109 protein-coding genes and 6 pseudogenes (1 of these 115 only partly in view) are annotated in these 113,310 nt (G+C 59.5%); 46 read left to right on the top strand and 69 right to left on the bottom strand.

What is annotated here, in order from left to right; all coding sequences use genetic code 11:
- From NKJ81_RS19850 to NKJ81_RS19865, 4 genes are all read left to right on the top strand, one after another.
- Window positions 1-293, top strand: a 293-nt coding sequence (locus tag NKJ81_RS19850) for a TCP-1/cpn60 chaperonin family protein (protein WP_352541460.1), incomplete at its 5' end; no start/stop codon positions are given.
- A gap of 280 nt (window positions 294-573) precedes the next feature.
- The gene (locus NKJ81_RS19855) at window positions 574-759 is read left to right on the top strand and encodes a hypothetical protein (protein WP_352541461.1); all 186 of its coding nucleotides are present in this window, start codon (window positions 574-576) and stop codon (window positions 757-759) included.
- A 147-nt stretch (window positions 760-906) separates the two neighbouring features.
- Window positions 907-1,101, top strand: coding sequence for a hypothetical protein (locus tag NKJ81_RS19860; RefSeq protein WP_352541462.1), 195 nt, complete (start codon window positions 907-909; stop codon window positions 1,099-1,101).
- Window positions 1,102-1,178: 77 nt separating this feature from the next.
- On the top strand, window positions 1,179-1,361 hold the full coding sequence (locus NKJ81_RS19865; RefSeq protein WP_352541463.1) for a hypothetical protein: 183 nt from the start codon (window positions 1,179-1,181) through the stop codon (window positions 1,359-1,361).
- A gap of 386 nt (window positions 1,362-1,747) precedes the next feature.
- On the opposite strand, the pseudogene NKJ81_RS19870 reads toward NKJ81_RS19865, so the two are convergent.
- The 10 genes and pseudogenes from NKJ81_RS19870 to iolG all read right to left on the bottom strand — a co-directional run.
- A pseudogene (locus NKJ81_RS19870) lies at window positions 1,748-2,235 on the bottom strand (IS66 family transposase); the annotation flags it as partial.
- Between the two features lie 312 nt (window positions 2,236-2,547).
- The gene (locus NKJ81_RS19875) at window positions 2,548-3,597 is read right to left on the bottom strand and encodes a Gfo/Idh/MocA family protein (protein ID WP_352541464.1); all 1,050 of its coding nucleotides are present in this window, start codon (window positions 3,595-3,597) and stop codon (window positions 2,548-2,550) included.
- Window positions 3,598-3,807: 210 nt separating this feature from the next.
- On the bottom strand, window positions 3,808-4,812 hold the full coding sequence (locus tag NKJ81_RS19880) for a substrate-binding domain-containing protein (RefSeq protein ID WP_352541465.1): 1,005 nt from the start codon (window positions 4,810-4,812) through the stop codon (window positions 3,808-3,810).
- Between the two features lie 58 nt (window positions 4,813-4,870).
- Entirely contained in the window at window positions 4,871-5,971 is a 1,101-nt protein-coding gene (locus NKJ81_RS19885; protein ID WP_156937342.1) for an ABC transporter permease, read from the bottom strand.
- Entirely contained in the window at window positions 5,964-6,704 is a 741-nt protein-coding gene (locus NKJ81_RS19890; protein WP_352541466.1) for an ATP-binding cassette domain-containing protein, read from the bottom strand. Before NKJ81_RS19890 ends, NKJ81_RS19885 begins: the two co-directional genes overlap by 8 nt.
- Before the next feature lie 137 nt (window positions 6,705-6,841).
- Window positions 6,842-7,966 (bottom strand): Gfo/Idh/MocA family protein, encoded by a 1,125-nt coding sequence (locus tag NKJ81_RS19895; RefSeq protein ID WP_352541467.1) that lies wholly within the window; start codon window positions 7,964-7,966, stop codon window positions 6,842-6,844.
- Window positions 7,956-8,921 carry a hydroxyacid dehydrogenase gene (locus tag NKJ81_RS19900; RefSeq protein WP_352541468.1) on the bottom strand — a complete coding sequence of 322 codons (966 nt, stop codon included), beginning with the start codon at window positions 8,919-8,921 and terminating at the stop codon, window positions 7,956-7,958. Before NKJ81_RS19900 ends, NKJ81_RS19895 begins: the two co-directional genes overlap by 11 nt.
- Window positions 8,921-9,736, bottom strand: a complete 816-nt coding sequence (locus tag NKJ81_RS19905) for an HpcH/HpaI aldolase family protein (RefSeq protein WP_352541469.1) — start codon at window positions 9,734-9,736, stop codon at window positions 8,921-8,923. The genes NKJ81_RS19900 and NKJ81_RS19905 overlap by 1 nt, the downstream gene beginning before the upstream one ends.
- Window positions 9,737-9,746: 10 nt before the next feature.
- Window positions 9,747-11,183 carry an NAD-dependent succinate-semialdehyde dehydrogenase gene (locus NKJ81_RS19910; RefSeq protein ID WP_352541470.1) on the bottom strand — a complete coding sequence of 479 codons (1,437 nt, stop codon included), beginning with the start codon at window positions 11,181-11,183 and terminating at the stop codon, window positions 9,747-9,749.
- A 3-nt stretch (window positions 11,184-11,186) separates the two neighbouring features.
- Window positions 11,187-12,194 carry an inositol 2-dehydrogenase gene (iolG, locus tag NKJ81_RS19915; RefSeq protein ID WP_352541471.1) on the bottom strand — a complete coding sequence of 336 codons (1,008 nt, stop codon included), beginning with the start codon at window positions 12,192-12,194 and terminating at the stop codon, window positions 11,187-11,189.
- Window positions 12,195-12,301: 107 nt separating this feature from the next.
- Between iolG and iolD the strand changes: the two genes are divergently transcribed.
- The 3 genes from iolD (at window position 12,302) to NKJ81_RS19930 (ending at window position 15,993) form a co-directional block, all read left to right on the top strand.
- Window positions 12,302-14,149, top strand: coding sequence for a 3D-(3,5/4)-trihydroxycyclohexane-1,2-dione acylhydrolase (decyclizing) (gene iolD, locus NKJ81_RS19920; protein ID WP_352541472.1), 1,848 nt, complete (start codon window positions 12,302-12,304; stop codon window positions 14,147-14,149).
- A 125-nt stretch (window positions 14,150-14,274) separates the two neighbouring features.
- Window positions 14,275-15,174 carry a myo-inosose-2 dehydratase gene (iolE, locus tag NKJ81_RS19925; protein ID WP_023676597.1) on the top strand — a complete coding sequence of 300 codons (900 nt, stop codon included), beginning with the start codon at window positions 14,275-14,277 and terminating at the stop codon, window positions 15,172-15,174.
- Window positions 15,175-15,177: 3 nt separating this feature from the next.
- Entirely contained in the window at window positions 15,178-15,993 is an 816-nt protein-coding gene (locus NKJ81_RS19930; RefSeq protein ID WP_352541473.1) for an SDR family oxidoreductase, read from the top strand.
- Window positions 15,994-16,066: 73 nt separating this feature from the next.
- Here the strand turns inward: NKJ81_RS19930 and NKJ81_RS19935 are convergent, their stop codons facing one another.
- On the bottom strand, window positions 16,067-16,942 hold the full coding sequence (locus NKJ81_RS19935) for a MurR/RpiR family transcriptional regulator (RefSeq protein WP_352449995.1): 876 nt from the start codon (window positions 16,940-16,942) through the stop codon (window positions 16,067-16,069).
- Window positions 16,943-17,020: 78 nt separating this feature from the next.
- Here NKJ81_RS19935 and NKJ81_RS19940 point away from each other — a divergent pair, with 78 nt between their 5' ends.
- The 4 genes from NKJ81_RS19940 (at window position 17,021) to NKJ81_RS19955 (ending at window position 19,769) form a co-directional block, all read left to right on the top strand.
- Window positions 17,021-17,497, top strand: coding sequence for a DUF5996 family protein (locus NKJ81_RS19940; protein WP_352541547.1), 477 nt, complete (start codon window positions 17,021-17,023; stop codon window positions 17,495-17,497).
- A gap of 523 nt (window positions 17,498-18,020) precedes the next feature.
- Window positions 18,021-18,269, top strand: a complete 249-nt coding sequence (locus tag NKJ81_RS19945; protein ID WP_352541474.1) for a helix-turn-helix transcriptional regulator — start codon at window positions 18,021-18,023, stop codon at window positions 18,267-18,269.
- Window positions 18,270-18,333: 64 nt separating this feature from the next.
- Window positions 18,334-18,579: a helix-turn-helix domain-containing protein gene (locus tag NKJ81_RS19950; RefSeq protein WP_352541475.1), complete on the top strand. Its 246-nt coding sequence runs from the start codon at window positions 18,334-18,336 to the stop codon at window positions 18,577-18,579.
- Window positions 18,579-19,769, top strand: a complete 1,191-nt coding sequence (locus NKJ81_RS19955; RefSeq protein ID WP_352541476.1) for a tyrosine-type recombinase/integrase — start codon at window positions 18,579-18,581, stop codon at window positions 19,767-19,769. Before NKJ81_RS19950 ends, NKJ81_RS19955 begins: the two co-directional genes overlap by 1 nt.
- Window positions 19,770-20,480: 711 nt before the next feature.
- On the opposite strand, the gene NKJ81_RS19960 is transcribed toward NKJ81_RS19955, so the two are convergent.
- The 6 genes and pseudogenes from NKJ81_RS19960 to NKJ81_RS19985 all read right to left on the bottom strand — a co-directional run bounded on the left by NKJ81_RS19960 (window position 20,481) and on the right by NKJ81_RS19985 (window position 27,095).
- Entirely contained in the window at window positions 20,481-22,682 is a 2,202-nt protein-coding gene (locus tag NKJ81_RS19960; RefSeq protein WP_352541477.1) for a xanthine dehydrogenase family protein molybdopterin-binding subunit, read from the bottom strand.
- 3 nt (window positions 22,683-22,685) lie between these two features.
- On the bottom strand, window positions 22,686-23,144 hold the full coding sequence (locus NKJ81_RS19965; protein WP_352467057.1) for a (2Fe-2S)-binding protein: 459 nt from the start codon (window positions 23,142-23,144) through the stop codon (window positions 22,686-22,688).
- A gap of 237 nt (window positions 23,145-23,381) precedes the next feature.
- A pseudogene (locus tag NKJ81_RS19970) lies at window positions 23,382-23,708 on the bottom strand (DUF4917 family protein); the annotation flags it as partial.
- Window positions 23,709-24,320: 612 nt separating this feature from the next.
- Window positions 24,321-25,736, bottom strand: a complete 1,416-nt coding sequence (locus tag NKJ81_RS19975; protein ID WP_352541478.1) for a mannose-1-phosphate guanylyltransferase/mannose-6-phosphate isomerase — start codon at window positions 25,734-25,736, stop codon at window positions 24,321-24,323.
- A gap of 55 nt (window positions 25,737-25,791) precedes the next feature.
- Window positions 25,792-25,995 (bottom strand): hypothetical protein, encoded by a 204-nt coding sequence (locus tag NKJ81_RS19980; protein WP_352541479.1) that lies wholly within the window; start codon window positions 25,993-25,995, stop codon window positions 25,792-25,794.
- Window positions 25,996-26,105: 110 nt separating this feature from the next.
- Window positions 26,106-27,095, bottom strand: a complete 990-nt coding sequence (locus NKJ81_RS19985; protein ID WP_352530898.1) for a nodulation protein NodZ — start codon at window positions 27,093-27,095, stop codon at window positions 26,106-26,108.
- Between the two features lie 795 nt (window positions 27,096-27,890).
- On the opposite strand from NKJ81_RS19985, the gene NKJ81_RS19990 reads away from it, so the two are divergent.
- From NKJ81_RS19990 to gmd, 3 genes and pseudogenes are all read left to right on the top strand, one after another.
- Window positions 27,891-28,019, top strand: a complete 129-nt coding sequence (locus NKJ81_RS19990) for a hypothetical protein (protein WP_352541480.1) — start codon at window positions 27,891-27,893, stop codon at window positions 28,017-28,019.
- A 714-nt stretch (window positions 28,020-28,733) separates the two neighbouring features.
- A pseudogene (locus tag NKJ81_RS19995) lies at window positions 28,734-29,050 on the top strand (nodulation factor ABC transporter ATP-binding protein NodI); the annotation flags it as partial.
- Between the two features lie 131 nt (window positions 29,051-29,181).
- Entirely contained in the window at window positions 29,182-30,252 is a 1,071-nt protein-coding gene (gmd, locus tag NKJ81_RS20000; protein ID WP_352474458.1) for a GDP-mannose 4,6-dehydratase, read from the top strand.
- A 123-nt stretch (window positions 30,253-30,375) separates the two neighbouring features.
- Here gmd and NKJ81_RS20005 read toward each other — a convergent pair.
- Window positions 30,376-30,654 (bottom strand): annotated as a pseudogene (locus tag NKJ81_RS20005) (integrase core domain-containing protein); the annotation flags it as partial.
- A gap of 921 nt (window positions 30,655-31,575) precedes the next feature.
- Here NKJ81_RS20005 and NKJ81_RS20010 point away from each other — a divergent pair.
- From NKJ81_RS20010 to NKJ81_RS20030, 5 genes are all read left to right on the top strand, one after another.
- Window positions 31,576-31,848 carry a hypothetical protein gene (locus tag NKJ81_RS20010; RefSeq protein WP_023680062.1) on the top strand — a complete coding sequence of 91 codons (273 nt, stop codon included), beginning with the start codon at window positions 31,576-31,578 and terminating at the stop codon, window positions 31,846-31,848.
- 123 nt (window positions 31,849-31,971) lie between these two features.
- Window positions 31,972-32,670 (top strand): thermonuclease family protein, encoded by a 699-nt coding sequence (locus NKJ81_RS20015; RefSeq protein ID WP_352541481.1) that lies wholly within the window; start codon window positions 31,972-31,974, stop codon window positions 32,668-32,670.
- A gap of 846 nt (window positions 32,671-33,516) precedes the next feature.
- On the top strand, window positions 33,517-34,704 hold the full coding sequence (locus tag NKJ81_RS20020) for an ABC-three component system protein (RefSeq protein ID WP_352541482.1): 1,188 nt from the start codon (window positions 33,517-33,519) through the stop codon (window positions 34,702-34,704).
- Window position 34,705: 1 nt separating this feature from the next.
- The gene (locus NKJ81_RS20025; RefSeq protein WP_352449733.1) at window positions 34,706-35,191 is read left to right on the top strand and encodes a three component ABC system middle component; all 486 of its coding nucleotides are present in this window, start codon (window positions 34,706-34,708) and stop codon (window positions 35,189-35,191) included.
- Window positions 35,191-37,128: a DUF3732 domain-containing protein gene (locus NKJ81_RS20030; RefSeq protein ID WP_352541483.1), complete on the top strand. Its 1,938-nt coding sequence runs from the start codon at window positions 35,191-35,193 to the stop codon at window positions 37,126-37,128. The genes NKJ81_RS20025 and NKJ81_RS20030 overlap by 1 nt, the downstream gene beginning before the upstream one ends.
- A 425-nt stretch (window positions 37,129-37,553) precedes the next feature.
- Here NKJ81_RS20030 and NKJ81_RS20035 read toward each other — a convergent pair whose 3' ends face one another.
- The 17 genes from NKJ81_RS20035 to NKJ81_RS20115 all read right to left on the bottom strand — a co-directional run bounded on the left by NKJ81_RS20035 (window position 37,554) and on the right by NKJ81_RS20115 (window position 56,001).
- On the bottom strand, window positions 37,554-39,260 hold the full coding sequence (locus NKJ81_RS20035; RefSeq protein ID WP_352541484.1) for a patatin-like phospholipase domain-containing protein: 1,707 nt from the start codon (window positions 39,258-39,260) through the stop codon (window positions 37,554-37,556).
- Between the two features lie 12 nt (window positions 39,261-39,272).
- Window positions 39,273-40,244, bottom strand: a complete 972-nt coding sequence (locus tag NKJ81_RS20040) for an HNH endonuclease family protein (RefSeq protein WP_352449736.1) — start codon at window positions 40,242-40,244, stop codon at window positions 39,273-39,275.
- A complete protein-coding gene (locus tag NKJ81_RS20045) occupies window positions 40,244-42,274 on the bottom strand; it encodes an AAA family ATPase (RefSeq protein ID WP_352541485.1) in 2,031 nt (676 codons plus the stop codon). The genes NKJ81_RS20040 and NKJ81_RS20045 overlap by 1 nt, the downstream gene beginning before the upstream one ends.
- 627 nt (window positions 42,275-42,901) lie before the next feature.
- Window positions 42,902-43,174 carry a DUF2274 domain-containing protein gene (locus NKJ81_RS20050; RefSeq protein ID WP_352541486.1) on the bottom strand — a complete coding sequence of 91 codons (273 nt, stop codon included), beginning with the start codon at window positions 43,172-43,174 and terminating at the stop codon, window positions 42,902-42,904.
- 11 nt (window positions 43,175-43,185) lie between these two features.
- On the bottom strand, window positions 43,186-44,403 hold the full coding sequence (locus NKJ81_RS20055; RefSeq protein WP_352541487.1) for a TraB/TrbI/VirB10 family type IV secretion system protein: 1,218 nt from the start codon (window positions 44,401-44,403) through the stop codon (window positions 43,186-43,188).
- A gap of 11 nt (window positions 44,404-44,414) precedes the next feature.
- The gene (gene trbG, locus NKJ81_RS20060) at window positions 44,415-45,443 is read right to left on the bottom strand and encodes a P-type conjugative transfer protein TrbG (RefSeq protein ID WP_352541488.1); all 1,029 of its coding nucleotides are present in this window, start codon (window positions 45,441-45,443) and stop codon (window positions 44,415-44,417) included.
- Window positions 45,433-46,164, bottom strand: coding sequence for a conjugal transfer protein TrbF (trbF, locus tag NKJ81_RS20065; RefSeq protein WP_352541489.1), 732 nt, complete (start codon window positions 46,162-46,164; stop codon window positions 45,433-45,435). The genes trbG and trbF overlap by 11 nt, the downstream gene beginning before the upstream one ends.
- Window positions 46,165-47,487: a P-type conjugative transfer protein TrbL gene (trbL, locus tag NKJ81_RS20070; protein ID WP_352541490.1), complete on the bottom strand. Its 1,323-nt coding sequence runs from the start codon at window positions 47,485-47,487 to the stop codon at window positions 46,165-46,167.
- 36 nt (window positions 47,488-47,523) lie between these two features.
- The gene (gene trbJ, locus NKJ81_RS20075; RefSeq protein ID WP_352495888.1) at window positions 47,524-48,249 is read right to left on the bottom strand and encodes a P-type conjugative transfer protein TrbJ; all 726 of its coding nucleotides are present in this window, start codon (window positions 48,247-48,249) and stop codon (window positions 47,524-47,526) included.
- Complete coding sequence (trbE, locus tag NKJ81_RS20080) at window positions 48,246-50,696, bottom strand: conjugal transfer protein TrbE (protein ID WP_352541491.1); 2,451 nt, start codon at window positions 50,694-50,696, stop codon at window positions 48,246-48,248. Before trbE ends, trbJ begins: the two co-directional genes overlap by 4 nt.
- On the bottom strand, window positions 50,690-50,962 hold the full coding sequence (locus tag NKJ81_RS20085; protein WP_023680309.1) for a VirB3 family type IV secretion system protein: 273 nt from the start codon (window positions 50,960-50,962) through the stop codon (window positions 50,690-50,692). The genes trbE and NKJ81_RS20085 overlap by 7 nt, the downstream gene beginning before the upstream one ends.
- Window positions 50,962-51,270 (bottom strand): TrbC/VirB2 family type IV secretion system protein, encoded by a 309-nt coding sequence (locus NKJ81_RS20090; protein WP_023680310.1) that lies wholly within the window; start codon window positions 51,268-51,270, stop codon window positions 50,962-50,964. The genes NKJ81_RS20085 and NKJ81_RS20090 overlap by 1 nt, the downstream gene beginning before the upstream one ends.
- Window positions 51,271-51,281: 11 nt before the next feature.
- Window positions 51,282-52,250 carry a P-type conjugative transfer ATPase TrbB gene (gene trbB / locus NKJ81_RS20095; RefSeq protein ID WP_352495886.1) on the bottom strand — a complete coding sequence of 323 codons (969 nt, stop codon included), beginning with the start codon at window positions 52,248-52,250 and terminating at the stop codon, window positions 51,282-51,284.
- On the bottom strand, window positions 52,247-52,660 hold the full coding sequence (locus tag NKJ81_RS20100; RefSeq protein WP_352541492.1) for a CopG family transcriptional regulator: 414 nt from the start codon (window positions 52,658-52,660) through the stop codon (window positions 52,247-52,249). The genes trbB and NKJ81_RS20100 overlap by 4 nt, the downstream gene beginning before the upstream one ends.
- A gap of 120 nt (window positions 52,661-52,780) precedes the next feature.
- A complete protein-coding gene (locus tag NKJ81_RS20105) occupies window positions 52,781-54,808 on the bottom strand; it encodes a conjugal transfer protein TraG (RefSeq protein ID WP_352495884.1) in 2,028 nt (675 codons plus the stop codon).
- A 425-nt stretch (window positions 54,809-55,233) separates the two neighbouring features.
- Complete coding sequence (locus NKJ81_RS20110; RefSeq protein WP_352541493.1) at window positions 55,234-55,476, bottom strand: GcrA family cell cycle regulator; 243 nt, start codon at window positions 55,474-55,476, stop codon at window positions 55,234-55,236.
- Between the two features lie 291 nt (window positions 55,477-55,767).
- Window positions 55,768-56,001, bottom strand: a complete 234-nt coding sequence (locus NKJ81_RS20115) for a hypothetical protein (protein WP_352457940.1) — start codon at window positions 55,999-56,001, stop codon at window positions 55,768-55,770.
- A gap of 20 nt (window positions 56,002-56,021) precedes the next feature.
- Between NKJ81_RS20115 and NKJ81_RS20120 the strand changes: the two genes are divergently transcribed.
- On the top strand, window positions 56,022-56,492 hold the full coding sequence (locus NKJ81_RS20120; RefSeq protein ID WP_352457939.1) for a KTSC domain-containing protein: 471 nt from the start codon (window positions 56,022-56,024) through the stop codon (window positions 56,490-56,492).
- Window positions 56,493-56,807: 315 nt separating this feature from the next.
- Here the strand turns inward: NKJ81_RS20120 and NKJ81_RS20125 are convergent, their stop codons facing one another.
- Entirely contained in the window at window positions 56,808-57,284 is a 477-nt protein-coding gene (locus tag NKJ81_RS20125; RefSeq protein WP_352541494.1) for a hypothetical protein, read from the bottom strand.
- Between the two features lie 176 nt (window positions 57,285-57,460).
- Between NKJ81_RS20125 and NKJ81_RS20130 the strand changes: the two genes are divergently transcribed.
- The 3 genes from NKJ81_RS20130 to NKJ81_RS20140 all read left to right on the top strand — a co-directional run bounded on the left by NKJ81_RS20130 (window position 57,461) and on the right by NKJ81_RS20140 (window position 59,972).
- Window positions 57,461-57,799: a hypothetical protein gene (locus tag NKJ81_RS20130; protein WP_352457937.1), complete on the top strand. Its 339-nt coding sequence runs from the start codon at window positions 57,461-57,463 to the stop codon at window positions 57,797-57,799.
- 1,366 nt (window positions 57,800-59,165) lie between these two features.
- A complete protein-coding gene (locus NKJ81_RS32670) occupies window positions 59,166-59,378 on the top strand; it encodes a hypothetical protein (RefSeq protein ID WP_502895030.1) in 213 nt (70 codons plus the stop codon).
- A gap of 114 nt (window positions 59,379-59,492) precedes the next feature.
- Window positions 59,493-59,972, top strand: coding sequence for a DUF982 domain-containing protein (locus tag NKJ81_RS20140; protein WP_352457936.1), 480 nt, complete (start codon window positions 59,493-59,495; stop codon window positions 59,970-59,972).
- A gap of 848 nt (window positions 59,973-60,820) precedes the next feature.
- On the opposite strand, the gene NKJ81_RS20145 is transcribed toward NKJ81_RS20140, so the two are convergent.
- Entirely contained in the window at window positions 60,821-61,678 is an 858-nt protein-coding gene (locus NKJ81_RS20145; protein ID WP_352457935.1) for an alpha/beta fold hydrolase, read from the bottom strand.
- Between the two features lie 237 nt (window positions 61,679-61,915).
- Between NKJ81_RS20145 and NKJ81_RS20150 the strand changes: the two genes are divergently transcribed.
- The 6 genes and pseudogenes from NKJ81_RS20150 to NKJ81_RS20175 all read left to right on the top strand — a co-directional run bounded on the left by NKJ81_RS20150 (window position 61,916) and on the right by NKJ81_RS20175 (window position 66,186).
- On the top strand, window positions 61,916-62,965 hold the full coding sequence (locus NKJ81_RS20150; RefSeq protein ID WP_352541495.1) for a YihY/virulence factor BrkB family protein: 1,050 nt from the start codon (window positions 61,916-61,918) through the stop codon (window positions 62,963-62,965).
- Between the two features lie 48 nt (window positions 62,966-63,013).
- A pseudogene (locus NKJ81_RS32675) lies at window positions 63,014-63,559 on the top strand (transposase); the annotation flags it as partial.
- A 237-nt stretch (window positions 63,560-63,796) separates the two neighbouring features.
- Window positions 63,797-64,144, top strand: coding sequence for a hypothetical protein (locus tag NKJ81_RS20160; RefSeq protein WP_352457932.1), 348 nt, complete (start codon window positions 63,797-63,799; stop codon window positions 64,142-64,144).
- Window positions 64,145-64,148: 4 nt separating this feature from the next.
- Window positions 64,149-64,544, top strand: a complete 396-nt coding sequence (locus NKJ81_RS20165) for a phage holin family protein (protein WP_352457931.1) — start codon at window positions 64,149-64,151, stop codon at window positions 64,542-64,544.
- A complete protein-coding gene (locus NKJ81_RS20170) occupies window positions 64,541-65,425 on the top strand; it encodes a hypothetical protein (RefSeq protein WP_352541496.1) in 885 nt (294 codons plus the stop codon). Before NKJ81_RS20165 ends, NKJ81_RS20170 begins: the two co-directional genes overlap by 4 nt.
- A complete protein-coding gene (locus tag NKJ81_RS20175) occupies window positions 65,422-66,186 on the top strand; it encodes a hypothetical protein (RefSeq protein WP_352541497.1) in 765 nt (254 codons plus the stop codon). Before NKJ81_RS20170 ends, NKJ81_RS20175 begins: the two co-directional genes overlap by 4 nt.
- 706 nt (window positions 66,187-66,892) lie before the next feature.
- Here NKJ81_RS20175 and NKJ81_RS20180 read toward each other — a convergent pair.
- Complete coding sequence (locus NKJ81_RS20180) at window positions 66,893-67,402, bottom strand: ferritin-like domain-containing protein (protein WP_352457928.1); 510 nt, start codon at window positions 67,400-67,402, stop codon at window positions 66,893-66,895.
- A 143-nt stretch (window positions 67,403-67,545) separates the two neighbouring features.
- Here NKJ81_RS20180 and NKJ81_RS20185 point away from each other — a divergent pair, with 143 nt between their 5' ends.
- Together NKJ81_RS20185 and NKJ81_RS20190 are read left to right on the top strand one after the other, a co-directional pair.
- Window positions 67,546-67,737: a hypothetical protein gene (locus tag NKJ81_RS20185; protein ID WP_023680339.1), complete on the top strand. Its 192-nt coding sequence runs from the start codon at window positions 67,546-67,548 to the stop codon at window positions 67,735-67,737.
- A 320-nt stretch (window positions 67,738-68,057) separates the two neighbouring features.
- Window positions 68,058-68,411: a hypothetical protein gene (locus NKJ81_RS20190; protein ID WP_023680319.1), complete on the top strand. Its 354-nt coding sequence runs from the start codon at window positions 68,058-68,060 to the stop codon at window positions 68,409-68,411.
- 356 nt (window positions 68,412-68,767) lie between these two features.
- Here the strand turns inward: NKJ81_RS20190 and NKJ81_RS20195 are convergent, their stop codons facing one another.
- Window positions 68,768-68,929 carry a hypothetical protein gene (locus NKJ81_RS20195; protein ID WP_189556919.1) on the bottom strand — a complete coding sequence of 54 codons (162 nt, stop codon included), beginning with the start codon at window positions 68,927-68,929 and terminating at the stop codon, window positions 68,768-68,770.
- On the opposite strand from NKJ81_RS20195, the gene istA reads away from it, so the two are divergent.
- The 3 genes from istA to NKJ81_RS20210 all read left to right on the top strand — a co-directional run bounded on the left by istA (window position 68,928) and on the right by NKJ81_RS20210 (window position 72,426).
- On the top strand, window positions 68,928-70,439 hold the full coding sequence (gene istA, locus NKJ81_RS20200) for an IS21 family transposase (RefSeq protein WP_502901966.1): 1,512 nt from the start codon (window positions 68,928-68,930) through the stop codon (window positions 70,437-70,439). The genes NKJ81_RS20195 and istA overlap by 2 nt on opposite strands.
- A gap of 12 nt (window positions 70,440-70,451) precedes the next feature.
- Window positions 70,452-71,207, top strand: coding sequence for an IS21-like element helper ATPase IstB (gene istB, locus NKJ81_RS20205; protein WP_125007203.1), 756 nt, complete (start codon window positions 70,452-70,454; stop codon window positions 71,205-71,207).
- An 835-nt stretch (window positions 71,208-72,042) separates the two neighbouring features.
- Window positions 72,043-72,426: a hypothetical protein gene (locus NKJ81_RS20210; RefSeq protein ID WP_352473695.1), complete on the top strand. Its 384-nt coding sequence runs from the start codon at window positions 72,043-72,045 to the stop codon at window positions 72,424-72,426.
- A gap of 1,777 nt (window positions 72,427-74,203) precedes the next feature.
- Here NKJ81_RS20210 and NKJ81_RS20215 read toward each other — a convergent pair.
- From NKJ81_RS20215 to NKJ81_RS20225, 3 genes are all read right to left on the bottom strand, one after another.
- Entirely contained in the window at window positions 74,204-74,467 is a 264-nt protein-coding gene (locus NKJ81_RS20215; protein WP_352473697.1) for an SDR family NAD(P)-dependent oxidoreductase, read from the bottom strand.
- Window positions 74,468-74,475: 8 nt separating this feature from the next.
- The gene (locus tag NKJ81_RS20220) at window positions 74,476-74,874 is read right to left on the bottom strand and encodes a DUF2231 domain-containing protein (protein WP_352473698.1); all 399 of its coding nucleotides are present in this window, start codon (window positions 74,872-74,874) and stop codon (window positions 74,476-74,478) included.
- Window positions 74,875-75,172: 298 nt separating this feature from the next.
- Window positions 75,173-75,415 carry a hypothetical protein gene (locus tag NKJ81_RS20225; protein WP_352473700.1) on the bottom strand — a complete coding sequence of 81 codons (243 nt, stop codon included), beginning with the start codon at window positions 75,413-75,415 and terminating at the stop codon, window positions 75,173-75,175.
- 187 nt (window positions 75,416-75,602) lie between these two features.
- On the opposite strand from NKJ81_RS20225, the gene NKJ81_RS20230 reads away from it, so the two are divergent.
- Both NKJ81_RS20230 and NKJ81_RS20235 read left to right on the top strand, forming a co-directional pair.
- Window positions 75,603-76,127, top strand: coding sequence for a YciE/YciF ferroxidase family protein (locus tag NKJ81_RS20230; RefSeq protein WP_023677856.1), 525 nt, complete (start codon window positions 75,603-75,605; stop codon window positions 76,125-76,127).
- A gap of 206 nt (window positions 76,128-76,333) precedes the next feature.
- A complete protein-coding gene (locus NKJ81_RS20235; protein WP_352541498.1) occupies window positions 76,334-77,500 on the top strand; it encodes a glycoside hydrolase family 1 protein in 1,167 nt (388 codons plus the stop codon).
- Between the two features lie 133 nt (window positions 77,501-77,633).
- On the opposite strand, the gene glf is transcribed toward NKJ81_RS20235, so the two are convergent.
- Together glf and NKJ81_RS20245 are read right to left on the bottom strand one after the other, a co-directional pair.
- Complete coding sequence (glf, locus tag NKJ81_RS20240) at window positions 77,634-78,776, bottom strand: UDP-galactopyranose mutase (protein WP_352541549.1); 1,143 nt, start codon at window positions 78,774-78,776, stop codon at window positions 77,634-77,636.
- A gap of 2 nt (window positions 78,777-78,778) precedes the next feature.
- Window positions 78,779-79,951 (bottom strand): glycosyltransferase family protein, encoded by a 1,173-nt coding sequence (locus tag NKJ81_RS20245; RefSeq protein ID WP_352541499.1) that lies wholly within the window; start codon window positions 79,949-79,951, stop codon window positions 78,779-78,781.
- Window positions 79,952-80,350: 399 nt separating this feature from the next.
- Here NKJ81_RS20245 and NKJ81_RS20250 point away from each other — a divergent pair, with 399 nt between their 5' ends.
- Window positions 80,351-81,274 carry a glycoside hydrolase family protein gene (locus NKJ81_RS20250; protein ID WP_352457922.1) on the top strand — a complete coding sequence of 308 codons (924 nt, stop codon included), beginning with the start codon at window positions 80,351-80,353 and terminating at the stop codon, window positions 81,272-81,274.
- Between the two features lie 234 nt (window positions 81,275-81,508).
- Here NKJ81_RS20250 and NKJ81_RS20255 read toward each other — a convergent pair whose 3' ends face one another.
- Both NKJ81_RS20255 and NKJ81_RS20260 read right to left on the bottom strand, forming a co-directional pair.
- Window positions 81,509-82,429 carry an ArsR/SmtB family transcription factor gene (locus NKJ81_RS20255; RefSeq protein ID WP_352457921.1) on the bottom strand — a complete coding sequence of 307 codons (921 nt, stop codon included), beginning with the start codon at window positions 82,427-82,429 and terminating at the stop codon, window positions 81,509-81,511.
- 430 nt (window positions 82,430-82,859) lie between these two features.
- On the bottom strand, window positions 82,860-83,447 hold the full coding sequence (locus NKJ81_RS20260) for an alpha/beta fold hydrolase (protein WP_352457920.1): 588 nt from the start codon (window positions 83,445-83,447) through the stop codon (window positions 82,860-82,862).
- A 241-nt stretch (window positions 83,448-83,688) separates the two neighbouring features.
- On the opposite strand from NKJ81_RS20260, the gene NKJ81_RS20265 reads away from it, so the two are divergent.
- Window positions 83,689-84,015, top strand: a complete 327-nt coding sequence (locus NKJ81_RS20265) for a hypothetical protein (RefSeq protein WP_352457919.1) — start codon at window positions 83,689-83,691, stop codon at window positions 84,013-84,015.
- 83 nt (window positions 84,016-84,098) lie between these two features.
- Here the strand turns inward: NKJ81_RS20265 and NKJ81_RS20270 are convergent, their stop codons facing one another.
- From NKJ81_RS20270 to NKJ81_RS20280, 3 genes are all read right to left on the bottom strand, one after another.
- Entirely contained in the window at window positions 84,099-84,551 is a 453-nt protein-coding gene (locus tag NKJ81_RS20270; RefSeq protein WP_352457918.1) for a YidB family protein, read from the bottom strand.
- Between the two features lie 355 nt (window positions 84,552-84,906).
- On the bottom strand, window positions 84,907-85,776 hold the full coding sequence (locus NKJ81_RS20275) for an MBL fold metallo-hydrolase (RefSeq protein ID WP_352457917.1): 870 nt from the start codon (window positions 85,774-85,776) through the stop codon (window positions 84,907-84,909).
- 1,172 nt (window positions 85,777-86,948) lie between these two features.
- Window positions 86,949-87,263 (bottom strand): alpha/beta fold hydrolase, encoded by a 315-nt coding sequence (locus NKJ81_RS20280; RefSeq protein ID WP_352467863.1) that lies wholly within the window; start codon window positions 87,261-87,263, stop codon window positions 86,949-86,951.
- Window positions 87,264-87,636: 373 nt separating this feature from the next.
- On the opposite strand from NKJ81_RS20280, the gene NKJ81_RS20285 reads away from it, so the two are divergent.
- Complete coding sequence (locus NKJ81_RS20285) at window positions 87,637-88,275, top strand: hypothetical protein (RefSeq protein ID WP_352541500.1); 639 nt, start codon at window positions 87,637-87,639, stop codon at window positions 88,273-88,275.
- 21 nt (window positions 88,276-88,296) lie between these two features.
- On the opposite strand, the gene NKJ81_RS20290 is transcribed toward NKJ81_RS20285, so the two are convergent.
- From NKJ81_RS20290 to NKJ81_RS20335, 10 genes and pseudogenes are all read right to left on the bottom strand, one after another.
- A complete protein-coding gene (locus NKJ81_RS20290; protein ID WP_352541501.1) occupies window positions 88,297-88,623 on the bottom strand; it encodes a PHP domain-containing protein in 327 nt (108 codons plus the stop codon).
- Window positions 88,624-88,660: 37 nt separating this feature from the next.
- Window positions 88,661-89,950 carry a helix-hairpin-helix domain-containing protein gene (locus NKJ81_RS20295; protein ID WP_352541502.1) on the bottom strand — a complete coding sequence of 430 codons (1,290 nt, stop codon included), beginning with the start codon at window positions 89,948-89,950 and terminating at the stop codon, window positions 88,661-88,663.
- Window positions 89,951-90,045: 95 nt separating this feature from the next.
- On the bottom strand, window positions 90,046-91,944 hold the full coding sequence (gene ligD / locus NKJ81_RS20300) for a DNA ligase D (protein ID WP_352541503.1): 1,899 nt from the start codon (window positions 91,942-91,944) through the stop codon (window positions 90,046-90,048).
- A gap of 539 nt (window positions 91,945-92,483) precedes the next feature.
- Window positions 92,484-92,723 carry a DUF982 domain-containing protein gene (locus NKJ81_RS20305; RefSeq protein WP_352473716.1) on the bottom strand — a complete coding sequence of 80 codons (240 nt, stop codon included), beginning with the start codon at window positions 92,721-92,723 and terminating at the stop codon, window positions 92,484-92,486.
- A gap of 8 nt (window positions 92,724-92,731) precedes the next feature.
- The gene (locus tag NKJ81_RS20310) at window positions 92,732-92,977 is read right to left on the bottom strand and encodes a DUF982 domain-containing protein (RefSeq protein ID WP_352473718.1); all 246 of its coding nucleotides are present in this window, start codon (window positions 92,975-92,977) and stop codon (window positions 92,732-92,734) included.
- A gap of 8 nt (window positions 92,978-92,985) precedes the next feature.
- Window positions 92,986-93,231 (bottom strand): DUF982 domain-containing protein, encoded by a 246-nt coding sequence (locus tag NKJ81_RS20315; RefSeq protein WP_352517808.1) that lies wholly within the window; start codon window positions 93,229-93,231, stop codon window positions 92,986-92,988.
- A 227-nt stretch (window positions 93,232-93,458) separates the two neighbouring features.
- Window positions 93,459-93,713, bottom strand: coding sequence for a DUF982 domain-containing protein (locus NKJ81_RS20320; protein WP_352492321.1), 255 nt, complete (start codon window positions 93,711-93,713; stop codon window positions 93,459-93,461).
- Between the two features lie 354 nt (window positions 93,714-94,067).
- On the bottom strand, window positions 94,068-94,295 hold the full coding sequence (locus NKJ81_RS20325) for a hypothetical protein (protein ID WP_352541504.1): 228 nt from the start codon (window positions 94,293-94,295) through the stop codon (window positions 94,068-94,070).
- Between the two features lie 667 nt (window positions 94,296-94,962).
- A complete protein-coding gene (locus tag NKJ81_RS20330; RefSeq protein ID WP_031213410.1) occupies window positions 94,963-95,160 on the bottom strand; it encodes a hypothetical protein in 198 nt (65 codons plus the stop codon).
- Between the two features lie 642 nt (window positions 95,161-95,802).
- Window positions 95,803-96,000: pseudogene (locus NKJ81_RS20335) on the bottom strand (transposase); the annotation flags it as partial.
- Window positions 96,001-96,075: 75 nt separating this feature from the next.
- Here NKJ81_RS20335 and NKJ81_RS20340 point away from each other — a divergent pair.
- The 4 genes from NKJ81_RS20340 (at window position 96,076) to NKJ81_RS20350 (ending at window position 101,047) form a co-directional block, all read left to right on the top strand.
- The gene (locus tag NKJ81_RS20340; RefSeq protein WP_352541505.1) at window positions 96,076-96,327 is read left to right on the top strand and encodes a DUF6074 family protein; all 252 of its coding nucleotides are present in this window, start codon (window positions 96,076-96,078) and stop codon (window positions 96,325-96,327) included.
- Between the two features lie 422 nt (window positions 96,328-96,749).
- Window positions 96,750-98,147, top strand: a complete 1,398-nt coding sequence (locus NKJ81_RS32680; protein WP_502904304.1) for a hypothetical protein — start codon at window positions 96,750-96,752, stop codon at window positions 98,145-98,147.
- Window positions 98,148-98,569: 422 nt separating this feature from the next.
- A complete protein-coding gene (locus tag NKJ81_RS20345) occupies window positions 98,570-99,358 on the top strand; it encodes a UPF0489 family protein (protein WP_352541506.1) in 789 nt (262 codons plus the stop codon).
- A gap of 30 nt (window positions 99,359-99,388) precedes the next feature.
- The gene (locus tag NKJ81_RS20350) at window positions 99,389-101,047 is read left to right on the top strand and encodes a hypothetical protein (protein ID WP_352541507.1); all 1,659 of its coding nucleotides are present in this window, start codon (window positions 99,389-99,391) and stop codon (window positions 101,045-101,047) included.
- Between the two features lie 190 nt (window positions 101,048-101,237).
- Here the strand turns inward: NKJ81_RS20350 and NKJ81_RS20355 are convergent, their stop codons facing one another.
- Window positions 101,238-101,939 carry a hypothetical protein gene (locus tag NKJ81_RS20355; protein ID WP_352541508.1) on the bottom strand — a complete coding sequence of 234 codons (702 nt, stop codon included), beginning with the start codon at window positions 101,937-101,939 and terminating at the stop codon, window positions 101,238-101,240.
- A 69-nt stretch (window positions 101,940-102,008) separates the two neighbouring features.
- Here NKJ81_RS20355 and NKJ81_RS20360 point away from each other — a divergent pair, with 69 nt between their 5' ends.
- On the top strand, window positions 102,009-102,623 hold the full coding sequence (locus NKJ81_RS20360) for a hypothetical protein (RefSeq protein WP_352541509.1): 615 nt from the start codon (window positions 102,009-102,011) through the stop codon (window positions 102,621-102,623).
- Window positions 102,624-102,633: 10 nt separating this feature from the next.
- Here the strand turns inward: NKJ81_RS20360 and NKJ81_RS20365 are convergent, their stop codons facing one another.
- Together NKJ81_RS20365 and NKJ81_RS20370 are read right to left on the bottom strand one after the other, a co-directional pair.
- Entirely contained in the window at window positions 102,634-103,695 is a 1,062-nt protein-coding gene (locus tag NKJ81_RS20365) for a nucleotidyl transferase AbiEii/AbiGii toxin family protein (protein ID WP_352541510.1), read from the bottom strand.
- Entirely contained in the window at window positions 103,692-104,498 is an 807-nt protein-coding gene (locus tag NKJ81_RS20370; RefSeq protein ID WP_352541511.1) for a DUF6088 family protein, read from the bottom strand. The genes NKJ81_RS20365 and NKJ81_RS20370 overlap by 4 nt, the downstream gene beginning before the upstream one ends.
- 115 nt (window positions 104,499-104,613) lie before the next feature.
- Between NKJ81_RS20370 and NKJ81_RS20375 the strand changes: the two genes are divergently transcribed.
- The gene (locus NKJ81_RS20375; RefSeq protein ID WP_352541512.1) at window positions 104,614-105,804 is read left to right on the top strand and encodes a hypothetical protein; all 1,191 of its coding nucleotides are present in this window, start codon (window positions 104,614-104,616) and stop codon (window positions 105,802-105,804) included.
- 2 nt (window positions 105,805-105,806) lie between these two features.
- Here the strand turns inward: NKJ81_RS20375 and NKJ81_RS20380 are convergent, their stop codons facing one another.
- The 6 genes from NKJ81_RS20380 to NKJ81_RS20405 form a co-directional block, all read right to left on the bottom strand.
- Window positions 105,807-107,648, bottom strand: coding sequence for a Z1 domain-containing protein (locus NKJ81_RS20380; protein ID WP_352541513.1), 1,842 nt, complete (start codon window positions 107,646-107,648; stop codon window positions 105,807-105,809).
- 201 nt (window positions 107,649-107,849) lie between these two features.
- Complete coding sequence (locus tag NKJ81_RS20385; protein WP_352541514.1) at window positions 107,850-109,718, bottom strand: ATP-binding protein; 1,869 nt, start codon at window positions 109,716-109,718, stop codon at window positions 107,850-107,852.
- Window positions 109,719-109,745: 27 nt separating this feature from the next.
- A complete protein-coding gene (locus tag NKJ81_RS20390) occupies window positions 109,746-110,924 on the bottom strand; it encodes a hypothetical protein (RefSeq protein ID WP_352541515.1) in 1,179 nt (392 codons plus the stop codon).
- 17 nt (window positions 110,925-110,941) lie between these two features.
- Complete coding sequence (locus NKJ81_RS20395; RefSeq protein WP_352541516.1) at window positions 110,942-111,706, bottom strand: hypothetical protein; 765 nt, start codon at window positions 111,704-111,706, stop codon at window positions 110,942-110,944.
- The gene (locus tag NKJ81_RS20400) at window positions 111,706-112,074 is read right to left on the bottom strand and encodes a hypothetical protein (RefSeq protein WP_352541517.1); all 369 of its coding nucleotides are present in this window, start codon (window positions 112,072-112,074) and stop codon (window positions 111,706-111,708) included. Before NKJ81_RS20400 ends, NKJ81_RS20395 begins: the two co-directional genes overlap by 1 nt.
- A 17-nt stretch (window positions 112,075-112,091) precedes the next feature.
- Window positions 112,092-112,682, bottom strand: a complete 591-nt coding sequence (locus tag NKJ81_RS20405; RefSeq protein WP_352541518.1) for an RNA polymerase sigma factor — start codon at window positions 112,680-112,682, stop codon at window positions 112,092-112,094.
- Between the two features lie 51 nt (window positions 112,683-112,733).
- Here NKJ81_RS20405 and NKJ81_RS20410 point away from each other — a divergent pair, with 51 nt between their 5' ends.
- On the top strand, window positions 112,734-113,033 hold the full coding sequence (locus NKJ81_RS20410) for a hypothetical protein (protein WP_352541519.1): 300 nt from the start codon (window positions 112,734-112,736) through the stop codon (window positions 113,031-113,033).
- On the opposite strand, the gene NKJ81_RS20415 is transcribed toward NKJ81_RS20410, so the two are convergent.
- A protein-coding gene (locus tag NKJ81_RS20415; protein ID WP_352541520.1) for a hypothetical protein crosses the window boundary here: on the bottom strand, window positions 113,020-113,310 show its final stretch. 387 nt of this gene lie beyond the right edge of the window; the window shows 291 of its 678 coding nt (coding positions 388-678); the start codon falls outside the window, past its right edge; it ends in the stop codon at window positions 113,020-113,022. The genes NKJ81_RS20410 and NKJ81_RS20415 overlap by 14 nt on opposite strands.

A 113,310-nucleotide genomic window follows, 5' to 3' on the forward strand; every position in this document is an offset into this window, starting at 1 on the left:
TCCGGCAGATCGCCGAGAATTCCGGCGTCGAAGGTTCGATCGTCGTCGGCAAGCTCGCCGAGGGCAAGGATCACAATCAGGGCTTCGATGCCCAGAACGAGGTGTATGTCGACATGATCAAGGCCGGCATCGTCGACCCGGCAAAGGTGGTGCGCACCGCGCTGCAGGACGCCGGCTCGATCGCCGCCCTTCTGATCACCGCCGAAGCGATGATCACCGACATTCCGGCTCGGGATGCCGCACCGGCAGTTGGTGGTGGCGGCGGCGGTGGCGGCGGCAGCATGGGATACTGAGACCTTGGCGTCCGGAGAAGCCCGTGCGTGAGCCGACGCTGCTTCCGGTATTCGGCAGACTTGGGGTCAAGCCGCCGGTCGGCGTTGCGGCCACGCCGGGCAGGAGAATGAAGAACGGGGTACCCCGCATGCGGGAGGGCATCTCACGGCACGGGGGCCTGGCTTTGAAGGTGTGCGTGGTGCTGTGGACAGTCGTTGGCCTGGCGGCAGTCTTTGTCATTGTGCAGGCCTGAACCGATCGACACAAATTGGTGCCGGCAAAAATGAATAGGACGCGACTATGGCAAACCGCTACGCGTTTCGCATGGACCGCCCGGACAGCTGGACCGTTTTCGACGTTTTCACCGGCCAGCCCGCCGAGTCCGATCACAAGATCATGGTCGGCATCAATGCCGGCGAAGCGGACGAGATGGTCGGCCGGCTGAACGATGAAGACGCCAAGCGGCGGGAACAGGCCGGCCGCTGAGCTAGCACACCGGCGAGCAAATTCGCCGGAATGATTCGCTAAGCACCTGTGCGGGGCGTACAGTCCGTTGTCGCCGGCCACAGAACAATGGGCACCGGCGCTTGAGAGCGTCCATCGTACTCCCGCCCCCTCGATGGGAGCCGCATTATGGACAACGATCAATCGGCCGATGTGATTTCGACTTTTGACTGCAATATCCTGCGTGACGCGTTCAGAACATCGGTCATTGAAAAGCAGATCCCCGAGGATCAGTGGCAGGCATACGCCGCGCTTTTGATCCGCGACTATACCGGCAACTCCGATTTTAATCCGGCGTTGCTGGCCTGGATCGTGCGACCGTAATTTTATCGCCGTGCAAGGTGCCGGGGCGGACAGCCGCTCCGCGCTCTCTTTCATTTTTGCCTAAAAGGATAATAAGCATGAGGTACATGAAAACTCCGGACGCTCCGGCCATACCGGTCAAGCCAATCGTCGAAACTGGAAAAATCCTGTCGAAGCGGCTGACGATCAGAAGCGACGAAGCGACAAGACGAAAGTCCGCCGACACCGACGGCACGGTGCGGCGGGCGCGTCAAATTGCGGAAAGCAACCGCCTGATTTGATGCCCCTATGTCCCTTTGGGCAAAACCCGGACATCACCCGATGCCTTGGTACAACGTTCGCGTCATGCCGGAGAGCGACATTCGGTCATTCTATCGATATGTGAAGTCGCTCGGTGATCCCGGCGCCTTCCTCCCGAGAACGGCGAGACCGGGGGAAGAGCCGAGGACGCCCTTCGTCACGCTGGAGCCACCGCAAATGCCGGAACCTTGTTCACGCGACCTGGACTGCGGCGTGGGCGAAGTTTGCTCGGCCGCACCAGTCCGCCAATGCGTTAAGAAGTAGGCACCTTGGGCAGCGGCCCTCTTAAGACAGCCGACCCCAACTACGCGGTAGGGCGAAACCTTAAGTTTCGGAATAGTAGCGAACGCCGCCCTCGGGCCAGACGTCAAGTCAGACCGTCAATGATAAAGCTTAGGGTGAGCGCCTCGCGGATCGCCTGTGGATTTGGGCTTGACGTTTTTCGGAATCGCCAGGGCATGAGTTCCTCGATCTGGGTCTGCGGATGGCCGTTTGATGATGGCGTCGAGGGTTTCGGCGAGGTAGGCGACCGGGTTGACGTCGTTTAGCCTGCAGGTGGCGATGGAGGCGAGCAGCGCCCAATTTTCGGCCCCGACTTCGTGACCTGCAAACAGGGCATTTTTTTCTGGTCAGGCATACTGGCCTGATCGCGTTTTCGACCGGGTTGGTGTCGAGTTCCAGGCGGCCATCGTCCAGGAAGCGGGTCAGGCCTTGCCAGTGGCCGAGCCCATGCCGGATGTCTTCGGCCAGGCCAGAGCCGGAGGAGATCATCGATAGCTGCTTTTCGAACCATGGTTTCAGGGCAGCGATGATGGGCGCGGAATGCTCCCGTCGGGCGGCAAGCCGGGCTTGAGGTGATGCGAGCATCCGCGCGTGATCCGCACCCATTACCCCTACGCCGATAATTCCAACGCGTATACTCAAGTTGACCTCCGTATTATTCCAATGCGTTCAGTCAAGCCAGCCGGTTGTCCGGGCTTTTCCGGCCTCGTGCGAGTCGGCGGCCGCCTGGATGAATTTCACCCAGCGCAGCCCGTCGAGCACGTTCGGAAACAAGATCGTGACTGCCTCCGCATGAACGGTTGCACGGTACAACGCGGTACGCGATGCCGTTTCGTGAGACGCTTCTCGCAATGAATCCTGGCCGGCTCCGCGGGCGAAAGCGCGTCAGAGAAGCAGCCGCTGGTCCGTTGTAGGCAAGATGCGGATCATATCCGCAGTAGGATGAACCTGCCGTGCCGGCGTGTCTATCTTCTGAGGCTGACCGGTGCTGGCGGCGCGCTCAATGGCAAGCAGGGCGCGCACGTCGGCAAATCCTTCTCCACCGTCGGCTTCAGGCGGTTGTGCATTCAGGATGCAGTCGGAGAAATACGCGGTCTGTCCGGCGAAATGGTCTGTCTGCGGGAACGTCGTTTCGGTTCTGATGTCGCCATGCCGAAGCTTCATTTGCACGGCAGTCTCGAAACGGAAGCCAGGGTCGGCTGTTACGCTCCCCTTCGTTCCGGCCACGTGGTAAAAATCCGAATTGTCCGCGCCGAAGCTGGCAATGAACTGTGCAAGCCGGCCCTCGGGGAAGCGCAACGTCACGGCAATGCTTTCCTCTACCTCCCCGACTGAGGCGCTGCCGAAACTCCTTACCGCGACTGCCTCGATCGGCTCAGTGGCAAAGATATGGCGCGCGGCATTCAGGCAATAGACGCCGATGTCCTGCAAGGGACCGCCCCAATAGGCGGCCTTGAGGCGGTGATTGTCGGACGACGCTACGAAGGAGAAGACCGCGGCAAAGATGCGGGGATCGCCGATCTCACCGCTGCGGATGCGCTCCAGCACCTCGACAGTGCCGGGCTCGTTGTGCAGCCGATACGCCGTCATCAGGTACGCTCCGCTCTCATTGGCGGCGGCGATCATCGCCTCGCATTCCGCCTCGGTCGTGGCCAGCGGCTTCTCAACGAGCGCGTGCTTGCCGGCTCTCAGGGCTCGGATCGCATAGTCGGCATGCATGGAGTTCGGCAATGCCACGTAAACTGCATCGGCGACGTCCGATGCGAGCATCTGGTCGTACTGCTCATAGCTGAAGACGTGTTCCACGCCGTAGAATTCGGCGAGCTTAGCGGCGTTTTTGGCCGAGCCGCTGACGATCGCCGTGATTGTCGAGTTTCCGGTCTGGGACACACCGGGCATAAAGGCTTCCTGTGTGATCCAGCCCGCGCCCACCACGGCATATCGTATCTTTCTCAATTGCTCCTCCCGAATGGGATCACTCCCGGCACTCGTCTAAAAATGGTCACGCCGTGGCCAGCGGAGCGTCTCTGAGGCCTGACGGCAGCGGTCGATTTGAGCCAGTCGCTCGATGGGTCTGTTGTCGCCTCTCAGGGGCAAAGGCGGGCAAGAGTCATCCCTCGCCCGCCGCAGAGTTGCGCCCCCCGCCTACTTTCCGATGCAGGTGTCGGCGGTTTCGGGGGTGCAGACGTCGAGACCGGTGTAGGTCGGGTCGGCCGGCGCGGGCTTGCCGTCCTTGATGTCCTTCAGCGCCAGCATGGTCTTGTAGCCCATTTCGAACGGCCGCTGTCCGACCTGGCCGAGCGACAGGCCTTCCTTCATCTGGTCCATCTGCACCGGCAGCGTGTCGGCGACGACCAGAGCCAGCTCCTTCTTGGCGATCTTATCCTTGTACGGCTCGACCGCAGCGCGATTGGCATCCGGTATGAATTGCGGAAAGCCGCCTGTCGGCACGAAGGCGTCGAGGTTTGGCGTCTTCGCCATGAAGTCCTGGAACTGCTGAACCGACAGAGGGAAGTCGTCGTTGGTATAGAGAGGGCAGCCCGGTGCTTCCGTCCAGCCGTTCTGGCCGGTCAGGGCATCACCTGGCGAGGCAGCCGACTCCTTGCCGGCCAGCGTATCGCGTATACCCTTCATGCGCTCATTGTGGTTGGCCGCGGCAGCTCCGCCCGACTGGATACAGATGGTACCGCCTTTCGGCTTGATGGTCTGCACGATCTTGGCGAGGTTGACGCCAATTTCGTAATTGTGCGTGCCGATATAGGCGACACGCAGGTCCTTGTTCTCCGGTAGCACATCCGAGTCCCAGGTAAGCACGGGAATGCCCGCTTCCCTGGCGGCCTGAAGCGCGACGGCCATTGCCGCGGCGTTCGACGGGGCGACGGCGATGCCGTCGACCTTCTTGGCCACCAGGTCCTGCACGATCTGCACCTGCTCCTCGCCGCCGCCATGCTCGCCGGGGCCGATATACATGCATTCGATCGCGCCGCTGGATTCGGCTTCGGCCTTCTTGCAGCCGTCACGAGCCTGGTCGAAGAAAGGATTGTTCATGTTCTTCGGCACAAGGGCGAAGACGTATTTCTGCTGGGCATAGGCCTGCCCTGCCATCAGCGCGGAAAACGCCACGGCCGCCGTCAGAATGTATTTTTTCACCTGTTCCTCCACTTTGTTTTGACGTCCACTATCCCCGACGGCTTGCGGCCGCCGGATTCTATTTGCGCTTCCAGGTAAACATACCCTCCAGCGTCGCCCGCAGCGACTTGCCCGAGGTCTGCATGCCGAGAAGCACGGCAAGAATGATGAAGGCCCCGACAAAGGCGCCCTGCCAGTTCGAATCGATCCCGGCCATCAGCAGCGCGTTGCGGATGACCTCGAGGAAGGCCGAACCGATCACAGCGCCAAACGCGGTTCCGTAGCCGCCCATCAGGCTGGCCCCCCCGATGACGGTGCCGGCGATCACCCTCAACTCGTAGCCGGTTCCCATCGCGTTGATGGCCGAGCCGCTGTAGCCGAGCAGCAGCAGGGACGCGATCGATGCGGTAAATGCGCAGAAGACATAGGCCTGGAATTTGATCCAGTCGACGGGGACGCCGGTCATCCGCGAGGCGTTCTCGTTGCCGCCGATCGCGAAGAGGTGGCGCGCCCAGGCGGTGAAAATGAAGACGGAGCCGACGATGAGCGCGAGGATCACCATCACCCAGAACTGCGAGGACAGTTCCGGGATCCAATGAGGCACCCAGCCGTCAGGCGTGTGCCTCGGCCATTTGGCCTGGCCGATGGCCTTGACGATCGGCGCATCGGGTCCGAACTGGTAAAGCATCTGGTTGCCGGACAGCACGACCGCCAGCGAGCGCGCGATCGACAGCATGCCTAGCGTCACCACGAAGGACGGCATGCCGATATAGGCCACGAAGAAACCGTTAAAGGCTCCGCAGGCGATGCCTGCGAGCAGACCCGCGCCAAACGCCACATACCAAGGCTGGTGCCAAGTGAGCAGCAGGCCGGCGACGATCGCGACCAGCCCCATCACCGAGCCGACCGACAGATCGATGCCGCCGGTGATCAGCACCACCGTCATGCCCAGCCCCATGATGGCGATAGGTGCAAAATTGCGGGTGGTGTTGGTAACGTTGTCGACCGTGCCGAAGCTGGGCTCCAGCCACGTCATGAAGACCACCAACACGAAAAGCGCGATCGCGACCCAGAAGGCCTGGCTGGCGATCATCTTCTGGAAAACGCTCTGCTCTATTATGCCGACCACATCACCGATGGACGCATGGCCTTCCTTCAGCATATCGCTCTGGCTATGCATCACGGATTGCTCCCGTAATTAGGCCGGTGATCTCCTCCGGCGATGTCTTCTCCGTCGCCTTGTCGGCCACTTTCGAGCCGCGTCTCAGCACGATGATGCGGTCGCAGACCGCGAACACATCGGGCATGCGGTGGCTGATCAGCATTACCGACACATTTTGCGATTTGAGCCGCCGGATCAGCTCCAGCACCTCGGCTACCTGGCGGACGGAAATCGCCGCGGTCGGCTCATCCATCAGCACGAGCTTGGAGTTGGATAGCCGGGTGCGGGCAATGGCGACCGCCTGCCGCTGGCCGCCTGACATTTTTTTGACCAGATCGCGCGGCCGCGTCTCCGACTTCAGCTCCGCGAACACTTTTGCCGAGCGGTTGATCATCGTCTGCTTGTCGAGCACGCGGAGCGGCCAAAACCCCTTCTTCATCTCGCGGCCGAGAAAGACATTTTGGGCGGCCGTCAGATTGTCGGCCAAGGCCAGATCTTGATAGACGACCTCGATCCCTTCGCCCCGTGCCTCGATCGGCTTGTGGAAATGGCAGACCTTGCCGTCCACCGCGATTTCGCCGTCGGAGGGTGGGAAGTTCCCCGCAATCAGCTTCACCATGGTCGATTTCCCGGCACCGTTGTCGCCCATCAGGCCAACCACCTCGCCGGCAGCAACCGCGAAGCTAACATCTGACAAGGCGCGGATAGCACCAAAGCTTTTCGAGACGCTTCGTACGTCCAGCACAGACACATTCTCCTCCCTGTGCGACGTCGACTTGAGCACTCAGCCGACGTACCTCTCTCCGGCTGCAATCTATATTGCAAAATGTACAAACATGCAACGTTTATTTCAGACGCATGCGGGGCGGCGACCAACTCTCCCTCGCATCAGTCTGTTCGCAGCCACTTGCTCTCCCGGGCCGAGCCCTGAATTGCCTCCACGAGTTCCTGGATGCGTTGGCCGGCCCGGAAGCCGAAAGACTCGTCTCGCTTCCCGGCGATCGCATCGACGAACCGCGCAATCTCGATAGCCTTCAGATCGTTGAAGCCGAGCTGATGGCCTGGTGCGACGCAGAAGAATCCATAGGGATCGTGATCCGGACCGGCCTCGATGCGCCGAAAGCCACGCCGGCCGCCGGGATCGGCCGTGCTGTAGAAATGCAGCTCGTTGAAGCGCTCCTGGCTGAAGACGAGCGCCCCCTTGGTGCCATAGACCTCGAAATCGTGCTGCATCTTGCGGCCGGTGGCGACCCAGCTCGCTTCGATGCTGCCGGATGCACCATTGGCAAAACGCAGAAATGCGCGACCGATGTCGTCGACCTCGATGGTCCGGCGCCCGCCTCGGCCATCCTGACGGCTCGCTATGACGGTGACGGAATCGCCGAGGACCCGTTCCACCGAGCCAAGCAGAAACTCCGCCGTGGCCAGAGCATGGCTGCCCAGATCCACCAATGCGCCACCGCCGACAGGATCGTGCCGGAAGGTAAATGGGCTTTCCGCATCCGCCATGTAATCCTCGGCGTGAATGCCGCGATAGCTGCGGATCTCGCCCAACTCGCCCGCGCGGATCATCTGCCGCGCCAGCGCGAGCAGCGGGTTGCAGAGATAATTGAACCCGACCTGCGTCCTGACGCCGGCCGCTTCCGCCGCCTCGGCCATCCGTCGGGCATCCGCCGCAACGGGCGCCAGCGGCTTCTCGCAATAGACGTGCTTGCCGGCGGCAATGGCGGCGAGCGCCATCTCCTTGTGGAAGGCGTTCGGCGCCGTGATATCGATCATATCGATCTCCGAGTCCTCGACCAGACGCCTCCAGTCCCCGCTCGCCCGCGCGAACCCCAAGGCCTGCGCCGCCTGCGCGGCGAGGTCATCGGTTCTGTCCGCAACCGTGTGGAGCACCAGTTCGTAGGGAAGATCGAAGACACGTTGTGCGGCAGCAAAGCCGAACACATGGGTCTTGCCCATGAAGCCGGTGCCGATCAGGCCGATTCTGAGTTGAGGTTTTTCACCGGCCATTCAACGCGGCTCCGTTTACCACCAGCGCCGAGTCAATCCGCCCGGCGAAAAAATCGAGCACGTTCCGCACGGACGAGATCGCCATGCGTTCTCCGCATTCGGCGGTGAGCCCGGCTATATGCGGCGTCAGAATCACTTGGTCGAAGCCGAAGAGCGGATGGTTCGCGGCAGGCGGTTCATCGTCGAAGACGTCGATACCGGCTGCGGCGATGCGCCCCTCTCGCAGCGCCGCGATCAGCGCCGCCTCGTCGACCACGCCGCCCCGCGCAGTGTTGATGAGTACGGCAGTCGGCTTCATCGCCGAGAGTTCCATTGGCCCGATCACCGGGCGCTCGGCCTTGGGTACGTTGACGGAGATCGCATCGGCCCAGGCGAGTCCCGTTTGCAAGTCGCTCACCGACGCGACCGGCCCCTCCGGCCAGCCTTGCCTTGCAAGGAATGGATCATATGCGCGCACGTTCATGCCGAATGTCGCCGCCATGCGCGCCAAGTGGCGGCCGATCCGGCCGAACCCGAGGATCAGCAGTCGCTTGCCCGCGAGTTCGTTTGGCTCCAGCCGGTTGCGCCAACCCCATTCGTTGTCGCGGACCGAACGATCCGCGCGGATGAGCCGCTTGGTTGCCGCCAGCAACAGCATCATAGCGTGCTCGGCCACCGACACCGAATTCACGTCGCCGACTATCGCCAGCGCGATACCACGTTCGTTGAGAGAAGGCAGATCCACGGCGTCGTAGCCGACGCCATGGCGCGAGACGATCTTCAGTCTCTCGGCGCGTGCGACGGTCGGAGCCGACAAGGGCTGGGTGCGGATGACGAGACCATCGGCCTTGCCGATCAGAGGTGCATAGCTTGGCTCGGACACATCTTCGACATAGTCGTAGGTGACGCCGGGCGACCCATCGAGAAGTTCGATGCCGCTCGGATGAAGCTTTCCGGCGACCAGGACGTGGGGCATCAATAGCCTCCCTTGCCGGCTTCGGCCGGGACGGCTTTCGCACCCGTCAATTCGCGGAAGCGAGCGACACTTGCCTGCGCGGCGGAGGCAAGCAGTCGGGAGTCACCCGAGATGGTTGTCATCTCGAAACCCCATTCGACGGCACGTGCGGCGTAGTCGGCCGTGCCGCAATGGAGCGCGGCGCGTTTGCCGTTCCTCTTGCAGGCCGTAACGATCGTCCGCAGAGCGGCGATCATGTCAGGCTCCTCGCGATCGAAGGACGGCGCGAGACGCCCCTGGTGCAGGCTGAAGGTCAGGTCTGCGGGACCGACATAGATGCCGTCGAGCCCTGGCGTTGCGGCGATCGCATCGAGATTGCGCATTGCCTCGGCGGTCTCGACCATGGCGAAAGCCAGGATCTCGTCATTGGCCTCGGCCGCGTAGTTGGCACCCGCCGAGAAGTTGGCACGCGTCGGCCCAAAACTGCGCTGGCCGGCCGGCGGATAGCGCAGGTAGCTGACGAGCTGAGCCGCCTGTTCCGGCGTGTTGATCATGGGACAGATCACGCCATAGGCGCCGGCATCCAGCACCTTCATGATGATGCCCGGCTCCAGCCACGGCACGCGCGCCATGGGCACCACCCTGGATGCACGCATCGCCTGGAACATCGGAAGCAGCATCGAATAGTCGAGCGCGCCGTGCTGGACATCGATGCTCACGCTGTCATAGCCCTGCGCGGCCATGATCTCGGCGGTGAATGGATTGCCGATCGAAAGCCAGCCATTGATCGTGGGCCGCCCTTCGGCCCAGATCTGCTTGAGCTCGTTCTTGATCAAGGCGGCCTCCTCAGAACACGATCTGCGCAAGCTTGGTGTCGAGGTAGTCACCGATACCTTCGCTGCCGCCTTCGCGACCCATTCCGGAATATTTCGTGCCGCCGAACGGAGCCTCGGACGCGGCAAGAGCGAAGCTGTTGATGCCCACCATGCCCGCCTTGAGCTCCGCGACAACTCGCCTGGCCCTGTCTGGACTGCGGGTGAACGCATAGGCCGAAAGCCCCACCGGCGAAGCATTTGCTCGCGCGAGCACCTCGTCGTCGGAGCTGAATCTGGCGATCGCCGCGATGGGTCCGAAGTTCTCTTGGGCAAAGACCGTCATGTTGTCGGTAACGTCACTGAGAGCGGTGGGCTCATAGAAATGGCCCGCATTGAACGAGGCGGCGCGACCAGCTCCGGTCGCTACTTTTGCTCCGGCCCCCACCGCGTCGTCGACGATGGCTTCGATCTCCGCAAGCCGGCGGTCGCTGATTAGCGGTCCCATCTGAACCGAGGGGTCGAGGCCGTCGCCCAGCTTCAATGCTCTTGCGCGTTCGACGAAGCCTTCGACGAAAGAGTCGTGGAGGCTTTCGTGGACGAAGAAGCGATCAGGCGTCACGCAGACCTGCCCGGCATTAGCGTATTTGGTTGGCACCGACAGGTTGAGCGCAGTGTCTAGATCTGCATCGTCGAAGACGATCAGCGGCGCGTTGCCGCCAAGCTCCATCGACACCTTCTTCACCGTGTCGGCGGCATCGCGGATCATTTGCTGGCCGACTCGAGTGGAGCCGGTCAGCGATACCTTGCGGACAGCAGGCGAAGCCATGATGGGCGCATAAGTCGTGTCCGTCAGGCCGATGACGAGGTTCACCGTGCCGGCAGGAAGCCTGCCGGCGCGCATGCAGTCGACCATCACCATCGCCACGCCGGGAGTCTGGCTCGACGGACGGATGATAGTCGAACAGCCGGCAGCTAGCGCCGGCGCCACCTTGCGGGCAACCAGAGCAGCCGGAAAATTCCAGGCCGTGAACGCTGCCGCAACCCCGACCGGTTCGCGCAGGACCTCAAACCGGCCGCCCGGTACGCGGCTTTCGATGACTCGACCATAGATGCGCCGCGCCTCTTCGGCATACCAGCGGAACTGGTCGATCGAGAGTCCCCATTCCCGCTCAGACTGGGCGATTGGCTTGCCGGTCTCGGTCGAGATCATCCGCGTCGCTTCGTCCTTGCGGCGGATCATCTCGTCGGCGATGGCGTGAAGCGCGTCAGCCCGCTCGAAGGCGCTTTTGACTTTCCAGGCGGCGAAGCCGCGGACCGCACTTTCCAGAGCCTCCTCGGTATCGACGAAGGCGGCAGATGGCGCATTCCCAAGTGACTCTTCTGTGACCGGGCTCAGGACCGTGGAGGTGGCATTTCCGAACGCGGGTCGCCAACGACCATCGATAAACAATCCGTATTTCGCGTACATGGCTTATCCGATCTCGCTGACCTTCACGGAGCGGCCTTCGACCGCCGATTTCATCGCCGCTTCGGCCAAGACCAGAGCGCGGCGCCCGTCCTCGAAACCGACCAGCGGCCGCTCGGCCTTCTCGACGCAGGTAACGAAGGCGTCGATCTCGGCATCGAACGCTTCGCGGTATCGCTCGATGAAAAAGTCGAGGTAGGGCGTGGTGGCTTCGGCCCGCGCGGCCGAGTAACGGCGCAACTCATGAGGCTTCCGGTTGCCGCTGATCACCATGCCGGTGCTGCCCAGAAGCTCGACGCGCTGGTCGTATCCATAGGTTGAGGTGCGGGAATTGTTGATGTGGCACTGCTTGCCGCTTTTGGTTCGCATCACGACCATGACGCTGTCGTAGTCGTTTAGTTCCTCCATCATCGCCGGGTCGATCAGCCGGCCTCCTATGGCGAACACCTCCTCCGGCTCCTCTCCCAGCATGAAGCGGGCGAGGTCGAAATCGTGGATCGTCATGTCGCGAAAAAGCCCGCCCGCGACCTCGTAGTAGGAACGGGGCGGCATGCCAGGATCACGCGAGGTGATGATGACCTGGTGCAGGTCGCCGATCTCGCCGGATCGTACGGCGTTCCACGCCGCACGATGACCGGGGTCGAAACGTCGGTTGAAGCCGATCTGGACCGGCACGCCCTTGGACAAAATTGCTTCGGCGCAACGGTTCACCCTTTCCAGACTAAGATCGATCGGCTTCTCGCAGAGCACGGGTTTGCCAGCGGCCACCGCCTTTTCGATGTAGTCGGCATGCGTGTCAGTCACCGTCGCGACAAGGACCGCATCTACATCTGCCGAGGCAAATACCTCGTCGGCGGATCCCGAAGCGCGAACGCCGTGCCGCGCCGCGACAGCCTCCGCGGACGATTCGTCGATGTCATAGACGGTGGCCAGTTCCGCACGGGGATGCGCGGCGATGTTTGCCGCATGCATCCTACCTATCCGACCACAGCCGAGCACAGCAATCCTGAGCAAGAAATCCTCCCGGTTTGAATTTTTGCAATGATCGTTGCAAACATATTGATTTGTCAATGGGCATTCCGTATAGATTTGGAAAGACCGTCGTTAGGGAGGAGACAAAGATGACCAGGGCCACCGTCCGTCTGACCATGGCACAGGCGCTCGTGCGCTATCTGTGCAACCAGTTCACGGTCGTCGACGGCGAGAAAGTTCCGCTTTTTCCGGGAGTCTTCGCCATCTTCGGGCACGGCAACGTGACGTGCCTTTCTGAAGCACTCGAGGCGGTGAAGCACGTGCTGCCGACCTGGCGCGGCCAGAATGAGCAGTCGATGGCGCTTGCAGCGATCGGCTTTGCAAAGGCGAAGCGCCGGCGCCAGATCATGGTTGCGGCGACCTCGATCGGTCCGGGTGCGCTGAACATGGTGACGGCGGCGGGTGTCGCCCATTCGAACCGGCTGCCGGTGCTGATGCTCTCAGGCGACACTTTCGTCAGTCGCCGGCCCGATCCGGTCATGCAGCAGGTCGAGCACTTCGGCGACCCAACCATCAACGTCAATGACGCCTTTAAGGCGGTCACGCGCTACTGGGACCGCATCGTCCATCCCGAGCAGATCATCTCGTCGTTGCCGCAGGCGGTTGCGGTGCTGCTTGATCCGGCCGATTGCGGGCCTGCCTTCATCGCTTTGCCGCAGGATGTGCAGGAGATCGCCTGGGATTATCCCGAAGCCTTCTTCGAACAGACGGTGAATGAGGTGCCGCGCCCCCGGCCCGATCGCAGCCGGCTCGCCGAAGCGACCCGCCTCCTCAAAGGCGCAAAGCGGCCGCTGATCATCTCGGGTGGTGGCGTGCGTTATTCGGGTGCCGAGAAGGTTCTTGGCGATTTCGCCAAAAGGCATGGGATCCCGCTCGCGGAGACGATTGCCGGCAAAGGCACGGTTACGCACGACCACCCCGCGCATGTCGGACCGATCGGCATCGTCGGCTCAACCTCCGCCAACGCGCTGGCGGCGGAAGCCGACGTGATCATCGCCGTCGGCACACGGCTCATGGACTTCACCACCGGATCCTGGAGCGCCTTCTCGGCCGACGCAAAGTTCGTCTCGATCAATGCCGCACGCTGGGATGCCACCAAGCACCGGGCGCTCGCCGTCGTCGGCGACGCGCTGGAGACGGTGAGCGAACTCGAAGGTGCCCTCGGCGACTGGAAAGCGGAGAGGGCCTGGACAGACAAGGGTCGCATCGAGTTCGCCAAGTGGAACACGATGCTTGACGGCTTCCAGAAGCCGACCAACGAGCCGGTCCCGACCTATGCGCAGGTCGTAGGCGTGGTGAACGCCAAGGCGGGCGAGCGTGACCTGCTGATCACCGCGGCCGGCGGACTGCCCGGCGAGGTGATGAAGAACTGGCGGGTGAAGGAACCCAACACTTTCGACTGCGAGTTCGGCTTCTCCTGCATGGGTTATGAAATCTCTGCCGGCTGGGGCGCGGCCATGGCCGACCCTACCCGCACGCCGATCGTCATGATCGGCGACGGCACCTACATGATGATGAACTCCGACATCTATTCGTCGGTGCTCGCCGGCCACAAGATGATTCTCGTGGTATGCGACAATGGCGGCTATGCGGTGATCAATCGGCTGCAGAACGCCAAGGGCGGCGCCTCCTTCAATAACCTTATCAAGGACTGCCGGGTCAAGGAGCCGTTCTCGGTCGACTTCGCCAAGCACGCGGAAGCCATGGGCGCGCTGGCGCGGCGTGTCGAAAGCCTTGCCGATCTCGGCCAAGCGATCGAATGGGCGAAGACCACCGACCGAACCACCGTCATTGCCATCGTCTCCGACGCCTTCAGCTGGACGCCCGGGGATGCATGGTGGGACGTCGGCGTGCCCGAGATCAGCGGGCGCCAGCAGGTCCGCGACGCGCATGCCGCGCAAACCGAAGGTCGCAAGAAGCAGCGCGTGGGTGTCTGAACCGTTCGGGCGCGCGGGGGCGTCCCCTGCCGGAACGATGCAAAACTCCCTGAGCATTGTTCCGGCAGTTTTTTGTCGCTGCGCAGGCAGCCAGCAGCATTCGAAAATCATGATTGGAGATGACGATGAGAGCCAAGCTTGGCATCGCGCCGATCGCCTGGTGGAACGACGACCTTCCCGAACTGAGCGACGACGTCTCGCTGGAGGAGTGCCTGCGGCAGGCCCGTGAGGCCGGCTTCACCGGCATGGAGACTGGCCGCCGCTTCCCGATGGACGCGGCCGTGCTTGAGCCCATCCTGAGGCAGCATGCCATGAGCGTCTGTGGCGGCTGGTTCTCCGGCCGCTTGCTGGTCGGCAATATCGATGAAGAGAAGGACCGCATCGCCGCGCAGATGGAGTTGTTCAAGGCGACCAACGCGCCCTGCATCGTCTATGGCGAGACGGGTCGCACCATTCAGGGCGACCGCGGAACGCCGCTGGCTATGCGCCCGCGTCTCGACGACGATCAGATCAAGGCCTACGGCCGTAAGCTCACCACTTTCGGCGAATGGTGCGCGGGTCAGGGCATGCCGATTTGCTACCACCACCACATGGCCGCGCCGATCGAAAGCGAACAGGACGTCGATCTGCTGATGAAGCATTCCGGCGAGGGTCTGCCCCTGCTCTACGATGCCGGCCATATGGCCTTTGCCGGCGGCGACGTGCTGCGGGTGGTGGACAAGCACCACGCCCGCATTTCGCATGTACACACCAAGGACATCCGCCAAGCGGTCGTGGACGGGCTCGACCGCAGCCGGGAAAGTTTTCTCGACGCAGTGGTAAAGGGGGCCTTCACCGTACCCGGTGACGGCTCGCTCGACTTCGAGGCGATCGTGAAGCGGCTGGCCTCCTACGGTTACGAAGGCTGGTTCGTCGTTGAAGCCGAGCAGGATCCCGTCAAAAGTCCGCCACTCGAAATGGCGAAGATCGGGCATAAGGAATTGCGGCGCGTCATGGCCGCGGCTGGCTACACTGTGGAGAGCTGAAGTATGAATCGCATGGATGGAAAGGTCTGCGTTGTCACGGGTTCAACGCAGGGGTTGGGAGCGGCCATTGCGCGCCGGCTGGCGGAAGCCGGCGCTGCCGGTCTTGTCACTCTCGGCCGCAACGAGGCGAAGGGCCGTGCCGCGGCCGAGGCGATCACGCACGACACCGGCGTGCCTGTCCACTTTGTCAAGGCCGATCTCGGCAAAGTCGAAGATTGCCGAAGCGTGATGGCGGAGGCCGAGCGCGTTTATGGCAAGATACATGTGCTGGTGAACGCCGGTGCCCGCACGGACCGTGGCACCATCCTCGATACCTCGCCCGAACTTTTCGACGCCCTGTTCGCCGTCAACGTGCGCGGACCCTACTTCCTGATGCAGGAGGCCATCCGCCGCATGATCCGCGACGGCATTGAAGGCGCCATCTGCAACATCGGCTCGATCTCGGAACATGCCGGCCAGCCTTTCATCAACGTTTACTGTGCCACTAAGGCGGCGCTGGCGACGCTGACCCGCAACACGGCGTTTTCCGTGATGAAGAACCGCATCCGCGTCAACCAGCTTGATGTCGGCTGGATGGCCTCCGACCATGAGCGGGAGTTACAGGCGAGTGAGACGGGCGATTCCAATTGGGAAGCGAAAGCGGTCGCAAACCTGCCCTTCGGGCGCCTGATCGACCCCCGCGAGGTCGCGCGGGCGGTAAACTTCCTTGTTTCGGACGATGCCGGGCTCATGACAGGTTCGGTGGTGGATTACGACCAGACAGTCCTTGGTGCCGCATCCGGCCCCATGGCCGTGCCTGAAAAGGCGATGGCGTTTTAACCTTCCGACACCGATTGAGAATCGACGGCCGGAGGATCGCCGGTGCTGCGACAGGTTTCGCGGTTTGGAGTCCCTACCGCTCGGTAACCGTTGGAATGCGGGGATTGACTGCGTTGTTCTGAAGCCTGGCCGCCAAGGCCACGGTCAAAGCCTGGGCAAGACACATAGGAGCCGCCAGCGAGCGCGAGAAAGTGTATTCGTGCTCCGGAACGGCGAAGAGAACGCGCGCGCTCTTGGCCAATGGAGACAGCGTGCTGTCCGAGATCGCCACGATGGGTATACCTCTCCCCGCGGCTTCTTCCACAACATTGACGACCTCGTTCGCATAGAAGCGGAACGACACCGCAAACAGCAGGTCCGTCTTCCGCATCGCGCGGGCCATATGCGTGGCCAGTCCGCCGCCCGGATCCAGGAGCACGCAGCGCTTACCCAGCATGGTCAGTATATAGCGAAGGAGTTCGACGACCGGTGCCGAGCGAAGTTGTCCCATCAGATAGACGACGTCGGCCTTCTCGAGCAGGCTAACGGCTTCCGCCAGATCCTCGGGCTGAATACCGGTGAGCATCTCTTTCAGGGACGCGATGTCACGGACGACCAGATCGTGCATGAATCCCATCTCGCTGCGATCCGTCCGCTCCCCCAGTTCCTTCTCCAACGCCTTGACGCGGGCTTCGAAGCCGGGAGCCGCGGTGGACAATCGTTTCTGGAAGAGGCTCTGCAGGTCCTTGAACCCCTCATACCCCAATGCTTGGGCAAATCGGACGAAGCTGGACGCGTGAACGCCGCTGCCTTCCCCGATCGAGTTCACCGATCGCACCGCGACGTCATTCGGATTTTGGGTGAGATACAACGCAATCTTCTGGTACGACTTGCTCATCCCATCATACCGGTCGTGTATCACGCGGATGAGATCCTCATAGTCCTTGGGAGCCTCGACCTTCTCGTCCACGATGCACATCCTTGCAATTTTTGTTGCATGATGGCGTCTTTGAAGGTTTTTGACCAGCAGAGAGTTGTCAACTCTGTCATGGGGCCACAAGTTGTGACTTCCGGTCGTACTGCGCAGGTCAGCTTCGCGCTAGAAAAACGGATCGGAGCGCCGAAGAGTGCGCATCGCGCGTCCGCGCACCAAGAGGGCTGCGACGGGTCCGTGCGAAGGAAACGCGTCAGAGGAGCAGCGGTTTCGGACAGGCTTAGGAATAGAAGGCCGGAAAGTCGACCGCTCCACCGCCCTACCAAAAGGCTTCGCGGCGGCGAAGATCTTTGCCGACGCCGCCCACTACGACTTGGAGAATACCTGCTGCCTTATGCGATCCGCAGAGTTACCGATCCGGAAGCAAGCCTCATAGTCTTCTTGGAGAGCACATATCGCGCCGCCGCAGACCTCGCGGACTGGGATTCAGCCGGTCTCGAATGTGCATTCGGGCAACCTCTGCGACCACGGGCTCCGCAAGTGCTCTGTCGCGCCGACGTTCGCAACGGCAAGTCCGTCCTACGACCCTGAAAACATCATCGGCTGCGCTTCAGCGGTACTGCATTTGGTACTGCATCGCCAACTTAAATCCCATTAAGCTTTGATTTTTATTATCTTTTCCGGATCAGTCCGTCCAGTCCATCATCGTCCCGACTCGCAATTTCGAGTTCGTGGTTGCTCGATCTCGATTTGTTGTCAGGCCGCTTGCCGACGATAGCAAAAGAACGCCTCCTCGATAGGGGGTCTTGCGATGTAGCGGTCTAGCGACTCGGCCCCCCACATTTGCAGCGGAATATTCTGTGAGTATCATTTGTCCGATTTACACGTCGCTGTTCGCTTTTGCCGAACGAACTATTGAGGCAGCTTCCGCGCAAAGCCACATCCTATTATGGCAGGATGATCTCGCCCTGTTGGGATGATATGGATATGCGGATCTGGTTGCACTCATGGCAACATAGCCCTGTTTCTTTGCCACGAAGCTGCCGAAGCAACTGCCTATTTTGGCTTCGCGCGGCTGCGGCTTTTGCGCGCCGATATCTCCGAGGCAGCGTCTATGAAGAGTGACGCGATTTCCTATCCGCCGAGAGGACTCTCTCGCGACGAAGCCGCACGCTACGTCGGTGTCGGATCGACGCTTTTTGAAGAGATGGTTGCTGACGGGCGCATGCCGAGACCTAAACACATCAACAGTCGGGCCGTCTGGGACCGTGTAGCGCTCGACATCGCGTTCACCTCGTTACCCGACAAAAACAACGGTCTGCAACAGCTTTTGGAGCGGAGCAAAAAGCAAGCAAGGAGATAGAATAGGCAGCTTGCGCATACGCTGCTGGCGTAATAAAGTCGCGGGCTCGTACGGAACACGCGACGTGAACGATCGTGAAAAGCTTGCGCAAGAAGTTAAAATTTGGCGCGCCAAGGCAGGATTCACGGCCGAAGCCGCAGCCAAGGTGCTTGGGATACCCAAGCGCACATTTGAAGGCATTGAGCAAGGCAGGGGCTTCCCTTACCCGTTGCTCCTTCGGGTCGCCATGGAGAGCAAAGGCCCTTCGCCTCCGGCGACGATCGAGGTGCCCCGGCGCTTGGAACAGCAGAAGGCTGGAAGGAGGGCTTAATGGGCCGGCCATTCAAGGATGACAAATATCCCGGAGTCTCGTCGCGCCTAAAAGGCGGTAAACTCGTCTATCGTTACCGCGGCAAGGGAAAGCCCGAAATTCGGCTTCCAGGCCGGCCGGGTGATCCAGAGTTCGAAGCCGCCTATGGACGGGCAACTCAAGGCCAGAGTCAGAAGGCCGTGATCATCGACTTGCCTGGACGGGCGTTGCCAAAGACTTTCGGTCATGCTGCCCGCCGACTTGAAACGACGATGGAATGGCTGGACTTCGACCAAGCGACCCAGCAGAAGAATGCTCGGCTTATTGAACGCTTCCTTGAGATGAAGGTCGATCCCGCCTATCCGCTGACCTGGCGCGACACGCCGATCGAGCATCTCGATGCCGACCGTCTGCGTGCGATTATCGAAGGCGTCTTTGGCACCAGACGGACAGTCGCAAAGCACCTGCTGGTAGCGATCAAAAAGCTCCTTTGGGTGGCGATTGACGTTGAGAAGTGGATCAAGCCGCAGGACGATCCTTCGCTGTCAATTCGCGTTCGCATTCCCAAATCGACGGCCAATCCCGGGTGGCCGATGGCCATTCGTGAAAAGTTCGAGGCGCGCCATGCGGTCGGCTCGGCGGCGCGCACCTGCTATGCCCTCGGCTTCTGGCTCGGGAATAGACGCGGCGATATCGCCACACTGGAATGGGAAGATCTGGTCAGCGAGGAAATCGAACTGTTCGATGGCTCGCTGGTTTTGATCGAGGCCTTCGAGTTCCGGCAGAAAAAGAACCGAAACCGCCACGGCGGCAGGGAAGTGTTTATCCCCGTCGTGGACAAGCTGGCGCAGGCTCTGGAGCCGCTAGACCGTTCGAAAGGTGGACCGGTATTGAGGAATGGCTATGGGCGTCCGTTTGCGGAAAAAAGCCTCACCGGCATGATGGCACATTGGAACAAGCAGGCCGGCATTCCGGAGGGCTACACCCTGCACGGGCTCCGGCGTACCTTCGGCACGTATCTCGCCGAATGCAACATCCAGGCACGCGCCATTATGGAAGCGATGGGACATTCCTCCATGACGGTGACGGACGCGTACGTACGGGAAGCCAACAAGAAGCGGATGGCCGTCGATATCGCCCGCGCGATCAACGAGCGGGAGGCGAAACGCGACGCCATAAAGCAGCGGACACCGCTTCGCGTCATCAAGTGAATGGTTTCAATTCGGACCGGTGCAGGGCGGCTTATCTGCCGCCCTTTTTTGTTGGGCCCATAATCGGCCCAAAACGTTTTGGGCCGAGGCCACTTTTTCGTAATTAAATCAATGGTTATGGTGGGCCCGGAGGGTATTCAGAAAGCCATAAAAATCAATTGGTAAGAGATCAGTGGGACTTCAGAGCATTCAAATCTTTTCCAATGTTTTTCAATGTTGTTGTCCCACTCAGAAGTGCCTCAGTCCACCAAGCCGACGCACTGAACGCCTCACTCGGAAGGGAGGTTTGCGCAAGGCGAAAGGAAGATCGCGTCGGTGTGCAGCCTTCCTGAGAAAGGTCGCGGTAGCGCCAACTGCTGACGCTCAGCGCGAAGACATCAATGTCCTGTTATGGGGCCGTCAGAGGACCGGCCGCTTCTCGCGCCAAGAAGCGATAGCAGACATGCAACCAGGTGGTACAAAATCTCTAGCGTGACCCTTTCGAGACATTTGCGTGCGGCATTTGCGTCTCGAAAGCGGATCTTTAGTGCTACCAGCACCAACGACCGTCTGCGGTCGTTCAGAACACGGGTTACCGTCTCTAAACCGTTTTTTGGACCGGGCAGCCGCCGGAAATTGATCAAATGGAGGTGATCGCATGTCAGGAGGCGTTCAAAAAACGACCTACGACCGCGATCTTCATCGCGGCCGTTTTCATGGTGTCATTCCCGGCTATGCTGACAAGTTCTTTATGATCGGCAGCTTGCGGATCGTCTTGCCCGTCGCCGCCCGTAGCGCGTTGGCGACGGCCGGGCCGATCGGCGGCACACCCGGCTCGCCAACGCCCGTGGGCGGCTCGTCGGACGGCACAATGTGCACCTCGACGCGCGGCATCTGCTCGATCCTGAGCGGCATATAGGTGTCGTAGTTCTCTTGGTCTACGACACCGCCCGTCAGGGTCAGCTCCTCCTGGAGGATCGCGCCTAGCCCGAAGCCGATACCGCCCTCCATCTGAGCGCGGATCTGGTCAGGATTTATCGCGGTGCCGCAATCTACCGCGCAGACGACGCGGTCGACTTTGAAATCATTTCCATCGTTGAAGGTGATCTCGACCACCTCGGCGACATAAGTCGAGAGGCTTTCATGCAGCGCCACGCCGCGGAAACGGCCTTCCGGCAGAGGCTTGTCCCAGCCTGCCTTCTCAGCAGCCAATTTCAGCACGCCGGCATGCCGTGGATGGTGACCGAGCATCGACAAGCGGAAGTCGACCGGATCACGGTTCGCAGCGGCGGCGAGCTCATCGATCAGGGTTTCCATTGCGTAAGCGGTGTGGGTGGAGCCTACCGAACGCCACCACAGCACTGGGATGTTCACGTCCGTCGTGGTCAGCTCGACCTTCAGGTTCGGGATCGCATAGGGCAGGTTGGTGGCGCCCTCCACGGAGGTCGGATCGATGCCGTTCTCGATCATCGCCGCAAAGGGCGAACCGCCCGCGATCGATTGGCCCACGATGTGGTCATGGAGAGCGACGACATTGCCTTCCTTGTCGAGCCCCGCCTTGACTGCGTGCACATAGACCGGCCGGTACCGCCCACCCCGCATGTCGTTCTCGCGGGTCCACTGCACCTTCACTGGCTTGCCGGGTCCCAGTGCACGCGCTGTGGAAACAGCTTCGATAATGAGATCTGCGTCCGAGACCGCTCGGCGGCCGAAGCTGCCGCCGGTCTTCATCACGTGCAGCCTCACCTTGTCCGGCGTGGTGCCGCCTACTTGAGCGGCAGCCGCCTGATAAAGGTCTGGCATCTGGTGTCCGCCCCAGACGTCGATGGTGCCGTCTTCGTTGATTCGGGCGGCCGCGTTGAGTGGCTCGATCGAAGCATGGACAAGATAGGGGAATTCGTAGTGCCCTTGGATGACTTTCTCAGCACTGGCCAACGCTGCGGGAGTGTTACCGTCGTCGCGCGCGGTGGCCGCGCCCGGATCGTCTGCTGCCTTAGCGTATTCGGCCATGATCTCGGCCGTGCCGCGCCTTTCGGCCTTCTCTTCGTTCCAGGTCACCTCCACGAGATCGCGGCCCTTGAGCGCCGTCCACATGTCCCTGCCGACCACGGCAATGCCGCGCGGCGTCTGGACGACATCGACAATGCCGTCGAGTGCCTTGGCTTTGGAGGCGTCGAAGCTCTCGATCTCAGCGCCGAACTTCGGCGGATGGATCATAACGGCCGTATAGAGTCCATCCATCTTGAGGTCGATCGTGTAGGTCTGCGCGCCATTGGTCTTGCCGGCGGAATCGTAGCGCTTGAGGCTGTCCGATCCGATCTGGGCCCACTTGTCGCGCGGCTTTAGCGGCACGTCGTCGGGAACCGGCATTCCCGCTGCGGCTTCAGCCAGGTCACCGAAGCGCGCCTGCATCCCTGAGGCGTGCGACACGACCCCGGAAGCGACTGTGATCTCGCCGGCTGGCACGTCCCACCGCTGCGCCGCGGCCGCCACCAGCATGGCCCGTGCGGCAGCACCCGCCTTGCGGTAGCGCTCCCACGACGAGCTCATCGACGTGGAGCCACCGGTTCCCTGCGCGGCCCCGCCCCAGGCGAGATTGCCGTAGAGCGCGGTATTGCCATATCCGCCGACCACGTGGACCTGCGCCCAGGCGCCGTCGAGCTCTTCCATAACCAGGGTGGCGATGCCGAAATAGGAGCCTTGTCCCATCTCGAACTGCGACGAGTGGATGACGATTCGGTTCTCCGGTGTGATCTCGACATAGGTCTGGAAGGGGTTCGCCTGGACCGCTGCAGGCGTCGTTTGTGCGTTGGCGGGCGCGGCCATCATTAGCCGGTAGCCCACGGCGAGGCCCGCGGTGGTGACGGCCGTGCCGAGGAGGAACTGGCGGCGCGTGGGCCCCACGGCATTATGCTTCGGGAGAAACTGCAACATGCCTCAGGTCTCCAGCCGGTTGGCGGTCTCGTGGATGGCCGCGCGGATGCGATGATAGGTGGCGCAGCGGCAGAGATTGCCGCTCATCGCCGAATCAATATCATCGTCCGTCGGCTTCGGCGTCTCTGTCAGGAGGGCCACGGCCGACATGATCTGGCCAGACTGGCAATAGCCGCATTGAGGTACGTCGAACTCGGCCCACACGGCCTGGACCGTTTCGCCGATCTTGCCCGACACGCCCTCAATGGTGGTGATCGAGGCTCCTTCGATGTCGCCGACTGCGGTCTGGCACGAGCGCGTCGGCATGCCGTTAACGTGAACCGTGCAAGCGCCGCACTGGGCAAGGCCGCAACCGAATTTCGTTCCTGTGAGTCCGATGCCGTCACGGATCGCCCAGAGCAGCGGCATCTCTGGATCGACGTCGAGTGTTCGCGCCTCGCCATTGAGGGTAAAAGCGACCATGGCTTGCTCTCCTTGTCCTGAGCTGGCTATCTCGTTGCGCCTCCGCCCGGCTAGGAACCGGACTCTTCTTGCTGAGGCATAGCGTCCACAGACTAGGATCGCGCAGCTCGAGCAACAAGCCGCTAGCTGGCAATCGCGAGATCGTGAAGTGGCTCGTGTCGAAAGGCTGGAGGCAACTGAATGTCATTTTTGGGCCGACCGGCCGGTCAGTTTCCGGCTCGATGACCTGGTTTGCAGTCATTCCGCTTCTAAGCCTAAACCCCAGACATGAACTGTAGCAGCATCATAAAAGACGACATCAAGCGGCGATTTTTCGTTGCGCTGCACCGCTAGCTCGTTCGCGTGGTTCATGATCCGCTGGTTATGCGCGGATGCTGGTTCACCATAGATGCCAACACAGAGCTTGCGAAACTTGCCACGCGCTATGCGGTTAAGGATGTGGTCGTCATTCGTAGCGAGCGAATGGCCGAAAATGAAGAAGCAATGGCTGGCGGTCTTCACATTCGCGGTGAACTGCTTGAAGCCTTGGTACAGGTAGGCATTGTGACGGATCTTCGCCTTCTTCTGGGCGCTGGTGGGCTGATGAAGGGCGGCTTAGGGTCATGATTTCCGGTTCATCGCGCTGCAATGACCGATGAGTCACAGACGCTGCATTTCGCGCTAGACCGCAGCTGCGGTATTCTCGATCATACGCTCAGCCATCCTATTCGCACCTCGTTGCCGCCGTTCGCCGCACCTATCGATCGGAGGCCTTCCAGCCTCGCGATAGTCGCGCTATGTGGCTGCACACAACCTGACGACGAACAGGAGCAAGATTGGACATAGAAGCCAGCACAAGATCGCCCTTCCCCTGTCCTTGCTCGTTTTCATGCGAAAACAATCAAACTGAGTGCTGCGGGGATAGCGAGGTCGATTTGGCCCACTTCAGAGCAAAGTCGGCCATAAGCCATTGATATCATTTTGGTGGGCCCTGAGGGTGCTTGGAAAGTCAGAAATATCAAAGGCTCTCCGGTCTTTTCCGGTTGATTTGTCCCACCCCTGATGCCGATTGCGGTCCTTCGCCGCTGCCTTGGTCAATTCCCGATTCCACAAGCGTCCGGTCCTGAGTGGGCAGACGGCCTTCCTAGTGGTAATTAGTCAGCGACACGTTGACCGTTCTCGTCATGCGGGTGAAATCTACGTTCGACCATATACGTCGTCGAAGCGAACGATATCATCCTCGCCGAGATAATCGCCGCTCTGCACTTCAATGATCACTAGGTCAATTCTGCCTGGGTTCTCCAGCCGATGCTTATGGCCGCAGGGGATGTAGGCTGATTCGTTTGTCGCCAGGAACAACTCCTGCTCGCCATTGACGATTTTCGCGGAGCCGCTGACCACGACCCAGTGCTCCGAACGATGATAGTGCATCTGCAGGCTCAGCCGCCGACCGGGCTTCACCTCGATGCGTTTGATCTTGAAGCGCTCGCCTTCCTCAAGAACCGTGTAGGTACCCCACGGCCGGTGTACCGTGCTGTGGACCAGGTGAGCTTCATGTCCTGAAGCCTTGAGGCCCTCGAACAGCTTCTTGACGTCCTGAACGCGGTCGCGGGATGCGACAAGCAAAGCGTCCGGGGAATCGACGATCACCAGATCGCTGACACCGACCGTGCCGATGACGCGCTTGTCGGAGCTCACATAGCTGCCGGTCGTGTCGACCATATGCACATCGCCGCGTATCCTGTTCCCGCTTTCGTCGGCGGCGATCAAATCGGCCATTGCGTTCCAGGATCCGATGTCGTTCCAATCCATGTCGCAGGCAACCACGGCAAGTTTGTTCGTCTTCTCCATGACAGCGTGGTCGAGCGAGATTCGCGGGGCGGAGCCGAAATGCTCAGGCGCGAGTTCGATTTTGGCAAAGCCTTCGCCTTGACTGAAGCGGCCGTTCTCGTAGCTGTCGGAGACGGCCTGGATCACCGCGGGGCAATGCGATGCCATCTCGTCGAGCATGGTTTGTGCGCTAAAGCAGAAAATGCCGGCGTTCCAGAAGAAGCGCTTGGACGCGACATAGGCTTTGGCTGTGTCCAGATCCGGTTTTTCAACGAAACGGACGACTTTTTCACCATCCGCTTCGATATAGCCAAATGCCGTGTCCGGTCTGGTTGGGGTGATGCCCAATGTGGCGATCCGCCCGAGCTTCGCATGTTCGATGGCCCGGCACATGACGTCTAAAAATGCAGGCAGGTTGCCAACCATGTGATCGGCTGGGAAGACGCATAGAATCGCGTCAGGGCCTTGCGTTGCCTTGGCATGGATGGCGGCTGCCGCAACGGCTGCGGCCGTATCCCGGCCTTCAGGCTCGAGCAGAAAGGTGCGTGGCAGGACCACGGAATCTAGTTCGTCGAACTCGTCCTTGGTAAGGAAGAGGTGTTCCCCAGATGTCACGGCGACGAGTTCCACTACGCCCTTTATCGAACCGACGCGCAGGACAGTGTGCTGAATGAGAGAATGTCCATCTGCTACTTTAAGGAAAGGTTTGGGGTGCGATTGCCTCGAAGCGGGCCATAGCCGCGATCCGGCTCCACCGCTGATGATGACGGGAACCACTTTCATTAAACAACCTCGATTTCGTCTCTGGACGTCATTGCCCGCGCCCTTAGCGTCAGCGTCACGACCGCCGTCGCACTAGGATGGTCTTGCGGCGCTCCGAGTAACAGCGAAGTTCTGGCGCGTTGCCGGACGGCCGCAGATGAATGATCTCGTCATTCTGTATTCGTGCCCTAAGGCCGTTGGTTTCATCGACGTCGGCAACAGTCCCGAATGGAGCCAAGAACTGCTGCAGTGTGTCCGGATCCTCAAGCCTGCGGATCAAGGTGAGCAGCTGCGGGACATTTAGCGTATGCCATGGCCCGCCTCTCGTGGATTGCGGTCGATGTCTCTATGCCTGTTCGTTCCATTTGCCGAATTGCCCAGGTAGCGGTCTTAATCAAGATGAGAGATTCTTTGGCTGCCTTCTATCAAAATCAAACGACTTGGGTCCTTCAGATCGAACTCAATTACCCGCGGTACGAAAAGGCGTGCATATCGTGTAAAGGCGCTCGTCGGAGGAAACCGAACTACAGTATCGCAGCGCCCGAGAAGATACATCTCAACGAGGGCGGAAATTGCGCCGTCCATCCCAAGTGCTGCAGTGTGTAAGGGGCCGTCTTGATCGGATCGGAAATGCTTGGGGACGGTGAGAAGATCGGGAAACTTGGCCGACAGATGATCCAGGATTTGCGCGCTGTCCGTGCACAAGAACAGCCGCACAGGCTTGGGGTGCGGTAACGCTTTAGCCTTATCAACCGCAGTGCACACTTGTCGAACGGCGAACTCCGGATCGGCCCAGTAGGGCGCATGGTCCATGATGTCTTCACCGTTACCATGTCGAACATGAACCCCGATGATGCTGTGCCCCTCAAAACATTCTTGGTAAATGGCATCTATGCGTGTTTGAATTTCAGACCGAGGCTTGACACTCTGGAAGACCTGCCGCTCGGCATCCTCATCGCAGCGCCACATCAAGCAAGCGTCACACACTACTGTGTTCGCTTCGACATCGTGTTCGGCCTGAAAGAGCTCGCCCAACTCGTCGCGCTCTTGGAAAATCTGCTCATCTGGGCGGTAAAGGCAGTCGATCGCTGGCCTATTCCACCACTCCGGGAAGAATGGACCCGGGAAGGAAAAGTCGTTGATCCGGTCGTCGCAAATAGCCGGTACGCCAGCGATGTCATTGATCGGTTGGAAGAACACCGGAAAGGCATTTGTGAAGGGTTGGTCGAGATAGCAGGACCCGCGCCAGTCGACGGCTAGCGTTCGTCCCGACCGCTGAGCGTAGCGCCAAGCGGCCGCCAGCGACCACAGACAATCACCGAACCCCGTACGCCTCTGAGAGACGACGAACCTGCGCTTTACCAATCCACTGACCTGCATTTTCGGAAATCTCGTTTCAGAGACGAGGTTGCATCTGGCTTGGGATCTCTTAATCGATACTAGTCGACCGTTACGCCGGGCGATTTGGTAGAGGCTGCGCGTGGGGCAGAAGAGCTCCTCAGCACTGCCTATCCTTATCTCTGTGACGCTCGCAAATCTTGACGCCGGGTACGCTCGCTTCCGGTTTAAATTCAGCGTTCTCTAATGCGCCCGGCGACATGTGTAAAATTGATTGCGTGAATGTGGCCCATCCATGTGATGGATACTAAGGCGTTCCTTGACCATGAGCCTCTGCTGACGTGGGGCCGCGCTTTGCTAAGCGAAACAACCGGTCGAGACAGTCCACAAAGTCCCTTTTTCAAGTCCAATTCTTAACTGCCTCAACGTAACATGTCATTTGCGGGCGTTTCCTGAAGGACGGATGTGCAGGACCCGCCAGCCGTGAATGTCAGGCGCAGGCCATCCACGTCATTTATGGCCATCATGGCGTCCGGTCCCATCGAAAGATGCGACACGGCGCCCTCTGACGCTTTCAAGTGCGCCAACATGGCGCAATTCCTGCCGGATAGCTTTCGAGCCGGCTGGACTGAGCGACTGGCACGCGATGCTGTGCGACGATGTCCGGGAGAGGAATTTTGGCGTCTGCAGCCATGTGGAGGATCGTTCCGACGGTTCTGCGGGTTCTCGGTGTCAGAGCGGACACCTGTGCAAACCCGCTCTCGTCCGTTTTCGACAGGCCCTTGAGGTTCATGACCCTGTTGTTCGCCGAGATCACCCGCCAGTTCAGCGATCCAGGTGAAGATCGGCACGCCTGTCGATGCGGCGATCATCTCCTCGGCCAGCGAAGATGATGAAGAGGGCCATTGGGTCAAGTACAAGCGCCGACCAGCGTTTCATTGCTTCAACGCCCATTTCGGTGCCTAGGCCGATACGGCCCTTGTCGAGGAGATCGCCGTCACGGCGCCCACACCGAGGACGGCAACGCCGTTCCTGATGCTCTGCCCGACAATCCCGGCGAAGTGTTTGCCGACAGCGCCTACCGAGGCAATCATCTCGGCGACGCGGTGCGCGCCAAGGGTGGAAGGCCGCGCATCGTCGCAACCGCTATGTGGGGGCGCGACGAGGCCGAGAGCTTGACGCCTGGAACCAACCGATCCACAGAATTTGTACTCGGATCGAGAAGATCTTCGGCACCTGTAGCCGGATGCGATGGCGAGGGCTGGCAAAGGCGGCCGTTCAAATTCGCCGCACTGCGATCGCCTCCAGTATGAATCACAGTTTGATGGTCGCCTCGTCCCGCCCATCGTTGAAGCCCAGCCACCGTTTTCGGGCTAGCGCGCCCGAAATTCTTTGGAGGTCAAATACGTAATGCCTACCCGGCTTTTCCCCGCCGTCTCAGATGTGCGGTTCGCCCAAAGCCCCCGACTGCCACGAACTTTGTCTTCGCGCGGAGCGAAACCTCGCGCCCACGACTTTGTGCCGCCGATGTGCCGCGCTGCCCTGTCAAACAATCCATTTTATGGATGCACCTCATCCAAACAATCGATTTCACTGATCAAAACAATTTCCATTAGAAGACGCTGAAGCAGGCAAAGATTACTTGGTCAGCGCAAAAGAGGGATGGTGGAGTTCTAGTGTGGCTTGGACCCACATGCTCGCCATTTTATCTGGGAACGGCTACGTGCCCTGCTGGCGCAGGGCAATACGATTCTAGTGGCCACCAACTTCGTGGAAGAAGCGGAGCGGCTATGCAACCGACTGTGCGTGCTTGAGAACGGATGTAGAATCCCAGAAGGGCGTCCTAACTCGCTGATTGATGAGCAAATCGGGTGCGACCTGATTGAAATCTATGTCGCTCACCCCGTGAGCTGAGTTCGGCACTCAGGCCGCATGTGCGACTTAGGCAGGTTAGCGGCGAGACTCTGTTTTGCTATGCCTCCAAGCAGGAGCAGGTGTGCTCGCTGGCTGACACTGTCAATGACGAGCTCCGCGCCACATCTGTCGAAATCCTACCATAGGGTATGAGGCGGGCCGCCGGTGTGGCGAGCCAGATTCGAAACTTCAACTACCATAGAGCAGGAAGAAAATGGGCGAGAACAGGAAAGTTGCTCTGGTTACGGGCATAACGGGACAGGATGGTGCCTATCTCACGCGTCTTCTGCTGGAAAAAGGCTACGTCGTTCATGGGATTAAGCGACGTTCCTCTTCCTTCAACACGGGTCGCATCGAAGACATCTACCAAGACCCGCACGATCCCGATCCGCGCCTAATTTTGCATTACGGTGACCTCACTGATGCGACTAATCTCATCCGAGTAGTTCAGGAATCCCAGCCAGACGAGATTTACAACTTGGCCGCTCAGAGCCATGTCCAGGTGTCGTTCGAAACGCCGGAATACACAGCAAACGCCGACGGTATCGGAACATTGCGACTTCTTGAGGCGATCCGCCTCCTCGGTCTGAAGGACAAGACCCGCTTCTATCAGGCCTCGACTTCAGAGCTCTACGGCCTCGTGCAATCCGTACCGCAGAACGAAACAACGCCCTTTTATCCGCGCAGCCCTTACGCCGCCGCCAAGCTCTACGCCTACTGGATCGTGGTCAACTATCGCGAGGCCTATGGTATCCATGCTTCCAACGGCATTCTCTTCAATCATGAAAGCCCACTGCGCGGCGAAACTTTTGTGACGCGCAAGATCACCCGCGCCGCCGCTGCTATCTACCTCGGCAAGCAGGACAAGCTTTATCTCGGCAATCTCGATGCTCAACGCGATTGGGGCCATGCGCGTGAGTACGTGCGTGGTATGTGGATGATGATGCAGCAGGATCAACCGGATGATTACGTGCTGGCGACGGGCAAGACGACCCCTGTCCGCCAATTCGTCGAATGGGTTTTCGAAGATGTCGGCGTCGCGCTCGAATGGCGTGGTGAGGGAGTCGACGAAAAGGGCTATGATGTCGAGACCGGCAGATGCCTAGTCCAGGTAGACCCACGCTACTTCCGCCCCACGGAAGTCGATCTTCTCCTGGGCGATGCCACCAAGGCGAAGGAGAAGCTCGGCTGGGTGCATGAGACATCCGTGCGCGAGCTCGCCGCGGAAATGGTGCGGGAAGACCTCAAGGTCATGCAGACATCGGTAATCATGAAGGAAGCATAATGTACGATCTGAAGGGAAAAGCCGTGTGGGTCGCGGGCCACAAGCATGGTGGGCAGCGCTGTTGTAGGCCGCCTCGCGTCTGAAGACTGCAAAGTTATGGCCGCCCTGACGTTTCCCCCAATTCTATCCAGTCGTGAGTTCGTTTCCGGGGGTGGATTTGCCCTGATGGCCGGTGGACGCGACGGGTGCTGGCGCGGAGCGTTTCACGTTGCGCAGCGCGAGCGACCGTCGCGGGTTGAAGGTCGATGCACATTCGTTGGGTGTCTGCCATCCGATGTGCGAGTGCGGACGCGCGCCGTTGTAATCGGCGCGCCATACATTGAGCCTCGCGCGGGCCTGGGCCAGGGACGTGAACCGCGTCTCGTTGAGGAGTTCATCGCGAAGGGGGCCGTTGAAGCTCTCGCGTTAGGGTGCTAGCCAACCTCCGACTGTGAACTCGCGGAAGCGATTTACGGCAAGCGCACACAGCAGCTCGTCCACGGCGTTCGTACATGAAGTTTGGAAACTTATAATACTGGTACACACCTCCATGGGGGAACATTATCTCCAATATCTCAGCGATTACCGGATAGCTATCTGCCTTCACCTACCTCGGCCTAGTGCAGAATCTTGGCCGAATGAACTCGGCGCTCTTGCTGCACACCAATGGTCCGTCCCGCGCGAAGTGCGATCATACCGCCGCAGCTTACCTTCAATCCGGCACTGGCGAGGATCTAGATCCAAGCCGACGGCGCCGGGCATCAAATAAAAAGCCGCCGACCGAAGCCAGCGGGCTTGATTGGGATGGCCCGCGCGGACGGTCAAGGCTGCGCCGGCCGACCATGGCGGAGGGACCACCTCGGTCAACGGCACGGCCCGATGACGGCGTGCCGATGTACCACAACATACGGCGAGATAGAGCCTTCCGGCGTCGCGGAAAAAAAGCCCGCCGGTTTTGAGCCAGCGGGCAAGTTCTGGAGTGGCTGAGATCAACCCAGCATCAGTCAACGACCGGCGGAAGGGTTGGTTGCAGTGGATGCCAGCTAGCCGCAGCATGCTGTGAATCGTAGCAAAGTGAAAAACAAAACTCTGGACTTCTAGGTCGGACTCGCCCCAATATTTGTTTGGGGGATTCACATGAAAATTGGAGCACTCATCGCAAGTGCAGCCCTGTGCGTCAGCGGCTGCTCTACGAGCGCTGTCGTGTCGGACAGCGATCTCACGGCAATGAATACCGTTGCGCTATGTCACGTTCTCGCCAGCAGCACGGACGAACAGTATCGTAGCAGGGTAGCGGCCCTTCTAGTGCGCAGGGGCGCAACAGCAGAGAGGTGCACCAGGCTTGTGCAAACCGACAATGCTGTCGCGACAGGCATAGCGATCGCGGCTGTCGGCGGCGCAGCTGTGGGTGTCGCTGCCAACAACGGCTATGGAGGCGGAACATATTACCGGCCACCGCCACCACAAACCTATGGCGTCGCGTGGGACCAATTCTATGGCCAGAACTACAGCGTTATCTGGCGCTGCCGCGACCGGTCCACCGGGCGGTTCCTTGACGATTACTATTGCGCCGGCCTGCCCATGGTCGACAGCGCATGGCCGGGCTGGTCGGCGTAGCGGATGAGCAGGCCATACCGCAAATATCGATCCAATCGGTGGCAGAGACCCACCGGTGCCAAGCTGTGGCGGCGCCACCTTGCGAACGTGCCGGCAATGCTCGGTCTTACGGCAGCGGCGGCGGTGACCGCCTTCCTGGCGCCGTCGGGCGCGCAACTTAGCGACGATGCATCAAAGGCCAGCCCACGAAGGGCGGCGCCCGCCTCGCTTACCGGTGTCGCTTCCGTCATTGACGGCGATACGATCGAAATCCACGGCCAGCGCCTCCGCTTCAACGGCATCGACGCGCCAGAGAGCCGGCAGCTGTGCCGCGATGCGAATGGCGCCGAGTATCCTTGCGGCCGGCGATCGGCCGAAGCGCTGGACACTTTCCTGGCCGCGTCGAGGCCGCTCGAATGCACATTCGCGACGTGGGACCGCTACCACCGCTTTGTCGGCAATTGTCGGCGCGCCGACGGCGCGGGCGTGGCCGCCTGGATGGTCAAGCACGGCCAGGCGCTGGATTGGCCTCACTACAGCCAGGGCGCCTATGGGGGGCAGCAGGCGCAAGCCCAAGCCTCAAAGATCGGCCTGTGGGCCGGGACGTTTCAGGCACCCTGGGAATGGCGCGCTGCGCACGCCGACGGCGCGGCGCCGTCGAGTCGCCCGCTGGGCATCATCAGCCGTAAGCTGGTCGCGCAGAGCGGCTATTCTTGCGAGCCGCGGAGAACGTGCAAGCAGATCGGTTCCTGCGACGAAGCCAACTGGTACCTGCAAAACTGCTCATGGGGCGGAAAACTCGATCGCGACAAGGATGGGATCCCATGCGAAACACTCTGCTAGCTGAAATGTAACGGAGTAAGCGCGCTACGGCCTGTTCGGCTTTCCGCTTACACCGATCCAACGAAGACCATGCATGGGCGACGCGGTCTGCTAACCCCATTTTTTGACGAGGTATTCTATATCTGAAGGGCAGAAAAAGTTATTGCGACAATAGAGAGAAGACGCCTTAACTAAGACTTTCAAAACCGTTAAGTGTATGCTGGCAGGCGATCAAGGCGTGATGTTGCCCTGTCGGGGGGGCGAGTAAAATGCAGACTGTGATGAGTCAAAAGCTGGCAAGCTATGGCCAGTGGACCTACCGTGGTGCCTGGGCCTAGAGATTGCGGCCGCAGCGATTGGTCTTACGACAGGTGTAGCATTAGGCGTACAAGCGTTTTCTGCAAGCGAGTCTGTCACTGCAATGGATTTGACGCTCGCCAGTGCACCCTTTCTCATGGTGGCAATCGCGGAGCTCACCAAGATACCGATAGCTACCCACCGCCAAGACCTTGGATCGGACCTAAGTGTTCGTCCGTTGTCGGAATCCAGCTAATTTGGCCCTGTGTTCCTGAAGATTTTACCAAAAGCGCCTTCAGGGAGGAGGTGCCCATCTTCCGGATGAGAAATCAGTGGCCTGTCAATGTAATGTATTTCGCGGGTGGCGCAGCCGGTTGTCGGAGCACCTTTTGCTGCGCAATTCAAATAGGATTGAAACCACCTGTTTTTCCTATGGGAAACACTCCAGAAATATCGGCTTGAAATTGCAATTGCCGCGAGAGATCGCCAAGCTGATGACAAGGTCGATTCGACTTGGGTGGCAGGTAGCGATTGTCTGGGATAGAGAGTTTTTCTGCAGCAGACTCCTTGGTGGGATATGTCTACCAATGTGAGTATGCGCTATTTCGAGCCCTGGATACGGATGATCCCGCGGAAGGCTTCATGGTGGAAACCTTCGACGACGTGGTCGTCGGAGGGAAGGACGAGGCGTTTGAGCTTTTGCAGCTGAAACACCACGACCCCGCCAAGGCAAAGGCCTTCACCGACAAAAGTGCGGATTTGTGGAAAACGATCCGCATCTGGTCCTCTCTCGTCAGGGACGACGCTGTCGATCCAAGCAAAACCGCGTTCTTTTTGCTCACCACTGCCCAGCCCTCGTCCTCTGCGATGCTTGTGGATTATCTAGCGCCCAAGGGAATCACGGGAGGAACGAGGCACGTAAAGGCTGCTAAAGGCCTTCTCATGCAGATCGCGAAGGAGATAGAGGCCGGAACGACGGGTAGCATGAAGAAGAACGTCGAGCCTTTCTTGGCATTACCAGAAGCCGCCCGCGACGTGCTGATTGGAAACATGACCATAGTGCCGGGAGTGGCGGTTATCGAGAGCCTTCGCCAGAAGATCGTCAAGCGATTAAGCCTGACGGGTGCTACGACCGGAAATCTGGAGCGCTTGGCGCAGTCGCTGGTTGGCTGGTGGTACTGGGTTTTGATCGAGCGCCTCAGAACGAAAGAGAAAGTGCCGATCAGTAAAGAGCTGCTCCAAGAGAAAATTACGGATTTGGTTTCCCAGTATGTCGTGTCGAGCTTGCCTATATTCGAAGACATCACGGACCCGAACGCCGACCAAAAGGCTCGCCTGTTGCAGAGGCTGTTCGTTCGGCAATTGATGGCTATCGGGCACGCTCCGGACAAGACGGCGGTCGCCGGGGCGCTACTTGATGTCTACAAGGCTGATGGGCACATAAAGCGCTGGATTGAGAGCCTGCGGCTGCAGCCAAAGGAATTACAAGAGTTCAAGGATCAGCTTTACGGTCACTGGGCAGCGAAATTCGGTGCGATCGAACCTGACGCAGACGCTTGCCTTGGCCGGGACGGCGTAGAATTTGAGCTAGAAAAGCTCGGCCGAACCGCTCTAAGCGGCTCACTCTCGGGAAGTCAGGCAAAGCTCAAGGACGTCGAGCTCGATTATCTACGGCGCGGCGTCTTACACCTCATGGCGAACGAACCAGTGATCGGTTGGCACCCTCACTGGACCGCGAAATTCAAGCCGGACGAATAATATGGCGTTTGCTCCCTGGAACGATCGGCAGACAGATTTCGCCAACTATTTTAATCCGGGCTATCTCGGCGTCCTCGTGTATAGCATGGCCAAAGGCTATAGCGTTACTAATGGGGGCATGTCGCTGGCCCTTGCGTTTCCCGGCATCGCCATAGCCTTGCATCCCGATATCCGGAATGCCCTTCCCCGCACTATCGCTACCCGATTTTCGAAGTGGCTGAGGGATCACCCAGAACTTCGAACCGACCTGATCTCATCTACGCAGTCCCTTGTTCCGCAGGTCAAGGAGGCCGTTTTGACGTCGCTCCGCTCGAACTGGGTCTCGACTGAGAACGGCCGCCTGATTGCGGCCACCAAGGGGCCTCCGATCTTGAAGTCGGACAAAACCCTTGATGACGACCAGAAGGCGGCCGCATTTGTCGGGAAGTGGTTCGCGAAGGTAGGAGACGACAGAGAAATCTACCAACAGGTAGGAGTAAAACCATAATGCAAATCCAGAGCGTGGTCCTTTACTCCCTTGACGGCAGGATCAACGAAATCTCGTTCGACCTAGGTCGCGTGAACATCCTCACTGGCCCAAGCGGTCGGGGAAAGTCTGCAATGCTAAGCGTCGTCGATTACTGTCTTGGAGCATCGCGTTTCGAGATCCCGGCAGGTGTGATCTCGAATGCCGTGTCATGGTTCGCCTTGAAACTGGATTTTGGTGCGGAAAGGTTATTCGTGGCCCGCCGTAGCGTCCCCGTAGGGAGGACGGCGAGCAATGAGTTCTTCGTGCGGCCAAACCCGGACCACGAAACGCCGCCTATGAGTGATTTGAAGCCGAATGCTCGTCGGGATGATCTTGTAGAAAAGATCGGATCGCTTCTAGGCGTGGGAGTCACGCTTCTTCCTCGGGCCGACGGCACGGCTGACCGACAAAAGCTTACCTTCCGGTCAGGTCTTATCTACAGCTTCCAAAAGCAGAATGAGATCGCCAACCCGGACCTGTATTTCCATCGTCAAAGCGAACTCGCTCAGACGATAAGAGATACGTTGCCATACTACCTCGGGGCAATCTCCCCTGCCATCATCGAAAAGCAAGCCGAACTCCGCAATAAGCGGAAGAGACTGCGAGAGGTCGAGCGTGCGCTTGAACGCGGCGTATCGATCGCCGCCAATCGTGACACGGAACTCGTATCAATTGTGGCGGAAAGCACCCGGCTGGGTTTGATTGCGACATCCGACATCCCAGCTAGGAGGTCGACGGCACAGATACTCGAGAGAGTTTCTTCGGCCCTCCAAACCACTCTTTTCGCCGGTAGCCAATTAGCGGACGGTCAGGACGTTGACGTCCTCAAGCAGATGAATACTGAGCTACTGAATAAGACTCGTGAAAGGTCAGATCTCAAAAAAGAGATTGACGCTCTGGAGCGTTTTGAGAACGACCAAAACGTCGTCGATAGCGCGCTCAACGAGCAGCGGCGACGTTTGACGGCGTTGCATCTCCTCGCAGATGACCACGATTCCAAGCAATGCCCGGTTTGTGAAAGCTGGCTAGAGGGTGTCACGCCGGCTGTAGCGGATATGAAGCAATCTTTGGAAACGCTTGCCGTCGAACTTGCGATGGTGAATTCGGACAAGATCGATGTCCGGGAACAACTCTCAAAGCACCGTGCCGCCGTTACCAATCTCACGTCGGAAATCGCTTCGCTTAGGCGCGAGGTTCAACGCTTGAAGGTCGAGGAAGACTCCATCAAGTCGCTATTGGAGCAGAAACACGAGGTTGCCCGGCTTTCTGGCATGATCGACATGTTCCGCAGGCTCATATCGGTCGACGACGACGAGACACGTGTCGCGATGGAACTTGAGAGGGCCTCCTTGGTCACGGACATCGAAGAACTCGAATCAGAGACTAACCTGTCAGACGTACGTGCGAAGACCGCGACCTTCCTCGGCGGTATCGGGCAGCAGATCACCCGCTGGGCTCGCGAGCAACGTCTCGAATACGCGAACGGTTTTCTGACATTTGATCTCCGCGGGCCGAGGCTTGTCAGCGAGACTGCAGACGAGACGATTCCGTTTTCGCGCTTTGGCAGCGGACGGAACTGGGTCTGGTATCACTTGCTCGGCCATCTGGCTCTCCACGAATGGTTTGCCTCGAACAAGCGGCCCGTACCTAACTTTTTGATCCTCGATCAGCCGTCACAGGTCTATTTCCCTTCAGCTAACGGGGAGACAGAGGACAATGACTGGATGGAGGTCCGCAAAATCTACGAGTGGCTTTTCGACGTCGTCGAGAAACTTGATGGCCAGATGCAGATTATCGTCACCGACCACGCGAAATTCGAGAACGACTCGCGTTTCACAGACCACCTCAAGCACGACTGGTGGGAGGGAGGATCCCTGGTGCCCCAAGATTGGTTGAAGCAAAACCTGCAGTCCTGATGAACCCCCGACGTCATGGTCGCCACGTAAGTCGATGACAGTCATAGTGGTGGGTGTGCCCGCCATCAACTTTGTTTGGCGCGACATCGCTCTGCCACGAGAAGAATATTCCGATCATCGTCTCACCAATATCGCCTTCAACAACCAGCGAAATGCCGTATCAACCGGCCGGGAGGCATTTTGTCGATTGTGAGGTTTTCCCTGCCACCCTGTCGTCACGAGATCATGCTTTTTTCGCCGCATTCTGCCGGATGCGATGCCAATAAATTTTGGACCGCTGCACCTCTAAACAAGTATCCCCCGGCACATGGCGGTTCGATATGATGAACATAGATACCGCACGGGGATCGATGAGTTTGAAACAACCGCGACGTCTTGACCTTTGTCGATCAGACATCTTCGCGGTCCGGCTGCGATTGTCGCGGTCAATAGTCCATCCGGGCAACAGAGCGGATCCGGCTGCGGCTCTTCGGCATATGATCGTCGAAGCTTTCCAGACGCTGTTGCTTCTGAAACGCTTTTCCAAGAGCGGCGATCGCCTCCGCTCGTTCTCGCAAGATCTGCCGTTCGCTTACCGAGGGATCCTTGTAGGATGACGGTTCGTAGCTGGTTGCGATCTCTGCGTATCCAAGCGAGCCCGGTTCGGGTTCTTCTGCGTAGGCATCGGCGAATTGGCGCAGCATCTCGTCGAGCGCGCGGACTTCGACTAGATACCGACGCCACTTGTGCTCGTTGAGTTCGAAATCGTTTGTGATGAGGTCGCCGGCACGTTCGCCGAAGCCGGTGAGCTGGTCTATGCGGGCGGGTGGCATATCCAGGTTGAGGCCGCCCTCCTCCGGTTTGAGGTCGACCGTCACGATCCGTTCGCGATAGCCGGCGAGGATCGACTGGAGGGAATCCTGCCAGTCCTTGGCGCTGTCAAACAGGGCGAACACGAAGGCGATCAGGCCGGAAAAGCCTTGCGTTGGCAGGAGTTGCCCCTGTCCCGCCTTTGTCGGAAGAAATACGCGGGTTTCCCCGGTGCTTTCCGGCTTCTCCCGCCGGCGGTCATATTCGCCGAGAGAGATGCCAAAGGTCGGGCGCGACGGCAGGAAGCGGTCGAAGAAATGTACCGGAAAATTTGACGACAGCCCTCCGTCGGAGAACATGCAGCGCACCAACCTGTCCTGTTCGGGGACGCCGACCAGCGTATAGTCGATCCTGTAGAGCGGCACCGCCGAGATCAGTGCCGGGAAGCTGAGGCTCATACGTGCGAGGACCACTAGCGGAAGATTGTCGATCTTGAACGGATAGAGGTCGCTTGACCCCTCCTTTGGCGTCGTCAGCATCGCGTCGACGACGCGAGCAGGAAAAAGCGAACGGAACTCCCGCTCGGAAAAGAGATGAAGGTTATTCTCCATCGGCAGCACGTAGGGGCGATGCGAGGTGATATCGGTGGTTACCGTTTGCACCTTGATCTGGCGGGATTGAAGATCCTTGACCCCAAGCGGTGCCCCGGTGGCCGAACGCCCGGCGACGAGATCTATCGTGTCGGCTAGCCACTCCGTCAGGGCGGGATGGCCGGCCGTCATATAAGGTTGGGTCATTCCGTTGCAGAGGCCGTAATCGGCCTGCGGGAGCCTGCGGGCGACATCGCGGGCGGCGACCAAAGCCGCTGTGGCGGCCGGCAGAAGAAGGAGCAGAAACAGGAACAGCAAGACAACGAGCAGCGCCGCTGGCAGGGAATGCCAGGTGAACGGGATCATGATGGCGATTATGATCGCAGGGATGGCACCAAAAAGGGCTGGCACCGGGTAGCCCTTCAAAAGCGCGAAGACCGTGCCCGCGATACTTTTCGACATCGCCGCCAGCACTAGATTGAAGACCGGGCGAAGCTCCTGGCGAGGCTGGAATTTCTCCAAGAGCGTCGCTGACAGCTGCTTTGGGAGCGCCTCGATCTTTTCAAATCCGCCTTCGGCGCGACCGAATTCGGCGGCGGCAGTGACCACCGCGGCAATCGCGCCGGCCGACGTACCGCCGATATTGCGGAAGCGGTACTTGCGCGAAAGTTTCACGACGGCCTTCGGGTAGACAACCCCACTTGTGATCCCGCCCTTCATGACGAGGTCGCAGCTCAGTTCAGGCGCGCTCATGTCCCATCTACCTCAATTGATTTTAAGCGTGTCCGACCAGGCCTTCACGAGGCTCGAATAGGGTTGGCCCGGCTCCGCCATCGTGCGGATTTCGTCGAGGATTTGGTTGACCAGCAGGTCGAGCCGCGCGCCCATGGTCTTGGTCTGCTGATCAAGGCTGGCAAGCAGCGTCTCCGAAATCTTGCCGATCTCGTCGATCAACCGGCTCAGGAAATCTAGCTTGCGCAGGACCCGTGTTCTCTCCTGAACCAATCCGAGCCGGTTCAGGCCGTAGACATGGATCGATGTCAGGCCACGCCTGGAAGGGACGTTGTCCTTGAAGGTCGGAAGGACGAGGCCGAGAGGGTCGCCACGGTCAATGTGAAACACCAAGTGCTCTTCCGGAACGTCAACGCAGGGGTTGATCAGGTCGGGCTGCTCGTCGATACCGGGAAAGTCCGCCGTCGCCCTGGCTGCACCGGCGATCGGAAACAAATCCTGCTTGCCAAGCGATGCCTTGACACCTTGCATTTCAGGAGCCGCCAGCAGTTGCGCGAGACTCTCGGGGAATCTCGGCAAGTCCTGCCAGCGCCGCCGATTGCAATCGATGCAACTTGGCAGCAGGTTGTCCCACACCATGGCAAGCCACCAGTAGCCGGGATGATTGGCAACTCGGGCGATGCGTCCCTTTGGCCGGTAATGTTCGACATCGACCGGCGCTTGGTTGGCATACCGGCTTTCGCAATAAGCGCATTTGCCGAAGAACAGCTTGTCGAGCGCGTATTTGACTGCTTCGTCGGAATAGGCGCTGAAACTGAACGTCTTGTCCTTCTTTTTCCTGGTTTTCGCACCTGGAGCCGCAGCGCCGGCGGCCGCTGTCACAGCTTGTGCCTTTGCCTGCGCCGCGAAGAAGATCTTCGCCTTTGCCAGTTCCTTGCCGCCGCGGCTTTTCTCACCGACAAGAACAGCCGGCGCCGAAACCAGGGTCCGATCGACGCGCCGCATCAGATGCCCTCCAGGACGGCCAGGATCCGCCTCTTCGTTTCATCGCGCAGGACCTCGCGTGGCCGGCCGGCAAGGTTGCGCCGCTTGACGAGGTAGTCGGCAACGGCCTCCTGCACGAGGCGGGCAGCCTCGCTCATGCCGACCGGAAGGGCATCCACTACCTGCCTGCGGATCGCGTCCATCGCAGTTCTGACGTTCTGGTCCGGCGCACTCCCGTCCTTTCTTGCGAGATAGTCGCCAAGCCTTGCGAGGCTTGCCTCGATCTCGGGGTCGTCGGTGGAAAACAGGCTGAACAGGTCCGAGGTCAGGAGCTGCTCGATGGTCAGCGCCGACACCTTCGGCAACTGGGTGAGGCTGTCGACCATGAGCGGGATCTGGCCGCTGCCTAGCTGCCTGGCGACCTTGCTCAACACCACCACTTCACCGTCGCGCATTCCCCTGAGGCACAACGGATCATGCGTCGTGACGATGAAGGTCATCGACGGCAATGCAGTGCGCAGGCCCTTCATGATGTGGATCTTCCAGCGCGGATGGAGATGGGCCTCGACCTCGTCGATCAGCACGATCCCTTCCGCCGAGGTCAGCGTTGTGAAGTTCGGATTGATGTCGCGATCCATGAGCCATCGCAGGATGTCGCAGGACAATGCGAGAATGGTACGGAAGCCCGACGAGACGTTTGAGAGCGGGGTCCTGCTCTTCTTGCCGGACGCATCAATCTGCATCTCAACGAAGCATCGCCTCTTGGCCTCGTCTCGATGGATGACTTCGATCTCTTCGGCCGCCCCGAAGATCACTCCCAAGGCCTGGACGACGGCCCGGTACTCGGTCGGCGGCAACCCGAGAAGCCAGTGCTCCGGATTGCTGAGCAGGCTGTCGGTATGGAACAGGCTGAGCACCGGTCGTGACGGTTTCCAGTCATGCAGGTCGCGCACATAATGACGGTAGGCGCCGTAGCCGAAGACCAAGGGCAATCGGTTCTCGCCGATTTGAGAATAGCCCTTGACACCGACCGTGAGTGTCGAGACCTGTCCATTGTCGAACTGAAGGCGAACCTTGGCCGATCGCCTTTGCGGCAGGTCCTCGGCACCCATGAAGCTGGGGTTGAGCCTTAGGCTACCCGGTTCTTCCACCAGGTCGGGGCGCGCGTCGGTGCCGATGAGGGCAAGCGCGATCGCCTCTAGGATGGAGCTCTTGCCAGCAGCGTTTTCGCCAAGGATCAACAATGCCTGCGCCATGCGTTCGGTCGAGTCTGGTGCAGCAGGCAGTTTGATCGACAGCGTCTCAATGGCCTTGAAGTTCGTCAGCCGGATTTCCTTGAGGCGGGGGGGTGCTCCCGCTATGTCGTCTTCCTCGACGATATTCGCAGAAGCGGCAATCCGCACAATTTCCGCGTCGCTGGCATCGACCTGGCGCCTGAGTATCCGCCAGAGGCCTACGAATTCATTGGTGTCGTTCGGCCCATCGCCTTCAAGTTTTGCATAATCGTCGAAGGCCTGCTTTCGTCTGGTTCTCAATCGCGTCCGATTGAGCCGGAAATGCTTGATGGTTTCCTCGCCCTGTGGACTTGCAGCTTCCATCGATCCGTCTTTCCGCGGGACGAGATGGCGGGCAATGTCGTCGGCACAGGGATCGACTAGGAGCGGTGCCTCGTTGAGGACCATGTCCGGCCACGTCCCGTCGCCTTTCTCGACAAACCGGGCATATTCTTCCGGCGTCGGGATAGGCGTCCTCTGTCCGTCGACCGGGAAGTAATTGGTTCGTTTCGGCCTGCAGTCCCCGCAGCTCGGACAGAGATTGATCCAGGCATCCGACAGCCAGCCGTAGTAGAGATGGGCATCGCGTGCCCGCCCGTCCTCCTCGCTGCCGATCGTTGGCTCGGCATCGTTCATCGGCCTGAAGCGGTGCAGGAACATGCTTTTCGAAGCCTGTTCGCAGAACGCGCACTTTCCCAGGAACATGTGCGAGAGATCGCGCATGATCTCCCGTGACTCGAGCTGCATGATCGGAACGCGGGTCTGTTCGCGTTTCATCGGATCCAACTGAAGATAACGGAGAAAGGATTGACGTCTCTCCGTAGCGAGCGAGCCCCCCAAGGCCGCTGGCGGACTTGGTGCCCGCGCGACGTTTCGCATGATCTACTCCAAGTGATTCGGTGTCGGCACGTCAGGCTTCATTTTAGGCTAAAAGACGATTCCTCGGCGGGCAGCGTTTTCTACCTTTTAGAGCCAAGGCTGATCATGTGAATATCGCGAGAAACTAGCAACCATAAAGTTTCTTCGAAGAATAACTTCTCGCCTGCTGCGGCTCATAGCTGTGACTTGCCTCATCTAGTCGGGAGAGAGCAGCGGAGCCGCGAGGTTATCGGCCCAACGCCCCGCCCGTCGAAGCCCAGTAAGTTGCAATATCATGATCTACCTAGGCCTGATCGGCATCACGATCACGCCACAAGCTCACGTGTCGTGTCTGCGGCATCATGTCTGCTTTCAGTGCACGTCTGACGTCGACGGGGTGACCGACATGAGGCGCAGAGCCGGCATTGGTTCGGGGCAGATCAGCTCGACTATTGTGCCCTATGTTTCGGCTTGCCGCCGGCAAGTTGCTTCAATGCATTCGCCCGCCTAGAAAGGTGCCCCCTCGGACTCACTGGTCGCTGTGACTTATTCGGACCCTGAAATTGGCTGCCGCCGCGATTTCTCTGACATGTCGACGACAGGGAGCCCTTCCTTTCTGGCCTTGGCAAACGCTCGATCGCTTTCCAGGAACTCCGCCAGCATGAACGGGATCAGTTCCGCTACCGATTCGGACTCGCCATAGGTCTGACGATAAAGCGCCGCATAGTCCTTCAGTGCTTGGTTCAGGTCTGCACTTACGCTTATGGTGATCTTCGAAGGTGTCCGATCCGGAAGTTTGCCGAGTTTCAGATTGGTCATGATGACTCCAGTCAATTCGGGTACGGCCGTAGCACAAGATCCTTGTGCACGATGACGCGCAGTGGCCAACCAGGGCGGACGGTGATCGTGGGCTGAATATTGAGGTTCTTCTCGGTGATGCGCTGGCCAGCTTGACTGACGTTCTGCTGAGCGGATTCGCGGATTGCTTTGACCAGGTCGCTTTCGTCTTGCCCGAGGCTCAGCTCCGTGCCGACCCCCAGCAACGTGGCCAGCGCAACGCCTTTCATCAGCTGCCAGGTGTGGAAATCCACCTTGTCCTCAAGCCCAGCATAGCCGGCGGTGTCCGTCGCCGGCAGATTGTCGATTTCGATCGAAGAGCCGTCGGGCAGCAGTATCCGTTGCCAGACCAGCAGCGCGCGCCTTTGTCCAAAGGCAACAACGCTGTCATAGGTGCCAATCAGGCGAGAGCCTTGCGGAATGAGCAAGGTGCTGCCGGTGACTGTGTCCTGCACATTCTCGGTGACCTGTGCGACGACGAGGCCGGGCAAGTCGGAATTGATGCCAGTGATCAGGCTCGCTGCAATGACGCTGCCGGCCATCAGCTGATACGGCGAAGCCGGCGTCTGCAGTGCATGCAGATTGTAGATTCCACTTGTGTTCCGCTGGCTGACAAAATCGAGCTTTCGCTGTTGATTGTTTTGGTCGCCCTCGGCCGGTGCTACGGAAGCTGAATCGCGTGCGGCGTCCGATTGTGGAGCCGTTGCCTCAAAGGGTGGACGCCCGCCCTGCCCGTTGCCGGCGGCATCCGTTAGCCGGGGTCGATTTTCGATCCGGAAGAAGACTTGCGATTCGCGCGCCTCGATCGCCTGCTGTGCAAGGCGCTGCTCCTCCGCCGAAACCTCCTGGCCCGGTGCGATGCCCAGCTGGCGTTGGTGCTCAAGGATGGGGCGGCCGAGATCGCCGGGCAGCGGTGGTCCAAGCACCGGAGGCTTGGGCTTGATCCCGGAATAGTCCTTAGGCAGCCTTTCAATTGCCTCCGCGGTTGGCTTCCGCTCAGTGTTGTAAAGCTCTTCAGCCTGCTCTTTGATGCGCAGTGCCGGTCCCTGCAGCGCCATCATGGTGACGCCTAGAATGGTGCCGGAACCAACAGCTGCAATGGCGACAATAATGCTGCGCTTGAAGCGCACAGCGCGGCGGGGCGAGGCCCGCAGCTGCAGCTGTTCTGGATCGAGTTTCGGTGGAGCATCGGAGCGGGAAGTATCCGTCATGGGTCGTCCCCTCACCTGCTGGAACGCGAAAAGAGCGATATCCGCCGCGGCGCTTGCCTGCCGTCGGTCCTCGTGATGCGCACCACCTGCTGCTGCTTGGCGCCGAGGCGCAGTTCGGCCGCGGCGAAGAGGCGATCGACGATGTAATAGTTGCCACGTATGCGGTAGTTGACGAGCTGGTTGTCCCCGTCAGCACCGACGATGAAGAGTGGCGGGGCCTCGCCCTGATCGATGCGGCCAGGAAATTCGATATAGACCTTGCTGCCATCGTCGAAGGCACGCGTCGGCCTCCAGGGTGGCGTATCGCCGGTGATTGCATAGCGGAAGCGAATATTTTCGAGAGCCACATTCGACGCCACTGGCATAGCAGCCTCGGCCTGCGAATTGCGCCGGCGTAGCGCGATGATCTGGTCCTCGCTGTAAGTCCAGGAGATGGCCGCCATGGCGGTCTTATCCGTGCTTTGAAGCTGCAGGTGATAGCTTCGCCGGTCCGTGGTGATCACCAGATTGGTGGCAAGTCCTGGCGCGAAGGGCTTCACCAGCACATGGGTGCGCTGGTCATCGCCGGAGCCACTGACGGTGTCGCCAATTACCCAGCGCACTGTATCGCCGGCCGACACGGATTGGAGTTTCTCGCCTGACTGCAGAGCGATATCGCTGACGCGCTCCGGTGCGGCATAGAGCTGGTAGAGCGCGCCTTCGGCAAAAGGGTAAACCTGCACCGCATTCACATAGCCATATTTGGTGGGTTGCTGCGTCGCCGCCTTGTTGGCATCGGCGACACGTTCTTCAGGCGAGCGCTTGTCTTCAGCAGCCTTGCCCGGCTCGGGCTGCAACTGGCCGGGCAGCGGCAGCGGTTTCGGCACTTCCACGACTTTGACGGGCTTCTCCGGCGCCTTCTCGATTGCCGCCGGTTGGAACTTGGCAGCATCATAGGAAATCTGAGGTGGCGGCACCGGCTTCGAGGCACAGGCGGAGATGACCGCAGCCGACGTCGACAGGACCAGCGCAGTGCGGAGCGACGAGAGTCTATTTATCATTGGCGGGCTCCTTTGGGGGAACGGAAGTCTGCGCGGCACTGTCGAGCTCGCGCGACCAGTCGATGGCATTGATGAAGACGCCGAGCGGGTTTTTGCGCAGCTGATCGGTATTGTTCGGCTGCCGGATCACAATGGTGAGGATTCCGGTCCAACGCGTTGTGCTGGCGAGGCTGCCACGCTCAAAGACCTGCTCGGTCCATTTGACTTGAAAGGAGCTGTCGGACGCTCTAACCACGCTCGTCACCTGCACCGAGACGCTGCGCGTGCCGATCTTGCCGAACGGGTCATTGGCCTTAGCGTACTCATTGAGAAAGAGGGCTGCACGGTCGGTGGCGAAGTCGTAGGCCGAGAGCCAATTCTGCCGCACCAGCACCGCATCGGTGGAGACGGAGCGGACATTCTGGATGAAATGGCCGAGATGCCAGGCAATCTGGGCATCGTCGGGCTCGTAGGTTTGGATTGCCGGCGCGACAGCCCGTGTTTCACCGAAGCGGTCGACCTCGACAACATAAGGCACGACGCGGCCCTGCATCGACTGCCACAAGAGTCCACCAGAGAGCCCGATGGCCAGAGCGAGGCAGCCAAAGGCCATCAGGCGCCAATTCCTTGCCTGCACGCGCGCAGTGCCGATGCGCTCGTCCCAAAGTTGGGCGGCATTCTGGTATGGTGTGACGGGGTGGGGCGTCTTCCCGTAACGCTGAACAGGTCGCTTGAAGAGCATCTAGTCTTCCTTATCGTTGAGAGAGGGGTTGGCCCCGCTTCCACCCCGATCGCCATCGCGGACGGCCTGCGTGGCGGCGTGGCGATGGGCGCGCGCGGTCTGTTGGGAACGCAAGCGCCTCGCCCACGCCGGCGCGGCATTGGCACCTGACGCGGCAGGGTTTCCGCTCATTGATGCGGTCGGCGTGCCGCCCGTCGCGGTCCAGGCGGCATCGCGGCCGGCATCGGCGCTGCGCCGGAATGGTTCTGTTGCAGATCGCATTCCCCGCATCGCGGCGCCGCCAGCTGCGCCGGCAGCGCCCTGCAGTCCAGCAGCTACGCCGGAGAGGCCGGACTCGGGCGATGTTGCACGCCCCATCTGCCAAGCTGTGGAAGCAGCCGATCCCATGGCCGTGCCGGCTCGAACGGCGGCGAGACCGCCGCCGGTTGCCATGCGCGCGCCGGCAAGCGCCGCACCTCCGGCAACGAGCGTTGATCCGGCGGCCGCCGCGGTGGTTCCGAGTGCGGCTCCCGCGCCAAGCTGCGGCGCGCCCGAGACAAGACCCGAGGCAATTCCCGGCCCGAAAATGCCGAGCCCAAGCAGCGCCAACGCGCCCAGTACCTGTGACATGGCCGCGGCCAAGTCCGGCTCCTTGCCTTGCAGCGCGGAAGCGAACTCACCGAAGAGCGTGGAGCCGATGCCGACGATGACAGCAAGCACCATCACCTTAATGCCCGACGAGATCACATTGCCGAGCACGCGCTCGGCCAGAAACGCCGAGCGGTTCCAGAGCGCGAAGGGCACCAGAACAAAACCGGCCAATGTGGTGAGTTTGAACTCCAGGATGGTGATGAAGAGTTGAATTGAAAGAATGAAGAAGGCGATGAGGACCAGGAACCAGGCGAGAAGCAGCACGAAGATGGTCAGCGCGTTGCCAAAGATCTCGGGGAAGCCGACTAGCTGGCTCGCTTGATTGAGCAGCGGCCAGGCGCCCTCGAAGCCGGCCGCGGCAATGCGGCCTGGCCGCAGGAGACTGTCGGCGGACAGATTGCCGGTCGATGCGTTGATGCCGAGCCCGGCAAAGGAATGGTAGATGATGTCGGCGAGGTTCTTAAAATTGTTCAGGATGAAGGCGAAGGCGCCGACATAGAGCACTTTTCGGACAAGCCGGCCAAGAACATTGGGCTCGCCGCCGAACGCCCAGACCAGGCCGGCCAGCGTGATGTCGATGCCGATCAGGATGGTGGTGAGAAAGGCGACGTCGCCCGAAAGCAGACCGAACCCGCTATCAATATGGCGGGTAAAAGTCTCCATGAAGCGATCAATGACGCCGAGGTCATTCATGTCGCCGCCTTCCTCGTTGTCTTGAAGAACTGCTGATCAGTTGCCGGGATAGGCCGTACCGGTGCCCAGGAAACGCTTCGTCGTCTCGCGGGCGGCTTCCTCGGACTGCGCCTTGCGGGCAGCATCTTCGGCTTCAGCCCGGAACTGGGTCGCGAGCAGCGTCTGGATCTGCATCTGCTGCTTGGTCGAAAGCGCGATCAGCTGATTGGTGGCCTGGCTTGCCTCAAGGGCACCTGCCGCGCCCTGACTGCGGTTGACGAGATCGGTAAGCAGGTCGCCGTCGGCCTGCACGTTCTCCACGATCTGCGACTGCGCGCTCATGGTTTGGCGGAACGCCTGCATGGCGTTTTGCCAGCGCTCGCGCGCGGCGCTCGCCACATCGCTGACCTTGATTGTGGCGTCGTAGCTTTCCGGATATTGCACACGCCACTGGTTTTGAAGCTTGTCGAGATCGAAGCTCAGGCCGCTGGCCTGGGTCATCAGGCCGTCGATCCGTTGGAGCGAACCTGTGAGCTGGCCGACGGAAGAAAAATCCAAGCGCTGAAGATTCCGCGCCATGTTCTGCAGCATGGTCGCCTGGTTCTGAAGCGACTGGATCTGGTTGTTTATCTGCTCCAGAGAACGTGCCGCTGTCAGCACGTTCTGCGCATAATTCGACGGATCGAACACGATCAGGGCGTGGGCCGGCTGGACGTAGTCGGCCATCGGTTTTGCGATTAGGGAAACGGTGATCAGGCTGGTGAGAAGGCGGCGCCGCATCATGACGATTGCTCCTTGTCTGGTTGAGGGAATTGCTGGAGAAGCTCGACAGCCCAATCGAGGCCGCGTGCACTCAGGAACCGGGAGGTAAAGCTGTCCTGCCCGTGCTCTGACAGGACGCTGTCGATCAAAGCTTGCGTGGCCGGATCAGAGGCGCCGCAGAGCGCAAGAGCGATCGGGCCGAGCCCGAGCTCGAAGAGGCGGTTGCCGCGGCGCGACTGCACATAATACTGGCGCTTCGGTGTGGCACGGGCGACCAATTCGATCTGCCGCTCGTTCAGACCAAATCGCTCATAAGCCACCCGCGCCTGCGGTTCCACGGCACGGTCATTGGGGAGAAAAATGCGCTGTGGGCAGCTCTCGATGATCGCCGGCGCGATGGAAGAGCCAGCGATGTCGGCAAGCGACTGCGTGGCAAAGATCACCGACACGTTCTTCTTTCGCAGCACCTTCAGCCATTCACGGATGCGGGCGGCAAAGAGAGGGTTATCGAGATAGACCCAGGCCTCGTCGAGCATCAGCAGCGTCGGCCGTCCGTCGAACCGCTCCTCGAGACGATGGAACAGATAGGTGAGCACCGGGAGCACAGCGCCTTGGCTGTGCATCAGCTCTTCGGTCTCGAAGCACTGCACATCCGACAAGGCCAGCCGATCGTCATCGGCGTCGAGCAGACGCCCGAACGGGCCATCGAGCGTGTACGGCATCAACGCGGATTTCAGCGCATTGGACTGAAGCAGGACCGACAATCCAGTGAGCGTGCGTTCCTGCGCCGGCGCGGTGGCAAGGCTGGTCAGGGCCGACCAGATCGCCTCCTTCACCTCCGGCGTTACGGTGACATTCTCATGGGCAACGAGACCGGCGATCCATTTCGCCGCCCAGCTGCGAGTAGCCTGGTCGCCGATATTGCGCAGTGGCTGGAAGGCAAGCGCACCATCCGCGCCCAGCGCGTGGTGTTCTCCGCCCATGGCCAGTGTTGCCGCACGAGCCGAATTGCCCTTGTCGAAGACATAGACCTGCGCCCCGGCATAGCGTCGAAACTGCAGAGCGACTAGCCCAAGCAGAACCGACTTGCCGGCACCGGTCGGCCCAACGACCAGCATGTGGCCGACATCGCCAACGTGGGTGGAAAGCCGAAACGGTGTCGACCCGTTGGTCTCTGCGAAGAGAAGCGGCGGGGATTCGGTCCCAGTCACGTTGGCGAGATGCTCGTTATCCACCGGACCGGCCCACGCCGACGACAGCGGCATGACATGGGCAAGGTTCAGCGTGTGAACGAGCGGCTGGCGAACGTTAGCGTAGACATGACCGGGCAACGAGCCGAGCCACGCCTCGACCGCATTGATGCTTTCACGGATCGTGGTGAAGCCGAGCCCATTGACTATGCGCTCAACCGCTCGGAGCTTTTCCGCGGCGGCCTGCCGGTCCTGGTCCCATACCGTCACCGTTGTGGTGAGATAGCCGAAGCCGACGTGATCGCCGCCCAATGCCTGAAGGGCGGCATCCGCATCGAGCGCCTTGTTGTCGGCGTCACTATCGACGAGAGGGACGGGTTCGTTGGTCACGACCTCGCGCAGGATGGCTGCGACCGATTTGCGCTTGGCAAACCACTGACGGCGCAACCGGGTCAGTGTCTTTGTGGCTTCCGTCGTGTCGAGCGGGATGAAGCGCGTCATCCAGCGGTAGGCGAAATCCTGATGGTTGAGCGCGTCGAGGATCCCTGGCCGGGTGACGTTCGGGAAACCAAGGATGGTGAGGGTGCACAGATGCTGCTCACCCAGCATCGGCTCCAGGCCGCCGGTAAGCGGCGCGTCAACCAGAACACCGTCGAGATACATTGGCGTTTCCGGCATGGCCACTGGCTGGCGGCGGGTCGAGATTGTGCCGTGCAGATAGGTTAGCGTCTCGGCATCATCGAGGGCGCGCACTTCCGGCATGAAGCCGGACAGCAAATCCAGGACGCGGTCGGTCCCGTCGCGAAACCACGCCAGCTCCTGGCGCCAGTCTCTAGCCCCTCCCGAGTGATGCGAGTCGACCAGTGCGCTTTCCGCCCGCGCCTGGCCATCTGGCGCCGGCATGAAGACCAAGGTCAGATGATAGCGACTCTCGAAGTGCGCGACCTTGCCCTCGAAGGCCGCGCGCCGTTCCTCATCGACCAGCCATGAGGCAGCATCGGGAAAAGCCGAGCTCGGATAGCCCAGCGCTTCAACGCGCTCGGCCTCGAAAAACAACCCCCATCCGGAGCCCAACCTTCGTAGCGCATTGTTGGCTCGTGCGCAGATGCCGACCAATTCGGCTTCGGTCGCGCTTTCAAGGTCGGGGCCACGGAACCGGAAGGTTCGCTGGAAGCTACCGTCTTTATTGAGCACGATGCCGGGCGCGACCAAAGCGGCCCAGGGCAGATGATCGGCAAGCCGATCGGCTTTGCCGCGATACTCCGAAAGGTTCAGCATGCAAGCCACCCCTTCAGGCGAAGATGACGGACAAGCACGCTGGCGAAGTCCGGATCGCGGCGAGCGGCAAAGACCGCGAGCGTGTGGCCGGCGATCCAGAGCGCCAGTCCGGCGATCCACTGCTGCAGGCCAAGTCCGATGGCGGCGGCCACCGTGCCGTTGAGGATCGCCACCGCTCGCGGCGCGCCGCCCAGCAGGATCGGCTCAGTCAATGCCCTGTGAACGGGGACTTCGAAACCCTCGATATGCTGCTCTCCGGTGGCCATCAAACGAGTGCCCCGCCGCCGAAGGAGAAGAAGGAGAGAAAGAAGCTCGATGCCGCGAAGGCGATCGACAGGCCGAAGACAATCTGGATCAGCCGGCGAAAACCGCCTGCCGTGTCGCCGAAGGCAAGAGTCAGGCCGGTAGTGATGATGATGATCACCGCGACGATCTTGGCGACCGGTCCCTGCACCGACTCAAGGATCTGCTGCAGCGGCTGTTCCCAAGGCATGCCGGAGCCCGCTGCGTGGGCCGGGACGGTGAGAAGAAACGCGAGCGCGGTGGACGAAAGGAAGCGAAGCTTCTTGAGCATGAGGTGACCTTTCAAAACTGCTGGAGTTGCGGAAGCGTGAGCGGGGTGACGGCGTAATCACCGCTGCTGTCGAGACCGGTGACCTCAGCGATCGCGTCAATGCGGCGCGAGGATCCGCGCCCAGCGATGAAGACGATCAGATCTACCGCATCAGCGATGAGGCGGCGGGGAACGGTGACGACGGCTTCCTGGGCGAGCTGCTCGATACGGTAGAGAGCGGAGCGCGCCGAATTGGCGTGAACCGTCGCGATGCCGCCGGGATGCCCGGTGTTCCATGCCTTCAGCATGTCCAGGGCTTCCGCGCCCCTGACTTCGCCCACGATGATGCGGTCGGGTCTGAGCCGCAGGGTCGAGCGCACGAGATCGGCGAGCGTGACCGCCCCCCGCCTCGTCCTCAAGGCAACGCAATCCTTCGCCGCGCATTGCAGTTCGCGCGTGTCCTCGATCAGGATCACCCGCTCGTCGCAATCGGCGGCTTGTGCCAGCAGCGCATTGGCAAGTGTTGTCTTGCCCGACGACGTGCCGCCGGCGACCAGGATGTTGCGCCGCTCGCGGACCGCCTTCTTCAGCGCATCGGCCTGCAGCGGCAGCATGACCCGGTCGGCGACATAGTCGGCCAACGTGTAGAGTTTCGCCGCAGGCTTTCGGATGGCGAAGCAAGGCCCCAGCACGACAGGCGGCAGCAGACCCTCGAAGCGCTCGCCCGATGGCAATTCGGCGCTGACAATCGGATTGTCAGCATGCGCCTCGGCGCGCACGTGGGAGGCGACCAGGCGGATGATGCGTTCGGCCTCAGAAGGATGCATGTGCACGCCGGTGTCGACCCGGCCTTCACCCAACCGGTCGAGCCGCAGCGCACCGTCGGGATTGACCATCACCTCAATGACGGTCGGATCGGCAAGGGCTTCGGTGATCGCCGGACCCATGGCGGTGCGCAGCATGACGCGGCGGCGATGGTCGGCTTCCGGATGAGAACTCATCCTTCCCCTCCCCTGCGATCGTCGGTGCCAAGTGACCGTTTCCCGGAAGCGATTTGGCGGCCGACCTGTTCGACGAATTTGTCGAAGCGCTCCTGGGCAATCGCTTGCGTGGCCCTGTCCGGCACCGGCGTGTGAGCATGAAGCGTGATCGAAAAGCGGATGAAGAGCGCCAGGCTCTCCAGAATCATCTCGACATCGCGCCTGACATGTCCGAGGTCGCGGGAAAGACGGTCGAGCCTCTTGCCGTAGCGCTGGTCGAGTTCATTCTCCCCACGCCGCTCGATAAAGGTCTCGACCGCGTGCGCCACAATGGCCGATTTGGTGGTCGATGGATTGCGGCTGAGGTTCTCCAGCTTCTCGCTCAACTCGGGTTCAAGCAAAAACTGGTGACGAATGCGGTGGGGCTTCATGCTGCTCGTTCCCTCTGACCGGCGCTGATGCACCGGCGACGGGAACGAGCATCGTCGAGATCCTCGAAATCGCTTACGGCCGTTATCTACGCTGAGATGCGCCCGCGTATGGCGCGCCGTTCAGAAGCCGGGCACGATGTCCTTGTCGTCGCCCATTCCCTCGTTGAGGCCGTACGCACGTGCGGCGGTGGAAATCCGATCCATGACGCGCTTGTCGGCGAGCGTCTCGCAGTCATCGTCTGCGGGCGTGAACAGATCGCCCTGATCAGGCTCCTGGACGACGAGGGTCCGTTCTTCGCGCAGGCCCGGATGGCGCTGCTGCTGGACACCTCCGTCTTCGATTGCCGCGCCGGCACTGTCGTCATCGCCAGCAAGACGCCGATCCACGCCGCGCACCTGTCCGCTCCAATCGTCCGGGCGCGACGTGGGCCGATCCGCGTAGGCACCGTCGCGCAGCACCGGCGAAGGCAGCACTCGCTCCGTGAAATTCGGATCCTGGTAATAACGCAACTTCTTGGCGCGAATCGGCGGCAATCCCGAAACCAGGATTAGTTCGTCAGCCTGCGGCAACTGCATCACCTCACCCGGCGTCAGCAGGGGGCGAGCGGTCTCTTGGCGGCTTACCATGACGTGGGACAACCAGGGCGCCAACCGATGGCCGGCATAGTTGCGCATCGATCTGAGTTCCGTCGCGGTACCGAGCGCGTCCGAGATGCGTTTGGCCGTGCGCTCGTCATTTGAGGAAAAGGCAATCCGCACATGGCAATTGTCGAGAATGGCGTTGTTCTCGCCATAGGCCTTGGAGATTTGGTTCAACGATTGCGCTATCAGATAAGCGCGGATGCCGTAGCCTGCCATGAAGGCGAGCGCAGTCTCGAAGAAGTCGAGCCGACCGAGCGCCGGAAATTCATCCAGCATCATCAGGAGCTGATGCTTGCGGCTCTTCTTTGGATCGCCCTCCAGGCGCTCGGTCAGCCGCCGGCCGATTTGATTGAGCACCAATCGCACCAGGGGCTTAGTGCGCGAGATATCCGACGGCGGCACGACCAGATACAGCGACATCGGTCGCTCGGCATCCACAAGGTCGGCAATGCGCCAGTCGCAGGCCGATGTTGCCGCGGCCACCGTTGGATCACGATAGAGCCCGAGAAACGACATGGCGGTCGAGAGAACGCCTGAGCGCTCGTTCTCTGACTTGTTCAGCACCTCACGAGCCGCCGAGGCCACGACCGGATGGACCTGGGGCTTGTCCACCGTGCCGAGGTGGTTTGTGGTCATCATCCGCTGCAGTGTCGCAGCGAATGAGCGTTGCGGGTCCGACAGGAAGGTGGCGACACGGGCGAGTGTCTTTTCCTCTTCGGCGTAGAGCACGTGCAAGATGGCGCCAACTAGGAGTGAATGACTGGTCTTCTCCCAATGGTTCCGCCGCTCCAGCGCGCCTTCCGGATCGACGAGAATGTCGGCGATATTCTGAACGTCGCGGACCTCATCTGGACCTTTGCGCACTTCCAGCAGCGGGTTGTACCGCGCCGATCTCGGATCGGTCGGATTGAACAAGAGACAGTGCGAGAACTTCGACCTCCAGCCAGAGGTCAGCTGCCAGTTCTCGCCTTTGATGTCGTGAATGACGGCCGAGCCGGTCCAGGAAAGAAGGGTTGGAACAACGAGTCCGACGCCCTTGCCCGAACGTGTCGGCGCAAAGGCCATGACGTGTTCTGGTCCGTCATGGCGCAGATAGCGATAATTCAGTCCGCCAAGGAAAACGCCGGCCGGCTGAAACAGCCCCGCCTTCTCGATTTCCAGCTTCATGGCCCATCGTGAGGACCCATAGGTGGTGACCAACCCCCGCTGCCGTGCGCGCCAGAGGGACCCAGCTATCGCGGCGGCACAGCCCAGGAACCCGCTGGCTCCGGCAAGTATGCCAGCCTTGTCGAAGACTTCAGGCGCATAGGCGTCAAATTGGAACCACCATTCGAACAGTTTCCACGGCTGGTAGATCGGCCAGCCGACTGTCACAAACCATGGCGCGCCCAGTGGCGGCTGATAGGAGAGCATGTGGGCGCACCATTGGGTTGCAGTCCACACGCCAAGAATGACAATTGCGAATACGACAGCGATCTGCCCAATCAGCAACTTCGTGGGTGTCAATGGCTTGCTCCGCTCTTCTGGGCAGACGGACCAAACATCGCGCCGAGCGATGAGAATTCGAACGGCCGCTACGTGCGACTAGGTGCGATGACAAGGTTGATAGGCATTGTTCAGCTGCGAACAGCAAAAATCCGCCGCAGCAACCGATCGGCGGTGCCAGGTACGCGGTTTGGTCGCAGAAGATGTTGGGGCTTCAGGCGCGGGCACATTGAAGATGTGCTGACAGACAAACCTTTGGAGCCGACGCGTTTGTGCGATTAGCGAGCTGAAGGGCTCGGCGAGAAGTCGTCGTTCTCAATCGGGCGACGGGGATACATCGGCGAAGACGGCATAAGGCAGGATGGGCCAGACCGAGCCGACGGCAAGGTCGTAGCCAAGGCCTTGGAGCGCATAGCGCCTGGCCGGGAGGCCGCCGCCAGTCAGGCTTACGCGGCGCGTCGTTGAGCGAGGTGAAGACCCGAACGGGCTCGACGAGGGTCCACGGCGGTCACAATGTTGTGGTGGTGATCGCAGTAGACGCGATCCGGCGAAGTTGGCCCAGCACAAAAACGATAACCACCGGGTACTGACGGGTCTTCGCTCACCGGGAAGCGGCATTGATAGAGGCCTAGCTGAATGAGGGGGACATCTCTCGAAGTTGGTCTGATATTTTCAGGATTTTCAGGCATGATGGTTTCCTAGTTCGTAGCAATTACCAGCTGACGGCCGCAGTGCGACCCGTCGGGACGAGCTTCTCTCGTTTTGGAGGGCTATGGGTCACCATATGGTGTTGGTAGCACCATCAATGAAGCCCTACGCCCTGCTTCTGAAGCCAATAGTTTGCGACTTAAGGCCACACGCGGACGCATTAGCAATCTACCATCGTGTCCCCGAGGCACTCGCCCGCCGCGGTTTGCCGGGTGGGGCCCTAGGCCCACTCGCGGCGCTCGCACTCGATCTCGGTGCGGGTTTGCCGTGTCTCATCGCCCTGTCAGCGCCTTGCAAATGAGCGAAACCAAGCTGTCGCGCGCTCGCTCGTGGAGTGCGCCTTTCGGCCGCCATGCAAGGAAATCATCAACGCTCATCCAATCAGCCGGGTTTGTGTCGGCGTCTGGCTGGCTGAATTCCACATACAGATGCAGTTCGTCCGGCACGAAGACGACCCTCCACGATCCTTTGATGTCATTGGCAAGGTTATAGGCGAGGACGGCCATGGCGGGGCACTCCTTTCGCCGTGGAGCGTGCCTATCTCACGGGAAAATTCCATCGCCAGAAGTTGGTATTGACGCTCCCGCTTTCTCAGAAATCCAACGTCCGCATGATGCCGAAAGGTGCGGCTAGCTTTTTGTGTATCCTGGTTGGAACACGGGACCGCCGCGCAAGTTCGGTGCACGCAGCCATTCCTCCCCTCCAGGTATTGCTGCAGATCGGTATCCCGATCGGCCCGCGCTCCCCGCAAGGGCGCGGGCCTCGGCCTGTGGTGCTCATGCCATCTACTTCGATCCGCAAGATGGAATATGATCTGGATAGAAGGACCCTCTCGGTGTGGTTCGTCGCCAGCGGCAAGCGGTACGAGTTTGAGGGGGTACCGCCGGAAACCTTTGCCGCGTTCCGGGCCGCGTTCGCCAAGGGCCGCTATTTCAACGACCACATCCGCAACAATTTCCGCTACCGTCTGGTTGCGAGCGATAGCGACCCGGGATGACCTGACCTGCCGGCGGCTCAATCGTCCTGTCGCTCCAACCGGCGGTTGGTGGACGCGTTGCCGCTGTGGCGCTTAGGGTTGGTTACGGTCCGCGCTCACTTGGCAAGCCCACCCCCCGCATCCCCCCGCCTGGTGCAAAGCGTTTGATCGGTCCCGCCGTTCTGGCAGTGCGGCGGGACTTTTTTGCGGTCCAGGTGGAGCATCGGCGCGCGGGGAAGGCGCGGTGCACGCAGCACCCTTTTCTCATCCAACGTACGTCGGTGGCGCGCTGAAGGGTCTCAATGACGGTCTGCCGCCGGAACTCAACTAGCTGGACTATTGCTCGACCGGAAGCGGCTCGTGCTGCGGCTCAGCGTGGTGGAAGACCTGTCCAAGATCGCGCGCGTCGAACGTTTGGCCGCAGACTGGGCAGTAGACCAAGTGCTTCGACTCGTCCTCTACCGGCCCGTCATGCGGCCTGCCCTCATAGCCTGTCGCGATGTTGTCGGTTCTAATCCGGGGCAACGACAGTGCCTTTCGTCGTTTTGGCGGCCGATATTTCTCGATTAGCCGGACCTTGTCACGGTCGACCGTGACCAGCGGCCCGAGGCCGATCGTCACGGTGTCCTCGTCGATGCGCGTGACCTCGCCTTTCAGGTCGATTTGCTGGCCTCGGTTCACCTTGGTGTGGTCGATGATGGAATGTGGGAAGTCGTAACCTGGGATCGAGACCCTTACGCGGTCCTCTGTTACCCGCGTCAGAACCCTGGCCGTAATCGCCACCTGGTCACCAATGCCTATTCTCCGAGCCATGCCATGGATTCTGGTGCGGGCAGTGTCTTCTTCAAGAGGCCTCTAATATACGCCGGCCATCCTAAGGCTGACCTACGACCAGAGTTACAAAAGTTGAACTTCACCGGGGAACACTCCTTCTGTCTGCCTGTTCAATTTGCCAGGCGCATCCCGCGCATTCAGACAGGAGAAAGAAGATGAAACGCATCCTTTTGGCTTCGGCCGTGCTGGCGGTGTCGGCCGGGCTTTCCTTTGCCCAGACGACGAGCGGAACTTCGAGCGGAACCTCGACCACCACAACCATGCCCAGCACGACGGATCAGGGCACCGGCACGACGAGCAGCGGGACCAACATGTCCGGCGATCAGGGCACCGACACGACCACCACCAGCGGCACCACAAATCCGAACTCGGCCAGAGACTGCGCGCCCGGCCAGCAGACTGGCAGCGCTCAGCAGGCGGCGCCTGGTCAGCAGGACACGACAGCCAACACCGCCGCGCCGGGCCAGGTGAAAAAGACCGACGAAGGTTGCTGATTGGCACATCGGCTCAGGTTGGGAATCACCAGCGTGTGGCTGGCTGATCTCCCCCGACCACCGCCTGAACTCAACTCGGCTGGCGAGCAAGTTCCCGCCAGCTCAACGTTCTGATGCTGAAAATACTGGACCAGATCTATGCGGTCTCACCGTTAGCGCCAGCGAAGCGACGACACCGGGGCGGGACAGGCGGGGCCGCTACAGCTCCAGGCTTGTCTTCCCGGTGCGCACGGCGTCGACGACTTCGCGCATCGAGTCGAGGACGAGCTGCCGACGATCCGCATGCGGATCAGCAACTCAGGGTCGATCGAGGGACGGCCGACCGGGCAGGCCGCACCCTATACCCAAGCGGAAAGGCCACGCCCACGCCTGGACACGGCCAGTGTATATCGGCGGGCTGCTTGCCAATGAGCTCTAGTGATGTCGAGCGCCCGCTGCGCCGATATGAGCGTGGAGGCCACGAACAGGCGTATCAAAGGTCTGGCCTGATCGCGCCGGCTGATGATGCGCATAAAGGCCTGGGGGCCAGGCATCAGCGGCTCGGCCGTCGCCACGATCTCGGCCTGCCGCCACTTGTAGAAGGGCGCCAGATACTGGCGGATGGCCTTTAGCGTAGCGTCATGCTGGAGCGCCAACGGATCGGGATCGATGCCGTCAAAGGCGACAAGACCAAGTACCCAGGACGGAAGCCAGCAGCGATGGGGAAGCGCGACAAGATCGTGAAGTTGGATGCCGAGGGCATGACCAGAACAGCGATAGCCAAAGGAACTGGGGGTCAGTGAGCGGAGCGTTTATCCGGCGCTTCAGGGGACCGGTGAGCGCCTATAGGTGACCACTAGGACTACGAGGCGAATTAGGCCCCACCAGACTATGAAACGCTCCTCGCCTAAGCTGACCCGCGCTCGTCCGCATCTTGACCCTCAGCTTCAGACGCCTGTCGAGGAAGTGTTCGACGCTGGCCATCACCCGTGCGCCCGCACGCTCGCTGCGAACATAGAGGGCAGTCGTCGGCGTAGCGAACGAAGCAGTGCTTGCGTCGCTCCAGTTCCTTGGCGAGTTCGTCCAGCATTCCGACTTTGAAACATGGCTGATTTCCACACAGTCGCGGCGGGGCAAGACCGGCTTTTAAGCGGTTGAGACGGATCATGGATGGTCGCTGGCTCTGGATGACGGAAACGGATCAAAACGACGGCTGGATGCTCTGCATAGTCAACGAGATCACAATCTGCGGCTTCGGAAGCGAGGCTAGTCTCCATGACGTCAGGGCACGCCGCCGCTTCCGGTCTGCCAGTCTGGCGCATGTGTCAACAGTTCCGAGCCGAAGCACTGCACCGCCCTCCCAGCCAAAGAAAGTTGGCTCGCCCGACTGGCAGAAGAAGGCCTCGATGCTTCGCGCCTTCGCGGGGCCGTCAGCCAGACCATCGCCGGTGAGCCGCCGAAGGAACGTGGCATCCTTGCCGCGCTGCGCCGATCCCGCTGCCGGAGCCGATCTCCAGGTCAAGATCTGATGCGACATCTGCTCGATACAAACCGCCTCGGAGCCCCTGCTCTAAAGGACGGCCCAACGAAACGACCATAATCTTTTCATCTCCTCCCTCACAGCCGTCGAATTCGTCGCGGTGTGCTTGAGAAGCCGTCGGGCAAGCGGCGTGACGAGCTCGAAAAATAGTTCGCGGCGTCGGACGGTGCACAGATGCTTTTTGCCGGTCGGGTCCTGTTGTTCGACGAGAAGGATGGTCCGGCGAGGCAAAGAGCCGGGCCCAAGGAGAGCCTGCTCAGCCTCAATCGCATCGGCCAGCGGTTCTTTGAATTCGCGGTAATCCACATTCATGCAACCACTGCCCTTGTCTTCGCGTTTAGCTGCGTTCAATCGTGGGGAGCGACAAGAATGCGGGCCTTCAGTCCAATTACAATCTGCCTCAATCGCAACCTGACGGTGGTCGCGTCCATAGCCGACGCAATGAAGGTGCTTCAGCAACCATGGCCTAGAATGGGAAAGCCGGGGCGGCTCAACGCGATCCGAATGGTCGAGGAGTCCCTGGCCGGGCATTGCAGCCAGCAAGCTGCGCTCGAGGCCTTCAAGGCGGCGGCGGCTGAACAGGGACTCCTTAGAACAAGAGGGACCACCGCAGGTCTGGGGAAAATTGCGCGGATGGTTGAAGATCTGATGTGAGGTCATGCCGGCCTCGCTAACACTGAAGAGCCGCCCCACTTGAAGCCCGAAATACTGCCTTCTCCCGCGGCAGCCGAAACGCCTCAAACGGGCTATTAGCCTGGACGTGAGAAGGCCCTGGCTTCGTCCGGGACAGCCAGGACCCAAGTCGCGGCGGTGGCAACTAATCTGGTGGTGGCCGTCAGATGGTTCAGCCAGGTCGGCACGAGAACCGAAGATAACCGGGACTGTGCCGGCGTCGGCATTCGCAAAGAGGGGCACTCTGCATCGTTCTCGATGGCTAATCAGCAGGAAGGAACGTCTTGGCCTCTTTGGCAGCAGCCTCGAAGGCCTGACGGACCTCCACCGGGGTCAGCCGCCCCTAAAATGCGTCGGCGCAGGACTGGATCGCCAGCTTCCACTTCGGTCCCCTCTTCGGCCACTTCATGTTCCTCGGCGGCTCCCTTGACGTGGCTCACCCCGTAGGTGAGCCCAGGTCGGTTGGCCCTGACGTAGACCGGAGGGGATAACCAGTGGAGTGCCATGAGGGGGAACTTAGGCGGGAAGAGCCCGTTGACCAACCCAGCTGTAGGCGCGGATAGGGGAACGATGTAGGCCCCTCGCGGGTTTAGAGGTTGCAGCGGTCGTTCTTCGGATGTGCAGCCGCTGTGGCGGGGGTCCGTCGCCTCTCCTTGCTGGCGGCGGGCTCCGCGAAGGCGGTGTTGGTCGGAGATAATAGAACCTTATACCGCAATCCAACTTAGCTAGTTGTAATGTCCCCTCCTCTTTTGCAGCAGCCAGGAATGCCCTGCAGGCCTCCTCCGGCTCCATCTGACGCTGCCCCCAGTTTCTATCCATTTTTGAGTTCCTCAGCCCTCCAGGAACGCCAGAAGCGCCGCATTCACCGCGTTGCTCTCTTCGCGTTGAACCCAATGCGTCCCCTCCTCGAAAGTCTGCAGGCGGCCATCGTCGCAAAGGGCGAGACTGCGCTTGGCCAGCCCGGATTCCAGAGCCTGGTCCTGCATCCCCCACATAACAAGAGTAGGCGTCGTGATCCGCTCCTTCAGGCTCGGGCGAAAGCGCAAGGCGCGATACCAGTTGAGCATGCTGGTCAGCGCCCCCGGCCGCTCCCAAGCCTGCCGATATTCTGCAATCTCCTCTTCTTCGAAGGCGCCTTCCCGGCTGGATGTCCTGAGTGCTCGTGCGAGCAAGGCCGAGCGGCGCGCACCCAAAACGGCTTCGGGCAGCAAGGGGCTCTGGAAGAAAACCGCGTAGCTGCTCCGCAGAAACTGCGTCGGAGATCGCAGGGCATGGGTAAACAGCACCTCGGGATGGGGCGCATTCAGGATGACGAGCTTGTCCAGGCGATGAGGCAACTTTGCCCCGGCGGCCCAAGCGACGATGCCGCCCCAGTCATGGCCGGCGAGGTGAAACCTTCCGATGCCGAGCGCGTCGGCCAGGGCGACGACATCGCCGAGGAGCTTGGGGAGGGTGTACTCGCGGATGCCCTCTGGCTTGTCACTGGTGTTGTAGCCCCTCTGGTCGGGAACGATGACCCGATATCCGGCGGAAGCGAGCGTACCGATCTGCCGTCTCCAGCCGATCCAGAAGTCCGGGAAGCCGTGCAGGAGCATGACCGGCTTACCCTCGGCAGGCCCGGCCTGAACGACATGAAGCCGAATACTTCCGGCGTTGACGAACTGATGTTCAGGCGCGAGTGAGATCATGGCTGGTAACGTGGGTGTCGTTAAAGTGATCCAGCGCAATGAGGATTTAGATCAGGCTGCGTCGTCCCGACAACATGCACGCTCAGCCGATGGGCATGGGAGCCGAAGGGCCAAGTGGGGATGGCGCAGGTGTTGCTGCAGGCGGCGGATGTTTATTTGTAAGCGCAGGTCTGCACCTGCATCCTTTGGCGCTATTATACGTTTGCCCCGCGAAGAAGATGCTCCGGACCGGCGGCCATGTCGAAGAAACCAACCGAGGACGCTTACGAAGGTCAAGTGCAACTTGAGCGGCGGGCCGAACGGGAGAGCCGCGGACGCAATGCCGAATGGCCGTCAGAGATTCCCAGCCGCGGCTGGAAGGACGTGCTGTGGCGGGTCTTTGCTGAGATAACCGAGGACCGTGTTATGCTGATCGCGGCGGGGGCTGCATTCTATCTGCTTCTTGCCCTCTTTCCAGCGCTTGCCGCGTTCGTGTCCATCTATGGTTTCGTCGCCGACCCTCAGACCATCGCTGAGCACATTGCGTTCCTTGGCGGCGTACTGCCTTCGGGAGGTCTGGATATTATCAGATCTCAGCTTGCGTCCTTGGCCGCTCAGAAGGCTGGCGCGCTCAGCTTCGGCTTCATCTTCGGCCTTGCCGTCGCACTGTGGAGCGCCAGTAACGGCATAAAGACGCTATTCGAAGCCATGAACATCGCCTACGAGGAGAGTGAAAAGCGCGGCTTCATCCACCTGAATCTCCTGGCCTTGGGCTTCACACTTGGCGCCATCCTCATTGGTATCGGCTTTATCATCTCGGTGGGGATTGTGCCGGCCATGCTTGTGCTGCTGAACCTCGGCGGCTGGACCGAAGCCCTTGTGCGGATCTTTCGGTGGCCGATGATGCTGATCATGGTGGGCGTCGGGATCACGCTGATTTACCGCTACGGACCCAGCCGGGAAAGGGCAAAGTGGCAATGGGCGACATGGGGCGCCTTCCTCGCCGCTGTGGTCTGGATCGCAGTCTCGATAGGCTTCTCCTATTATCTTGAAAACTTCGCCAACTACAACGCCACGTATGGAGCTCTTGGGGCAGTCATCGGCTTGATGATGTGGACTTGGATTTCTGTGATTATCCTGGTTGTAGGTGCGGAGCTGAATTCCGAGATGGAGCATCAGACAGCGATGGACACCACCACAGGTGCGCAGCAGCCGATGGGTGCGCGAGGTGCCACGGTCGCCGACACACTGGGCGGACCGGCCGATGCCGCCGACCAGCAGTCGCGTTTGGACGAGCGCAACGCGTAGCGCGCAGATCAATTTGCACGCCATCGTCGAGCGGCTGCAGCCGAGCGTGAGCAACGGCTCAAGGCGCTGGTCGCCCGGCTTGCCCAGGTGACTGGCGATCTCACCATCCAGAAGCAACGCAAAAGCATCGTCGCCGATGCCGAAACCTCGCCAGCCTCGACGAGGTTCATTGTTCTGCTCAAGCGTCAGAGCCGCCGACTTGAAGGGCGAGATCGCCTCGCTACTCGACGACGATCCGCTGTGGGCCTGTCTCGATCAGGCCTTCGGTTCGGTCAAGGGCCCCGCGTACTCCTGATGGCCGAGTTGTCCGAGATTGACACCTTTCCAATAAGGCCATCGCCAAACTCGTGGGCTTGGCGCCGATCGCCAATGACAGCGGCAGACGCAGCGGTCGAAGACCGGTGCGCGGCGGCCGTAAAGGTCCGCGCTCCAGCCTCTTCCTCATCGCGCTCACCGTCGCCAGATATGATCCCCCCGCGCCTTCAGACAGGAAAGGAAAAGATGACTATTCGCATTGCGCCCGCCCGCAAGCTACCCATCATTCCCAATGCAAAAGCACGCGATGCGCGCCACGAGTTCGCAAACGCAACTTGACACCCCAGATAGTCACTCATTGGGAACCAACGGGCCTTACCTCCGTTTGCTCCTCGAATGGAGGAAACCATGAACAACCGGAATTCTGAACGGCGTCCCCCGACTGCGGTAAGAGCTGGTGACGGTACCTCGGAAGACATAGGAGCGACCGTAAGCGGCACGTTATCCAAAGCGTCCGACATAGCGCAAGGGGCAGCGGAAACCGCCAAACGGGCGGCCGTTGGTGGCGCGTCCACCGTGACCAATCAGGTGAAGGAGATGTTGGACCGTCAGGTCGGCAGCGGCGCCGAGGTGATGGGCCAACTGGCGAGTTCGACCAAGCGTGCGGCCGAGGACCTCGACGCAAACGCACCGATAGTCGCTGGGGTCGTGCGCACCTTCGCGAATAGGCTTGATGGATACGCAGACGACCTGCGAGACAGGTCCGTCGATCAGCTGGTTCTTGCAGCGTCCGATTTGGCGAGGCGCAAGCCGGGTTTGGTGTTTGGGCTGGCCGCCGTAGCGGGCTTTTTGACGTTCCGCACACTGAAGAGCGCGCCTCCCGCACCAGAGTCCAACAAGGGAAGGCGGCAGGGAGCGAACTGATCTGATGGCACAGGAACAACTGAAGAATTCGCCTCTCCCTCAAGCACTGTCGGCAGTGTTGGCGGACGTCGCGGACCTCTTTCAAAAAGAGTTGCGCCTGGCGCATGCGGAGCTGTCCGCCAACGTCTCAACGAAGCTCCAAGCAGGTGTGTGGATGTCTGCTGCTGGCGTGCTGGGAGTGGTCGCCGCTCTGCTTCTAGTGCAAGCCCTCGTACTTGGAATAGCCAGCTTAGGGATGGCCCTGCACTGGTCGTGTCTGATCGTCGCGGCCGCAACGGCCCTCGCCGCTGCTTTCGCCTACTATCGGGGCCGCGCTGATGCGCAAAAAGAACTTCTGCCGACACACTCCATAAGCCAAATAAAGCAGGATATTGCGACAACCAAGGAGCAATTAACATGAGCCGCAATTCACAGGTCCAGGATTTTGGAACGAAAGAATGGCTTCTCAGCTCCGCTAGGAACAATCCCGAAGGCCTTCTGCTCGTCGCAGCAGGGTGCGCGCTGCTAATGCGCAGCCGCAGTTCAAGTGCCGGGCATCGCGAGCAATCCCGTGCAACCGACGGGCGCCAAAATGCTCCGCACGTACGCACCGCCAGCGGCGGGACGTCCAAAGCGCAGGAAGAGGCTAGCGAGACAGCAGAGGCCATGCGCGACAATTTAGCCGGCATTGGGGAGAAGGTGAGTGAAACCGCAAGTCAGTACGCATCATCCGCCGCGTCATACGCAGAACAGGCCGGTCGCTCCGTATCCGAGAAGTCAGGGCGCGTGGTGCAGCAAGCCCAATCAACGTTGCAAGACACGATTGGCCGCATGGTGGAAGAACAGCCATTGGCTTTTGTTCTGGCCGGCTTCGCAGCTGGTGCCGCTATAGCTGCTGCTTTGCCGGCCAGCGATGTCGAGAGGCGCACGCTCGGCCCAGCAGGAGAGCGATTGACGGATGCTGCTGAAAAAGCTGGGGAACGCTTGAAGTCCTCGACAGCAAAGGCGGGCGAACGGCTCAAAAGCGCCGCCGAGGAACATGGGCTGAATTCGGACGGCCTCAAGGAGGTCGCAAAGGACGTTGCGGGCACCTTTGGAAGCGCCTTATCAGAACAGCAATCAAGTGAATCCGTGCAGCCGTCTTCGCCAAGCCCACGTGGATCTAGCGGTCCATCCAGTCCGGCCGCCAAGCTGCACCCGGGCAGCGCCACCCCTTCGGAAGGAGTAACGGCCAAATCGCAGCGGGCGGGCAACGCTCGGTCGAGCAAACCTGCCCGCCCCGGTGGCAAGAGAGATTTATGATGGCGGATCCGCAACTTGAGCATCTTGAATACGAAGTTGAGGCTGCCCGGGCTAAGCTCGCCGACGACTTGTCGACACTTCGGTCGCCAAACATGCTGTCCGAGTTTACCGATGATTTGAAACACGAAGCGCTTGAGACAAAGGATGCGCTGGTGGAGAAAGCAAGATCCTCAATGCAATCGGTGGCGCAGGCGATTATTGACGATCTCAAGGCCAAGGCGGCTGCCAATCCGAGCGCTGCTTTGGCGATAGGGGCCGGTTTGGGGTGGCGTTTCCTCCGCCATCCGCCGATCGCAACCGCACTCGTCGGAGCGGGATTGATCAGCTTATTGCGGACCAATTCAGCCCGGCCACCCGGCGAGCAGCAGATTGATCACCTATCGTACGCCAAGGAGCGCCTGAAGGAGCAATCTAGCGATTTGGCGGAAAGCGTCAGTGATTTCGCTCTTGAAACGGCTGGCAAAATAAAACGCGAAGCTGCCGAGTTGACCGGCGTGGCCGAGGAAACTGTTAAAGAGAAGACAGAACGTCTGGCTGCGGGTATCCGCCATAGCGGCGTTGGGCCGCACCAGGGCGAGACTGTCGCAAAAGCATCCGCACCCTTCGATGAAGCTTCGTTAGCTGTTCAAGACGCATCGGGCAATGAGCATACCGAGGACAAACTCCTTCTGGCGGCGGCGGGTTTGGCAGTCGCCGCGGCTGTCGGCTTTGCCTATCAACGACGTCTGAATGACCGGATGGACACCGACCGAACTGGATGAGCGTAGACAGAGGTCATTGCAGAGAAACAGTCGTCCTGAAGGCAAAGTATGATGCCGCGCTCACATTTATCGAGTCCCGACGAGTTCAGCCATCGGATTGCATATTCTGGAACCACGGACGGCGCGATGACGATGCGCACGGCGGAGAAGATCGGACAAAGCGGTCAACCCCTTCGAGCATGATGATCGTCGGCCGGTCGGTCACGGCCTTCAGCGAAACCGCCAGCGACCGGCTGAAGCGGAATTCACCCCGAACCGTGCAAGTGCTGCCGACCCCCATAACGTGACCGCAACGGCGCGCTCTGTCCGCTGTCAGGACGAACTTTCTTCGATCCGGCTTGGCGCTGCCGGTGCCCGCGCACGCACTGCTCAGTGATCAGGGACGAGTGTTCTCGGGCATTCCGCTATCGCGACCTCGTTTCGAACGTTTTAACACGCCCCCTCAAGCTTGATCTCGCCGAGCGCTGCGCTAGCCCTTCCGATCTTGGCTAGTGCCAATGCGTATTCGACCAGGCTTGCGCAGACGAACGCTTCAACTCTCTAAGTGACGACGCCGCAATATTAGCATCGCTCGTCGTTGCAATTTCTCGAAATGCGCAGCTCGGGACCGCCTGCTAGGCGTGTTCGTTGCCCAGCGTTCACGAAGGGGACGCGCTAGCGGACGAATCCCGATCACCCAGTTCACGGTCACTACGTTCCTACCCGATCACCGCTTGGCGCTGTCGCTGTCCGCTTCGGCCCGCGCAAGGAACTGCTCGGTCGTCGAGGGAAGACGGGTTTTCAGCCAATCCGCCATCGCGACTTCCTCTCGCAGATTCTCTTCGCAAACCCGAAGAGCCTCCGTTTCGCCGAGCGATCGAGCAGCGGCAATCAGGATCGTGTAGGAGGCGATTTCCATGTGCTCGAACGTGTAGCTCGCGAGCGATCCTTTCATCACCTCGTCTCCAGCGAAGACGCCGCTCAGCGATTGCGCCATCGCCGTCAGCTTACCGCCAGCGTCCTTCATCGTGGATGAACCCTCGTCCATCTGATCGAGACAAGTCTTCAGCCGGGCAGCCTGCTGCTTCGTCTCGTCGAGGTGCTGTCGGATCCGGTCGCTCAGCTCGGGATAGTTCTCGATGCGACCCAACTGCCCGTTCAACATCGTTTCGGCCTGCTCTTCCATGGCATGGGCATCTCTAAGCCATTGGACAAACCATTCGCGGCTTTCTGACATCTCGAATCTCCTTTGCGATCTAAGGAAACTTTCAGAAGAGGACATTGTTCCGGAGTAGAGCCCGCCGAACGGGCCTTGACCGTCGCAGAGATCAGCGTCGTGGCGGGTCTCAATTCACCTCGCGAAAAATCCTGCAGCGATGCGTGGAAAAGGCCAAGATCGCGGAAGATCGGCGCAAGGAAAACGGCCCGTGGACGCTCGCCGCTGCGCCGCTCCATCACAAAGTCCAACTGGCACTGGCCGCTTCCTGGCCATCCGACGCGGCGACATACGGCGACATATTGAAGGTCCCGCATGGCATACTGCGACCGCTGCATGTCGTTCCCGGCAAGTAAGAACGGCAAGCAGATGAAGCTACCAGCGCTCGGCGAAGCTGAAGTGGATTCTCGACGAGGCGCTGATCGCGGCCGCTGGCGCTCCGCATTGAGCCTTGTGCCTCACCGCGCCACCGCAGTCACAAGGAACGCGACGGCCTCTCCGCTCGTTGATTGCTTTTCGACTCGAGCCGCCGTCATGAGGTTCTAATATACGCCGGCCATCCTAAGGCTGACCTACGACCAGAGTTACAAAAGTTGAACGTCATCGGGGAACACTCCTTCTGTCTGCCTGTTCAATTTGCCAGGCGCATCCCGCGCATTCAGACAGGAGAAAGAAGATGAAACGCATCCTTTTGGCTTCGGCCGTGCTGGCGGTGTCGGCCGGGCTTTCCTTTGCCCAGACGACCAGCGGAACTTCGAGCGGAACCTCGACGAGCGGAACCTCGACCACGACGACCATGCCCAGCACGACGGATCAGGGCACCGGCACGACGAGCAGCGGGACCAACATGTCCGGCGATCAAGGCACCGACACGACGACCACCAGCGGCACCACGAATCCGAACTCGGCCAGGGACTGCGCGCCCGGCCAGCAGACTGGCAGCGCTCAGCAGGCGGCGCCTGGTCAGCAGGACACGGCAGCCAACACCGCCGCGCCGGGCCAGGTGAAAAAGACCGACGAAGGTTGCTGATAGGCACATCGGCTCAGGTTGGAATCACCAGCGTGTGGCTGGCTGATCTCCCCCGACCACCGCCTGAACTCAACTCGGCTGGCGAGCAAGTTCCCGCCAGCCGAGCATCAGTTCAGGAACCTTTGCGCTTGCTTGTGCTTTCAGTGGGGCACGCGTGGTTTCTTTTGCTTTCGGTCAGATAGATATCCGTCTGCTCGCGCATCTTGCCTGAAGGGAGCTGCGGTCGCGCTCAGAGGAGAGCCGCGCTGTATTGCCGATAGCGCTGGAGCGAAGAAGCCCTACGGCAACCGGCAGTTGGACTGACACCAAGTTGGCTCCGAGTGCGGATTCCGACGTGAAGCCGGCCGCCATTCCGATCAAAGACCGGCCACCATTCCGATTTGAAGCCGGCCACCATTCCAATCAAAAGTCGGCCAGTTTTCGGCACTGAACATTACCTCCTGGGTCAGCAACTTTGGCATCAAATGCCCCGCGATGAACGGGGAGATTTTGATGCCGGCAAAGAGAAGGCTGACCATGAGACAGTTACGACAAATGCTGCGGCTTGCCGGAAGCGGGACCAGCTCCCGCGAGATTGCCGTCGTCTTGGGAATAGCGCGCAGCACGGTGCAGGATAATCTGCAGCGCGCAGCGGCGGTTGGATTGAGCTGGCCCTTGCCGGGCGAACTGACCGACGATGCGCTCGAGAACAAACTCTTCACTCGCAACGGCGTCAAACAGGGCACGAGAAGACGCACAGAACCAAACTGGGCCGATCTTGCCGTCGAGCTCAAGAAGCCCGGTGTCACCTTGCTCATCCTCTGGGAGGAGTATCGTGGGTCGCATCCCGAAGGATACGGCTACAGTCGCTTCTGCGAACTCTTTCGCAGTTTCGAGCAGCGGCTTTCGCCGACGATGCGCCAGGAGCATGCGGCCGGCGACAAGGTCTTCGTCGACTATTCCGGCAAGAAGATCCCGATTGTTGATCGCAAGACCGGTGAGATCCGCGAGGCAGAGATCTTCGTGGCAGTGCTCGGCGCATCCAGCTTCACCTATGCTGAAGCAACATGGACACAAACACTTCCCGACTGGATCGGCTCGCATGTTCGGATGTTTCGTTTCTTCGGAGGCGTTCCCCGGTTGGTCGTTCCCGACAATTTGAAGTCTGGCGTCAGCCGCGCCAGTTTCTACGATCCCGAGATCAACCGCAGCTACGGCATGATGGCATCCCACTATGGTGTCGGTGTCCTGCCGGCACGGCCGCGACGGCCGAAGGACAAATCCAAAGTCGAGAACGGCGTCCGCTTCGCCCAATCATGCATTCTGGGGCGGATGCGCAATCAGACCTTCTTCTCGCTGGCCGAGGCCAATGCCGCCATTCGCCAGGCACTCGATCGCATCAATGATCACGTCATGCGCCGGCTGGGCGTCAGTCGCCGGCAGCTGTTCGAGAGTGTCGAGCGCCCGGCTTTGGCCAGTCTTCCACTGGAGGATTACGAGTTTGCCGAATGGCGTTTGGCCCGCGTCTCGACGGATTACCACGTCGAGTTCAAGACCTTCTTTTATTCCGTGCCGCACAGCCTCATTCGCCAGCAGGTCGATCTGAGAGCAACGGCACGCACCATCGAGATCTTCCACCGCGGCAAGCGCGTCGCGGTGCATCAGCGCCGCTATGGCGGTCCTCGCCATGGAACCGATCCGGATCACATGCCCAGCTCCCACCGGCGCTATGCCGAGTGGACGCCAGATCGCTTCCGTCGCTGGGCCGCATCCGTCGGCCCCGAGACGGAAGGCTTGATTGTCGCAATCCTCGCCAGCCGCCCACATCCTGAACAAGGCTTTCGAACATGCCTGGGTGTCCTGCGCCTGTTTCGCGATGTCACACGCGATCGCGCCGAAGCTGTGTCAGCCCGCGCTGTCGAGATCGGTGGCCTGAACTGCAAGAGCATTGCCTCGCTTATCGCCAATCACAAGGCCGCAAGGCATTCCACCGAACCGACCGCCATCGTCGATCACGCCAATCTGCGTGGCCCTGATTACTTTCATTGAGGAGACACACCAATGCTTATCCATCCCACCATCGACATGCTGCGCGAACTCGGCCTTCATGGCATGGCCACCGCCTTCCAGGAGCTCGACGCACAATCCGAAGCACGCGGCCTCGAGCATGGCGAATGGCTTGCCATGCTGCTTGAGCGCGAGGCTACCATGCGCCGCCAGAAGCGTTTCGAAGCCCGCGCCAGGGCTGCAAAGCTGCGCCATGACGCACAGATCGAGAATGCCGACTTCCGTGCCGCACGCGGTCTTGACCGCAATCTGTTCATGGCGCTCGCCGGCTGCGACTGGATCAGAAAGCATCACAGTCTTCTCATCACCGGGCCGGCGGGCGTGGGCAAGAGCTGGCTGGCCTGCGCTCTCGGCCACAAGGCCTGCCGCGAAGACTTCTCCGTCGCCTATCACCGCGTTCCCAGGCTGTTTGCAACTCTTGCCCTTGCCAGAGGCGACGGACGTTATGGCCGGATCCTCAAGCAACTTGCCAAAACCGACCTTCTCATTCTCGATGACTGGGGACCGGAAAAACTCAATGATGACCAGCGGCGTGATGTGCTTGAGATCATTGAAGACCGCTACGAACGCCGATCGACAATCGTCACCAGTCAGCTGCCTCTGGATCGCTGGTACGAGATCATTGCAAACCCAACTCTGGCCGATGCCATCCTGGACCGCCTCGTTCACAACGCCTATCGCATCGATCTCACCGGTGAAAGCATGCGAAAACAGCGCTCGCCAAGAGCGTCTGAAACAGCTCAAGCTTGACCTGAAACGAAACCCAATCCAAACATCAACGAGACCCAGGATCAGTCCGAAAAATGGCCGGCTTCAAATCGGAACACCGGCCGGATTGAAATCGGAATGACCGGCCGGCTTCAAATCGGAATCGATGGCCGGCTTCGTCGGAATACGCAGCTCCGAGAGCGTTGGGAACAGCCTGGCACGGCACGTTGCTCAGTTTGGACCTTCGCAAAGGATGCATGGAATGGCGAAAGACGTTTCTCGCGAGGAAGAGCAACGCGGCACCGGAAAGGTCCTCATCTGGGGCGCCGCGATCGCCCTTGTTCTCTTTGTTGCCCTGCTGGCCATATTCGTTCTGGGGTAGTCCTGACTGCTGCAGCAGGATCTAACTTGGGTGCACGACGTTCTGAGCCTAGAGAGCTGCAGAGCCTACTTGGATCTTGAGCACCGTGGGGTTGAATGCAAGCTCCCGTGTGGTGCAAGTGACTGCTAGGCTTTCGCGGTTTTGGTGTCCTCTTCGGTTTAGATGCCGCGGGCCGACGTCACAGCAAGTGCGGCCTTCAGGCGCTGCTCCCGAAGCCGCGGTCTTTGCGTCTCGTGCCGCAGGCTCAATGTCGGTCAATCCTCGTGCAGCATCCGAGGCGCGCTCGTCTCCTGGCTTGTCTTTCTTTCTCGGTAGGCAACTTCCTACACTCCGATGTGCCAGCACAGTCGGCTGTCGGCACCCAACCATGGTCGCCATATCGTATTCCACGCCAACAGAAAAAACCCGCCTCGACTGCCGCTAAGCGCGCGCATCCCCGCCTCTGGAACGCTTCAAACACTTTGCCGTTGTTAAAGGCACCTGCAGGAGCCAGGCATGAGAGTATTCCAACGAATTTTGCCGCTCGCCGTGTTCGCGTTGCAACTCTTTGCCGTGCAGTCATTTGCTCAGACCGAGCAGCAAGATCTTCCGGGGCAAGGCGCATCATCGACAACCGAAGATGCCGAGGATGTCGGCGTCGACGTTTCGCTTGGCAGGCACGAAGTGAAACAGCAGATCGCACGGGAGCTTGGAATCTCCGAGGTGGAAGTGCCTCTGGCAGTTCATGTGCCTATCGAGCTCGCCAAGCGGGTCTGCGAGAAAGAGGTATTCGACGCACGCGCCAATGTGAACCGAAGCTGCACCGCGACGAAATACATCCCGGAAATTGCCGAAGCAGCACGAAATCGTCCGCAAACCTCTGCCGTTCCGGAGCAATAGGCGAAGACGAATACTATGGGATAAAGAAGGGGTGCTTGGCTACTCTGGGCGATCGACAAAGCGCCGCCCCGAAAGTGTGGAGCGCTTGCGCGTAAGTTTTCAGGCAGCGTCGATACCGCTTGGCTTCCCCACAGGATGAATCAGTTTGGGGCCGTATGCTTCGAAAAAAGACGCACACCAGATTGCGAAGGCAACCTTCGACCAGTAGAGGTGGACACTGCTTGTTAGCAGCATCTTGATGATCGCCAAAGTGACGAGCTTCTCTGGTCAGCATAGTAGCTTTTTGAGACTCCCGGCCCTTTTAGGTATACTTTCCCCTGACTGTCGACAATTGTTAGGGCGTCGTCAGCTGTGAGCGACCATCGCGCTTCCGCCCCGATCGGGAGACAGCGCAGATGGAAACCTCGTTCAAGAACGAACTGTTGCGGCGCCTGAGCGCGCCGGATCTGACATTGCTGCAGCCTCACCTCGAAGGCCGTCACTTGGGACTGACGACGCACCTGGAGCAGGCCTCGGTCCCGATTGACACCTCGATTTCTTCGAGAGCGGTCTCGGGTCAATGGTGGCGAAGCTTCGGGCTGAGGTCGAGGCCGAGGTTGGCATTATTGGCTTTGACGGTATGACCGGATCAGCCCTGGTCATGGGTGAGGACCAGTCCCCGCACGATTGCTTGTTCAATTGAAGGCTGAAGCTATTGCTATAGACGCGCGTTGGCGGATCGTTCTTATGGGCAGCCCGAGGCGGAATACATCCGACTGATCGGGACGCCCCGTTGCTCATGATGTCACCCGTGCTGCCCTCTCTCCCGTCGCTGACCACATTCGGGAGGTGGCGATTGGCACCTGTCAGGACGTTCTGGCAAGGGTTGTCCAACGGTATGAAACCGCAGTGTCGATTCAGGACAGGATCGTTGAACATTGCAAGGAGGTCGGATTAACACCGCAAGCAGATGAAGCTTTTTTGCAGGCCTTGTGGTTGTCGCTGGCGAAGGCCAGGACGGCCTTGGAGCGTGAGGTCCCCCCGGCACCGCTGCAAGCGCACCTGGCCGGCCGCTCTAGTCCTGGACAATTGCCGACCTCGTCGCTGGTCAGCATGCCAGAATGTCGATGGCGGAAGCCATGAGGACCCCGATTGAATGTTCTCATTCGTTTGTGATCGGGGGTGCAAGGCAATCCGGCTCCAGCGCATGTTGGCCTCAGGAACAAACCGCGGTCGCATCCGTTCAGCATCGCGAAGGACGAGACGGCTGTCCACGGCCTTTCCGGTACTGCAAAGGAGACATGACGTGCTCGGCCGCAGAGGGGGTTTTCGAAGACCATCTGAGGCTTCGCGCCGCTGGCGACATCGAGGAGGATCTTAGGCGCAACTATGCTGTGGACGTGGTCCTCTTGACCGCGAATTCGAATTTAGAGGCCATGATGCCGTCCGCCTGTCGTCCAAACGCCTGCGCGAGCAGCTGCCTCAAGGTGAGTTCAACTACATCGCAAAACAGGTCCGCGGCCCCTATGCACTGCTGATCTGGTCGGCAACTTCGTCCAGGTCCGACGCCATTGAGGGCGCCGACAGTTCCGTCATTCAGGACGGCAAGATTGTCTTCCAGTCCATTCACTACAGGTTGCACCCCAAGGGGGCTGGGGAAGCCGGCGGGCTCTTCCACTCACCGCATCCGACTGGTCACAAGCTTTGTTCAGTACCGGCGCCATCCACCAGAAACGTCCTGATCACACATGCGGCGGGATTTCCTCGAAGCGGCCGAAAAGCAGGACTGCGGCGCAATTCACCCACACGTCGATCCTGCCGAAACGCGACACGGCAAAGCTGCGCATTCTCCACCGGCCGCATCGTCCGCCATGTCGGTGGCAAAGGTCAGCGCCTCACCGCCCAAGCCGGCGCACTCCTTGGCGACCTTGTCGAGTGCGTCCGCGTTTCTTGAGACCAGCACTAGCCGTGCGCCTTTGCGCGCCAAACCTAGAGCAGTCGCTCTGCCGATGCCGCTCGAGGCGCCGGCGACCACGACGACGGCTCCCCGCAGTTCGGCCATTCGTCAACCTATCGGGATAATTCCGGGCGGGAGTTGAGATCCTCACCCTCTTCGGGATGGAGGCCTACCCTGTGTTCGTAGACAAGCGTTCCGCCTTTCCAGCCGGTGTAGACGAGCAGCAGAACGACAATCGTTGATAGCGCCAGGCCCCAGGGCAAGGCGCCCTCGGCGGCACCGGCGCTTAGGCGCAGCATGAAGCTGGCCAGCGCCAGCACCATGGCCACGACATTGCCGACCATATGGTGCCTCGCTGCATTGATGGACCGCACCCTTGAATTTCCAAGAAAATCGGTAAAGCCGGCCAGCGCCGCGGCAGCGCTCATCAACAGGACAAAGCCGAGCAACCAGAAGGATGCTTCGGCCCAGAATGCATTTCCGGTGGACCAGATGCCGCCGACGCCGTGCAAAACCGCCGGCCCTACTTGTTCTTTTTGAGGAGACGAGCTTCCCTCAGGATTGAGCCGCGATCGAAGCCGACCAGCGACATTATCTCGCGTATGTGGTGTTCGGATACGCCTGACTCTCGCGCGAGCTCGCTGACGATTTCAGATTTCGGGCCGAGCCGCCCTTGTTCTTCCGCCATTACACCAATGCCTCGTATTGGGCCAAGAGTGCGACAGTCGCTCCCAAGCGTCAGCGGCCATGTTGTATTGCTGACGATTTGCTATTGTACGGTTCCGGACCAATTCTAGCCAGGGGATTCGCTCAGGTCTGCACTTGCCGTCCAAGCGCCTGCCGGGAAGCCGACAGTAGTTCTTCCTCGTCCACTAGTCCGGCCATGTAATTTGCAATGATCCGGGACGCCAACGCCTTAAGCGCTTCTCCAACCCTCTCGAACTCCGAGAAGAGATCGGGAACCTTGATCAGGTGCGGGCAAAGGTCCGTTGCGAAAAATGCGGCCGCAAGGACTCGATGACAGCGGAAACCCTTCAGGCAGACGATCCTCATTCCGGAACTTCCGCAATGGAGCGCAGCCGAGATGCTCAAGCCGCTGCTGGCGCGGCGGACTGAAATCAGCGGTCAACCCGACCGTCGCTCGCTGTTGGCTACCGGTGTGCCGTCGCCGAAGGAACAACAAGAGACTGGTCCAGTTAGAGCCATGCATGCGTCGATAGAAATGAAAGAGGAGATGACCATGGCGACGAAAAAAAGCTCTCAGGGCAGCTCCAAGGGCTTGGAAGACCTTTTCTATGATGGTCTGAAAGACATCTACTACGCCGAACGCAAGATTCTGACGGCGCTCCGGAAAATGGCAAAGGGCGCGGAGTCCGAAGAGTTGAAAGCGGCGTTCGAAAAACATCGTGACGAGACGGAAGGGCAGATCGAGCGCCTGCAGCAAGTTTTCGACGCCTTTGGCAAGAGAGCCCAAGGGAAAACGTGCCCGGCGATCGACGGCATCATCGAAGAAGGACAGGAGATTTTGGAGGAATTCGAGGAGGCTCCGGCATTGGACGCGGGTCTCGTGGCTGCAGCCCAGTCCGTCGAACATTATGAAATAGCGCGCTACGGGACTCTTGTCACATGGGCCGGGTTACTTGGCTTGAAAGACGCCGTCCCGCTACTCGAACAGACGCTCAAGGAAGAAAAAGCAACCGATGAGGCGCTCACCCGACTAGGCGAAACAGGCGTCAACGAACGGGCGATGCAACAGGCCGCATAACTTCGGATCGAATCGACGCGACCGCGGCCCCCGGCAGACTGGATTGGAGCTTGGTTGTATTCGCCAATCCAGGCACACGTGTACACCGCAGCCGCCGAGCCGTCGACGTGGTGGTGGCCGACCGGTTTCGACTAGGCCACCGGAACTGACAATGGGGGACTGCGAATGCGATTACTTGCCCACGCCTTGGGCGACAGGATGTTGGTATGAACGAGGATACCGCTCGTCGGCCCACGGCAGGCTCTTCCGGGTTCGACAGCTTTTTCATGGCTGGTTTCGAGTGTTCCTCCCACAGGCGCGCCGACGGGGCCCGTCTTGATCTGATCCGCGCGACCTCACATGACATCCATGCACATGCCGACTATCGCCGTTGTGCCGAGCTTGGGCTTCGCACGATCCGCGACGGCTTGCGCTGGCACCTGATTGAAACAGCGCCCGGAGTCTTCGACTGGTCGAGTTGGACGTCGGCGATCGAAGCAGCCCAGGCGGCCGGGGTGCAGATTATCTGGGATATCTTCCACTATGGCTCGCCAGACCATATCGACCAAGGTGGCCCGGGGTTTATCAAGGCCTACGTCCGTTTCGCCGCGGAAGCTGTTCGGGTTCATCGCTCCGCTACCGGGGTGGCTCCCCTGGTGTGCCCGATCAACGAGATTTCGTTTTTTGCATGGGCTGTGGAGGTCGGCTATTTCCCCCGCGTCGGGCCGAACAAGCGTGGATGGTTCAAACGACACCTTGTCAGGGCAGCGGTCGCCGGCGTGAGGGCCATGCGGGAGGCCGAACCCGGCTGCAGGTTCATCTGGGCTGAACCGCTGATCCATATTGCTCCTCGTGACCGTACTCACCCCGAGCGGCGGCGCGCCGAAAATGCTCGCCAGGGCCAATTCGAGGCGTGTGACATGCTGATCGGGCGCGTGGAACCGGAGTTGGGCGGCAGCGAGGACGTTGTGGACGTTATCGGCCTCAACTTCTATCCGCACAACCAATGGTACTTGAATGGCCCAACGATACCGATGGGGCACCACGAATACCGTGCACTGTCGGAAATGCTGGTCGAGGTCGCCGAACGATACAACAAGCCGATGTTCATCGCCGAGACCGGCGCCGAAGGTTCAGGCCGGCCAGCCTGGCTTCACTACGTTTGCGACGAAGTGCGCGATGCGACCAGCCTCGGTGCACCTGTTCAGGGTATATGCCTGTACCCGGTGACGGCCTACCCAGGTTGGGACAATTCGCGCCACGCCGAAGTCGGCTTGTTCTCCACCATTCATGCGGACGGCTCGCGCACTGTTCGCAAGCCACTTGCGGACGAGTTGGAACGCCAGCGCCGATTGTTCTTGGCGTTTGAGAAACAACAAGCAAGCGCGCTATAGCCTCGCTGATACCAACAGTGCGCGCTTTTCAGCTGCATCAACAGCACAGCATATTCTAGAGCTGTTCGCCGAGAAACATCGTTGGCCCCTTTGGCCGTGGGTCGCCCGAACGCCGGTCAGGCCGGCGCATCATTCACTCGGCCGCCTCGCGCTGCGTCGACGTGACGAGCATCCCGCTTGCCGGCAGGCGTGTCTGAATGCGCCCGAACGTAGCCAATGCCTGGCCGACGACCTGATCCATATTGTAATAGCGATATGTTGCAAGACGTCCGACGAACCAGACCTCCGGGCAGGCCGCGGCCAAGGCTTCATAGCGCTTGTATAACGCCTCGTTTTCGGCCCGCGGCACCGGGTAATAAGGATCTCCGATGTCCGAGGGGTATTCGTAGGTGAGGCTGGTCTTCGGACTCTGTTGAGCGGTCAGATGCTTGTACTCGGTGATCCGTGTGTATTTTTCCGTCTGCGGATAGTTGACGACGGCGACCGGTTGAAACTGCTCGCAATCAAGCGTCGTGTGCTCAAAGCGCAGCGAACGGTAGGGCAAGCGACCAAGCTTCCAGTCGAAATACTCGTCGATCGGACCGGTATAGATCATCCGCTGGAAGGGGATCTTGTCGCGAATTTCGCGGTAGTCGGTCTGCAGCATGATCTTGATCTTGGGACTATCCAGCATGCGCTGGAACATGCGCGTATACCCGCCTGCCGGCATTCTCTGGAAGCTGTCGCCAAAATAGCGATCGTCGCGATCGGTCCGGGTTGGGACTCGCGCCGTCACCGACTTGCTCAGCTGGGAAGGGTCGACACCCCACTGCTTCCTCGTGTAGCCGCGGAAGAATTTCTCGTAGAGCTCTCTGCCGACAGTGCTGACCACGACGTCTTCAGCGGTGCGGACTTCTTTGACCGTTTCGCGCCGGGAAGCGAAGAAGTCCTGCAGCTGCTCGGACGTTAACTCAAGGCCGTAGAGGCGGTTTATGGTGTCGAGATTGATCGGTATCGGCAGCAGCTTTCCATCGACAAGCGACAGCACGCGATGTTCGTAAGGCCGCCATTCGGTGAATTGCGACAGATAGTCGACGATCGATTGGGCGTTGGTGTGAAAGATGTGAGGCCCGTAACGGTGAATTAGGATTCCGGCCTCGTCGTAGCAGTCATAGGCATTGCCGCCGACGTGATTTCGTCGGTCTATGATCAGGACGCTTTCCTGCCGTTGCGATGCGATACGCTCGGCCAGCACACTGCCGGCGAAACCGGCCCCTACGATCAACCAGTCGAACACGCTCACGCCCTCCTCAGGAATGGGACGACGCTCTTCATCGCATGGGCGCGCTCGATGTGGGCAGCCATCGCGCTCCAGGTCTTCTCCCAGGACATGTCGGCGAGGTAGGCGTCGGCCTTCTTCACCAAGAAATCGCGGGGGTGGGCCAGGATCGAGCGAAGCTTGGCCTCGATGTCCTCCGCCTCGACAATCTCGACAAGGCCTTCGACGCCGTAGGTACGCACAACGTCGACGATCGCCGTGGACAACACCGGCAGTCCTGCCGCAAGAAACTCGGGAGTCTTGGTCGGGCTGATGTAGCGGGTCGCATCGTTGAGCGCGAACGGCATCCAGCCGGCACTCCAATGCCTGAGATAGTTCGGCAGGTCTGCATAGGACTTGCCGCCCAGCCAATGCAGGTTGCCTGCCGTGGGAAGGCTCGCCCGATCGATCTTGACGACAGGGCCGAGCATGACAAAATGCACGTCTGGCATTGCCGCAGCCGCATGCGCGATAAGTTCAAGGTCGAGCCGTTCGTCGATGACCCCGAAGTACCCCACCCTCGGGTGAGGTATGTCGGCCTGATCGAACGGGTCTTCACCTGGCGCCCTAGCCTGATGGAAATGGGTAACGTCGATGCTGCTCGGGAAGGGAAAGATCGCCCGATGCAAGCTGCGCTTGGCCTCGTAGAGGCTCTGCCCGCCCGTGAAGACGACATCGGCACGTTGCAACAGCGCCTTTTCCAACTGCGTCAACTCTGCGGGAGCGTCTTTGAACGCGGAGAGTTCATCCATGCAGTCGTAGACGCAGACGTCACAGGCGAGATGATCGCTGAAGCGTAGCGCCATGGGCGTGTAATACCAGGTCGTCAATCGGTCATGCGGCGTGGAGGCGAGGATCTGATCGACGAACCTGCGCTGGATTGCGTCCGCCCTGGTCGCGGAAGTACCAACTGGGATCAGCGGCGTCACTATTCTGATCTTGGGGGTAATATTGTGCACCCGCATCGAAGGGTGGCGCCTCTCATCGAAGATCGGCTCTTCGAAGTAAATTAGCTGTTGCTGTTTTGACGCCAGGGTCAGAATGTGTTGTGGTCTCTGATATACGAAGTTCCATCGGAGGTGGGAAAAGCAAAGTAAAATTGACGGTTGTACAGGGTTTTTTGGTGTTTTGGCCCGGCCCGCCGCCATTTCCATGTAGATTATCCTTCGATATAGTTACAAAATGCCTCGACTAACAAAAGTCAATCGAGGCAGCTTTGACATGAAGTTCGCAGCCTTCTATATAACTTCCATCCCGATAAGTTGTTCCATAGCTCCAAACTGTCTCGGGCGAGACCAGCCGTCCGCTCCACTTGCGACGGCTCGACAGAGAAGGGGCGAGCCGGCCGCCCCCATTCGATCCACATGATGAAGCCCCTCGCGTCAGGTCGGGCTCCCCAAATGTGGCCCTTTGCCACAGAGCGGTTCAAATCCTTCAATCGTTCAACAACCGTTCATCAGCGGAGCTATAAATACGCTTGGAATCGATTCATCTGAGTCGCGCCGGTGGTTCATTTGAATGGAGACCGAGACGAATCGAGGGATGGCTGGCGAATGAAGATCGACTTTGAAACCAACGTCTTTCCATTGTTTCACCCGCAGGTTGTGGATGATCTGAAGGACCCTTGTCCGGTGTTCGACGGCACGCTCTGGCACGTCTTCGGCTCCAGCGGCACCGTCACAACAGAGAGCTGGAAAATCCTCCACGCCACAGCGCCGGATCTTTATGGACCCTGGACAGAGCACGAGGCGATCGTTTTGCCGGTAACCGGATCTGGCATTGCGGCGCCCGGCGTCATTCATGAGTGCGGCGTCTTCCACATGTTTATCCAGACCGAATTCATGAAGTCCGGCGGACGTTGCGAGCACGCGGTGTCCAATGACGGCTTTCATTGGGTGGTGCTCAATCCGGCGATATTGTCGCTGCCCGACACCGATGAGGACGGCATCTACGATCCCCACCCCGCAATCGTCGGAGGCAAGCGCTATATCGTCTATTCAGGCATGCCCAAATTCACCAGGGTGCCCCAGCCTGATGTCTATCTGGCGCGCAGCCAATCCGATTCCTGGTTCGGGCCATGGAAACGTCTCGGCAAGATACTCGATCATCTCGACGTGCCACATCACAATGCGCGCGAGCACCCCGATTACGAATGGGGGATAGAAGGCGCGCAGCTCGTCGCGCTGCCGGACGGTCGTGTGCTTCTCAACGCCACCTGCTTCCTCCCCGAAGGTCCGCGCGGCAGCCGGCAGCGCGTCTTCTTCGCCATCGCCGATGACGTCAAGGGTCCCTACGTTTCCGTTGGCCCCGTTCTCGACCCTGGTGAGCCCGGCGAGAATGGCCATTCGACGGTGATGATCGACGGCCGGCAACTGACCTTGTTCTACCAGAGCAGGCGTGAGGCTACGAACCATCGCTGGCGGTTCGGGTTGGCTAAGTGTGACCTGGATCGGCATATACTTTCGAGAGTTGCCTAGATGGTAAGTTCCGGCATTTTGCCGGAACGGAGGATGCTCTGGCTGTTGGTTGGTGGGACGGATCCCTTTGTACTGGTGATTGAGGGTAGCAGGGGATTCGCAGCCAGTGGGCAAAGCTTGCGACGAGAGATCTATACACGTCAGGCAAGCCGGTCGCCTCATGGACGGCGGTGCCAGCTGCAAGCCTAGCCTAGCAATGAACTGTAACTGAGCGCAGCAACGCGGCCAGTCGATTCACGCGGTTTTGATCCTGAGCACAATGTCCTGATCGTAATTTCCAAAGCCCTTGCCGAAAATATTGATCCCGCCGGGGCGCTTGGCGTCGTCCTTGACGCCGATACGGACGCGGATTGAATGATGGCTCTTCAGATCGAGTGCGGCGAGGCCGGTTTTGGAAATCCTGAGGCCGTCGACATGGGTGCCGTCATTGGCAATTCGCCAGTTCTTCAGCTTACCGTATTGCGAGCCCTTGAGCTTCCACCAGGAGGGCGTGAAGACGCCGCGTTTGTCACCGAAATCCCCCGGCGACGTCCAGGTGCCGACATCGACGCCATTGATCGTCAGCGTGATGTCCGACGGCCAATCGGCGCTGGTGCCCGGCACTTCCGAAGACAGCTCTATCGCCACTTCGAGCTCGGTGATCTCGGCATTAGCGAGCTTGGCATTATTGGGAAACTGGTATTCGACAAAACCGCGGGTGAACCATAGAAGCCCGGCTTTCATGCGGTCCGGATCGAGGAAAGTGTTCGGCACATCGAGCAGACCGATTATGCCGTCCGGCGAACAAAGGCCGCAGGGCGCGGTAACCTCGAAGCCGGTATAAAGCCCGATCGGCATCGACACTTCGATCGCGTCGTTCTTGACCGCACGATATTCGCTCTTGAACACGACGAGCACTTTTTCGGCGGTCGGATAGCAGATTTTCCGGTTGCCTTTCTTCGCTCTCTCGGTGCGGATCAGCCCCGCATCCTCCAGCACCTGGATGTTGGTCGAGACGGTCGACTGCGGTAGCGACAGCACGGCGGCGATTTCGTTGACATTCATCGGCCCCTTCTCATGCAGCAGTTTCAGCATCGAGATCCGCGCCGAGGAGGCAAGCCCCTTGAGCACGGCAATGCCTTCCTCAGGTTCAATCACCAGAAAATTGCGACTCATGAAATCGCCAGTCTATGCTCGTGACAGAGTTTATGGCTTCGCTCATTGCAACGGCGCTGACCGAAACGCCGAGCCGTTGATTTGGTTACATTAAGCCCTCGACCGTCAGTATGCATCGCAAGCCGTACCCGCAAGGATGGTGCGACATGTCTACATTTGTTCTCCGACCGCCAGCTCCTTGTAGTGCGGGGGTGCTTGTCAGTCCGTGGCCTCGATTTGCAGACGACTAGATACTGGCAGCCACAAAGAGAGGCAGAAGCCGAACACGGAATTGGGGCCGTTCCCCTGGCCAAATCCCCAAGATACGGGACCTCGACGTCGATGTTAGCCGAACCGGCGCGGATGGATGCACAGGATGCGGTTCGCTGAAGTGCGTGCCGCCGTGAAGTAAATCATCGGATTCGCCACCCGATAGAGTCGGGACGGGGTTCTACCTATTGCTTTTGAGCATGATCTTTTCCGAAAATCGCGATTCCACTTCTTCGGGATCGCGCCAGTGCCGGCCTACTTCACTGCTGGCCGCGGCAGCGACCCTGTCCACCATGGCGAGAACAGCTAGCGGTGCGGTGTGGTGGACCATGTGGCCGGCCTGCGGGATGATATCGACAAAGGAACCAGGAATCTCCGATTGTAGTCTAAGAGCCTCGGCTTTCGCATCGAACAACCGGTCGCCGGCCCCGGCAATAATGCCGGCAGGCATCAACAGATCATTGTAGCGGGTGAAGCGGCCGCCGGCCAGCGCGTCGGCCAGCATCAATCCCGATTCGGCCGCGATCGACCGCAGCTGTGAGGCCAGCTGGCGATGTCCTTTGCCGACGAAGCAAACCCCGCAGAGACGATGCCGGGGCGAAATACTTGCCCATGGCGAGCGGCCAGGTGAGCAGCACAAGCAGCGGCAGCAAAATGTGGGGGAAAACACCACCGGCGACAGGCAAGGGTGGCAGCCCGCCAGTGCAAGGCCCAGGCGCGGCGGCACCGATGAAGACTTCCGATCGAATCGTCGTCCGATCGAGCTCATCGACTCGCCCGCCTGCCATCGAACCCAAACTCAGGCCGCTGAGCGGCCGAGTAGTAGATGCGACTTCGCTGCTTCATGGCTCACACTCCACTTTCAGAAAAGAGCGTGTGTTGCTGCGATCCGTTGAATCCGCCACCCAAAGCGGACGCGCCGCGAACGCGGCTGCTAGGCAGGCCGAAGCCTGTGCAAGTACAGCTGTGCGTCACAAGCCAAGTGAACCAAGAAGCTGCACGAACCGCGGGTGATCGCGAATGGCGTCGAAATCGACTTCGTGACGGATTCGTTCCAATACGTTCTGACTCATGCTTCCTCCGACGGCTCTTTCCAGGTACCGCACCGCTGCTCCACTTCCCCGAGCACGGAATACATGCAAGCGGCGTTGTACTGCGTCACGAAGTCGTCCGGATCGATCGCCAGCGCTCTGGCCAGCCAGGAACGCGCCCTTCTTCCGCTCACCGATATACGCGAGCGCGAGGGCGCCGCGATGCAGCGGTGCCGCATTTTCAGGATGGCGGCCAGTTGCGCGTTCGGCGCGCTCGAACCAGATCCTTGGTTCCCGAGCGGATGAAGGCGATCGCGCAGGAGCGTCCCCGAGTGTAGAGTTGCCACCCCGGATCTCGCCTTGGCCGGCTGCATTCCTGGCTGTGTCTCCTAGGATACATTGTCGAGCAGGGTCGACTCATCCAAGCCTTGTCTCGGCTCAGGCGGCCATTCACCATTCGGCGTCATCTCGTTGACTGCCTCGGGTAGATCCCGCGCAATCCTTCTGATTAGCTCCTCGCGCGAAAGGCCCGTCTGCATCGAAATGGACGTGAGTGTACCTTCGTCCATTGCCGCTTCGACGTCCCTTGGCTCGATCGGTTGGTTTGGCCCGCTGCCAACCCACGAGTCGACCTTCGATCCTGCCCCCACCTCCCTGAACCGGTCGAGGATCTCACCAAGGTCAGCCCTCGACACGCCATTCGTTATCTGAGCCAGAATTCTGCGTTGCGGGTCGTTTGGGTTAAGATACCCCGCTCCCGGAATCAATTCACAGAGCTTGTCGCGATTTTGGTATGCCAGAACGCCAAGCATCGCGATCGCCAATCTTCCCAGATTTGCCATTTGGTCTCCTCCACGGTTTGGCCGATGAGCGAAACGAAGCCAAGTCTTGGCGGATGCCGACGCGTGTGTGCTCGAACAACTTCTTGCCGGTCGGCTCACCGGCGGAGAGGACGCGTCCTTCGGGGTACTCGTTTTCCATCTGACGTCTTCTCCTGACGCAGAACTTCGGGGCGCTTGGCCGCAGTCGCCCTGCACCGATCGAGCGACCCTAACCCGGCGCCTCCCGGGTTTGTTCCGCTTGTCAGAGTTTGTCGGCGACGATGGAGAGCGCGACCCGACGGGTAACTCTACCGGCTCGAGAGATAGAGTCTGCCCAACTTGATCATACTTCAGAACGACGGCGGCTCAGTTAGCCTCAGCTACCTAGGACTGCCGCCGGCTCGCGCACGAATTTCAATTTCGGCGGGACGGCGAACACCGTGAACCGCTCAGCCAGGCTATCAAGAGCTTGACGCATGCCCACTCCCGCAGCAGCCGCACCGTGTCCACTGATGACCATCTGCGGGTTCAGGGCTGCCAGGTGCTTCACGGATCTTTCCGCCGCATCCCAGTCCGGCGTGAAGTAGCGCGGCGGACCGTGCATCTCAAGATCCTGAACGGCGACCTCGTAGACTGACTCCTGACCGGTGGTGATGAAAGCGTCCCCTACGATCAGCGAGCGGTCCTCCTCGCGCCAGAGCGAGATATGCCCAGGAGCGTGCCCGGGTGTGTGTACCCATCGCCATCCGGGCATTCCGGGGATCGATCCGTCGGCAGGTAAGAGTTCCAAACGGTTGCCAAGATCAATTGGCCCCCGTGGAAAAAGCGGCGAAAGCAGCGCCATCAGTCCACCCCCGACCCAGGGATCCGGTGGCGGATAGGACGCGGTTCCGTCCAGATAGGGGCGCTCGAGTGCATGCGCGAAGACAGGCACGTCCCACCTATTCGCGAGGTCTAGAACCGTTCCCACATGGTCGAAATGGCCGTGGGTCAGGATGATCGCGGCCGGCCGTGCGTTCGTGCCAAACCGCTTTTCCGCGACCGCAAGAATGCTGCCGCGGGACGTCGGCAACCCGGTATCGATCAGCATCCAGTTCCGATCTCCGCTGCCCGGTGCGCCGAAGAACACGACATTGACGATTGCTAGGCGCAAATAGCCCAAGTCCGGTGCGATGCTCCAAGCGCCGTCGCCACGATCCTCGCGCCTGGCGTGGTCGATCTCGGAAAGTCGAATCTGAACGGTCATGTGATCCCGTGCCTCTCTTGTTGCTGAGCAGCCGCTCGAGTCGATCGGCGGCGGTGGTATATCGCCCCGAACTTGGCACGGCCCTCCTTGTTCCTCCTTCGCCACCCAGCTCCGGACGGTCCACCACAGGAACAAAGGCTCGACCAAATCGGTTCGGCATTACCCGGTCGCGCCAGGACGAGCTGGACTGAGCAACGAAGATGGCGCGCGCCCCATTGGATGCGGTATTTCGCCAACGCGGTTCCCGGTCCTAACAAGGCGGCCGAGTTCGGAGCCGACTGCTGAAAGAAGACTTCGAATGAGCGAAGTGGGGCGTATGGACGAGCACCAGGTGGAGGCTCCGGTTCCGCAAGCTTCGCCTATGACTGGTCAAGTTGGGCGCCAATGGTCGAGGCGGCCCGATCGGCAGGTGTCCAGGTTATCTGGGACATCTTCCATTGCGGATCTCCAGACCATGTCGATCAGCGATCGCTGCATTTCATCGATGCCTATGCCTCGTTCGCGGCAGAAGCCGTGAGCGTACAGCGTTCGATCGCCGGAACACCGCCTCTGTTGTGTCCCATCGACTAGATCTCCTTTTTCGCATGGGCTGTTGAGATCGGCTATTTCCCGCGTGGGGCCGAACAAACGTGGATGGTTCAAGCGGCATCTCGTGAAGGCTGCCATCGCGGGTGTTCGTGCAATGCGGGAGATCGACCCCGCCTGCAGATTTGTCTGGGCCGAGCCCCTTATCCAAATCGCTCCTCGTGACCGGACCCGCAGCGAACGGGGTCGGGCCGAAAACGCCCGTCAGGGGCAGTTCGAAGCTTACGACATGTTGCTGGGCCGCGTCGAACCTGAGTTGGGCGGGAGCGAAGATGTTGTCGATGTCGTGGGCCTGAATTTCTAGCCGCACAATCAATGGTAAATAAACGGGCCGACGATATCGATGGGACACCATGAGTACCGCGCTTTGTCGGAAATGTTGCTCGAGGTTGCTCATCGGTACGGTAAGCCGATGTTCATTGCCCAGACCGGCTCAGAGGGATCCGGCGGGCCGGCTTGGCTCCACTATGTATGCCGCGACGAGGTGCGTGCCGCTATGGGTGTCGGAGCATCGATTCGAGGGTATTTGCCTGTACCCGATAACGGCCTACCCGGGCTGGGACAATTCGCGTCATGCAGAGGTGGGGTTATTTTCGGCCATCCACCCGAATGGCACACGCCGCCTCCGTCAGCCCGTCGCGGACGAACTGGTGCATCAGCAAGATCTGTTCACGGCAAACCGGACGCGCTGATTGTGTTGCGACACACCGCAAGGGCGAGCACCGAAGACCAGGGCAAATTACGGTGTATTCCTCAGCCAAAATCGGCGCCACGCGATGCCAAGTGGCATGGGTGCGAGGATGACCGTGCAGCATCAGGAAGCGGTGGCCCCTTCCACCAACCCGCACTCTGAGCGTCGCTTCCGGAAGTTTGATCTGCTCCAGCGAGAAACCTTCAAACATGCAACTCCCTCCATTCGCAACATTTGCCAAACGTGTAAACGGAGAGGCAGTTCAATGTCGGCTTCCGCGGGATCTGAACTTGCCTTGTATTCCGCGAAGAGGTCGTGAGCCGAACGGCGGCTTTAACTGGTCCCTCGGCAATAACCGGACGGACAGCAAACGGCCCCCAAAAAGCCGCCAGGCGGCAACGCGCCTGATATCGCACTTTGAGATTAACTCTGCCGCTTCCTGTTAGCCGAAGTTGCAAGCGGCCCCGCTAACAATCGTGGTTGCGCCTTTGGGCATCGTGGTTCAGACCGCTGGCGGATTAGAACTCTGTTGGCGTTGCGATCGGCTCATCGCTGCCGAAAATCAGTGACCTATATAAAGGGGCATGTCCACGCGCCGAAAAACCAATGCAACAGCGAAGCTGATTGGAGAATGGCCTTTGACCCCGGCTGCAACGCTTGGATCGTCCGTCAGAGCGACGGGTATTTTTCTCGAAATACGCGCCCGCCTTCCAACGGAGTTCAGGAAATTGCTCAATATCGAGTCCCGCGTGCTTACCCTGCGCCTGTCTGAGGGCGCCGAGAATGATGTGCAGGTGGTATTCGGGATCGTATCCAAAGCACTGCAGAATATCGAAGAACTGCCCGTAATCCCCCGTGAAATCGAGGACATTCTGACGATCTCGACGGCCGAACGGCACCGCTGGCTGAAAGATGGTCGCTTGCAGAGCGCCGGGACGAAAACGGTGAAACTCCGCGGGCGGGCAAGGAACATCACCTTTCACGTGTTCGACCCGCAGCACGTGGAGGATGTGCTTGACCGCGACCTGGTAACGGTCTGGCGCGAACAGGACGCAGCGACAGCTGCAGAGAATAGGCGGCGAGCCGCGGGGAAGGCCGCTATGAAACGTGCTCAAAGAAGCGGTCGCGAAACTGCAGCTTCAGGTGGCTATGGCCACGATGAGAACTCGCACTCCAATTTGCGCGGCTGGGAAGATTTTGAGAAGGACGGACTCCTGCACTGATAGGCCGGGCGCACAAGCAGGTTAGGCCGTTTGGCTGCGCCGTGCGAGATGCGCAAGGAGAGCCGTCAAACGCATCGCGTTCAGGACCCGCTTCGCAGGAACACCGCCCTTGCGCGCCATCTCGACACCCCAATGCATGTGGTCGAGCTCGCGGATCGAATGAGCGTCCGGATTGATGCTGAAGATGCAGCCCTGATCGAGTGCCTTTTGATGCCAGCGCCAATCGAGGTCGCGTCGCCACGGATGTGCGTTGATTTCGACAGCGACGCCGTGTTTCGCACACGCTTTGAGGACTTTGTCGACGTCGAGATCATAACCGGGCCGGCGCAACAGCTGGCGACCGGTCATGTGCCCGATGATTGTCGTCCGAGGATTTCCGATCGCCTCAATGATACGCTCCGTCTGTTCCTTCTTTGGCAATTGAAGCGGCTGTGCACGCTCGCGACGACGAAATCGAACGTCTCCAAGATATCGTCCGGGTAATCGAGCGAGCCTCGATGCCCTTCAATATGCGAAATTTTCCATTGTATGCCTTGTTCAGCCGGTCAGCTTCGCGGTGCTGTTCAGCAATCTCCTGCACCGAAAGGCCGCCGGCGTAGTGAGCGGACTGCGAATGATCGGCGACACCATAGTATTCGAATCCGCGCTTGTGCGTGGCTTCAGCCATTGCCTCAAGCGTTTCGGTTCCATCGGATGCGGTCGTGTGAGAATGCAGGATGCCATGCAGATCTTCATCCCGAACGAGAACGGGTAGCTTCCGCTTTGCGGCTCGCTCAATCTCGTCCCTGCCTTCGCGCAATTCCGGCTCGATAAACTGCAAGTCTAGAGCTTGGTAGATTTCTTCTTCTGTCGCTGACGCGATCAGTTTTCTCCCGCGATGAAGCCCGTCGGCGTTTAGGGTGAACCCCTTATTGGCCGCGAACGTCTTCAGTTGCTCAAGGTGGTCTGTCGAACCGGTTGCTTCGAGCAGGCTCGCGCCAAAGTGCTTCCTGTCCGTGACAACAAGCCTGAGGGTCATATCCTCGATTCCAGTCGACTTTCTGGCCTGCGCTACCAGGGCGAAGTCGGAAACGAGCTCGCAACCGCGTCGGAAGTCACCTGCAATTTCCACGCGCGAAAACTCTGGATGCTGTTGCTTTACCGATATGACCGCATGATGGAGAAGAGCGGCGGCCTTGTGCAGGTGAAGTTGCGTTTCGCCGCTTCGCACGATGGCCAGGTTCTGCAGCAGCTTTGTCTGAAGCGCGGCGCCGAGGCCTTTGACTGGGCGGATGCGGTCTTCTCTCGCTGCGGCCTCGAGCTCCGCCACCGAGTTCACGCCGAGCGCCTGATGAAGCTTCAGTATCTTATCGGGACGAAGCCCGGGTATGGCAAACAGCTCCATCACGCCCGCTGGAACATCCTCGCGCAGCTTCTCAAGGCTTGGGTGCGTGCCGGTTTGGTAAAGCTTGGTCACGATGTCTGCGATCGCGTCACCGATCCCCGGGATTTTGGTGAGGGCGCCGGCGGCGATGATCCGATCAAGCGGCTGCGACAGCGCCATCAGACTGTCTGCCGCGCGCAAGTATGCCTTTGTGCGATAGGGATTGTCGCCGCGCATAGACGCCCGTTGCGCGTATTCCCTCAAAAGACTGGCGACGGTCCTAGGATCGATTTTTGCCATGGCTTCAGCCAAACGAGACCGATCTCCGCAGGTTCCAATGAGGCAAGGCCGTGAGCGCCGCGTTGCCCTTTGAATCCCGGCTTTACTGCCTCTTCCCGCGTCGGACGCTACAGATTGGGCAAGGATTGGTCAGCGCGACCCCATCCAGCCAGAGTTTTGGAGGCTGCGCGTTTCTTTAATTCAGGAGCATCGCCCACGTGGAAATGAGAGGGCGCGTCTATTGTCTTCATCTCCGCCCACGTGATCGGTGCCGCGACAGGAGCGCCCGGACGTGATCTCGCGCTGTAAGGCATGATCGCGGTCGCCCCGCGCTGATTGCGTAGATAGTCCACAAAGATGCGACCCTTGCGGCGCGCCTTTGACAACACGGCCGTGAAATGGGCCGGATCGCTCCGGGCGACCGCCTGCGCCAGGCGAGACGCGAAGTCCTTCACCTGTGGCCACTCGGCGCCAGGGGTGAGCGGCGCGATGACGTGCACTCCTTTGCCTCCCGTCAGCATCGGGAAAGTCGTAAGTCCCAGCGATTTAAGGATAGCGCGGAACTGAAAGGCAGCGGCGCGGACGGCCTCAAAATCGAGACCTTCATCGGGGTCGAGGTCGAACACGAGGCGGTCGGCCTTTTCGACATCCTCGATCCGAGCCCCCCATCCATGCAGCTCGATCGTTCCCATCTGGACGCAAGTCATCAGTCCGTCGGCATCGTCGACATAGAGATATGGTTCCTCGTGCCCGTCCTTCTCCGTGATGCCGACGTGGTGGACTTTGTCGCCAAAGCTGCCGGCGTCGTGTTTTTGGAAGAAGCACTTCTTCGCGCGGCCCTGTGGGCATCGAACCAGACTGATCGGCCGGCTGCCAACCCAAGGAAGCATGATCGCCGCGACCGCTGCGTAATAGTCGGCAAGCTGTCCCTTGGTGATGTTGGACTCCGGATAGATGACGCGGTCACGGTTACTTATCGCGATGGCGGTTGTCGCAGACGCGGCGAGATCGGCTGCATGACGTTCCGTCTCGAGCACGACCGCCTCCGGCTTCTTGTCTTCACGGAGACCAAGATAGCTCGGATGTCGTAACGTCCCTTCATTTGTCATTTCGGTGAAGGCAATCTCAGCGACCAGTTTCGGACGGAGCCAGTGTGCGCCGCGCACTTCGGCGCGTGGTGCGTCGACGGTCGCGGCCTTCTGCTCTAGCGGCGCCATGATCTTCAAGAGACGAAGAAGTTCAGCGGTATCGAAGCCGGTGCCGACTTTCCCGGCGTAACGCAGCTTGCCGCCGTCATGAACGCCAAGGATCAAGGACCGAAACGCGCGGACCTTGTCGGACGGCGTCCAGCCGACAATCACAAATTCCTGCCGCCTGATGCATTTGATCTTCAGCCAGCTTGCGCCGCGGGCCGCCACATAACTCGAATCCGCGAGCTTTGAGATGACGCCCTCAAGGCCGGCTGCGCAGAAGCGATCGAGCAGCTCTTCTCCGCGGCCGAGGATATGGTCGGAGTAACGAAGGACCGAATTTTTCGCAGGCAAGATCGCCTCCAGCTTCGCCTTGCGCTCAACAAGAGGCAGCCTTGTCAAGTCTTCGCCGTCGAGCTGCAGCAGATCGAACGCATAAAAGTCGATAGTCGCCGGGGCACCCTTCAATGCATTTTGAAGCGCTTGGAAGTTAGATCTTCCTTCGACATCGACAACCACGGCCTCGCCGTCAATCAGGGCGGAGCGCACCTTGAGCTTGCGAGCCTCGGAGAGGACCGAGGGAAAACGGCTAGACCAGTCCAGACCAGATCGTGTGTAGGCTCGCGCCTCGCCACCGCCGACGGCAACGAGAATACGATAGCCGTCGTATTTCATTTCATGGATCCAACGATCGCCGGCAGGGACCGTGTCCACGAGCGTCGCGAGCTGGACCGGCCGGAAAGCGGGCGGCGCTAAAGTGACCTCGTCACGAGCGGGCGACTTCGCTTGACTAGCGCTCGACCCATTGATTGCCTTACGCGACGTCGGCTTGACCACTCTGACCTAAACCATACTCAGAGACGAAATAGCGTTATCCGCGTCCAACGCGCGACTACTTCTTTAGTTTCGCTGCAGGCCGCATTGAGCTTTTCGCGATCATTGCCGACCCGCTTGATTAGCGCCTCGGCCTGAGGCCGTGCTTCCTGCCTCCGGCCCTTCCATCTTCCCGATTTGCGCGCACAGCTCACTGGCAATAATCAAGAGCAGGAACGTGCCCTCAAATGCCGCCACAGCATATCCACTTTCTGCCATCGGCTTTAGAAGCCTGACATTCCGGTTCCGGTCCCCTGTGCGTACGGTTTTGATCTTCTCGTCGAACCCCATGTTTCGATTGATGATTACTCGACGTGCCCCATTGACGCCAACTACCTCGCCCAGAGCAGCTCCGATGCCAGTTTCAAGAAGTGCAAAATGGCCATAAATGCGCCGACCAGAGTGAATGCTCTCGTATCCGGGTCTATTTCGAGCAGCGCGGACTTGGTCAGCATTAGACAGCCTAACGGGTCCTTCCCAACATAGCCATGGGCACCGGCCTGCTACTCACGCAGCACCCTCTCCTCCTTGGCAGCAGCCTCGAAAGCCTGACGGACCTCTTCCGGAGTCACACGGTCCTGAAGGGCGTCGGCGCACAGTTGCACAGCCTTCCTCCACTTAGGTCCCATCTTGGTCCACTTCATGAGTTCCTCGGCGGCACCCTCGACGTTGTTGCACCCGTAGGTGACCCCAGGTCGGTCGGTCTTGACGTACACCGGAGGGGAGAACCAATGGGTTGCCACGACAACTCCTACTCAGGGGAGAGATACACGTTGGCCTCCTTAGCGGCAGCCTCAAAGGCCTTTCGTATTATGTGGGGGTCAATCGAATCGCCCTCCAAGGCTGACAGGCAGAGGGTCACCGCCTTATGCCAGCGAGGCCCTCGCCGGGTCCACATCTTGAGCTGCTCAAGGGCTTCCTTCGCATTGTTGCAGCCATGCCTGACACCGGTTTCAGTCTTCACGAACACCGGAGGGACGAACCAGATGGGCGCCATGATACCTCCTACTCAGGGGAGAGATACACGTTGGCCTCCTTGGCAGCCGCCTCAAAGGCTTCACGCACCTCTTGGGGGGAGGATTTGCCCTCGAACGCGTCGACGCAGGATTGGACCGCCTTCGTCCACCTCGGGCCCTTTGTGTCCCATGCCAGGAGTTCCTCGGCGGCTCCCTCGACGTGGCTGACCCCATTGCGAATGCCCGGACGTTTCGTCTTCACGTAGACCGGGGGAGCGAACCAGAGGGGGCCCATAAGAGGGAACTTAGAGCGGGAAGAGCCCGCCGACCAACCCCGCTTTAGCTGCAGCTAAGGGAACGATGTAGGCCCTCGCGGGTTTAGAGGCGGCAGCGGGATTACTTCGTGGATGTGCAGCCGCTGTGGGGGGGTCCGTCGCCTCTCATCTCCATGCTTGGCGGCGGGCTCCTTTCGCGAAGGCGGTGTTGGTCTGAGACACCTAGAACCTTATACCGCAATCCAATTTAGCTGGTTGTCATTGGGGGGAGTAATGTCCCCTCCTCTTTTGCAGCAGCCAGGAATGCCTTGCGGGCCTCCTCAGCTTCCATCTCGTCGAAAATCACGGCCATGCAAACACGCACCGCGAGGTCCCACCAAGGGCCACGCTTGGTCCACTTCATCAGCTCCTCGCCGGCTGCTTCGGCGTTGTTTACGCTGCGGATGATCCCGGGACGCTCGGTCTTGACCGGGACCGGAGGGTTGAACCAGTGGAGAGCCATGCGGTCACTCTTTGTCGGCCCGATCAAGTTCCTCCAGCAAATACTTTTGCTCAGCCCAGTTCCCGTTCTACAGGCAGAGTGAGCAGGTTGCGAAGGTAATTACGGATTACCTCTGACTATTCAAATGGCGCAGGACGGCGCGCTTCCGTTGCGATGCCACAGCGGCTGAAGTTGGCTGACAGCTACTCGCGACCGTCGATAGCCACGCAGAGGCCCATGGCAGTTGCTGCCTCGACGATCGCCTCGGTTAGTTCTTCGTTGGAGGCCACCAAATAAGGCGCAGTCTCCCGAGCTTCGCGTAGTGCCGCTTTGATCGAGACCGTGTCGCGACGGTCCGCCCTGTTGAGGAGGCGGTTATTCGCGAAGATCGAACCCGACGAACAGGCCAAAGGCTGGGGCAACATTGACAATAAGCTCCACCAGCTCGCAGTCAGTTTCCGCCAGATGTGGCCCGTCTCGGCGCACTGCTGCGATAGTCTCTTTGACGGAGATGATTTGGCCGCGACGGGCTTGTAGGATCAGCTCGTGAACAAGGTGTTTGGCAGTCACTTTGTCGGGTCGGCAGTTCGCCCAAACGTTCATACAAGGCCTCCCACCTCAGCGAGAACCCAAGGGAACATTCATGATCCTCTGTCGAGAAAAATCAAGAAGAATGTTTGATAACTTCTGAGTGGGAATCAGGGGGACAAGCCACGAAGCGAGCTTCTATACTCTTTGACCTGACGCTCAGCCAGCCGGCTAGGGACCTTCTTCCGTCGGGCCCTGTTTGGCCCGATCAATAGCCGCAAGTAATGACTGTAGGGTTGGCGGCAGTTCTGGTTCGACCTCCAGATTTAAGAACGTTTGTACGTGATGACGATAGCCTTCGGAACGGATCAGTTTCCGAAACGCTTCGGAGACAGACTGATGGTCTGCTTTGTTGCTCGTTGTCATGTTCGGGAAGTCCGTCCCAATGAGCCGCAACTCGCCCGCAACGAATGGGTTCCATCAGGAGGTCGGAATATTTGGTAGAAATTTCTGAGCGGGAGATCGGATAACTGGCTCGCGCGAAGACCCCCGTGCCCCCTTCGATCCGCCGAGCATTAATCCCCGCTGTTTGAACAGAAGATCGTGTCGATCTAGCGTCGGTGTTGCACATAGCGACCGTTGAAATGCTTCTGTCCAATGTTTGCTCACGCTGTGATGCCAATAGGGCAGGCTCTTGTGGCAGGGTGCCGCAAGATCGCGACGAACGAAACGCCGGCCCAGTTCAACCCGCGCGACGTCCTTCAAAGCTGGGGGGATCGATCTTCACCAAGCGGTCTGCGGCCTCGACGGCAGTTCGTATCCTGCTGCACAGCGCGAGATTTTCGGCCAGCATTTCTTCAGTGCGTTGAAGCGCGAGCTCGGTCCGGTGGATGCGCTGCCTGGCATTGGCAACTTCCGATGTCAAAATATCGACCGCCATCCCGTGGCCGTGGGGTTCCATAGTGTCCATGGGTTTCTAATACATGGGGGGCGATATCGTTCCCTGGTGTCGGGCGAAACCGCGGGCCGCAGAATAGCGCGATGGGCCGAATGACCAAATGCACTCCCTGTCAAAACAGCGCCAGAAACAGGCGAACGGCTTCGGCCGCTCTACCTGCCACGGGCAGAGGCGATCACGGTCCAGAGGGTCATTGATCTGTTCAGGCACGACTACAACGCAAGCGACGACACACTCAGGCGGTGGTGATCAAGGACCGTCATCACAATCAGACAATGCCCGGTGCTCCGTGGAGAATAAGCGCTCCCGGTTTGGCTATGGCGCTCGCCGGCGATGATGACGCACTTGCGCGGTTGAGGCGGGACGATCGCGAGCACCCCACAACTCGGTATTTCAAGCGGCTCGGCATCCCGCGACCCTGACCTGTTATCAAAACTTATGGTCGCGGCGACTGTCTAAAAATAGACATTAAGTAGATGTCGCGGCCCGACAGGGCTCCACACAAGAGCGAACCGTTGCTGCCTTGCGCATCGCCCTCTAGGCCGCCGGCGTCGAGTTCATCCCGGAGAACGGCAGCCGCGCCGGCGTGAGGCTCCGCAAACCTTAGGCCGTAGACTCGTTACTGCGCAGCCACACACCTGCTTTTCGCCATCGGACGAAGCGGTTGCAACAGGTGGTGCGCGGGCCATAGCGCTGAGGCAGGTCGCGCCATGGAGCACCGGAGCGCAGCACCCAGAAGATGCCGTTCAGCACGCGCCGATCATCAACACGTGGCACACCTCTTGGCTTGTTGGGTAGACGCTTTATTCCATTGCTGACCATTGTCCAAAAGCGCTGTTAACCAAATTTTCTCACCCGCCAATGCTTATTCGCGCGACTGAAGGGGTGAGGTGATCGATGTGTGATTCAAACATAAGCGCGTTTCCGCTGCATCGGCGGCGGAAGTTGGTCGAAGGGATCGCCCGGGTCCTGGAATCCAAGAACGGGAAGGACGCGAACGCCTTCTGGCGCAACACCGCCAAGGCAATTCTCGTTCAACTGTCCGAATCAGGAATTGCACCCGGCGTCGCCGAACAGGAAGTTGGAACGCTTCTTCATGCTGTCTTGGCCGATATCGCCACCCGCAGTGCTGCGAAACTTGCACAATAGCATCGGCTCACGATGAAGGATTGCCGCATAGAGACGCCCCGGGGCTCCACAAGCGTAGCACCACTGCATCCGTCAAACGCAGGTTTCTCACTGCGGATGAAAAGATAGCCGCGTTCGTCGAAATCATGCGCGCGAATGTGCTCTCGGGCGAGATACGGTTCCGCCTCGCCTGTCCGGCGGTCATCGACCAAATCGAGGTAGGCGATGCGGAAACCCGCATTCATGGAAGGCCGACGGACCTTTTCCACGAGCTGAACCCGCAAAACCAATGAGCCGCCGTTGAGTTCCACACTGCAAATTATGCAACATTTCAGCACAAATAGTGAACCGTGATGTCGCGCGATAGGGGCCACGGCAATAGAATAAATTGACGAGCATTGCTGCTATAAGCTTGAGGACAATATAGTTTATTGGGGGGAATCATGCTCAGGGCTTGCATCAATCGCGTGCAACACGCCGTCGGACACGGCGGATTTCATACAGGCCACATTCAGGTCTTCGAGCCCCTGGCGACCGGCACAGTGTCCGTCGGCTACACGGAGATCGAGAGCTCGCGGTACGTTTATGATTGCGGGTCCGAGCAAAGCAAGGCGTTCAAAAGCGCATTGAACGCGCACCGACTGAGTTGCGGCGGACGCACAGACATTTTGTTCGTGTCCCATCTCCATTCGGATCACATCAACGGCATCGAACGCTTGCAGGCCATGGCACCAGCTGAGACAGTGGTCGTACCGTATCTCGATGCCATCGAGCGATTGATCTTTATTCTGGCCGACACGGAGTCCGGCGCCCTTTCAACCTCGGCACGCGAATATTTCGCCAATCCAGCGAGGTGGTGGCTGAACCGCGGTGCGAGATATCTCATCTTTCTCGAGGCGGATGACGGTGATGCTCCACGGCCGGGCGGACCGATGGAGCCAGATAGTCCAATCGATGACGACGATCGCGACGATCGGCGAGAGCCGGCGACATGGCCGGAAAAGAAAAATCCTGGTGCCCGGCTTGCCCATCACCTCCGCAAGCCAAGAGCAACGGTGCCGGAGGGTTTGACACCTGCGGACGAAGCGAAGCGAGATGCGGTCGAGGGCGCCATTCTTGCGGGAGCGGGCTCTTTGATGCGGCTCGAATGGCGCTATCACGAACATGCGGGTTGGCAGGTGGGCGACTGGATCCTGCTTCCTTATGTGCATCCTGTCGACAAGGCCGTTCGCTCCCGGTTCCAGCGCGCGGTCATAAAGGCCCTCAGGATCAGGGGCCGCAATGAGGGAAAACTCGCTGCGAAGCTAATCGAATTTCTTGGCTCCCGCGAGAAGACCAAGGTGCTACTTGATCTCTACAGTGAGCACTTCGGACACGGTCACAACGCCTTATCGATGTCGCTCTATTCGGGACCATATTGCCGAAGCATAGGAATAGTCGATGATGAAAATCGGTGGCATCAATACGGATGGCGCTACGAGGACTTTCCCCATCACTACGTCGGTTTCGCTGAACCAGTGGGCTGGCTCGGAACAGGGGATTCAGCGCTGAAGCAAAAGCTGCGACGCGATCCCTGGCTGAATTTCTATCAGCCCTACTCCCCCAATCTCGGCGTATTGACGCTGCCACACCACGGCTCCGCCCATAATTTTCATGACGAAATCCTGGCATTTGAAGGCCTGAGGATTGCTCTGGCCACCACGATCGAGCGCCGGGAACGGGTCGCGGGGATGCGCGACACCCTGGCTGCCGTGGAAGCCCGAGGGATTCACGGCCATGTCGTCGACGACCGACGCACCAGCACGTACCAATTCTGGTGCGGCCGCATCATGGGGAGATGAGGTTGGAAATTCTGGTCGCTGGATAGTCACGAAGTCCGTGCTGATTGTCCGCTTCTACGAAGCGGACAACGAACTGATATCGGTCGTGCGAGCATCCGCCGCAGTAACGCGACTGGACGTCTGCACAAACGAGAGGCCCGCTCGATGCTGCGGCGGATCAAGTTCGAGCCTATTGGCTTTCATCCTGTGGTGTATACATGGCCAAAACGAACTTTGGATCCTCAGTCTGAGTGGAGATATTTAAGCAGGAGCCTTAGGAATTCCATGCCAATCGTTTGGGGACCGCGAAGCCAAACGCACAGCGGGCACCAACTTAGCATGGTTCGAAACATGGGCGCCGAGCTGGGTGAACAGGCCAAACGTAGAGATATCTCGTAACAGTAATGATTGCATTTATACTATTCCGTGAGAGGAACCGCATTTTGATCGTTGCCGATATCGACCTCGACATATTCCTCTCTGAAGTTTCTTCCTTCGATCACCGACCTCGGGCGCCATCCTCTGTCCACCCTTGGAGCGAAGCCCAGGTCAGGCATTTCCTTGAAGAGCAGTGCCAACTGTCGCGTGATCGCACTTCCAAGCGTCCGAAGGGATATTTCATTGTCCATCATGATGAAGCGTTCCCCATATTCGAAGCACTATCGCGCAACGGCGCGACGCCGCTGACCGTAGCACATATCGACGCCCATTCCGACTTTGGAACGGGGTTCGGCGACCAGTCATGGATTGACATCGGCCAGCGGGTACTCGGTTTCGATCCTGAACGCCGCGTTAAAGCTATTCCACGAAGCGGACCAGAGCGCATCTCTCCCGCGAACTACCTGTCGTTTGCACTCGCTTGTCGCTGGATCGCGTCGCTCACCTATGTGCACCATGCACAGAGTGGCCATGATCTGATGCCCTTTTTTTTTCGGAGTTTTGATACCGAATGCGAGATGGTGGAGTTGCGACACATCCCGCATGGCCTCTTCGATGCCGTGACCGCAGGCTCAAAGGACAAGCTTATTGCGCTACCGCATGTGCTTGAGCCACCGATCCTCTTTCGCAAAGTCGCGGTGGAAGACTATCGCGCCCTAGCCCCATTCGATTACGTCATACTATGCCAGTCTCCTGGCTACACCCCGACCGAGGCGGATGCTCTAATCCCGATCTTTGAAGAGTACGTCGACTTCGAAGTCAGATTCCATGAGACAATCGGGAAACAGACCTAAAATGCGGGGAGAGCACAAGGAAATGACAACGTGACACTCGACGGGTTTTTAGGCCTTATTGCCCTCTTCATCGCCTTCTACGCGATCGTATCACCGGTTACACGTCTGCGTGTGCAGTTACATCTTGCGATACAGATGCCGTTGGCATTTCTATCGGTCACGCTTGTTCTCTACTTCGAATTCTTCTCTCTGTTGGGGCAGCCTTGCTGGCCAGCCAGCAAACAGCTCTGCTATTGGCTCACCTTCCCGGCCGACAACAGCTTTACCCCTCAGCAAGCAGCCTTCCTCGTCGTGTTCGCCTGGATGAGCTTGGCTCTGACGCTCAACCATCTCTTAAAGTCAGGACCTCGCGCATTGCCGACCATCGGCAAGATCGTTCAGACGCTATTATATGACCATCGGTTTGCCGAGTTGCTCGACTTTATCCGACCCCATCTGAGATTGATTGATGAAACGGCGCGACGGCAACGCCTGCTTCAGAAAGTCCACGATTGGCTGGCAAATGCGGACCGGTTCCGTCGTCAAAAATACCCGGCGATCGGACCAGTGGAAGAGGAAGTAGCGGCAGAGGCGAAATCTACCTTTGCGACCCGTGGCTACGAGGGGTTTCGGCGAAACATACGTTGGTTCGCGGTCTTTATTCCTGCCCAACGAAAGGTACAGGCAGGCGCGGAAAACATCGCTCGTATGCTGCTGCGGTCCGAGGAGTTCCGACGCTTCGTCGTAACGATGAGACCGGACATGGCAGCTGATCTGATGGCGATCAACCTACATCTCCGCTACGACTTTGCCGACAAAGTCTTTCGGGATCTGATCGCCGATAGTGGAAGCAGGCTCTATCAAGAAATCGAGCAGAACCAGAATCTCGCGGGAGATGGGGGCTATGTCATCCCCGAGCAGAACAAGCTGCTGCATTTTCTTTTTGACGATGCCAATGTCGCTCGCAGGCTCGGAGCCTGGAAACCGGTTGGCGACTACGTGATCAACAGCATTCGCGCCGGCGCTAAGAACGGCTACACTGAGTACCTCAACGACCGCTCGGACAATTTCGACGAGGAACGGTGGCGCGACAGTACTTTCGTCGGCATTCGCTATTTCGACATCATGGTTCATGCCGCCATGCGACAGGGCGTACCTGACCATATGTGGCTCTTCTATCTTCCGCTTTTCGTGAAGGAACTCGAAGAAGTTTACGATTCGTCCGGTCCGGAAATCGACACCACGGCCGAATTTCCGACTCGCAATGCCCGGCTGATCTATGAAGCCTTCCATGTCATGGGCAACTGGGTGCGGGCCATAGAATATCTGGACGCGGCATCGCCGCATGCGGCGATCGCCCCAATGGGAGAATTCTCGTCTTGTGCCATTCCAGTTGATGCAGGCGTCGTTCTGGGCAACGCCATGGTGACAGTGGTCCTGTCTCCTCGGATCGGCGACACATTCGCTGCCTACATACACGACTGTGTCCTGCACCATATCTCTGCACTTTCGCGGGATGGGCTAGAAGGACGCATGCGTGCCATTCTTATTCGAACGGTCGTGGCTGGCGGCAATCGAGGTCCAGACGCCAGATATGGCGAAAAGCTCAAAACCTTTCTGGCCATGACGGATCATGTCCTTCGCGGACAAGTGCGGGATTATGTAGAGGCCGTCACGACCACATTTCCTGATCCAAGAACATCGGATTAGTTGTTTGGTCTTCACAGTCGGACGCTGGAGCCGCAAAAATGGTGACTCTTTCAAACTATGTTTTTCACAAGCGCCTTCCCACCCCAATCGCCGCCGGTTTAGGGCCAATGGCGCTAGCGGCCCGCCATGGCGCGGACAATGATGCTGCATCGCAGCATACGAGGGCTTCACCCAACATCGAATGGCCCGTTCAGGATAGGAGATCGATATGATCCGCCTTCGGACGTTCCAGCTCCTGAATTTCAGACACTGTCAAGTGAGCGTCTCTTAGTATCCTCATCTCCTGAGCCGTGAATTCGCCAGCACGATAAGGATCGTATCCGGCCAAAAGTCGCGAACGAATAATTGCATTCTGCGCGATGGTCAAAGCGGGGAAGCGACGCACACCAACTCCAATGAGCTGGCCATTTCGGGTGGCTGAGTAGACTTCTCCGGTCTCGATCCATGTAATTGCGATATCCGGGATAAACGGGATATTTCTTTCGTCGTCTATTGATGGGGTTATGCATCTATAGTCCTTTCCATTACTCAGTACGCTGTGTAGAACAAAATTCAGACCTTGAACCCACCATCCCGTGACGGACTTAGCCTGCCGCGTTGGATCGTTCTTCTCGAACCAACGGGCATTGGCGTGGCATTCGTTCGATGGCATGCGCATATATTGTAACTCTTGATCAGAAAGGCGTTCGACGTGACGGAACTCTCGATCGAGCAATTCTGCAACCACGGCAGCTTCCCAGGGCGTTGGTGGAAAAAACCATTCATTAACTTGCGCCAACAAGTGCCCCCTAATCTCTTCTCGCCTTCTTCTAGCCTCGCCCATCTTGAGTCTCCAAAAAATGATACGAATCAATTTACCAGGTATCTCACCGTTCCAGTTGGCTGTGAGCAACCCTTGACACCCCTTCATGCGTTAGGCCGCGCTGACATCGAAATGGGCTTTGAACTCGGAGAAGCTTAAATGAGGAGGCAAACGGAACGTATATTCACCCATGAGGCGATGAATCGGCCGTTGTTCGAAGAACCAGGTGACCACATCCATCGCGAAGATCCATTCTCCGGTCCCCAAGGATTCATGGTGGGGGATGAGTTCATCCCGACCCGCTTTGAGATGGCGCAACAGTACTTTGACGCCGCACACATGCTTTTGGAAACGATAAAGCGTGGCGATTGGGAGGACTACAAACTGGTCAATCCGGCCCTTTACCTCTATCGCCATTCACTCGAATTGTTGGTGAAGGACATCACACGATCGTCGCGTAGGACGCACGATCTCTCGGAACTCGCCGGCGAACTTGAGGCAACGGTCATTGCCTCGTCTGGATTTTCGGCTCCGACTTGGATCATCAAGCGGCTTAAAGAGATTGCAGCAATAGACCCCACTTCCACTGCGTTTCGCTATGGGGAAAAATTTGACGTTGCCTCGAAGCAGGCGCTGCCGCCGGTACCTGAAGCTGTGTACGTAAGTGTCCCCCACCTTCAGCGTGCAATGCTCACGCTCAACTCGGCACTCCGAGGCGGTATTGCAGAAATCGCGAATGAGCACCCGGTATATTATTTCGACGGTGACGAATAATCGGGATTCGTCACCGAAGTGGTTTTAGCGTGTCCTCGATCGCCCTTATAGCGGCGATGATGTCCTCGAATGAAGGGAGCGAGCCGAAGATCATTCCGCCCATACTGTCGTAGTCTCGCTTGAGCGCGTCCATCATTCCGGCTGCGGGGGTCAGTGAGAAGTCCCCTGCTACCGCTGCGTCGAGATCGAGATCGGGTCGATTGAAAAACATGCGGGCGTGACGTGCGCTATCTAGACCCAACGCTCGATTCGCTAGCGCATCCTGCCCAATTTGAGCTGCGAGCAAGCGGTAAACGTCGTAGTAGTGACGCGTCACGCGTTGACCTTCTTGACGGACAATTCCTCTGCGGTCAAACCACCGGCGCAAACCATGTAGAATGACTATCTTGTCCCAAAAAGTGCGGCCGGCGGCAACTGTGGTTACATTCGAGACTACGAAATTCGTGTCGTCCAGTTCGGCGGCGACATAAGGGATGACGCTTGCGGACGCATTTGGGTCTAGAGCGGATTTGGCGCCAGATTCGATGCGAACTGCCGGTCGTATATACTCGTCGGCTGTTACCGTGGCGCTTGGATACCAGAGCAGAAGGGTTTGGCCATCCGGATCATCCCTATCAGACACAACTCCCAGTCCGCTGTCCGAAACGTTAGCAGCACCCAATGTGCGCTTGAAAATTTTCGCGAGGTCATGGGCGAACGATCCGTTGATATACTCACTGCAGCTGTCGCGGATCGCGTTGAGTTGACGGGTTCGAGCCTTGCGACCCATGGCTTCGAGCTCCTCGACGGAAGCCGCCTCCCCCAGATCGTCGCGAAACACCGTAATGTCGATGTCTTCCGAAAAGCGTTCGATGAGGCCATGCGCCTTCGACAAGGAAGTGCCGCCTTTGAATAGCAGACGTGGTTGACCGGCCGGCAATTCGTTGAACAGAGCGTCGAGTACCCGGCAGACCCAGAAATCCTTCTCGACATTTCGTTCACTTGTACCCAGGCGTCGTCCGGTTTCCGCGAACAATCCGCGGCGATCCTCAATTGGGGCCGCTAATACACGTGCGAATGCGGGGTTCATCATGAGGTCTTCGTCGAAGCTCTGTTGTTCGGTTTTCTCCGGGTCTCTGCCAAATTATCGGACCCTGCGGTCTTTTCGATCGACCGCAAGCTTTCGCGCTTAACGCGAGGAGACTTGGACGAAACCGTGTGTCTCATCGCCCTTCCAAGAGGCAGTTCAGGAGATGGATCGGCATCCTGCAACACCTCCCGGAGATAAGATTGCATCCATATTGGCAAGGTCGGTAGGCCGTCGCGGAGATCGTCGCGGACCGCTTGTCCTCTTGCCGGATCACTGAGCAAATTCCGAAGCCGTGCCGTGCTGTCCGCTTCATTCCCTGACGTTATAACGTCTTGAAGCCAGTATAAGGCTTGGACCACCCGCATCGCAGGTCGTCCGGCCCAGAAAAGCCGACTTGGCGCAGCCTGCCTAAACTTGATAGTTTGGTTGCCCAGTTTTATTGGACGCAGACGCGCATCACTGTGTACAACTACTTGTGAGGGAACGGCGGTTGTGAGACCTAGATCATTCGCCGCAGTGACACCATCGACGACAAGGCGGGCCTGATCGCGTCGACTTACAGCGTCAATTACGGCGCGTGTCTCCGGGGCGCTCGAACGACCAGTCAGGCTATTTTTGCGCGGCATGTGGTACAAGCCCCGATCAAGACGCTGCAGCTCTTGTGTTTTCACGAGGCGTTGGAGTGCCTTGTCTATGGCAGCGCGAGGTCCAATGTCGAGAAAGTCCACGGGTGTCCAGACAGCACTTGGAGCCGCTGCAATGCGGTCGAGAATCTGTGGCTTGAGATCGAGCGAAGGGCCGCGCATGACTCACCTCTTTGTCCGAAAAATGCGGTATTTTTCGGACAAAGGCAACTCCGGGCTTTACGTTGTCCGAAAAAGGCGGTAAATTTCGGACAAAGATATACCCGGGAGGCCGAACGTGATCCGCTCCATTCATCCCTTCCCGGCACGCATGGCACCGGAACTAGCTCTCGAAAAACTAAACGAGCTATCCTCCGCAGGCCTAGTGCTCGACCCGATGGCAGGTTCCGGAACCGTTCTTCGTCAGGCGACCGATCTCGGTCATCAGGCGATTGGCTTCGATATGGATCCTCTCGCAGTTCTCATGACCCGCGTGTTGACGGCCGCAGTCAACGATGCGTTGGTCCTCGATCTCGTTGAGCGCGTAAACAAACGAATCGATGCGATGTCTGTTGAAGAAGCCATCCTACCATGGATGGACAATGATCCCGAGACAGCGGTGTTTGCCGACTTCTGGTTCGCTGATCCGCAGAAAGCCGAGTTGCGCCGAATCGCTTGTGCCTTGGATCAGCTTAGCGGGGAACTCTCCAGCCCGGATGAACACTTGGCGATCGACCTGTTGAAGATCGCGCTCAGCCGCCTCATCATCACTAAGGACAAAGGAGCTTCGCTGGCCCGCGACGTCTCGCACAGTCGACCGCACAAGGTCGCGGACGCCAACGACTTCGAGGTCAGACCAATGTTCGATCGCTCAATTAATGCTGTAAGGAAGCGCCTGAGCGAAGCCCCACCTGCCGGCGGCGCCGCCATTACGCTCGGCGATGCGAGAACCCTGACGTCCGTCGCGGACGCCAGCGTCGACGTGGTTCTGACGTCGCCACCCTATCTCAATGCTATTGACTACATGCGCGGACATCGTCTGTCTCTTATCTGGCTGGGCCATCGTCTTAGAGACCTTCGTGCGATCCGCTCCAACAGCATTGGTGCCGAGCGGGCGCCCGATAAGGTTGATGAGGCCATCGAGCTAGCAACGATACAAGCTGCCATGGGCGAGATCGATCAGCTTCCCACGAAATTCGCGTCGATGATCGCCCGCTATGTCCAGGACATCCGTCTTATGGTCAGCGAAATCGCGCGCGTGCTAAAGACTGGAGCACGCGCGACATTCGTCGTAGGCAATTCCTGTCTGCGCGACGTGTTCATCAGGAATTCTGAAGCGGTCGCTGCCGCTGCCCGCCTCGCTGGGCTGACATTGGTTAGCGAAACCGAGCGGCCTTTACCATTGCGCAGCCGCTATCTGCCAATGACGAGCGAGCCGCTCGGCAAGCGAATGCGCACCGAGACGATCCTCACATTCGCTCGCACCTGACGTCATGCGAGATTCTGGATGAACTGCAAGCTACCCTTGTACTTGTAGAACAGCTTTGCTCGTCCGTTCGCATTGTAGAAAATCTTCACATGATGGACGGCTGTTGGAAATTTCTTGGGCTCAAGCTGACTTTTGCCCATGAATCCCTTGTCGCGTGAGATCGCTGCCTGATTGGCGGTACTGCCGTAATTAGCGATCGTCGAGGCTCCGTGAATGGCTAGCGTGCCGCCCCCTCCGGCCATCACTGCCTTGATGTAGTCGATCAGAAATTGCGGCAGCGCGTCGTTGCCGAGTTTGGCGCGAAGCGCATCTAGCGTGACGATGCTCGATGGATCACCAAGCACGATCTGATCGAGTTCTACCGTGTAATCGAACATGCCGAACGACATCTCGCCCTTGTCGAGCGCGACGGTTGCCTTATCAATGCTGGGGTCCGACGCCACAGACACGCGACTATCTCCAATCCAGACTGGCGACCCCAGCTCGCTCCGAACTGTCGCGAGCGCCAGCCGATGAAACACGAAGCAACGATGCCAATCGGCATAGAGTTGGGTTGGGATTGTCAGTTCGAAATGTTCAAGATATGCGCCGCGCGCGCCGAACATGCGTGCCCGCTGGATGTAAGTATCCTGCTGCAACTTGTGCTGCACGTTACGCGTGAAAAACATCGACAGAAGGTTTGGGAAGGTGACGCCGCGCGAAACAATATTCCCGCCGATGATAATGGTGAACGGAGAGGAGGGCTCGGTGGCACTATCCCCTGCTGCTATTCGGTCTCGTTCGCTGTTCAGCACCACGAGGCTCGTGCGCGAAGCGTTTTCTACGACATAGCTGGTGAGTTCATCGGGATCAGCCGCTGGATATAGCTGCTGCGCCGTCGCATAGACGCTGGTGACAAGCGTATCGAAGTCCGTGCTGTCGGCCTCCGTCAATGCATGCACGGCCTCTTCGATCGTGATGCGGTCGGCCTCATGGTCGAGCTTCTTGCCGCTCGTGTGCACGAGCATAGTGTAGTTTTTCTCTTCGTCGTTCACAACCTTATTGAGGTAGGCGACCGTAACAAGAAATCGAACGAGCGCGTCCCGCGCTTCCTGCGGATTGCCGCCCTGCTGAAGATAGGTCAGGCGATAAGACACTTTCTTGTCGAGCGGAAAGAACACGTCCTGGCCCGTATATTTGGCGTGTGGTGGGAAACTCACCCACTTTTCAGTGTCGTTCTTAAAGGTGTTATTGAGGTCGAGCCGGGCGGGTGTCGCGGTAACGCCAATATAGAAGCCATCGCTGCCAATCAACTGCCCGACGAGGTCGTTAATGGTCGTCTTCGTACCCTTGTTAACCTTGGAGTTTGGCGTGGCATAATCCGCTTCGTCATCGATCACGGCGATCTTTCCTATGCCCTTGAGTCGATCGATTAGCTTCTCGAGATCTCGCGCGTTCTTTTTGCAGAAAACAACCAACTCGGCGGGCTTTTGGCCGTTCGACGTCTGAAGCGACTCGGAGGAGTTGCGAGGACCTGGCGCTAGGCCGGATGTCTTGAAGCGACGCAAATTCTGCGTGAGCAAATCGACACTGTCATTCATGAGATGAACGATGACCTTGTGCCCCTGATCGAGGAGCTTCGCCGTCAGACAGATCATCATCTCGGTCTTGCCGCTCTGAGGCTCACCATAGATCACGAGCGCCGATGTGCTGGCCTTTGCAAGGTTGGAGACCGCGCCGTTGACCGCCACCTCGATGCTCGTCGTAGGAATGTCGGCTGTCTGCAATCGCTTTAGTTGTTTGGCATACCGATCGTTGAGTTTTGCTTTTGCCTTGAATTTCGCAAGATCGAGTACGTTTGTCACTGAAAATCACCCTTCAATTTGTCGGCCGAACCTGTAGATAGAATAGATAATTAATTTTACTAATTCTTCTGGCAATTCTTCAGGTCAGAAAAATTCGCATCCAGCTTTTACAGCAGGCAAGACTCCTTTCCCGTCCGGTGTATCCTAACGCCAACTTATAGTGCACGCGAATCGAGACCAGTCTGACAGCTCAAACATCTGTCAGCTTTCCAGTCTCAACTTCGCGGTCGAGGGATGGATCTGTGTCATGATCGGGCGACGCATGTGCGCAAGGCTAACAACGGCCTGCCCCGGCTGCAGCGACGCCAGCGAGCGCCACATGCTCTGATCAATGGCGGGAATAGTCCGCCGTAACCTGCCGACGACGCTTTCGTCCTGAATCTTGTGCAGGATCCAGTTGTTGATCAAGGCCAACACCTCATCGGGCAGATTCTGCGGCAGCTGCGTGACGAAGGTCAAGCCCAGCCAACGCTTACGCCCGCGCTTAGCAATGCGGGCAACCTGCTCATACAACGTCGGCATCTGTCGGATTCGCGCCGTCGACAGAAATTCGTGTGCCTCCTCGATAATGAGATTAACTGGCGTCGGCGTCTGCCCCTTGACGCTTGCCAACTCGTACGCACGCTCCTGCTCGGTCTGCAGCTGCCGCAAAACCTGCGCGATTGCCAAGTTTCGCAGCACCGGGCTGTCGAGATCTGAAAGGTCGATGATGTTGACCCGACCTGGTTTGAGCATCGCCGGGACATCTAGGTGGGCGGCATCGGCACGATCGAAGATTTTCAACCGGTGCATGCGCCAGAGGAGGCCGGAAACCTTCATCCAGCTCGACGGGACTTTCTCGAGTTCAGTCTGATCAATGATTTCTTTGAGCTTGGCCTGCGCGTCCGACCGTTTGCGCATCAGGTCGCTGGCCCAAAATGTGACTTCACCTTTCTTGAGGTGCGCGATGCATGCAGAAACGACGTCGATTAGCAGCGCCAGGGTCAGGTGTGGATAGCCTGACTCCATTTCATCCCAATCTAGGGCCTGGCGTTCTGACTCGACGTCCTTCTTGACCGGAAAAATGTTGATGTCGCCCAGCAGGCGTCGACCGATATCATAGGCGGCGAGGAAACGACCTTGTTGTGCATCGTTCATCCCGAGTATTTCTATCGCGGTCCATGGTGATAGCACGCTGAATTCGAGCGTGAACTCGGTATGTGACGGGTGGTCAGGATTGCTGGGCTCACGGCCGACGAGCGTCAGAACATGTGTGTTGGGTACGCCCTTAACGGGGAGACCCTGCGCCTTGGCAAGCGCCAGCATATCGGCATCCGCGGTCACCTCGTGCATGGTGGTGTACTCGCCTTCGGTATCGAGCAGAATGACCGCAGCCCCCTCTGCCGCGATCCCGGCGGCGTAGTTGGTGATCGTAGTAGATTTGCCGCCGCCCGTTGTGCCCAGAACCCCCGTATGCCGATAGAGTACAGACTTCTTGTGAACCGGCACCGGTACGTCGACTGTTTCGTGGCCCATTACGCGGCCGATGGCAAAATCGCCCTCCAAGCCCAGAATCGAAGACATCTCTGCATCATCAACCAGGAAGACGGGCGAATTCGGAATCGGTCGCCGATTGGCAGGCCCGATGCGACCCCCTCTTTCCTCGCCGAGCAGCTGAAGCTGAAGACGGCCGTGGTGCCCGGGCATGCCGATTGCGCCATTGACCGCCGAGATCACCATGGCGGTCGAATCAGCGCTAATACCATCCGGATCATAGAATGGTCCGGCCGACACAGTTCCGACATAGCGGCGACCGTCGGGATGGCTTTCGATGCGAAGAAGCGCCTGCGACGTTACGTTCCGAATTTTGTCCGGCGGCATCACAACCGTCACCGATCCATCGGACGAGCCGGAGGTGTCGTACAGGGTTCGCCCGAAAGATCCATCGTAAACAGCCGGCAGCTTCTTCTGACCGCCGGCCTTTTCTGACGTCTCGATCAAATTCTTCACGGCCGCGCGGCTCGTTGACCCGCGGTCAGTCACCTCCGATGCATCGCTGGCCGTTTCGTCGTCTCGGTTCGCTTTGGGCATTTCACTCTCCTGAATGGGCGAGGCGCTTCACGCGCCATATTGGGTCATGACCGCCGCTGCCGGCTTGAAGATCGCGTCTGATGGAAACATCTCGCGGCAGATACCGCCGGCGAGATCGAGCAGCATCGGGTAGCCTCGCGCTTCAACAAGCACGGCATCCGCCATCGCGACGATAGCGGCTTCGCTGGCATGTGCGGTATGTGCATAGAACACTTGACTTGACGAGTGTGGCGAGACGCGAAAGACGCCGGCGACGAGCTTCCCACTGGCGTCCGCCTGAAAGCCCTCAAGCATCCGCAGCGCTTTCTGGAATCGGCCCGTTCCATAGTGACCTTGAGTGATGACGCCGTGCATGTAGGAGTTCAGATCGTCGACGATCGCATACTCAAGGGGGAGTAACGCATCGCCGATGGTCCGCAGCAGGCGGTCGTTCGATCCGCGCGGAACATAGACGAAGCGCTGGTGGTCGAGCAGCAACTCACGAAAAAGCGGAACGGACAACTCGATCAGTTCGGGCATCCCAGCCCCCGTGAGCAATTCCTTCGGCAGGGGATGGCCATGGCCCATCCGCCATGGCGCTTCTGCCTTGCGCGCCATGACCGCCAACTCGGCATTGGCCATCAATCCGCGTCGCAGCATGTCCGATAGGCCCGCTTCCTCGGCGTCCTCGGCTGCTTTGCGTTGGGCAAGCAAGGCGAGCGTTCGATCAAGCGCAGTGCGTCCTGAGACCTTGACGTCCTTCTGAAACACTCGGTGGCCCCAGGTCCCATGGTCGCCCAGATAGGTCGCAAGTGCTATGGCCGTCTGAAAGATCGTCATCGGAAGCGTCTGATGAACGACCGACGCCCCATCAACGGCTTGGACATGCCCGCTGAATAGCAAGTGCTGCTGAACTGTCCGCAACTCGCCAAGTTCGACTTCGTGAACTCCGGCATCACGGGGAGCACCTTCGCGGCGGGCGATCAAAGGGAAGGCTTGCTCGCGAATGTCGCGGCGGGTTTCCATTTCCCGGACTTGCGCCGCAATAATCTCCCTCTGCAGACGATCAAACTGCTCCGCCATCCGGTGGGCGGGGTCCCAGTTGTCGATGTCGAGCGTGTCCTCAATACGCTCGCCGGTAGCGTCCTCGTAGCTCCGCCCAGCTGCCGATCCCGCTGCGCGTGGCGCCGATTTAGCTTCATCTTGGTCGACAGCAGAATTAGCCATGCGCCGTTCCTTTTATCCTACATATGCCGTTCGCGCTCTATTTCGGACGCCGCCTTGCGAAGTTGTTCCACTAAGGAGGGGCGATTGCGGCCTGCGGCGTTCACAATGCGCGGCGCGTGACGATCGGCGTCGCCTGGTGACAGTCCAAAAGTTTCTATCAAGCAAGCGGTGGCCGCTGCCCGATCGATGCGCCCACTTCGACCAAGCGTGCGGGCAATGACAATGCCTATAGGGGCGAGGGCGAGGAAGGCAGCCTCGTCGGCTTCATATTCCATGACTTCCGCGGCGGCTGTCAGTGGGACACCGTCGTCCCGCTCCATCACGTCCGCGAACGCGCCGAGCGGGCATCCGGACAAAATGCCCGCAAGTCGTTCCGGTGCCGTCGGCGCTCGAAGGCCATCGAGTACGTCGATGATCGCTGGGCCAAGGCGAGCGATCGCGAGTTCGCGCCGTGTTAAATAATGGCCTGCAAAATGGGCCAGTTCATGCGCGAGAGCGAACCGCACGAGCGCTGCATCATCTTCGTCGAGAAAAATCATACCGAAGCCTCGGTGGGCAACCAAGCAGCCTCGCAGGCGTCGTTTCCGTAGGGAAGCGGTTGCGCGACCGGTCGCGACAGACAGCGTCTGTGCGACGTCCGCGGTGGTAAGGCCAGCGCGGACAATGATCGACACAGGCAAGGTCAGCGGTGCGCTTTCGGCGAGATCACGCGGAAAGCCGGAGCCGACTTTGTCGGCTCCGGCGGTAATTCGCGCTGCAACTGCGGCGGCGTCAAACGCCATTAATCGGCATCCTGTTTTCCCTCGTCCATGTCGAGTGCGGCCATCAGCATTTCGCCGTCGTCATTGGCATTCGCAAAGGCCTTCGCGCTTTCAGCGAAACGTAGCATATTGACGAGTGCCAGTGGATTCACGCCCAACGAGGTGGCCAACTCCATTGCCGCTCGGGGTATTGCAGCGCCTTCCGGCCGCGGTGTTACCGCGAGCCGCCACAGCTGGTTCTCATCACAACGCAGCTCGACGGCGGCCGAGCGTCCTGGATTTGCACGTTCCCAAATCGCCAGAGCACTACCGACGAAATCGGATCGATCACGCGCCGCCTGGGCCATCGCGCGCCCCAGACGTTCGGTCTCTGCTGAATTTCGGTCCATTGTAATCTCCGTATTATTCATGCCTTCGTCCCCTCCCCAAAGCGGCGAGCTCTGCCGCGGATACGCTCCAACCGTCTTCCCGCTTCCTCCAGCCCAGATTCGTCGGCGGCCAAGCCGAGAGCTTGAGCGACTACGGGCACCGAACTCGCTCCCACCTTTATGAGGTTGACGATGACTGCGTCGCCAGGATCCTTCACCAATTGGTCGCCAAATCGCTCCCAGTCGATCTGCCGGATCATTGAATCCTCGTCGTCGATTGCCGCTAACGGATCATCAGAAGAATTTTCGATCGCCGAATACGTACCCTCATGTTTTGTGCGGCGAGCCTGCGAGCGCCGAAGGGTCATAGCCTTGCCTTTGGCGATAGCGGCGAGGTACGTTGTCAGCTCAGCGAGCTGAGGATTGTAATTCTTCGGGGCAGCCAGATATTTGAACAAGGCGTCGAAGCAGGCCTCTTCGACATCCTGGTGGTCATGGAGACCAGCTATGTCGCGCTTGACGATGGCGACCAGCGACGCAATGACCAACTCAACGATCTTCGAGGCGGCACGCGTATCACCCGCCAAAAGCTGACCGTGTAGCGTCAGCAGTTCTTTCTGTTTCGACATTCTAGTCCTCTCACCGTCCGGTCGACGTCACCGGCTGATTCGGTGCCGATCTTGTTCGACGTCATATATCTGCCGCTCAACGGCAAATCTGGACGCGCGAAAGAGGAATTTTTGGCCGTTACAGATTATGTACGAAAGTCAGCTCAAGAACCGCTAGATTGGAAGGGCGCGCGTGAACGATTCCGCGGCACCGCGAAAGCTGCTGGATTCAGGGCAAGTGACGGCCATTTTCGCCCTAGAGCGGAAGCGCTCGACTTGATCACGACCCAGCAATTGCCAACGAAAATCGTCATCCGTGATGTCACGAAAGACAAAGCCGAGCACCTTTTCGTCTTGATCAGCCCACCATGAAAGCTCCTCTGCCATAACCCGAGCCAAGGACCTGCGCATGCCAAGGACGTGGAGATCGAAGCGCGTCCGCGAGATGCGCTTGCTGAGAAGATGGTCTCCTCGCGCTGTGCTCTTTTGCGTTTCGCCGCACCCATTTTATCCGACTCGCCTGGGCAAGAACATCTTCGGCGAGCTCTCCGCCGGTGACGGAACGCCTCACCAAATTGTCCGGGTCGTTTATGTTCCGGAAATGAGAGAGCGGGTTGCGGAGGTCCGCCAATCGTTTGAGATCAGTGAC

This window comes from Mesorhizobium sp. M0018 (assembly GCF_040323955.1).
Taxonomy (GTDB): Bacteria; Pseudomonadota; Alphaproteobacteria; order Rhizobiales; family Rhizobiaceae; genus Mesorhizobium.

What these genes read in the sequence shown, in the direction of transcription:
- iolE (WP_023676597.1), top strand. Translation starts at nt 14,275, where the DNA reads ATGAGAGCCAAGCTTGGCATCGCGCCGATCGCCTGGTGGAACGACGAC.
- NKJ81_RS20140 (WP_352457936.1), top strand. Translation starts at nt 59,493, where the DNA reads ATGCTTTTTGCCGGTCGGGTCCTGTTGTTCGACGAGAAGGATGGTCCG.
- NKJ81_RS19860 (WP_352541462.1), top strand. Translation starts at nt 907, where the DNA reads ATGGACAACGATCAATCGGCCGATGTGATTTCGACTTTTGACTGCAAT.
- NKJ81_RS20290 (WP_352541501.1), bottom strand. Translation starts at nt 88,623, where the DNA reads ATGACCGGTCGCCAGCTGTTGCGCCGGCCCGGTTATGATCTCGACGTC.
- NKJ81_RS19940 (WP_352541547.1), top strand. Translation starts at nt 17,021, where the DNA reads ATGGGGCCACAAGTTGTGACTTCCGGTCGTACTGCGCAGGTCAGCTTC.
- NKJ81_RS20280 (WP_352467863.1), bottom strand. Translation starts at nt 87,263, where the DNA reads ATGTTTGAAGGTTTCTCGCTGGAGCAGATCAAACTTCCGGAAGCGACG.
- NKJ81_RS20330 (WP_031213410.1), bottom strand. Translation starts at nt 95,160, where the DNA reads ATGGCGGTCGATATTTTGACATCGGAAGTTGCCAATGCCAGGCAGCGC.
- NKJ81_RS20400 (WP_352541517.1), bottom strand. Translation starts at nt 112,074, where the DNA reads ATGGACCGAAATTCAGCAGAGACCGAACGTCTGGGGCGCGCGATGGCC.
- NKJ81_RS20125 (WP_352541494.1), bottom strand. Translation starts at nt 57,284, where the DNA reads ATGGCTCGGAGAATAGGCATTGGTGACCAGGTGGCGATTACGGCCAGG.
- NKJ81_RS19975 (WP_352541478.1), bottom strand. Translation starts at nt 25,736, where the DNA reads ATGAAAGTGGTTCCCGTCATCATCAGCGGTGGAGCCGGATCGCGGCTA.
- NKJ81_RS20310 (WP_352473718.1), bottom strand. Translation starts at nt 92,977, where the DNA reads ATGGCGCCCATCTGGTTCGTCCCTCCGGTGTTCGTGAAGACTGAAACC.
- NKJ81_RS20150 (WP_352541495.1), top strand. Translation starts at nt 61,916, where the DNA reads ATGTCGAAGAAACCAACCGAGGACGCTTACGAAGGTCAAGTGCAACTT.
- NKJ81_RS20245 (WP_352541499.1), bottom strand. Translation starts at nt 79,951, where the DNA reads ATGGAAATGGCGGCGGGCCGGGCCAAAACACCAAAAAACCCTGTACAA.
- NKJ81_RS19945 (WP_352541474.1), top strand. Translation starts at nt 18,021, where the DNA reads ATGAAGAGTGACGCGATTTCCTATCCGCCGAGAGGACTCTCTCGCGAC.
- NKJ81_RS20100 (WP_352541492.1), bottom strand. Translation starts at nt 52,660, where the DNA reads ATGAAGCCCCACCGCATTCGTCACCAGTTTTTGCTTGAACCCGAGTTG.
- NKJ81_RS20130 (WP_352457937.1), top strand. Translation starts at nt 57,461, where the DNA reads ATGAAACGCATCCTTTTGGCTTCGGCCGTGCTGGCGGTGTCGGCCGGG.
- NKJ81_RS20325 (WP_352541504.1), bottom strand. Translation starts at nt 94,295, where the DNA reads ATGAACGTTTGGGCGAACTGCCGACCCGACAAAGTGACTGCCAAACAC.
- NKJ81_RS20115 (WP_352457940.1), bottom strand. Translation starts at nt 56,001, where the DNA reads ATGGCCGTCCTCGCCTATAACCTTGCCAATGACATCAAAGGATCGTGG.
- NKJ81_RS19895 (WP_352541467.1), bottom strand. Translation starts at nt 7,966, where the DNA reads ATGGCCGGTGAAAAACCTCAACTCAGAATCGGCCTGATCGGCACCGGC.
- NKJ81_RS20235 (WP_352541498.1), top strand. Translation starts at nt 76,334, where the DNA reads ATGAACGAGGATACCGCTCGTCGGCCCACGGCAGGCTCTTCCGGGTTC.
- NKJ81_RS19910 (WP_352541470.1), bottom strand. Translation starts at nt 11,183, where the DNA reads ATGTACGCGAAATACGGATTGTTTATCGATGGTCGTTGGCGACCCGCG.
- NKJ81_RS20050 (WP_352541486.1), bottom strand. Translation starts at nt 43,174, where the DNA reads ATGACCAATCTGAAACTCGGCAAACTTCCGGATCGGACACCTTCGAAG.
- NKJ81_RS20370 (WP_352541511.1), bottom strand. Translation starts at nt 104,498, where the DNA reads ATGCGCGGCCCTTCGCTCGATCTCAAGCCACAGATTCTCGACCGCATT.
- NKJ81_RS19965 (WP_352467057.1), bottom strand. Translation starts at nt 23,144, where the DNA reads ATGGTCGCTTTTACCCTCAATGGCGAGGCGCGAACACTCGACGTCGAT.
- NKJ81_RS20210 (WP_352473695.1), top strand. Translation starts at nt 72,043, where the DNA reads ATGAGAGTATTCCAACGAATTTTGCCGCTCGCCGTGTTCGCGTTGCAA.
- NKJ81_RS20165 (WP_352457931.1), top strand. Translation starts at nt 64,149, where the DNA reads ATGGCACAGGAACAACTGAAGAATTCGCCTCTCCCTCAAGCACTGTCG.
- NKJ81_RS19960 (WP_352541477.1), bottom strand. Translation starts at nt 22,682, where the DNA reads ATGTTGCAGTTTCTCCCGAAGCATAATGCCGTGGGGCCCACGCGCCGC.
- NKJ81_RS20025 (WP_352449733.1), top strand. Translation starts at nt 34,706, where the DNA reads ATGGCGTTTGCTCCCTGGAACGATCGGCAGACAGATTTCGCCAACTAT.
- trbL (WP_352541490.1), bottom strand. Translation starts at nt 47,487, where the DNA reads ATGAATGACCTCGGCGTCATTGATCGCTTCATGGAGACTTTTACCCGC.
- NKJ81_RS20085 (WP_023680309.1), bottom strand. Translation starts at nt 50,962, where the DNA reads ATGGCCACCGGAGAGCAGCATATCGAGGGTTTCGAAGTCCCCGTTCAC.
- NKJ81_RS20175 (WP_352541497.1), top strand. Translation starts at nt 65,422, where the DNA reads ATGATGGCGGATCCGCAACTTGAGCATCTTGAATACGAAGTTGAGGCT.
- NKJ81_RS20190 (WP_023680319.1), top strand. Translation starts at nt 68,058, where the DNA reads ATGAAACGCATCCTTTTGGCTTCGGCCGTGCTGGCGGTGTCGGCCGGG.
- NKJ81_RS20285 (WP_352541500.1), top strand. Translation starts at nt 87,637, where the DNA reads ATGTCCACGCGCCGAAAAACCAATGCAACAGCGAAGCTGATTGGAGAA.
- NKJ81_RS20320 (WP_352492321.1), bottom strand. Translation starts at nt 93,713, where the DNA reads ATGGCTCTCCACTGGTTCAACCCTCCGGTCCCGGTCAAGACCGAGCGT.
- NKJ81_RS20260 (WP_352457920.1), bottom strand. Translation starts at nt 83,447, where the DNA reads ATGAGCTCGATCGGACGACGATTCGATCGGAAGTCTTCATCGGTGCCG.
- NKJ81_RS19930 (WP_352541473.1), top strand. Translation starts at nt 15,178, where the DNA reads ATGAATCGCATGGATGGAAAGGTCTGCGTTGTCACGGGTTCAACGCAG.
- NKJ81_RS19985 (WP_352530898.1), bottom strand. Translation starts at nt 27,095, where the DNA reads ATGCAGGTCAGTGGATTGGTAAAGCGCAGGTTCGTCGTCTCTCAGAGG.
- NKJ81_RS19955 (WP_352541476.1), top strand. Translation starts at nt 18,579, where the DNA reads ATGGGCCGGCCATTCAAGGATGACAAATATCCCGGAGTCTCGTCGCGC.
- NKJ81_RS20395 (WP_352541516.1), bottom strand. Translation starts at nt 111,706, where the DNA reads ATGGCGTTTGACGCCGCCGCAGTTGCAGCGCGAATTACCGCCGGAGCC.
- NKJ81_RS20255 (WP_352457921.1), bottom strand. Translation starts at nt 82,429, where the DNA reads ATGAGTCGCAATTTTCTGGTGATTGAACCTGAGGAAGGCATTGCCGTG.
- NKJ81_RS20270 (WP_352457918.1), bottom strand. Translation starts at nt 84,551, where the DNA reads ATGGCAAATCTGGGAAGATTGGCGATCGCGATGCTTGGCGTTCTGGCA.
- NKJ81_RS20040 (WP_352449736.1), bottom strand. Translation starts at nt 40,244, where the DNA reads ATGCGGCGCGTCGATCGGACCCTGGTTTCGGCGCCGGCTGTTCTTGTC.
- NKJ81_RS19865 (WP_352541463.1), top strand. Translation starts at nt 1,179, where the DNA reads ATGAGGTACATGAAAACTCCGGACGCTCCGGCCATACCGGTCAAGCCA.
- NKJ81_RS20230 (WP_023677856.1), top strand. Translation starts at nt 75,603, where the DNA reads ATGGCGACGAAAAAAAGCTCTCAGGGCAGCTCCAAGGGCTTGGAAGAC.
- NKJ81_RS19885 (WP_156937342.1), bottom strand. Translation starts at nt 5,971, where the DNA reads ATGCATAGCCAGAGCGATATGCTGAAGGAAGGCCATGCGTCCATCGGT.
- NKJ81_RS20340 (WP_352541505.1), top strand. Translation starts at nt 96,076, where the DNA reads ATGTGTGATTCAAACATAAGCGCGTTTCCGCTGCATCGGCGGCGGAAG.
- NKJ81_RS20180 (WP_352457928.1), bottom strand. Translation starts at nt 67,402, where the DNA reads ATGTCAGAAAGCCGCGAATGGTTTGTCCAATGGCTTAGAGATGCCCAT.
- NKJ81_RS20315 (WP_352517808.1), bottom strand. Translation starts at nt 93,231, where the DNA reads ATGGGCCCCCTCTGGTTCGCTCCCCCGGTCTACGTGAAGACGAAACGT.
- NKJ81_RS20225 (WP_352473700.1), bottom strand. Translation starts at nt 75,415, where the DNA reads ATGAGGATCGTCTGCCTGAAGGGTTTCCGCTGTCATCGAGTCCTTGCG.
- NKJ81_RS20385 (WP_352541514.1), bottom strand. Translation starts at nt 109,718, where the DNA reads ATGCCCAAAGCGAACCGAGACGACGAAACGGCCAGCGATGCATCGGAG.
- NKJ81_RS20045 (WP_352541485.1), bottom strand. Translation starts at nt 42,274, where the DNA reads ATGAAACGCGAACAGACCCGCGTTCCGATCATGCAGCTCGAGTCACGG.
- iolD (WP_352541472.1), top strand. Translation starts at nt 12,302, where the DNA reads ATGACCAGGGCCACCGTCCGTCTGACCATGGCACAGGCGCTCGTGCGC.
- istB (WP_125007203.1), top strand. Translation starts at nt 70,452, where the DNA reads ATGCTTATCCATCCCACCATCGACATGCTGCGCGAACTCGGCCTTCAT.
- NKJ81_RS20390 (WP_352541515.1), bottom strand. Translation starts at nt 110,924, where the DNA reads ATGGCTAATTCTGCTGTCGACCAAGATGAAGCTAAATCGGCGCCACGC.
- gmd (WP_352474458.1), top strand. Translation starts at nt 29,182, where the DNA reads ATGGGCGAGAACAGGAAAGTTGCTCTGGTTACGGGCATAACGGGACAG.
- NKJ81_RS20215 (WP_352473697.1), bottom strand. Translation starts at nt 74,467, where the DNA reads ATGGCCGAACTGCGGGGAGCCGTCGTCGTGGTCGCCGGCGCCTCGAGC.
- NKJ81_RS19900 (WP_352541468.1), bottom strand. Translation starts at nt 8,921, where the DNA reads ATGCCCCACGTCCTGGTCGCCGGAAAGCTTCATCCGAGCGGCATCGAA.
- NKJ81_RS20035 (WP_352541484.1), bottom strand. Translation starts at nt 39,260, where the DNA reads ATGAGCGCGCCTGAACTGAGCTGCGACCTCGTCATGAAGGGCGGGATC.
- istA (WP_502901966.1), top strand. Translation starts at nt 68,928, where the DNA reads ATGAGACAGTTACGACAAATGCTGCGGCTTGCCGGAAGCGGGACCAGC.
- trbJ (WP_352495888.1), bottom strand. Translation starts at nt 48,249, where the DNA reads ATGATGCGGCGCCGCCTTCTCACCAGCCTGATCACCGTTTCCCTAATC.
- NKJ81_RS20145 (WP_352457935.1), bottom strand. Translation starts at nt 61,678, where the DNA reads ATGATCTCACTCGCGCCTGAACATCAGTTCGTCAACGCCGGAAGTATT.
- NKJ81_RS20055 (WP_352541487.1), bottom strand. Translation starts at nt 44,403, where the DNA reads ATGACGGATACTTCCCGCTCCGATGCTCCACCGAAACTCGATCCAGAA.
- NKJ81_RS20090 (WP_023680310.1), bottom strand. Translation starts at nt 51,270, where the DNA reads ATGCTCAAGAAGCTTCGCTTCCTTTCGTCCACCGCGCTCGCGTTTCTT.
- NKJ81_RS20275 (WP_352457917.1), bottom strand. Translation starts at nt 85,776, where the DNA reads ATGACCGTTCAGATTCGACTTTCCGAGATCGACCACGCCAGGCGCGAG.
- NKJ81_RS32680 (WP_502904304.1), top strand. Translation starts at nt 96,750, where the DNA reads ATGCTCAGGGCTTGCATCAATCGCGTGCAACACGCCGTCGGACACGGC.
- trbE (WP_352541491.1), bottom strand. Translation starts at nt 50,696, where the DNA reads ATGCTGAACCTTTCGGAGTATCGCGGCAAAGCCGATCGGCTTGCCGAT.
- NKJ81_RS20250 (WP_352457922.1), top strand. Translation starts at nt 80,351, where the DNA reads ATGAAGATCGACTTTGAAACCAACGTCTTTCCATTGTTTCACCCGCAG.
- NKJ81_RS20110 (WP_352541493.1), bottom strand. Translation starts at nt 55,476, where the DNA reads ATGCCTGAAAATCCTGAAAATATCAGACCAACTTCGAGAGATGTCCCC.
- trbB (WP_352495886.1), bottom strand. Translation starts at nt 52,250, where the DNA reads ATGAGTTCTCATCCGGAAGCCGACCATCGCCGCCGCGTCATGCTGCGC.
- NKJ81_RS20360 (WP_352541509.1), top strand. Translation starts at nt 102,009, where the DNA reads ATGAGGAGGCAAACGGAACGTATATTCACCCATGAGGCGATGAATCGG.
- NKJ81_RS20195 (WP_189556919.1), bottom strand. Translation starts at nt 68,929, where the DNA reads ATGGTCAGCCTTCTCTTTGCCGGCATCAAAATCTCCCCGTTCATCGCG.
- trbG (WP_352541488.1), bottom strand. Translation starts at nt 45,443, where the DNA reads ATGATAAATAGACTCTCGTCGCTCCGCACTGCGCTGGTCCTGTCGACG.
- trbF (WP_352541489.1), bottom strand. Translation starts at nt 46,164, where the DNA reads ATGCTCTTCAAGCGACCTGTTCAGCGTTACGGGAAGACGCCCCACCCC.
- NKJ81_RS20030 (WP_352541483.1), top strand. Translation starts at nt 35,191, where the DNA reads ATGCAAATCCAGAGCGTGGTCCTTTACTCCCTTGACGGCAGGATCAAC.
- NKJ81_RS19855 (WP_352541461.1), top strand. Translation starts at nt 574, where the DNA reads ATGGCAAACCGCTACGCGTTTCGCATGGACCGCCCGGACAGCTGGACC.
- NKJ81_RS20365 (WP_352541510.1), bottom strand. Translation starts at nt 103,695, where the DNA reads ATGATGAACCCCGCATTCGCACGTGTATTAGCGGCCCCAATTGAGGAT.
- NKJ81_RS20170 (WP_352541496.1), top strand. Translation starts at nt 64,541, where the DNA reads ATGAGCCGCAATTCACAGGTCCAGGATTTTGGAACGAAAGAATGGCTT.
- NKJ81_RS20405 (WP_352541518.1), bottom strand. Translation starts at nt 112,682, where the DNA reads ATGTCGAAACAGAAAGAACTGCTGACGCTACACGGTCAGCTTTTGGCG.